Genomic DNA, 115,343 nt, shown 5'->3' with positions numbered 1-115,343 from the left:
TCACCCGGCTTGACCTGCACCTGGGCCGGGATGTCGGGGTGCCAACGGTTGTGGCCGATGAGGGCCTGATCGGTGAACTTCCTCTTGCTGTCGAGCGGGAACACCGGCTTCGGCATCGGATCTCTCCCTGATCGGATCGTGCGGTGAGTGAGGGTGGGGCGACGGCGCCGTTCAGACGACGGCGGGCTGGTCGACCGTGGGGGCCGGGGCGGCCGGCGTCCGCGATCGGCGTGCCCACGGGATCAGGGCGAGGAAGACGACCACGCCGAAGATCGCCAGGGCGATCGCGAGGGGGTTGACGACCTGCTTGTAGACGCCGGTCAGCAGCAGGAAGGCCGGGATGAACGCGGTGACCCAGCCCTGGATGGCGCACACGGCGCCGGTGTAGCGCTCGATCCCGGCGCGCTTCTGGCCGAGCAGGATGTAGAAGAGCGTCCACAGGAAGGCCCAGTAGAGCCAGATGACGCCGAGGCCGTTGTCCTGGAAGTGCACGAAGTTGATCCCCGAGAAGATCACCGCGCAGATCGCGACGAACAGGCAGAAGAAGCCGAGTCCGGTGCTGTCCAGGTCGAACGTGAGGTTGAGCCCGACGTAGAGGTAGGTGAAGGCGAACAGGTAGAGCCCGGACGCCGCCAGGATCGTGTCGGCGTCGCCGTTCGCGGTGAAGATCAGGTAGGTGGGGGTGATGATCTGGAGGGCGCCGACGAAGAAGTTGATCGGCGCGGCCGAGCGTCCGTCCACCCAGCCCAGCAGCATGGCGCCGTTGACGAACAGCACGGCGCCGACGAAGAGCAGCCCGACGCTAGCCATGGCGCGGCACCCGTCGGGAGGTGCGGTGTCGTGGAACGGGGGTGGCCGTCATCGGGGGACGCAGCATCATCGGTGTTCCCTTCGGTTTCGAGAGGTGCGCGTCGCGCTCGTGAGCAGTAATTGCTGCTATAGCGTCAATTACTGCTCACGAGCGCGGAGCGCACCTATGGACGTGGCAGCGCCGCGGTCCGGGGATCGAGACGAGGCGTTCGACGGGGCTGGGAGTTCCGGGGCGGCGGCGCGGACACCACGGTGGGCTCGGTCCGGGAGGCCTCCGCCCGGTCGATGGCCGCCATCCGCTCGCCCCGCCCGCTCTGGTCGCCGCCGGAGCGGCCGAGCATCGGCGCGGTGAAGCTCCGTCGGGCCTCGACGCCGCAGGTCGGGCACGGGATCACCGCCGGAGCGGTCCCGATGGGGCGCACGATCTCGACGGGGCCGTCCTCGTCGCACCGGTACACGTACACGGACATCGGGAGTGCCCCCTTCGTCGTGCTCCACGGACCGCCGCCCCGGGCGGGCCCTGACGCGCGTGACCGGCGCCGGATGGACCGACAGGAAATAATTTCCTAGGAAATTAGCGACGCGTGGGACGGCTGTCAACGGCCGTCACCGCCTGAGGCGTCCGGTCAGAGCTGCTGGACGATGTCCCAGGTCAGTCCGTCGGCGACGGCGAGGAAGACCCGCTGGCGCAGGTGCCGGTCGCGGAGCTCGACGGTGCCGCGGGGGCTCTCGTAGGCGAGCCCGTCGGCGACCGACATCATCGCGGGCACCCGGGGCGACCCGGCCCGCCGCGTCAGCTCGCTGAGCAGCCGCACACCCTCGTAGCAGGACTCACCCAGGCTGTTGAGGACCGGCGCGTCGTCGCCGAACTGGCGGAAGTAGGTCGCCGCGAACTCGAGCCCGGAGCTGGTCGCGAGGTCCTCGAAGTAGCCGGCGGACGTCATCAGGCCGCGGGTGTTCTCCGCGCCCGACGCGAGCAGCACGTTCTCCTCGATCAGCGAGCTGAAGCGCAGCACGTCGCGGTCGAGGCCGCTCGCGGCGAACGCGCGGTTGAACTCGACCGCGTCGTTCCCGATGAGCAGCATCAGCACGGCCTCGCACCCGCTGGCCTCGACCCGGCCGAGGACGCCGCGGAAGTCGCACGTCCCGAGCGGCACGTACATCTCGTCGCAGACGGTGCCGCCGATCCGTCGCAGGTACCGCGACGCCGTCGCGGCCGACCGCCGCGGCCACACGTAGTCGTCCCCGACGATCGTCCAGCGCCGGACCCCGGCCGTGCCGGCGAACCAGTCGAGGGTCGGGCCGAGCTGGAGGTCCGGGGTCTCGCCGGTGAGGAACAGGCCGGGCCGGTCCTCGCCGCCCTCGTACAGTGCGGTGTAGGCGTACGGCACGCGGCCCCGGATGCGGGGCGCGACCGCCTCCCGGACCGCCGAGATGTGCCACCCGGTCACCGCCTCGACGGCTCCGGCACTGACGAGCGCGTCGACCTCCAGGGCCACCGTCTCGGGGCTCGCGCCGCCGTCGACGGGCACCAGGTTCAGCTCGCGGCCGAGCACCCCACCCTCGGCGTTGATCTCCCGGACGGCGAGCGCGGCGCAGGCCTCGCAGGAGGGTCCGAAGATGCCGGCCGGTCCCTGCAACGGGATCACGAGCGCGATGTTGAGGACGTCGTCGCCGTGCGGTGGCCGCACGATTCCCGGCACCTCGACCCGGGACTCCGCCATTGCACGACGCTAGCGAGAAGCGCGCCCTCCGGTGCTCGTCCGATCGTACGAGCCGACCAGCCCCCTCGGACCCCGCTCCGCCGAATGCGAGTCACGATCCCGGTGTCGCCGTGCCGGAATCGGTGCCCCCGTTACCATCGTCGGGTGGCAGCCGGTACGGAACCGTCGACGCGGGAGAGCGATGAGTCGCTCCGCCTGCTGTCACTCGTCGAGCGGACCCTCACCCAACGGCTCGAGGATGCGCTGCGCGCCCACGGCTCGAGCCTCGACCAATGGCGGATTCTGGGTCTGCTCGTGGAACGCGGCGGATGTCCGATGAACGTCGTCGCGGACCATGTCCTGCTCCTCGCGCCCAAGCTCAGCAAGCTCGTCGACCGCATGGTCTCCGCGAACCTCCTGCAGCGCCGCACCGATCCGGCGGACCGTCGCCGTGTGCTCATCATGGCGTCGGCGCGCGGGCGGGAGGCGCACGCGGAATGGCAGGAGGCGACCGCGGACGTCCGCCGGGAGTACCGGGAATCGCTCGGTGAGGACGCCGAACAGTTCGAGGCGCTGCTGCACCGCCTGGTGCATTCCGCGGCCGTGAGCACGGATCCGTCCGACGGCACGGAATAGGGCTCAGGAGCGCGCGGCACCGAGATTCTGCGTCCCCAGCACGACGGCGAGGGCGAGCCGCTCCGCGTCCTCGGTACCGGGTTCGGCGGTGTAGACCATCATCCGGACGTCGTCGGTGGCGACGATCAGGGTGTCGCAGTCGAGCGTGATCCGGCCGACCTCGGGATGGTCGATCACCTTGTGCTTCGACGTGTCCTGACCCGGGTCGGCGTTGCCGGAGTCCCACAGCTCGACGAAGCGCGGGCTCAGCGACCGCAGTTCGCCGACGAGCCGCCGCAGTGACCGGTCGGCGGGGTAGCGCGCCGCGGTGAGCCGCAGGTCGGCGACCAGTCCGGCCTCGAACTCGGCCTGCTCCGCCGGGGTGTGCACGGCGCGTGTGCCGGGGCCGACGAGATGGCGCCAGACGGCGTTGCGCTCGATCCCGCGCCACGTCGAGGTCTCGCCCATGAGCGCGTCGTACGAGGGGTTGGCGAGCAGGAGCGTCCAGGTGGCGTCGTAGACGACGACGGGGGTGGTGCCCAGCCGGTCGAGCAGGCGCTGCACGCTCGGGGTGATCCGGGTCGGCACGACGTCGCGCCCGGGTGCCGCGTGCCCGGCGTGGCGGTAGAGCAGGTCGCGCTCGGGGTCGGACAGGCGCAGCGCGCGGGCGAGGGACTCCACGACCTGCGCCGACGGCGTCGTCGCCCGCCCCTGCTCGAGCCGGGTCAGGTAGTCGGCCGAGATCCCGGCCAGGCCCGCGAGCTCCTCACGACGGAGGCCCGCGGCCCGCCGACGTCCGCCCACGCGGACGCCGACCGTCTCCGGCGCCACCCGGTCGCGCCAGCGGCGTACCGCCGCGCCGAACTCCGAGGTCTCCACGCGCCCCAGTCTGCGCGCCGTGGCCGGCCCGATCCTGGCCCTGCTGGTCCTACGACAAGCCGACGGCTGCCTCGTCGTCGTGAACGCGCGGATGGTCGGAGCCATGACAACCACGCTCATCACCGGCGCGACCCGGGGCCTCGGCCGCGAGACCGCCCGCCAGCTCGTCGCCGCCGGCCACACCGTCTACGTCGGCGCCCGCGACGAGGCCGCCGGCCGCGCGGTCGCCGAGGAGCTCGGCGCGCGCTCGGTCCGGATCGACGTCACCGACGACGAGTCCGTCGCCGCCGCCTTCGCGCAGCTCGAGTCGGAGGGCGGGGTCGACGTCGTCGTGAACAACGCCGGCATCGCGATGCTCGCCCTCAACGGTCCGGACGCGCTCGCCGTCTTCGACACCAACGCCGTCGGGATCGTCCGCGTCACCGAGGCGGCGCTGCCGCTGCTGCGCAAGTCCGCGAACCCCGTCATCGTGAACATCTCCAGTGCGCTCGGGTCGTTCGGCGCCAACCACGATCCGGAACGCCCGGCGTCGCAGGTCCAGGCGATCGTCTACGGCGCGAGCAAGGCGGCCGTGTCGATGCTGACGGTGCAGTACGCGCGGGCGGTGCCCGAGGTGAAGTTCAACGCGGTCGAGCCGGGCTACACCGCCACCGAGCTCGGCGGGGTCGCCAACCCGCACGGCCGGCCGGTCGAGGTGAGCGCGGCGACCGTCGTCCGGATGGCCGTGATCGGCGCCGACGGACCGACCGGCACCTTCCAGGAGGACGACCGGGAGCTGGCCTGGTAGGTGCGCTCCGCTACGAGGCCGGGGGACCGGAAGTCTTACCGGGCAACCGAGTCACCGTGACTCGGTTGCCCGGTAAGGCTGTCCGTGGAGCTCGGTGTGTGCGGTCCGCACCTGGTGCACGATGGCCTGGTGAGTACGCCTGTCGCGGACCGGATCCGGGCGCGCAAGGAGTCCACGGGCTCGCGGCTGGACGCGACGACAATCCTCGCCGACCGCGATGCGGACCGCCGATGACGGCGGGCGTCGACCTGATCACCGCACCTTCGTCACCGTGAGCCGCACCGACCCGGCGTTGTCGTCGTAGGAGCTCCAGGCGTCGTTCGCGTAGGCGTAGAGATAGCCGGGCACGTCGACCTCCGCGACCTGCCCGCGGCCGACGTCGACGACCTGATGGGTCGCGACGCCGGGTGCGGGCGCCGGCCCGTCGTCGTTCGCGACGACGCCGACCAGGCGCATGCGGGGGAGGGTGGGCCGGCGGCGCTCGCCGAAGAAGGTCCACTCCGGGTGCCCCTGCCCGGTCCAGACCCGTGCGGTGGTGCGGAAAGCCAGGGCGAACGCGCCGCCCACCAGCGTGAGCGGATTCAGTCCGGGCCCGACGGTGCCCTGCGGGCCGAGCCAGTCGCCCCCGTCCCGCCACTCGCCGTCGCCGGTGAACTCGTAGCGCCCGGGCATCAGATACAGGCCGGCGTCGGTCCACGGGTCACGGGCCGGGACGTCGACCGTGGCGGTGTCGCCCACCGACTCGAGGACCCGCGTCGGCCGGTACCGGCCGCCGGTGATCGGGCGGCCCTGCTGCCGGGCGTAGACCGTGCCGTGCACGTCCGCCCGCTGCCGGCCGGCGTCGATCACCGGGATCGCGCGGGGCCGGGAGTCCCAGAGCAGCTGGCCCCAGCGGTCGAGCGACGGGTCGAGCAGGAGCGAGACGCCCGGCCCGAACTGGTTGTCATTGTCCTCGTGCACGACGGCGAGGGGGTCCGGCACGATCTGCGACCCCGCCGGTACGACCCCGATGCTGGTGAGCTTCCCGACCTCGTCGAGCATCCACTCGAGGGTGATGTCGGCGAGACCGCGGTCGACGTGGCCGCCGCCGACGTCGAGGTGACTGCCGGCGAACCACACCTGCTCCACGTCCTGGCCGGGAGCGAGCTCGGTCTCGTCCCAGAGGGTCGGGGTGAAGGGACCGCGCATCTCGTCGATGGCCACGGCATGGCGGGCCGCCGGGATCCGCCGGTCGAGCTCCACGTCGTGGAACGTGTACCGGTCGCGGCGCTCAGGGCGTAGCCACTCCAGGTTGGCCGGGATGCCGAGCGCGCCCACCGTGTCCCACACCCCGATGAACCGCACGGGGATGTCGTCGCTGTCCGGGTCGTAGCGCAGTTCGATGTCGTCGCGCCAGTCGGGACGTTGCTCGCGGTAGCCGTGTTCGTAGGCACGGGTGATCCGGTCGTCGAGCATGGCCGCGTCGAGCCCCGCCGGGTCGACGATCCCGCAGGTGGCGATCATCCCGCTCAGGCTGCGGACGGTGTACGCGCCGCGGCTGAAGCCGAACAGCGCGATCTCGTCGCCCGGGCTGTAGTGGGTCACCAGCCAGCGGTAGGCCTCGAGGATCTTCTCGTCGAGATCCGTCCCGAACGCTCCGGCCTCGAGCCGGCTGGCCGCCGACCCGGTGGTGCCGACCCCCGAACCGTAGAAGCTCTGCTGCGGGTCGTTCCCGGCGTCGACATCGTCGAGCAGGTTGTACAGCCGGCGCACGTTGGTCACGGACGCCATGTCCGGCGTGCTCCAGGTCCCGTCGCAGCAGACGACCAACCAGCTCATGTCTTCCCCCGAGGATCAGCGAACTCGACGACGCCCTGTCACCGTCGCCCGCCGTCCCATCCTCGACCACCGCCATGTCCGTGACGCGGCTGCGTCCATCGGGTGGGCGCGCCTTGCGGCCCCCGACCGCTCAGGCCCCGACCGGTCAGGCCCCGACCGGCCGCCCCGGCTGGACCGGAGCCCCGCAACGGCCGCAGTGGGTCCACCCCGGCTGCAGCCCCGACCGGCACGTCCGGCAGGACGGCGGCACCGTGAACCGCGTGGTGACGGCGTCCTGCTCCTGCGGCGCGACGAACCCGACCGGCGGGGACATCGGAGCGGGCGCGTAGTAGGCACCGGGCATCGGAACCGCCACGGCATCGAAGAACCGGCGGGCGTTCTCGGAACCCCAGAGCAGGAAGATCAGGGTGCCGGGGATCGCGAGGAGCACGAGCGCGGGGAGCACGACGACCGCCTCGCGCTCGCTCGCGGCCAGCACCACCATCAGCAGACCCCAGGCGATGTCGAGCCCGCACAGCACGGTCGCGGTGATCCGCGCGCCCTTGCTCGCCCGCCCGAGCGCCGAGGCGATCCAGAACCAGAGGGCGACGAAGGCCGCCGAGACCAGCCCCGAGAAGATCAGGACGCCGGAGAACATCCCGATCAGGCCACCGAACGCGGTCCCCAGCCCGGAGCTCTCGGTGCCGGCGTAGTTCGCCGCCACGGTCGCCCCGGACACCAGACCGAGGATGCCGAACACCAGTGTTGCGGCGGCGCCGAGTGCGCCCAGCACCGCGAGCACCCTGATGATCACCTGGGCCGCGGTGACGGAACCCGGTCGTACTCCCACGGCCTGTGTCATGACGTCTCCCGCGCGCACCCGTGCGGCCGCTCCGTGCGGCCGATGTCTGACGATCGCGCGACCTCACACCGGCGTTACGGGAGCGGCTCAGTACACGTCGCGCAGGTAGCGCTTGTCCCGCCGCAGCGTGCGGACGTAGGCCGTCGCGCCGTCGTCGTCGAGTCCGCCGTGCTCGGCGACGATGTCGTGCAGCGCCGCGTCGACGTCCGGCGCCATCCGTGACTCGTCGCCGCACAGGTAGAACGACGCGCCGTCCTCGAGCCACGCCCACAGCGCCGCCCCGTGCTCGCGCATCCGGTCCTGGACGTAGACCTTCTCCGCCTGGTCCCGGGAGAACGCGAGGTCCAGACGGTTCAGCAGCCCGTCCGCGTGCATCGCCTCGAGCTCGTCGCCGTAGAGGAAGTCGTGCTCGCGCTGCCGGTCCCCGAAGAACAGCCAGTTCGCGCCGCGTGCCCCCTGCTCGCGGCGCTGCTGGAGGAACGCGCGGAACGGCGCGACCCCGGTCCCGGGACCGACCATGATCATCGGCACGTCGTCCGCCGGCAGCCGGAAGGTCTCGTTGGGTTCGAGGAACACGTCGGCGGTGTCGCCGGTGGCCAGGCGGTCGGCGAGGTGGGTCGAGCACACGCCGCCGGTGTCCCGCTCCCCGGCGCGGTAGCGGACGCTCGCGACCGTCAGGTGGACCTGCCCGGGACACACCAGCGGGCTCGACGCGATCGAGTACGTCCGGTGCTTGAGCGGCCGCAACAGGCCGAGGAGCTCCCCGACCTCGAAGTCGACGGCGGCCGCCCGCAACAGGTCGAGGGTGTCCCGGTCGCGCAGGTAGGCGGCGCGGGCGCCCGTGTCCTCGTGCGTGAGGGCGGCGCGCAGCTCGTCGTGCCGCGTGCGCCGGGCGAGCTCGCCGAGCAGGTCGCGGGACGGGGTGACGATCTCGTGGGCGTGGGTCAGCGCGACGTGCAGCTCGTCGTCGCCCGCGACGCCGAGGTGGTCCATCAGGCCCGCGACGAGCGCGGGGTCGTTCCGCGGCACGACGCCGATCCCGTCCCCGGGCGCGTAGTCCAGCCCGGCCTCGGCGAGCGCGAACTCGTAGTGCCGGACCTCCTTCGACGACCGCGGCCCGGAGAGCGACTGCGCGGCGACGAGCGTCGAGCGGTACGGCCGGTGCCGACCCCAGGCCGGCTCGTCGGACGAGGTCCCGACGACGGCGTCGGGCTCGGCACCCGTCGTCGGGGGGTCGGTGGCGGTGTCGTCGGGGGCACTGCCGAACAGCGCGACGAGGCTGTCGGTCCAGCCCTGCGACGGCGCCGCGTAGTCGACGTCGCAGTCCACCCGCTCGAGCATCCGGGTCGCCCCGAGCTCCTCGAGTCGCTCGTCGAGCAGTACTCCGGCGTGGCAGAAGTCCTCGTAGTCGCTGTCCCCGAGCCCGCAGACGGCGAATTCCAGCGACTCCAGCGGGCCGGCGTCGACCCTGATCAGCGCCTTCCAGAACGGCAGGACGTCGTAGGGGAGCTGGCCGTCGTCGATGGTCGAGCAGACGATTGCGACGCGCGTCATCCCGGCGAGATCCTCGGGCATGGCGTCGGCCAGCTCGCCGAGCGTCGCGTCCACGCCGGCCGCCGTCAGGGCTTCGACGGTCTTCTCGGCGACCTTCTCGGCGTTCCCGGTCTCGGTCCCGAAGAGCACGTGCACGACGGCGCTGCTCGCCGCCGGCTCAGGGCTCGATGCTGGTGGTCCTCCCACGGGTGGCACCTCACAGACGGCTCGGGTCGGCATCTCTGCGTCGCTTAATCTAACGGTCATAGATTAGCTAAGGTATGCCTACCCTAAATCTGTGGCGCGGGACACGCCTGCCCTGTCGGCCTCGGAGCGGGCAGTAACACGAAGCGTCCGGGCGCTCCGAATCTTCATATCGAGCGCTCGATGGAGTCGAGTCGGTCGTCCAGCTAATGTGTTGGGTGCGACGGCCGTTCGAGTGAGCAGTCTCAGTACGGTGCGCGTACCGACCTTGTGTTTCGTTACCAGGACAATTGCAGAGCGCTCGGATCGAAGCACGGCCCACGCTCTTTCGGGCATTCATGTGGGCTCCTTGCGCGCTCTCTCCGTGCCCGCGACCCATCGGCATTGCGAAAGAGAAGCCCGGCAGGCGCTTCTCCGAGCGCGCCGAGAGCCGGCCGTTCGTTCGAAGGATTCCTTGTCGATCCGGAGCCGCCACGGTCGCGTCATAGGCGAGACCGGAAGGGGATTTCGTGGCCGAGCCCGTGCTCTCCAGGAGAGAGGTACTCGGGGGCTCGAGTGTCCCGGGTCCGTGACGGCCCCGTCGTCCGCAGCCGGTCGGACACGGAGATGACGTACCCCGACGGGCTCGCGACCGTCGTCCCGACCTCACCGGCCCGGAGTCTGACCCCGGGCATCCGCACCGTCGCGACGTAGGCCGTCACGCCCGTCCCGCTACCGTCGACCCGTCCCGCGCCGAAACGGTGCCCGACTCCGAGGGTCGGTGATCGCAATGATTGGGGCGATGAGCCAGTTCCGTCGCTTTTCCTCACCAGTAGGCGCTGCCGCGCGAGGTGCAACTCCTTCTGCTCTACCTGTTGACGATGAGGGCGTGGTCCTGGGCCCAGGAATCACGTTTCACTCAGTTCACATAGCTGAAATACAGGTCTCATCCGGTTGCAGCAGGTGCGCCCGTCAAGGCGAGTGTCCGGCCCCGACCGGCAGGTTCAGTCTCCTGTCGGTGGGTTCACACAGACCCGCTCTGCGCATACTGTATCGCCCGAATGATGGTCATGAGCGTGAGCAACAGGGGGGCTGGCTACCCGCCGTGACCGAGGGGGAGAATATTGTGTCCAATTTGCTGTCGGCATCGATGCTTCATGCGGCGGTGAGGGTCGCGGGTCCGGTCCTGACCGGAGTGTGCGCCATGCTGGTGGCTATTCGACTCCTGGATCTCGCAGCCGGAGAAATCGTTCCGCGAGCTATCGATTCGGGAATTGTGGCAGGCGCTGCCGTCGGGGGTGTGTGCGCCGGAGCGCTCGCAGCGCGGTGGGCCTCCCCGACGGCGACCGTGCCTGCGATCGTGTACGGGTGGCTGGCCTTCCCGACCGTCGTGTCCTCGCCGCCGGGCGCTCCGCGGCGAGTTGCCGGTCTGTTCGCCATCGCGATGCTGATCGCGATCCTGTGGGCCACCTGGCGGGGGATGGGAACCGTGTGGTTCTTCGCGCGCTTCACTGTCGCAATCAGCCTCGGTGCCATCATCGTGGCGGACGGGTCGCCGCGGCCGACCGCAGACCTCGTCGTGACCATGGGGACAGTCGGGCTTCTCGTGGCGCTGCTACTCCTGTTGATCCAGGAGCGCCGGCGGCGCGACCGTGACCGACAACGGTTGCAGCAGGAACTGGACCATGCCCACGCCGAGCGCGATCACGAGATCCGCAACATCCTGGCCGGGGTCGCCGGGACGTCTCACCTGATCGGTGGGAAACGCACCGGCCTCAGTCAGGAGGAGCGCGATCGCGTGCGGAACGCGTTCGACGACGAGGTCTCCCGGTTGTGGGCTCTGTTGGATCTCCACGACCCCGAGGCGCGGAGACCCGTCGCGGTGCACGAGCGCATCGACGTCGCGGCGGTCGCGCGCGAGGTCGCGGACCTGTGGGGGGTCGGCTCCGATCTCTCCTTCTCGACGGAGGAAGCCGCCGTGTGGGGCAATTGCAGCCCGTCGGTACTCAAGCTCGCCCTGACCAACTGCCTGTCGAATTGTGCTCGGCATGCCCCCGGTGCTCGGGTCTCGATCAGGGTGAGCAGCGTCGGAACGCGTGCGCGGATCGAGGTCAGCGACGACGGCCCCGGCATGCGTCATGAGATCGACCCCACGCAGTCCTACGGGCCGAGCCGTTCCGGTGGCGGCCGCGGCATCGGGCTCCAGGCGACCGCGCGCAAGCTCGGCCGGTACGGCGGCACGGTCGCCGTACGTCCGGCCCCGGCCGGCGGGGCACGTGCCGAGATCGAGATACCGGCTGTGCCTCCCGAGACACCGCACGTCACCTTCCGGGTCTCCTGATGCATCGGGTAGTGCTCGTCGACGATCACCGCCTAATCGCGACGACGCTCACCGCCTCGCTGCGCTCCGCGGGTCTCGACGTCCACTGGTGCGCTGCTCCCGGACCCGAGCTCGATGCCCTGCTCGACGGGCCGCCCGGGCTCGCCCTCCTCGACCTCGATCTCGGGGAGGATGCTGACGGGGGTCGGCTCGACGGTGTGGACCTGGTGCGACCCATCGCCGCCGGCGGATGGACGGTCGTCATGATCACCGGGGCCACCGACGAGGAGCGGCTCGCTGACGCGCTCGCCGAGGGCGCGATCGGCTGGGTCCACAAGAACGCCGCGTTCGACGACCTCGTGGCCGTATGCACGTCCGCCGCCGAGGGTGAATCGATCCTCCCGTTGGGGGAGCGTCGGCGGCTCCTGGCACGACGGCGGTCCCGCCAAGCTGATCGCAAGGTCTATGAGGATCTCCTCGACCGGCTGACTCCCCGCGAGCGCGAGGTGCTGCACGCACTCTCGGAGGGGTCGCACGTCGCGGAGATCGCGAGCCGTTCCCACGTGTCCGTGGCCACCGTCCGCAGTCAGGTCCAGGCCATCAGGGAAAAGCTCGAGGTGGCATCCCAGCTGGAGGCGGCAGCGCTCTACCGTGCCACCCGCTGAGCGCCATGGCCATCCGCAATTTCGCGGACGCTGGAATCGTCAACCATGCCGATGAGACGACCGCCGCCGCTCGGTGAGGCTTGCCTCCGAAGTTCGGGCTCCACCGAAACGACCTCGGCGATGAGGTCGGGCCCGGGCTGCTCCGACCACGGCAGGCAGGCTCATGGACACCACGACGATCTCGGTCAGTACCGCGTTACCGCGCCTGGACCCGACGGCTGTCGCGGCCAGGCGCCGCGTTGTCGTCACCGGCGGCGCCGGCTTCCTCGGGTCGCATCTCTGCGAGGCGCTGCTGCGACGCGGTGACGAGGTCGTCTGTGTCGACGACCTGTCCACGGGACGCCGCGAGAACCTCGACGGGTTCTTCGGTGACCCCGCCTTCGCCTTCGTGCAGGTCGACGTCAGCGAGCCCTTCGTCGTCGACGGGGAGGTCGATGCGGTGGCGCACCTGGCCAGCCCCGCGTCACCGCCCGACTACCACCGGCTGCCTCTCGAGACGCTCGCGGTCGGTAGCCGCGGTACCGAGAACGCGTTGAAGCTGGCGGTCGCCCACGGGGCGCGCTTCGTTCTCGCGTCGACTAGCGAGGTGTACGGAGACCCGCTCGTACACCCACAGACCGAGGACTACTGGGGCAACGTCAACTCGGTCGGACCGCGCAGCGTGTACGACGAGGCCAAGCGGTTCGCCGAGGCACTCGCGGCGGCCTACGCCCGTACCGAGGCCGCCGACGTCGGCATCGTGCGCATCTTCAACACCTACGGGCCCCGCATGCGCCCCGAGGACGGCCGGGTGGTGTCGAGCTTCGTCGTGCAGGCCCTCAACGGCGATCCGCTGACGATCTACGGTGACGGCTCCCAGACGCGCAGCTTCTGCTACGTCGACGATCTCGTACGCGGCCTGGTCGCCATGCTCGCCAGCGCCGAGCCCGGGCCGGTCAACCTCGGCAATCCGACCGAGCGCACCGTCCGCGAGCTCGCGGAGCTGGTCCTCACGATCACCGGCTCGGACTCGTCGGTCGACCACCAGCCTCTTCCGGTCGACGACCCGACGCGCCGGCGGCCCGACATCGGGCGCGCCGACACCGCCCTGGGGTGGGCGCCGACCGTCGACGCCGAGGAGGGCCTTCGTCGCACCGTCGCGTGGTTCGCCGCCCGGCCGCGGGCCGTTGCCGTCGCCGGCTCCGCACTCGCCGGCCCGCAGGCCGGGGGAGTTCCTGTCACACCGCCCGCCCGGCAGGGCGACGCCGCCCGCGCCAGCTGACCCGTCCCCTTTCACTCGACGTCTGCGTACCGGAGATCCGACCGTGACCGATCTCGACTCCAGCCCACAGGGCCCTCGCCTGCTCCGTCTCGCGACCAACCAGGCCAGGCCCGCTCCTGACAGCGCCCTGTCGCTGGACATCCGCCGCCTCTCGGACGGCAACGTCGTCGACATCCCACCGAGCGGTCCCACGTTGGCCGGACGTACCTCGCCGCGGCGTCCGTTCCGCGCCGAGACCTTCGTCCCTGCACTCGCCCGACGCGACCGGTGGGTGATCGCCGCGCTCTCGGTCGGTTGGATCGCCTGCCTGCTCTGGTTCTGGGCCTGGTGGTCCCAACCCGAGCATCGCGTCAGCTGGATCGGTCTGGTGGTCAACAGCCTGGTACTGCTCTACCTGTCGGTCGTGCCGGGCTACTTCGTCATGGCCGTCAACCGGCTGCGTCGGGTCAACCCCGCACTGTCGGTCCCCGACCTGCATACCGCCTTCGTCGTGACACGTGCCCCGTCGGAGCCCTGGTCCATGGCCCGCGCGACGTTGACCGCGATGCTCGCGCAGCGCTTCCCCCACCCGTACGACGTGTGGCTCTGCGACGAGGACCCCGCCGACGAGGTGGTGGCCTGGTGCGAGGAGCACGCGGTGCACCTGTCCACTCGGCGCGGTGTGGACGCCTACCACCGGGCTACCTGGCCTCGGCGAACCAAGTGCAAGGAGGGCAACCTCGCCTACTTCTACGACCGGTGGGGTTACCTCCGCTACGACGTCGTCTCCCAGCTCGACTGCGACCACGTCCCCTCGCCGACCTACCTCGCCGAGATGGTGCGGCCCTTCGCGGACCCGGCGATCGGATACGTGGCCGCCCCGAGCGTGTGCGACGCGAACGCCGCTCGTTCCTGGGCCGCGCGAGGTCGGTTGCACCGCGAGGCCACCTTCCACGGGCCGGCCCAGCTCGGCCACAGCGACGGGCTGTCCCCGTCGTGCATCGGCTCGCACTACGCGGTGCGGACTGCAGCACTCCGCGACATCGGTGGCGTGGGTCCCGAGCTCGCCGAGGACTTCTCCACCAGCTTCCTGCTCAGCTCGGCAGGCTGGCAGGGCGCCTTCGCGATCGACGCGGAGGCCCGCGGCGAGGGGCCCCAGACGTTCCCCGCGATGCTGGTCCAGGAGTTCCAGTGGTCGCGCAGCCTGACCACGGTCCTGTTCGGGCTCGTCCCGCGCCACCTCGGTCGCATGCCGTGGCGGCTCCGCTTCCGGTTCATGTTCGCGCTGCTCTTCTACGTCTCGCTGACAGTGACCACGGTCGGTGGGCTCTCCCTGCCGCCGATCGCCGCAGTGACAGGGCTGCCGTGGATCAACGTCAACTACGTCGCGTTCCTGCTGCACTGGTGGTCGATCTCGATGTGGGTCGTCCTCATGGCGGTGCTGCTGAAGCGTCGCGGTCTCCTCCGGCCACGCAACGCGCCGATCATCAGCTGGGAGAACTGGCTGTACAGCCTGTCCCGCTGGCCGCTCGTGGCGTGGGGGGTGTGTGCAGCAACGCTCCAGACGGTCCGCCCGCGCCCGTTGACCTTCAAGGTGACGCCCAAGAGCGTGGACGGGTTGGAGCCGTTGCCGACGCGCATCGTCCTGCCCTACGCGTTCATCGCGGTCGTGCTCTCTTCCGCCGCGCTCGTGGGAGAAATGTCGACGTCGGCGGTGGGCTACATCTTTCTCTGCCTGCTCGGGGCGACCACGTACCTCGTCGTCACCGGGGCCGTCTCGATGTTGCACGCCGCCGAGGCAGCCCGGCATTCGGGGGCGGGCCTGGCCCGCGCGATCCGGGCGACGGTGCCCGGGCCACTGCTGGTGACCGCCCTCACCGCCGCCCCGGTCGTCACCGCGCTGACCCGCTTCCCGACCTACGCCGTCGCCGTGTTCTCCGGTGCCCCGGCGTGACCATTCCTCACCGCGAACGGAGGCGATCCACCATGACCGCTACCCGCACCGTGCTCGTCACCGGCGGAGCCGGGTTCATCGGCAGCCACACCTGTGTCGACCTGCTCGAGCAGGGATACGACGTGGTCACCGTCGACGATCACTCGAACAGCTCGCCGGTGGCCCTCGACCGCGTGCAGAAGATCGCCGGCCGGCCCGTGATCGCCTACACCGTCGACCTGCGTGATCGCGCTGCGCTGGACGCCGTGTTCGCCGCCCACCCCGTGGACGCCGTGATCCATTTCGGGGCGAAGAAGGCGGTCAACGAGTCCACCGAGATCCCGCTCGAGTACTTCGACGTCAACGTCGGCGGCACGAGCGCTCTCCTGCGCACGATGCACGCGCACGAGGTGCACGACCTGGTGTTCTCCTCGTCGTGCTCGATCTACGGCGAGACCACGCGGGTTCCACTGACCGAGGACGACCCGGCCCGCCCGACGAACCCGTACGCGCACTCGAAGTGGATGGGCGAGCAGATGCTCGCCGACACGTGCCGTCTCCTGCCCGAACTGCGCGTCGCCGCGCTGCGCTACTTCAACCCGCTCGGCGCACACCCGTCCGGCGAGCTGGGCGAAGACCCCAGCGGCGTTCCCAACAACCTGTTGCCCTACGTCGCCCAGGTCGCCGTCGGCCGCCGCGAGCGCCTCCGTGTATTCGGCGACGACTATCCGACGCCGGACGGCACCGCGGTGCGCGACTACATCCACGTCCTCGACGTCGCGAGGGCGCACCGCCTCGCCCTCGACCGTCTCCTCGGGGGCATGCAGGTCCTCAACCTCGGCACCGGCGTCGGGTCCTCCGTACTCGATGTCATCGCGGCGTTCGAGGCCGCGAGCGGGCGTCCCGTGCCCTATGACGTGCACGGACGCAGGCCCGGCGACGTCGCCGTGCTCGTCGCAGACCCCACCCGGGCGCACTCCGCGCTGGGGTGGCGGGCCGAGCGCGACCTCGCCGCGATGTGCGTCGACGCGTGGCGATTCCAGTACGCCAATCCTGCCGGCTACGGCGGCTGACCCTTCCTTCTTCCTCCTCCGTTCCTGGGAGCACATCATGCGCATGACCGTCATCGGCACGGGCTATCTCGGCGCCGTCCACGCCGCCTGCATGGCCGACCTCGGCCACGACGTCCTCGGCGTCGACGTCGACGAGGCCAAGCTCGCCGCGTTGGCTGCGGGCCGGACACCGTTCTACGAGCCGGGGCTCCCGGAGATCCTTGCCCGCACCGTGGCGTCCGGGAATCTGCGCTTCTCCACCTCGCTGGAGGAGGCCGCCGACTTCGGCGAGGTGCACTTCCTCTGCGTGGGCACACCGCAACAGCCCGGCTCGGCGGCCGCGGACATGCGGCCGATCGACTCGGTGATCGAGGGCCTCGCGCCGCACCTGCGCGACGACTGCCTCGTCGTCGGCAAGTCGACGGTCCCCGTCGGGACCTCCGATCGCCTGGCCGCCCGCATCGCCGAGCTCGCGCCCGTGGGCGCCCGCGCCGAAGTGGCGTGGAACCCGGAGTTCCTCTCCGAGAGCACGGCCGTCGAGGACACGCTGCGACCCGACCGGATAGTCGTCGGTGTGACCTCGCATCGGGCCGAGGCCGTCCTGGGAGCGGTCTACTCGACGATGCGCGAATCCGGGACGCCCTACCTCGTCACCGACCGGACGACGGCCGAGCTGGTCAAGGTCTCGGCCAACGCGTTCCTCGCCACGAAGGTCTCGTTCGTCAATGCCATGGCAGAGGTCTGCGAGGCGACCGGCGGCGATGTCACGACGCTCGCCAAGGCCATCGGGTACGACCCGCGGATCGGCCACCGCTTCCTCGCCGCCGGGGTCGGCTTCGGCGGCGGGTGCTTGCCCAAGGACATCCGGGCGTTCTCCGCCCGGGCCGACGAGCTGGGCTTCGGGGACTCCCTGCGATTCCTCCGCGACGTCGACGAGATCAACATGCGGGCGAGGCAGCGGACCGTCGACCGCGCCCGGACGATGCTCGACGGCCGGTTCCTCGGGCGTCGCGTGGCCGTCCTCGGCGCCGCGTTCAAGTCCGGCAGCGACGACGTCCGCGACTCGCCGGCGCTCGCCGTCGCGGCGTCGATCCAGCTCCAGGGCGCCCACGTCCGGGTACACGACCCGGAGGCCCTGGACAACGCACGCGCCGCCTTCCCCTGCCTCGACTACGCGCGCGAGCCGGAAAAGGCCTGCGAGGGCGCGGATCTGGTCCTGCACCTCACCGACTGGGCGGAGTACCGCGACCTCAACCCGGCTGAGCTCGCCGGCGTCGTCGACGTGCCGCGGCTGCTGGACGCCCGCAACACGCTGGATCTCGAGCACTGGCGCACCCACGGCTGGGACGTCGGGGCACTCGGCCGGGGAAATCTCGCCGCCTGAGCCACGTGGGGCGCCGACGTCGTCGCAACGCGCCGCTCACGCGGCATCTCACCATTCCCGCCGTCCGCTCGGTCAGGAGTTCCGTCGTGGTCGTTTCACTCTTCGCGGTGCTCGCGTCCGGCTTCGCCCTCGCCAGCTTCACCGCGGCCACCCTGCCGGTTCGAGTCGGCCGGGGTTGGCGCTCGCCCGGCGTCGTGCGCCGGACCGTCGTCGTGGTCTGCCTGCTGATGGTGGGCATCAACGGCGCCGCCGCCACGGCACTGGACGGTCCGCTCGTCTCTCCGGCGATCCTGGCCATGGACCTGGTCGTCCTCTGCGGCGGAGCCGTGATCCTCTGGTCGACCAGGCTCGCCCACCGACCGACGTGCCTGCCCCGACGCATCGTCACGGTAAGTGCCCACCCGGACGACCTCGAGTTGGGATGTGGCGGCGCGATCGCCAAGTTCGTCGACTCGGGGCACGAGGTGCACAGCCTCGTCATGTCGGGTGGGCGCAACGGCGGCGGTCTGGCCCGCCCTGACGAGGCCATCGCAGGCGGCGCCTTCCTCGGGCTCTCGAGCCTCGTCGTCCTCGACCTGCCCGACAGTCGGCTGCCCGAGCACGGGTTCGAGATGATCAGCGCGGTCGAGGACGCGTTGCGCCGCTACAACCCGGATCTCGTCCTGACCCACTCAGCCCACGATCGGCACCAGGACCACGAAGCGGTCCATCGAGCGACCGTGCGGGCTGCGCGCGGGCACCCCGCCATCCTCTCGTTCGAGAGCCCGTCGGCCAGCGACGAGTTCGCTCCCCAGGTGTTCGTCGACATCGAGGAGTACATCGAGACGAAGGTCGAGGCGGTCGGCCGCCACGACAGTCAGGGCTCGAAGCCCTACATGCGGCCGGAGCACGTCCGTGCACTCGCCGTGGTTCGTGGGCGCCAGGCCCGGGTGCGCCACGCCGAGGGGTTCGAGGCCGTGCGGGTGCTCGACTCCCGGATCGGACCGTGAGACCTCGGAGCGACCGCATGACACTCCTGACCGTGCTGTTGATCGGCGTCATCGTCCTGACGGTGAGCACCGCCGCTGCCATCGCGAAGGACGCGAGGTCGGGTCCACTCCGGATCCGGGGAGCCGACATCTCGTTCACGCTCCAGGAGGAGCGCGCGGGCACCGTCTATCGGGACGGCGGCTCGGCCGCGCCCATCGAGCGCATTCTCGCCGACCACGGCGCCACCGACGTCCGCATCCGGGTGTGGGTGGATCCACCTTCCGGCTCAAGTGATCTCGCCACGGCCCTCACGATCGCCCGGCGCGCCCACGACGCCGGCCTCGCCGTCATTCTCGACCTGCACTACTCCGACACCTGGGCCGACCATCAACGGCAGGAGACCCCGTCGCGGTGGCGCGGACTGGACCTGCCCGACCTCGCCGGGGTCGTGCAGACCTACACGCGCGAGACCCTCGCGGCGTTCGACCGCCAGGGCACACCCGTCGACGTCGTCCAGGTGGGGAACGAGATCTCCCACGGCATGCTCTGGCCCACCGGCTGGGTCGGACCCGGCGACGACGCCGACTGGTCGGCGTTCCTGACGCTGCTCCGTGCCGGAGTACGCGGAGCGCACGAAGGCGCTCCGAGGGCTCGTGTGATGCTCCACGTCGACACCGGCGGCGACGCGGTGGCGACCAGCCGGTTCGTGGACCATGTCGACGCTGCCGGCATCCGCTTCGACGTCATCGGACTGTCCTACTACCCGTTCTGGAACGGCTCGCTCGACCAGCTCAGCCGGACCCTCGACGGCCTCGTCGACCGATACCACCGCGACGTCCTCGTGGCGGAGACGGCCTACCCCTGGACTCTCGAGCAGGGGGACCACTTGCAGAACATCGTGACCTCGGCGAACCAACTCCCCGACGGCGCGCGCTTCCCGCCGACCCCGCAGGGGCAGGCCGCGTACTACGAGGCACTCCGCGCCGTGGTGGCGAACGTCCCGGGCGGGCACGGCCTGGGCTTCCTCGCCTGGGAGCCCGACTGGCTCCCTCCCGTGGGATGGGCGTCAGGTGAGGGCAACCACTACGCCAACCTCAGCATGTTCAGCTGGGACGGGAACGGACTGCCGTCCCTGAAGAGCTTCGCAGCGCCGTGAGCCAGCGACCACTTGGTGACTCGTGGGAGACCGTCGGCGGTGCGATGCCCCTCTGCAGAGACCAGCAGGGTCGTTGCGCATACTGAGGACCCATGCAATGGACCGACTTCAAGGCGGCTCTGCGGTCGGCCCGCTGGGCGTTCGTGGGCCTGGTCGTCGTGGGCGCTCTGGGCGGGCTGCTCCTCGACCTGCACCTGGACCGTCTGCCGGACAGCTCGAGCGTGCAGCTGACGGTGTCCGACGCGACCGGGGCGCCGCCGTCGTCGGACTCCGCATCCACGGTGCGCTCCTTCATCAAGAACCAGATGCCGACGTACGCCGAGCTCGCCACCAGCGACGACGTCCTCGGGCCCGCGGCGTCCGGCTCCGGCACCACACTGGACGAGCTGCGCCCCGAGGTGGCCGTCGCCGCCGTGCAGGACAGCGACCAGCTGACGATCGACGTCCGCGCCTCGAGCCCGTCCGCGGCGACGGCCGAGGCCAACGCCGTCACGCAGTCGGTCACCGGGGCGATCACCCGGCTCGAGACGCCCGAGGGGCACCCGTCGCGGGTCGCCGTGACCACGACGTCGGGTCCGACGGCACCCGCCGCGCGTTTCGTCCCGCCGGTCGGTGTCCTGACGGCGGCCGGTGCGCTGGCGGGGGCCCTCGTCGTCCTCCTGGCGGCCGCCGCATGGGCGACCGGTCTGCCGCAGCGCGGCTGGCGGGGGTTCACGACGTGGCTGTTCCGCCGGCCGGCTCCGGGCGAGCTCACCCGCGTCCCCGGGGCCGAGCTCCACGAACCCCGCGACGACCTCGAGCAGGCGTTGGCCAAGCAGGCCGGGCAGTTGCTCTCGAAGCGGAAGAACAAGGACTGACGACGCCGCTGCGCGGGGCGGCGTGAGGCAGATCGCGGAGCGCTCCGGGCCGGGGTGGGCGACCATCCCGGGGTGACGATCGGCGATGCGGCCATCATCGCGGTCGCCGGGGTGTGGGCCGGGATGATCAACACGGTCGTCGGGTCGGGCACGCTGGTGACGTTCCCGGTGCTGCTGGCGCTCGGGTTCCCACCGCTGACGGCCAACGTGTCCAACGGGCTCGGCCTGGTCCCGGGCTCGGTGACCGGGGCGATCGGGTACCGCCGCGAGCTGCGGGGCCTGCGGGGGCGGGTGCTCCGGCTGGCCGTCCCGACCGCGCTCGGAGGTCTGGTCGGCGCCCTGCTACTCCTGGTACTGCCCTCCGCCGCGTTCGACAAGGTCGTGCCGGTCCTGGTGGCGCTGGCGGTCGTGCTCGTCGTGATCGGGCCGTGGGTGTCACGCAAGGTGGCCGCGCGCGATCCGTCCGGCGAGCCACGGACCCGGGTCGGCCCGGGCCTGCTCGGCGCCACGTTCGGCACCGGGGTCTACGGCGGCTACTTCGGTGCGGCGCAGGGCGTGTTGCTCATGGGCTTCCTCGGGATCCTGATCGACGACGATCTGCAGCGGCACAACGCGGTGAAGAACGTCCTGGCGGCGCTGGCGAACCTGGTGTCGGGGATCGTGTTCGCGTTCGTCGCGCCGGTGTCGTGGCCCGTGGTCGGGCTCGTCGCGGGCGGGTCGATCGTCGGGGGAGTGATCGGCGCGCTGATCGGCCGCCGCCTGCCGCCGCTGGTGCTGCGCGGGATCATCGTGGTGGTCGGGGTGGCGGCGTTCGTCCAGCTGCTCCTCCGCTGAACTCCTACGGCTGTCAGCCATGTGTTCAGTGGGCAGTGGTTCCCTCGGTCGGCATAGTCGCGGTGTACATCCGCCACATGCCGGTACGGCCATGTGACGGAGCTGCACGTCCGTGACCCGTTTAGCAACGAGTAGCCACGAATGCCCGATTCTGTCTCTTGTCGAGACACGAATGGACGCGTTGACCTTTGCCGTTGCGTGACTACAAGATCCCCCATCTAGGGGGGTTGATCCATTGGAACTGGGCGGACTGTTCAGGGATTTTCTGGAACCGTCGGCGGCGGAGCGTGACCGCGCGGTACCCATCGTCGTCGTGAGAGGGACCGCGGGCTCGTCGCGCGAACGCATCCTTGAGGAACTGCGGGATCAGTTCTGTCAAGGTCGACCGTCGGCAGTCTGCTACAGCCAGGAGGAGAGGCTCGACAAGGGGGCGCGGCCCTACCAGGTCGCGGATTTTCTCGCGTCGAGGCTGATGAACGAGGTCCCTCGTTACGGCCGACTGCGGTTTCCGCGTCTCCTTCTGGGGCTGCTGGCGCTCAAAGTGAACCTCAACGGTCCGATGGCCGACCCCGAGGCGCCGAAGATCCTGCTGGAAGAGACGCTCTCTGAGCGTAATCGTCGCCCGATCGACAAGTGGCGTCGCGAGTTCGACGACATCACGCGCCCATGGGCGGACAAGGCATCAGACCCATGGGCCTACGCCATGCGCGGCCTGTCGTCCGCGCTCGGCCTCGCGGGAGCGTTGGCGTCCCGGCGACGCCCTGGACTGGCCTGGTATGCGCATGGCTACCGACCGAAGGGGCAGAGGTACACCAACGGTGCGAACGCGCTCGCTGACCTCGTCCGTGGCCACTGGACCGACTCGAACGCGGCTCGGGACGACGTCGACCTCACGCTCTGTCGAGCGTTCCTCGCAGACATTCGCGAGGAGTATTCGCATGCTCACTGGTTCTGGGCTGCGCACAACAACGCTCTCGTCATCGTGGACCGAGGCGACCGGGCTCCCTTCACGGGATTCCTGGAGGTACTTGCCCGGCTGTATCGCGATCCCGAGCCTGAGTGGGCGCCCACCCTGTTCGTCGCCGGAAGCGGGCGATCCCCGGCGAAAGAGTCTCCGACGGCCCCGGGACTGTCACGTCTGGCGCTCACAGCGAGCTACGGAGACTGGGAAGCGCATACCGACCATTGGTACGGCGCCGATGACAAGTGCGACTGGGGTCCTTACTACCCTCTGGAAGTCGACCGTTCGACGCCAACCTCGGACGACGCCGCGATGTGGGAGGGGTTCGTAGACCGCCTCGTCCGGGGGCACCCGGAGGCACATCGGATCGTCACGGGCGCCCTCACGGCGGCAGGTGAGCACGCGGATCATCGCCAGGTGCTAGCCATGCGCACGAAGCAGGGCTCGACGGTTGCGAAGGAGCTTCGTGACCTTATTGTCGGAGAGAACGGCGGGATGTCTCACGGTCTTTCGGTCCTGGCCGCGGCCCGCGATCTGCGGGATGACAGCATCGACCGTCTGGAGAGTCTGTGCGACGAGCGCTCCCAGAAGGCGATCGAGCGATACCTCGCCCGGAGCCTATGGGTGCTCGGTCCTCACGAGGCCGACCCGGAGGCGACCCCGCGGCTCCATCCGCTGGCGCGCCAGGTCTTGCTTCACGAGCTCGCGGAAAGTCGGCGTTGGACCGAGGTGCAGGAGGGGCTCCGCAAGCGGGCAGCATCGCGTGACGGCGTCACTGGGCTGTACCACGCCCTGGCCGCCGGGCGCCTGCAGGAGGTCACAGAGGCGCTGAGTGCGGCCTTCGAGACTTCGCACCCCGAGGCCTGGTGTGAACTGTTTCAAGCGGTGGTCTCTGCGCCGGTCCGCGCACCGGGCAACGCGCCCACCGCGGCCCAGTTCGCTGAGGCGAGAGTTCGTGGAGTGCGATCCGCAGGACCGATCAAAGCCTCGCTCGTGTCGGCTGCCCAACTCCACCGGAGTCCCTTGGGAGATCCGGCTCATGAGCTCTGCGCCGAGATCGCTTCTGACATCTACGACCTGCGACCGAGGAAGGTCGACGGCCGGAGGCACTTGACCGCACTGGCGGCGCGGTACGCCGACTGCGACGACCGATCCCCTCGAGTTGAAGCACACCTCACCCGTTCGAGGAGTACCTGATGATGTCTCCGACCCGACGCCTCGGCTCGGTCTTCGGGTGGTTCGGCAAGCTGACCGCTCTCGGCAGGGTTCTCGTGATCGCGGTCGTTCTGGTGGTCGTCGCCGGTGTCGTCTACGGCGTGTGGACCCTTCTCACTCCGACCTGTGGCTCCGGCACGTCGCGGACCGACGATCAGTGTCTGGGCGTCAGTGATGGAAGCGCACAGGTGACCGCTCACGAGGTTCCCGGGTACGCCGACATCCTAGGGAAGATCAAGGCACAGAACGATCTCGTCACCAGCTCGAAGATCCCATACGTCACCATTGCGTACCTGATGCCGGTTCAGCGCCAGGATTCTGCTGACTCGGCCGGCGGGCTGCAGGCGAGCCTCCACGAGCTACAAGGAGCGTTCATCGAGCAGCTCCAGGTCAACAGTGCTGACAACGCTCCTGTCCACGTCCGCCTGGTCATTGCGAACGACGGCGACAGCTCGGCACATTGGCGGGAGGTTGTTCCGACCTTGATGAAGATGGTCGGCTCCGATCACCTCGTCGCCGTCGTCGCCACCGGATACTCGGTGCAAGCGACGCAGGACGCGATCACAGCGTTGTCGGTCGCACGGATTCCGGTGATCACCACCCGGCTGACCGCTGACACACTCGACGGAGTCAGCACCCCCGACCGTGCATTCGCCCGGATCGCACCGTCGAACAGCGACGAAGCTGCGGCGCTCGCTGCCGACCTGCGGACGACGGCGTCGAAAGTCCTCGTGGTGCGCAGTAATGATTCGACGGACACTTACGTGCAATCTCTCGCGGTTGCATTCGAGCAGAAGTACGCCGGCGGGGCCGGGACCCTGATGTCGCCCGAGGAGACCTTCAACCCGGGCCCGTACAGCTTCATGTCCTCGGTCGTCAGCAGCGTCTGTGAGCGGCAACCGAACGTCATCATGTTCGCCGGACGTTCGGATGACCTGGAACAGTTCGTCAAGGCGCTCGCGACACGGAGCTGTGGGAACCTTCCTCTGACGATCGTGACCGGTGACGACGCCGAGGACTTCACTGCAGCAGTTGCCGACGAAGTCAGTCAGGAGACCAAGGGTGCGTCTCCCTCCAGTCTCGGGCTCATCGGCGGCCTCAATTCCGGCGTGACTGTGCGCTACGCCGATATCGCCGACTCATCCGCGTGGAAGACGAACCCCGAGGCGTTCGTCCCGGGTGCGATCGGCGCGTTGAACGAAAACTGTTCGACTTGCTTCCACGGGCAGTTCCCATCGTCGTCGCTCGATGACGACGCAGCCATCATGGGCCACGATGCGATCACGACCGTCGCGACGGCGCTCACCTTCGGATCGCAGCTCAACAATACGACGGATGGTGTAACGGCCGCGTTCAAGCGACTTCATGGACCGAACTCGATACCACTCGCCTCCGGCTGGTTATCGCTCTCGCCGTACGGAGACCCTATCAATAAGGCGGTTCCGATTCTCCAAGTCGGAAGTGACGGTGGTCCTCAGCTGTTCAAGTTCGGCTCGCCTGCGGGTCGCCCGTGTATCCCAGATCGAACCCCTTGCTAAACCACCGGACGATCGAACCGTTCGGGGAAGTCAGGACCGGCGTGCTTGGTTCCCGGTGGTCCTCGCCGACAGTTGCGGGCTGGCGAACGGAGGCCCCCTCGTGGCGGGGATTGTTCCGCCGCTGACACACAGGTCCAGCGGGCCGCCCCGTGCTGGGCGGCCGGATCTCGTCCACGCCCGAAGCGCGATGAGTGGGCCGGGCGCTAAGAGTTCGATCGACGCGCCATCGCCGCTGGTGGAAGGTCGTGCCGAGCCTCCCGGGTCAGCCGGCGATGTTCAGGACGGTGACGGAGTTGGACTCGCCGTTGGTCACGAAGGCCCGACGGCCGTCCGTCGAGACCGCGAGCTGACGCGGGCTGGTACCCACCGGCACGGTGGCGACGACGGCGTCGCGGCTGTTGTCGATCACCGAGACGTCGTTCGAGACGTTGTTCACGACGTAGGTGTGGGCGCCGTCGCGGGAGAACGCCACGTCCTGCGGATTCTGTCCGACCGGCACGGTGCCCACGACTCGGTTCGTCGCGGTGTCGATGACGGAGACGTAGTTGCCGTCGTAATCGGCGACCATGGCACGCCGACCGTCGGGCGAGACGGCGATGCTGTGCGGCGTCCCGCCGACGGGAATGGTCGTCACCACGGTGTTGGTCTTCGTGTCGATGACCGTGACGATCCCGGACATGTGGTTGGCGACGTAGATCAGTCGTCCGCTCGGCGTGTAGGCGATCCAATGCGGCATCGGCGCCACCGGGATGTTCGCGACGATCACGTTCGACCGGGTGTCGATGACCGACACGTTCCCGGAGTCGTGGTTGGGCACGTAGACCCGTTGACCGTCGGGTGCGACGGCCAGCGCGTAGGGGTGCTGCTGGTCCGAGGGGATCAGCGCGGTGAACATGTTCCGCGTCGTGTCGAACACGGCGATGGCGTTCATGGGCGGGTTGTCGCGGGCGATCGTCACGTAGGCGTGCTGGCCGTCCGGGGTCAGTGACACGTATTGCGGCGGCCCGGGCGCCGGGAACGTCGCCGTGGCCCCGGTGGTGAGGTCGAGCGAGGTGAGAACGTCGGCCGTGGAACCCGTGACGAAGGCGCGTCGACCGTCCGGTGTCACCACGATCGACTCCGGTCCGTTCCCGACGCTCCAGGTACCGATCACCGTCGGCGTGTCCACGCTCGCGACGACGGGCGCAGGCGGCGCGATGGCCACCGGGGCAGCCCCGACGCCGGCGGTGGGGCCGGCCGCGGGAGCCGGAGTCGATGGGCCGGACCGGAACAGGAGGGCGCCCAGGAGCCCGCCCACGACGAGCAGCGCGACCATGGCCAGCGCGAGCAGGACGAACCCGCGGCGCCTCAACGGACGGGTCCGCGGTCCGTCCCCGGTCCCCGGCGAGCCATCGGTCGCGAGCGCGATGCGCTCGGTCGGAGGCGGAGCAGCAGCCTCGTCCGGCGAAATGTTCGATTCGAGAGGTTGCTTTCCGGTGCTCTCGATTTCCTGTCGAAGTCGCGCTGCTCCGAACTGGCTCATCTGCGCCATCGCCGACGCCCCTCACTGCAGATCTCGGGGTGGTCTCCACGTCGAGTGACGACGTCCCGTGTCTCATCTTGCGACATCGAACGTCGTTGGCCCAGATGGAATACGTTGCGGGCAAGAAAGAGCACTCTGGGTCACTCGTGGGATCTCGCCGGGGCGGGAACGTAAGGGCGATTCTCGACGAGGTTGCAGAATGCGACATATCTGCCGAAATCCGTTCCGACGGTTCATTCTTCGGACATCAGCACGTCCTCGCACGTCCGAATGAGGATCTCGGCGGCCCATCGTTCCGAACGGTGTGCTGTCGGGTGCTGGGCGCGGCCCTCCCAGATCGTCAACTGCTCGTGGGCGGCCTCGTCGATGCGGGTGCGTGGCACTTCCGGTGAGAGGCCGAGGCGGACGTCGGCCGACGTGCCGTCGATCCCCAGGAGCCGGCGCACCGTGTCGACGTCCTGGCCGGGGAGGACGACGCTGCCGCGCTCCAGGGCATCCAGCAGTTCGAGCTCGCGGACCTCGTGCGCGCCCACCCGCAGACGCTCCAGCTGTTCGCGGAGCACGAGGCCGTGCTCGAGGGCGACGGGCAGAGTCGGGAGGAGTTCGTCGATCCGCAGGAGAGCGGCGCGGGCGTGCTCGCGCGCGTTCGCGGCGTGACCGTCCACGGCCTCGCCGTCATGACCGAACTCGGTGAGCAGGTCCTCGAGCTCCGGGGGCGGCGGCTCCGTGCAGGCGGCGGCCGCGGCCTGGGCGATGCCGCGCACCTGGCGCTCCAGCGGCCCGGTCGCGAGCGGGGGAGGGGCGGCCGCGACCCGCGCGACCGCCGGAGGGGCGACCGCTTCGTCGGGGACGGTCACCCCGTGGACGATCGGCACGAATCCCTCGACGACGGTGCCCGAGCTGGGCGTCGAGTCGATGGTGAGCGACCCGCCGGCCCCGGCGGCCCGGGCCGTCAGGTTGCTCAGCCCCCGTCCGGCGTGCGGGACGTCCGTGTCGAACCCCGGCCCCTGGTCGCGGACCGCGAACCGGAGGGCGTCGTCGTCCGCGGTGAGTTCGACGACGATCGCGGCGCCGCCCGCGTGCTTCCGGGCGTTGTTGACCGCCTCGAGGCAGCAGAAGTAGACGGTCTGTTCCGCGAGCTCGGGGTAGCGACGGGCCCGGTCGGCACCCTGGCATCGCAGGTCGATCGCCGGTTCCGCGCGGCCCAGGTCCGCCTCGAGGGCGGCGACGAGGCCCTGGTCGCGAAGGACCAGCGTGGACACGCCCGCGGACACGTTCGCCAGTGCATTCTCGGTCGTGTCCAGGGAGTCGACCAGAAGGGGCAGCCGCTCGCGGGCTCGGGGCAGGTCGCCGAGCGTGATCTGCTGCTCGACCAGACCGAGCCCGAGCCGCATCGAGACCAGGTGGCCCTGGACGCCGTCGTGCAGATCACTCTCGATCGTCCGCCGCTCGTGGTCCATCTCGGCGACCGCTGCTCGACGACCCTGGGCGATCTGCTCGGCGTGCGCCCGCGCGGCCCGCAGCTGCCGTTCCAGGTCGATGCTGTGCCGGCCGATGGCGAGGACGGCCCCGAGGCCCGCGGCGAGGTCGTCGACGAGGTTGCCGTCCCGGCCGACGCGGGCCCGGTCGTAGGACCGGTCGTCGACGGCGAGCGACCCGATCCCGTCGTCGTGGTACCGGATGGGGACCTCGACCTCGGGGAGGCCGTCGGGGGTCTGCGGCGCCGTCCACGCGTGCGCGCGGTCGCGCAGCCCGGGGCGGTGGACGGTCAGCCGGCAGCTCCGTGCCCCCAGACCGCGACCGATCGTCTCCGTGAGCTGCGCGAGGTCGGGGACGCCGTCCGGGGTCACGCCGGTGTGGGCGGTGATCGCGGCCAGCACGCTGTAGGGCGTCGGCCGGTCGCCGCCCGGGGTGCGCTCGAAGCGGTACCAGCTCACCCCGAACGCCACCGCTGCCCCGAGAGCGGCCAGGAGCACGCCGACCTCGCCGAGACCCGCGGTGAGGAGGTGGACGACGACGAAGACCGCCGCGCTGACGACGACCGCTCCACCACCGAGAAGCATCGTCCGTCGGTCCACCCCGGCGGCCTCGCCGCTCACGGCTCGCGTCCTGCACCGGCCGGGACCGCCTGCTCGGCGCCGAGCCCCGGTTCGATCTGCGTGGCGGGCTGCAGGTCCGTGGGCAGCCAGGCCCATACCCGCGTCGCCCCGGTCTGGTCCTGCTCCACGTTGAGGACTCCACCGAGGGCTTCGAGACGGTCGGTCTCGTCGCCGAGGGCGCTGCGCAGGTCGTCGATGCCGGTGGGCGGTTCCTGGTCGACCACGAGGACGGAGAAGCGGCCGTCGTTGACCGTCAGGTGCACCCGGAGAGGCTGCGGGCCGGGACGGTCGGCCAGCTGCTGCATCGCGGCCGCGGCGACGTAGTAGATGCCCGACTCGACCTCGCGCGTCAGCCGGCGACCGGGCGAGCCGTCGAGTCGCACCGGTCGCCCGAGGTCGGTCGCGACCTCCTCGAGCGCGGCACGTGGTCCCTGGTCCCGCAACACCGAGGGATACACGCCGCGGACGATGATCCGGAAATGGTCGAGCAGATCGTCGAGGCTGGTCCGCGTCTCGGCGAGGGCGTCGAGCGAGCGCTTGGTGGCGGTCCTCGCCTTGACCTTGGAGGGGATGCCGGCCTTGGTGAGGGTGTCGACCGCGAGCTCACCCTCGAGGGTGGCGAGGTCGCCCCGGAGGCGGACGAGCCGGTTGATGATCACCGTGTCCAGTTCGGCGACGAGCCGACGCCGTTCGAGGTCGCGGGCGCGTCGCAGCCGGTGCTGGGAGTCGGCCAGTTCGCTGCCGAGCTCGTCGGCGCGCCGGATCCGCTGCTCGAGCTCGCCGGTGAGGGCCAGCCCGCGCAGCAGCAGGCTCGCCCCGTCGGCGAGGTCGCCCATGAGCCGGCGATCGGCGGGCACGACGGCGCCGTCGGGCTTGGCGATCGTGAGCCAGGCGCGCGCCGACGGTCCCTCGAGCACCGGGACCGCGTGGTCGACGTCGTCGCGGGCGAGCAACATCTCCGCGTTGGTGACCCGGTCGGTCTCCGGCGCCCGTGACGGCGGATGGGTCGCGACGACGGCGAGGGCGTCGTCGCGCGCGAGCCACACCCGGGCCTGCTGGGCACCGGCACCTTCGACCAGCACCCGGGCGAGGCCGGGGAGGGCCTCGTCGAGGGCGCCGTCGCGGAAGTGTCCGACGGCCGCCGCGAGTGCGGCGTACGGGGTCCGGTGATCGGGCGCGAGGCGTTCGGTCACGCGGTCGACGAGGGGCCGCGTGACGATCACCAGGACCAGGGACACCAGGGCGGCCACCAGCGCGCCGACGATCCCGACGACGGGGGAGGGCGTCACGGTGCGGACACCGGTACCGACCGCGAGGAACACGACGAGGACCAGGACGCTCGTCAGCCCCAGCCGGGCGACCGTCGTCAGCCGAGCCCCCACGACCCACCACCGCCGAAGTGCCGTCCCTCGGCCCACCGGCCGACCGGCAGGCCAGCGTAGTCCTGCGCGCTGTTCCCGGGCTGAGAGCTGACGGCCGACTACAGCCGAGGCCCCTGCTCGGCGCGCAGGTAGCTCAGGACGGCGAGCACCCGGCGGTTCTGTGACGACTCGTCGCTGCGCAGTTCGAGTTTGTCGAAGATGCCGGCGATGAACTTCTCGACGGTCTTGACCCCGATCACCAGCTGACCGGCGATACCGGCATTCGACCGGCCCTCCGCCATGAGCCGCAGCACCTCGCGTTCCCGCTGCGACAGTGACGCCAACTGGTCGTCCTCGGCGCGGGGTTTCTCCACGAGTCGCTTCGCCAGCGCCGGCTCGATCACGACCTCGCCGTCCGCGATGCGGTTCAGGGTGTCGGTGAGGGTCTCGACGCTCGCGATCCGCTCCTTCAGTCGATACCCGACGCCTTCGGCCCCGATACCCAGGATCCGCATCAGGTAGTGCAGTTCGGAGTAGTGCGAGAGGAACAGCAGGCCCATGTCGGGGTAGTCGGCGCGCAGTTGCGCGCCGGTCGTCAGGCCTCCCTCGGCTCCGGGCGGCATCTTGATGTCGAGGATCGAGACGTCGGCCGGCTGGTCCGCCAGGGCCGCGACCAGCTCGTCGCCGTCGCCGGCCCGGGCCACCACCTCGTGGCCGGCTGCCTCGAGCAGCATCCCCAGCCCGTCACGGAAGACGAACAGGTCCTCGGCGACCGCTACTCGCACGGCAGCATCACCACGATCATGGAGTCCCCCTCTTCGGTTGCCGGGCGTCGGACCATCTCGCAGGAGCCACCCGCCGCCGCCACTGCTTCGGACATCGCGTCGACGGCCTCCACGGCAAGGTCGGGATCCAGTCCTCGCGAGCCCCCGGAGAGCCGTACCGATAGCTCACCGTCCGCGCCCCCGATGTCGACGGCGACCCTGGCGCCGGCCCGGCACACGATCGGCAGGCAGGTGACGAGAGCCGAATAAGCCACCCCCTCCGACGCCGGGCCGAACCGTTGTGCGCCTCCCACGACCTCGACCGGCAGCCGCATCGCGACCGCGACATCGCCGATCGCGACGGCCAGCCCGGAGGCGTGCAGGACGGGCGGGTACAGCTTCGAGCCGAGCCGGCGCAGCTCGTGCAGTGCGGCAACGAGCTCCTCGTGGACCTCGTCGATGAGATTCTCGACGGCCAGGTCGTGGGCACTGAGCTGGTGGCGGGCCACCCCGAGGCGCACCGACAGCGCCGAGAGACGCAGGGAGGCCCCGTCGTGGAGTTCGCGCTCGAGCTCGAGTCGCTGCATCCAGTGCTCGCGGACTCCCGCCCCGGATCCCGGGGTCGGGGCGTAGGTCCGGGGGACCGAGCCGCGCGTCATCACTTCATCGTGGGGGCGGACGGGCAGGAGCGGCAGAGGGGTCGCCCTCCGGCTGCGGTAGGGAAAACCCGACCCGGGTTCACGAGCCGATGGTCAGGACGGAGACGGTGTTGGCGGTCTGGTTGGCGACGAAGGCGTGTCGACCGTCGGGAGCGACGACGACCATCGCTGCACCGGCCCCGACCGGCACCACGTCGGTGACCTTGCGGGTCGCGGTGTCGATCACGCTGACGGTGTTGTCGTCGTTGTTGACGACGTAGCTGTGCCGGCCGTCGGGAGCGAAGGCCACGCTCTGCGGATCCCGACCCACGGGGATCGTCGTGACGACGGACAACGTCGTCGGGTCGATGAACGAGAGGGTGTCGCCGTCGTAGTCGGTGACCTCGGCGATCTTGCCGTCGGGCGCGAAGGCCGCGCTGTGCGGTGAGACCCCCTGGCCGATCGGGATCACGCGGGTGACGGTGTCGGTCGAGGTGTTGAGCGCCGTGACCGTCCCCGGCATGTGGTTCGTGACCAGGGCGAGCGGCGCGGTCGGGCTCAGCGCCGCCCAGTGCGGGGTGTCGCCCACGGGGACCTGGGCGAGCGTGCTGTCGTCGGCGGTGTTGATCACCGACACCGTCCCGGAGTCGTGGTTGGGCACGTAGAGCCGGGAGCCGTCGGCGGACACGGCCAGGCCGTACAACCAGGTCTGCTCCGACCCCATCGCCGACTTCTGGCCGGTCGGGATCAGGCCGACGAACGAGTTGCTCTGCGCGTCGAAGACCGCCACGACGTTCTGGCCGAAGGCCGGGGAGTACGCGGAGACGTAGGCCCGGTGCCCGACCGGCGAGAACACGACGAACTGCGGGCTGCCCGCGACCGGCACCGTAGCGACGACGCGGCCGCTGGCGGTGTCCGCGACCACGACGGACGTCCCGGTGGTCAGATAGAGGCGGGAGCCGTCCGGCGAGATGGCCAGGGTCTGCGGGCCGCCGGCGACCGGGAACGTCGACGAGACCGTGGCCGTGTCGCTGCTCGCGACCGCGGCGGGTACCGGGCTCGGGGGCGGCGTGGGCGGACCGGGCTGGGGCCGGAACCAAGTGGCCCACGCGAGACCTCCGGCCAGCAGCAGCACCAGCACCAGGGACACGAGAACCGCGGCCCACGGAACGGACCGGCGCCGGCGACCCTCGCGGTCGTTCCCGGGGAACTCCGGCGGTGGGCCGCTCAGGGTGGCCGGCGGGGGCGGCGGCTCGGGAGGGCCGTCACCACCCGGGTCCTCGTACCAGGTGTACGGAGCCTCGGTGGGCGGGTTCTGACCGTCCGCGAGCGCGGCCGCGCCAAGGGCGATCGCTTTTTTCGGATCGACGTCGGTGACGACCGGGCGCCCGAACTGCTCGGAGACCATGCGCGTGACGAGCGGGATCTGCGACGAACCCCCGACCAGCAGGATGGCGCTGAGATCGGCGGGTGTGACCCGTGCCGAGCGCAGCGTGCCCGCCAACGCCGTGATCGTCGATTCGATGTCGGCGCGCACGAGGTCCTCGAACTGCGCCCGGGTGATCGGGACCTCGAGATACCGGTTCGGCAGGAAGACCGGAACTGCGGTCTCGGTCGCGCTGGAGAGCGCCTCCTTCGCCGAGATGCAATCCATGCGGAGTCGGGCGATGGCCACCGAGCTCTGCGGGTCGCGCATGTCGAGGGCATCGAGGGCCCCGCCGGTCTCCCGGTTGACGTGGGTCAGGATCGCCTCGTCGAAGTCGATCCCGCCCAGCCTTTCCACACCCTCGGTGCCGAGAATCTCGATGCCGTCCTCCTGCTTGCGCAGCACGGTGGCGTCGAACGTCCCGCCTCCGAGGTCGTACACCGCGATCGTCTCGCCGACCTCGAGACTGCGTGAGTTGCCGTAGTGCGTCGCGGCCGCCTCCGGCTCGGTCGCCGTCGCGGTGTCCAGGAGACCCGCCAGCTGCGGCACTTCCTCGAAGAGCCCGCGGCGATACGGTCCCCAGTTCGCGGGATGGGTCAGCAGGACGCTGTCGGGCTCGGCTCCCTCGTAGCGCACGACCCTGGCCAGCACGTCACTGAGGAGGGCGGCGAGCAGCGCGGTCACCTCGTGCTCGGTTCCACCGAGCACCAGCGGGATCTTGTCGCCGAGCTTGCGCTTGAAGTCCCGGCCGACCCGCTCGGGGTGGAAGATGAGCTGGTGCTGGGCCGCCTGCCCGGTCACCAGAGAATCGCCGTTCGGACCCTGATAGACCATGGCGGGCGCGCTCATGGACTGGTTGCCGAGATTGAACATCTCCGCGTGACCGGCTCGGGCGGTCGCGGCGGCGATATAAGTCGTCCCCAGGTCGACGCCCAGCGAGAACGCCATGGTGCTTCCTTCCTCAACGGGCGGCACAGAACGTAGTAGGTGCTGCGGATGGGGTCGATACTGTTCGCATGAACGGCCTAGTCGGTGGCCGGAAAGTTGCACGTTGAGCAGCATGTCGGCCGCTGAACGCGCAGAAAAGTAAAGCAAAGGGAACAGCGTGCCCTTGGTATGGGCATTTTCTTGTGAAGGCTGCTCCGGTCAGCGCCATTCAGGCGTGGCGAGCACCCGCGCGACCCTGGCCCGGTAGGCCTGACGCAATCCGTATTCGAGCGCCCGGAGCAGGTCCTGGCTGTCCTTCATCGCCCGCGTCGCGAACTCGTCGAGGTGGTTCCGGGTCAATCGCTGCGCCTCGGCGCGGCGGGCGGCGAGGCGCCGTGCCCGTTCCTCACGCCAGGCCACCGCGGCGAGGAGCCCGAAGGGGAGGACGCCGTACCACGCCGACATCGAGATCTTGAGCACCAAGTTGCTCACCATGAGCAGCATCATGAAACCCATGTAGCCGCGCATGACGATGTTGATCAGGGCGTTGAGTCGGCCGCCCTTGAGCGCGGTCGCGTCCGGTGCCTCCGAGGCGAGGGCGCTCTGCAGGGACGGAGGAGGCGGGTCGATCACCTCGGTCTCATCGAGGGCGAGGTACCGCGCGGAGCTCTCCGACAGCGAGCGCACCGCGCTGACGGCGACCTGGTGGTTGTTCCACACCTCGTCGTTCAGACGACGGTCGAGCTCGGCGGCGTAGCACTGCCAGTCCTTGAACGGGTCGCTCGAGTCGATCGTCCGCTCGGTGTCGGTGAGCACGGACTGGAAACGCTCGCCGAAGTCGGACGACACCACGCCGGCGATGTCCGAGAAGCGCTCCGAGAGGTTCCCGCTCCACGCGGCCGTGCGTTCCTCGTAGAACGCCGAGCGCCGGTGGTACCGCTGGGCGGCGGCGGCCAACGCCGTCGGGTGGGGGACTCGAGGCGTGATGCGCGTCGGGATGACGGCGGTGGCCTGGTTGACGATGGTCGTGAGGGCGGGGCCGCCCGCCTGCCCGATCGACATCTCGCTCTCCTCGGTTGACAGCGGACGGCCGCGGTCGACCCGGTCCGGTTCGGACCGTCGGCCGGCCGCGGCCGTCCTGGTGGGTCAGGGCTCAGAAGTGGTGGATGAGCCCGTGGTCGGTGCCGTGGTTGTGGCCGTCGTCGTGGGGGTGCCGACCGCCGTCGTGCCGCTCACCGAAGGGCGGGCGGAACGGCGGGAACGGCGGGTGCGGCCAGTGGATCGGCGGGTGCGGCGGGTGCGGCCAGTGGATCGGGGGGTGCGGCGGCCGCGGGTGGTTCCAGATGGGCCCGGGGTGGATCGGCCCGTGGATCGGCCCGTGGACCGGGAACCCAGGGTGCCCGGGGTGGGTCGGCCCGTGGACCGGAAACCCCGGGTGTCCGGGGTGGACCGGGGGTACGACGGGGCCGTGTCCCCCGCCGGGGAACCGGTGGCTGCCGCCGTGCTGCTCGGCGCCGCCGTGCTCGCCACCGCGGTGGGACTCACCAGGGAGCTGCCCACCCTGATGGCCACCGCGGACGGTGATGTGCTCGCTCATGTCCGTCTCCTCTTCACTGTGTCGGCCGCGTCGGGGGAGTTCGTCTCTCCGCCTTGCGGCTGAGAAGAACGATGCCGTCGCTCGAATCGGCGCACTACAGGGTGATCCCACCGATTCCCGTTCACGACCCGCCTCGACCCGTGGGGGTTAACCCGCATGTCGACGACGGGTTGGCCTGGCCGCGAGTTCATGGTTGACCAGCTACCGGGAATGGGCGCTCCCGGGCCACGCTCGTCCGCACCAGAATCGCTCACTCACAGAACGGTGCGGACATGTTCACCAGTGGAATCAGCAATCGGGACCGGGCAGTGCTCCTCGCCGTCGCGAGGGGACGCGTCACCGCGACGGGCACGACGACGCTCGCCGTCGACGGCCTGCCGATCGCCGACCAGTTCGCGGTCGGAGGGCTCCTCCGCTCGCAGCTGATCTCGGTGCGTCAGGGGGATCTCACCGAGCCGGTCGTCCTGACCGAGCTCGGGCGTAGCGCCCTCTCGATCCCGGCTTGACCTGGGGATTCGGCAACCCGCAGGATGATCGGTCGACGCGGACCGCGTCGGCCGATCACTGCTGTCCGGGGTGGCGGACAGCCATCGGCGCCGGGCTGAGGCGCGACCCGTCACCACGGGCGCCGGCCACCTCCGAGCGGCTCCTCGAGCGCTATTCCGGACCCCGGTAGCGGCGCACGCGAGTCGGGATGCGGGTTAACCCCCATCGGCCGATGCGGGTCGTCAACGAGAATTGGTGGGATCGCCCTGTAGTGCGGGCTCACCGCCGAACGGCATCGTTCTTCTCAGCCGCAGAGCGGAGAACACATCGAAGTCCGCGAACGCGGTCCGGCACACGGAGTGGGAGAGAACAATGAGCGAGCAGCACTTCGCCGTCAAGGGTGGACATCAGGGTGGACAGTTCCCCAGCGGTGGACATCGTGACGGCGGGCAGCGCGACGGTGGACACCGCGATGGTGGGCACCGCGACGGTAACCACTACCGCGGCGGCGACCACCACTACGGCGACCGCGGTGGCTACCACGGCGACCGTTGGGGCCACGGCCACGACCGCGGCGGCTGGGGCCACGACCGTTGGGGTCACGGGCACGACGGCGGGCGCTACGGGCACGACGGCGGCCAGAACCACGGCGGCGAGCACGGGATGGTCCACCACTTCTGAGGACTGATCCCACATCCGGGGGAGGGGCGGCCGCGGCTCGCACGGTCCGAACAGGACCGACGAGCCGCGGCCGTCCGCGTGTCCCGACCAGAACACCCGACCGACATCAACCGTATTCATCTCGATGCCCTGGAGGCACGTCATGACCTATCCCATGGACGACCAGCTGACGACGGAGGAGTCGCAGCCCCGTACGACGGGTTCGCAGGACAACCTGCGGGCGTACTCGCTAAGCTTCGGAGGGAGCATCCCGAGTCAGGGTTCGCCTCCCACAGCCGAGACCGTCCCGGACGGCGTCACGTTCGATCGCTGGACGGCTCCCGCCGGGCTCGCCTCGCCGTTGCCGGCAGGAGAGGCCCCTCGGCGGCGCCCGACCACGATCTGGCCCCAGCTCGTCGCCGTGGTGTCCCTGGCGGCGTTGATCGGGGTGATCGTCATCATCGCGATGAGCCGCCCCGTCGCTGGGCCGGTCGCGTCATCGGCGTCGACGGGCCAGCCCGCCGGGAGCGTGTCGCAGCCGGCATCGACGGACCCGTCCGCCGTCGCCGCAACCGCCCGCACGCAGCTCAACGCGGACTACGCCCGGGTAGGCCAAGCCGCGCAGCAGTTCGAGCAGGTCGAGAATGCTGCGACGCAGAACAGCGACGAGCAGGCGGCCCGCACCGGGATCACGAACTTCCGCGCGGCGGTGTACGAGTACGACCAGGGGATCCGAGGCATCATGTTCCCGACCGAGCAGCAGGCGGCCGTGAACACGCAGCTCCTGCCCGCCACGGATCGTCTGATCGCCGACCTCGACCAGGCGGCGGACCCCGATCCTTCGACCGCGCTGCAGATCAAGGGCCGCGCGATCCAGGACGCGGGTGCGATCGACTCGGCCACCCAGCAGGTCTACGACCAGCTCGGGAACTGATTCCGGCCGATGCAGGGTGGCCGGTCCCGCGGCAGCACGGGGCCGGCCATCTCGTCGTGTCGGGAGTCAGCCGCGGGGAGTATGGCGACGGGGCCGCGGTCCGCCGTGTCGGTGGGAGATCAGGTTGCCCACCCGGTAGCCCGCGCTCCCGCCCACGACCGCGCCGACGACGAGGGCGCCCGTCACCAACGAGGCGCCTCGCGTCGGGTGCACCGCCAGCGGCCCCTCGGCGCGGATGCGCGGTTGCGGATCGACCGACTTGTTCTCAACCACTGCTCTCGTCTCCCAGGTCAGCTCGTCGCCCTGGGACCAGTCGGCCCAGGTCGAGCCCTCGAGCGCAGCGACGCTAGCCAGCCCGCCGTGCTCGGCACACCACCAGCCGGAGCAGTACCGGTTGGGAAGCTCCGGGTTCTAGCACCGGCCTCTGCGACCGCTGGCGGGCGGACTGAACTCAAGGCGGAGGCCGCTTTGAGGAACCACCACTGCGGTCCCGTGGGTCGATGTCCAGCCGTCGGGCAGGAACAAGTAGTAACCGCCGGACTGGAGAACGAGCTTCAGCCCTTCGTAACGGAACCGGAAGGCTGAAGTGGACTCGGGCCCGGCCGGGGTAGTGCACAAAGTCTGAGTGACTCCGGGGAGCTCGACGCCGAGGTCCGTCGTGCTGTAGAGCACGACGTCGGGGCTGCTCGCGAGGTCGCGCTCGGTCTGACGAGCCCAGCTGGTCCCGGCATCGTTCGCGTAGTCGCCGACCGCCCAGAAGAGACCGGCACCGAAAAGCAGGAAGACCACCGCCCACTCGGCGACGGCCGAAGGCGCGAGGGCACTGCTGCGCGTGCGCTCTCCTGATAGGCGCAAGAGCGTGAAGCCGGCCTCGATCATGACGACTCCGACGGACAAGCAGAGGCCACCGAGTTCGGGCGGCCAGGTCCGGGGAGCGATCTGAAAGAGGGCGACGGTGGCGACGATGAGTGGCAGGACTCCGAGCGAGCCGACGACCGGCGCGGCGACCCGGGCGACCCGCGCACGCGCGTCCGGTGCGAGCACATGAAGGAGGAGTCGCCACGCCCAGAGGGTGACTGCCGCGCAACCAACCACCGCGACGAGCGGAACGTACAAACCCGCCGCGGCGCGGGCAAGGTAGTCCTGAACGCTGAAGTTGAAGATCGTGGACTCAACATGGAGATAGCCCGTCTGCCCCACCGTGTACAAGCGTCCGAAGTAGACGAGCAGGGCCGTCACCAACGTCGTCGGCGCCACGACCGCAGCGAAGAACCTGAGCGCCATCGGTAGGCCGATGCTCGCCTCGCCGCTCGACGACGGGCCCGTTCCTCGTTCGTCGTCTCTGGACGCCGGCAACTGACGTGGTTCCTCGTGATCGGGCGACGGTTCGGCCGGAGATTCGGTCACTGGCCGCTGGTGGTCGTGATCGGCAGGCGAACCTTCGGGCGCGTTCTCGGTTCCACCGGACTCGTCGATGTCGAACCCGACGGGCCTGACGTCGACGAGGATGTCGTTGAAGTCGACGTTGACGTCTCCGGCGGCACCGACGGAGTGCTGGTGGTGCTCGCTGTGGTCGACGTTGTGCTCGGCGGGGTGGGCGTCGGTGTGGCCATGGTGATCGGCGCGGGACTCGGAGGCCGCGGCGTGGTGGCGTAGGTGCGCTCCGGGTCCACGCTCCCGCCAGCCTCGATGAGTAGATCTCTCGCTGTCGCCTCGTTGACGGAGATGGGCTGCGTGAACCGCAGAATCGCGACCGCGCCCGGAGGGGGCCTGCAGTAGACGGTATCGGTGTCAGGGTCACCGCAGGATCGAGGACTGCCGCCCGGTCCCAGAACCGGTTGTCCGTCGGCGGTGGTCTGGATCGGTGCTGGATCGAACCTCGAGTCCTGCAGATAGTTGCATGCGACAGGGGTACATGGAGCATTCGAGAGGTCAGCAGGCGACAGGTATTCCGTGGTCCACCTGTCGAGAGCAGGGTCCCAGACCTGGGTCTCGATATTCAGTGTGCTCGCCGTAGGAGCCGACGTGCTGCCGGCCGCAGATGAACTGCTCTTCGCATAGCGCCAGGCCTTTTTCTGGAAAAGCGCTTCGGCTCCGTTCATAGGCGGCGAGACGTCGTGTTGGGAGCCGTGCAGCGGACTGTTGATGGCTTCGTTCCCATCGTCGTCCGACCCGTTGGATTGTTCATCGTTGGACTGCCCCGTTCGCGAGTCCACGACGCGGAACGCCCCGATAGTGGTCGAGGCGGCCTCGACGTCAGTGACGGTCCCAGGTGCAAAGCCGGGCCAGCTCGCGCCGGAGTAGCCCTCCGGGGTCCCCGCTTCCGGCGGGCTGAGCGGGTTGGCGTCCACACACTTGACGGCGGGAACGCCATAGCTCGTCACGAGCACGGCCGTTCCTCGCTGGAGAACCGCGTCGTACGCCGTTGCATGGCCGGCCCGGTAATCGTGCTCGGTCACAGCTGTGTCGGTCCCCAGCACCAGTGGGGTCAGTTGGTTCAGGAAATCAGGTATGTCTGTGATCTGTGTCCCCTCTTCGTCGGCCCAGACCGAGGCGCGCACGGCGTCGGCCTTAAGTGCCGTGATCATGATCCCGACTCGGCAGCTCTGCGGAACCTCCTCGTCGAACAGGCCTGGGAGGTCGCCTCCGACCTTGCCGCTGACGCCGGGTGGGGCGCCGGCGGGTTGACCAACGTCCGCGCCCGCCTCGGCGACGAAGGGATAGGCGTCGGCGGCGTTCACCGGCTCGAGCGTGTTCACGGCTGCTGTTGATTCGGCCAGAGCGACGATCACGCCGCTGATCAGGAGTCCGGTGATCGCGATCGCAGCCAAGGTGAAGCCGACCGATCGTCGGGTGATGTGAATGCGCAGGGTCACGCCCATGCATCGGCCCCCCACTTCCCGCTACGGTGCCGTATCTCCGCGAGCGGAACGTCTGGCTCGGCCAGACGCGTGCGTCGGCATCCCCCGCCGACCGGCCCGAGTCTGAACAGCTCACTCGAGGAAGTCACTCTCCGAATGCCGAGCTTCCAGGAATGACCCTCGTTCGGAGTAACGAGATTCAAGAACGGGCGTCCGAAACCAACGCAATTGCACTGTTTCCTGTCCGCCACGGATCACGATCGAGTCCTCGACGTGGCGCTGCGCTCTCGTGTTGTCACTGACCGCAATATTCCCGTGCGACTACCAAGTGGGTCCTTCTGATCGCAAGGGCAGTAACTGCGTACAGAGGCTCACCGGATCCGCCCTCGAATCGGCAGGAGACCGGCCGATAGCTTCGAGACTGGGTTATCGAAGCAACGAGGGGGAAGAACATGGCTTTCGAGACGTACACGGTCAGGGCGGGAGACACCCTGACCTCGATCGCCAAGAAGTTCGGCACAACGGTGGATGCTCTCCTGGCGATCAACCCGGACATCACGGATCCCAACAAGATCTTCGTCGATCAGGTCATCAACATCAGGCAGAGCTCTCAATCCGGAGGGGACAGCACCATGACCGACTTCGCGATCGTCGTGAACATCAACGGAGACACGGCACGCAGCTCCGACAACAACATCAAGGTGAACCGGGTCAACACCGGCATCTACAGCGTGACGTTCCCGCAGGACATCAGCCGTTGGTTGTGGCAGGCAACCCTCGGGGCGGCGGACGATTCCGACCAGCAGCCGGGTTCGGTGACGACCCAGCTCGGCGCGATGGGAGCCAACCACGTCGTGACGGTCCACACCTTCGACGCCGGCAACAACTTCATCGACAGGCCGTTCCACCTACGCGTCCACGACCTCTGATCTCCGACGGGCGGGTCCGATGACGGGCCCGCCCGCCGACGAGGTCTGTTCCGAGGCGTTCGCTGCCTGAGCTCAGGACGGCGGCGCCAGGCAGATGCGGACGTAGTAGTAGAACGCGGGAGCGTGGGTGGCGTCGGGCGTGGTGGCCGTGTTCGCGGCAGCGCTGACGATGTCGTCGGCGTCCTTGCCGATCCCGTACCCCCAGGTGCTCCACTCGACGAGCCCTCCGAACTCGGGTGAAAACCGCTTGGCCGTCACGGTCTCGATCGCCTGGACCGTCGGGGCTCCGATCTGGACCCACGCGGGCTCGCCCGCGTTCTCGGCCTCCTGCTGCTCCGAAGGCTGGAGCTGATCGAGGAGCGCGTTACAGGCAATGTCCTTGACGACGTCGCGCCCGACCGTCTGGAGGTCCGCCTCCACCTGGGGGTACTGAGTCGATGCGGCCGCCGTCGCATCGATGGCGGCGCCGCCGGCGTTGTCGGCCGTCAGGGCGCTCGCGGCGAGCGTAGTGGCCGCCTGCCGTGCTTTCAGGGTCCGCACGAGTGGCGCGACCTGCGGGTCGACGGTCGGCGGGGGAGCCGACTGCAGGAGGTGGTCGAGATCGGCGGGTCGCACGCCGGCCGGGGCGTCGAGCAACGGCTTGGATTCGGCGATCACGCGTCCCTCCGGCACTCCTTCGTCCGCGACACGGGCGGCTTCCTCGAGCCAGGCAGTGAACGCGTTCGTCTGCAGACTCGCCGAAGCAGCGGCTCCACCACTGGCGCACGCCGTCAGGGTCAGACCCGCCGCGCAGGTCGCGGCAACGACCGCGGCGCGGACTCCTCGCTTCATGTGTGTTCCCCCCAAGCAATCCCGCACCGTCGCGGTGCTCAAGGAGAGACCGACGCCATTTCACCGGGCTTTCAAGCCACCGGGGCAGTGAAGGCCGGGGTCGAGGCCGGACGCCGACGCCCGTCCTGAGCAGAGGTGGACCGCCCGGATGGCCGGACAGCGACTGCCATCCGCAAGGTCCCCCAACACCGCGGCCTGGGCCGCCGGAGCGGCCTTTGCCGAGACATGCGCCGGGCACGACGACGAGGCCCGGGAGCATTCTCGCGGAGTACCTGCGGCGCACGAGAAATCCGGCGATGTGGTTCGCACCGGCGGCGAGGGCGATCGCTGCCGGCGCCGCCTTCAACCTTCGCGATGCGCGCGTCGCAGCCCACGTGCGGGAGACGGTGCCTGCCGACCCCGACGCCGCGGTGCTCGTCGGGTTCGGCGGCGCGGTGCTCGGCCCGGTCACCCAGTACACGGGGCTCGCGGCGTGGACGCTCGGCCACATCCCGACGGCCCGCCGGGATGTGTCCGCGGCTGTCGCGCTCTCGGATCGCGCCGGTTGGCGGCCCTGGGCCGCGGCGGCCCGTGCGTGCCTCAGAGCGCTCGACGATCCGGAGGCGCCGTTGCCCCTGGGCCTGCGCCGCTGAAAACAGCGGGTGCGACGTCGACCAGTCGTTGAGCTGCGCCAGGGTCAGGTTTAGGCCGGTAGAGCACGATGAGTGCGCCGTTGGGAGGATCTGGTCCGACGATTCACTGACTCGCTGTCATATTCGTGCTCTGGTCGATGAAGACTTCCGGGGGGCGGAGCGATGTCTCGGACTGTGCGTCTGGCGTTGGTCATGAATGGCGGGATCAGTCTTGCGGTCTGGATGGGGGGAGTCGCGAAGGAGCTCGATCTCGCGGCCCGCGCATCGCAGGGCCGACGCGGCGGACTCGCGGACGACGACCTGCCGCAGTACGAGCGGTGGCGCAGGATCTGTGCCGATTCGGACACGACGGTCGAGATCGACATCGTCGCCGGTACCAGCGCCGGCGGACTCAACGGCACGATCCTGGCCACGAGCTACGGCCTGGGCACGACCCTTCCCGACCTCAAGCAGATGTGGCAGGAGAGCGGCAGCATCTCGCGGGGCAAGCTCCTGCCGCCGAAGAAGGCCTCGTCATCGGTCCTGGACGGCGGCTTCTTCCAGAAGACGGTCGGCGAGGTCCTCTGCGGGATACGCGACAGCAGCGATTCGGGCGCGCCGTCGTCACCGGTCACCCTGTTCGTGACCAGCACGGCGCTCGGAGACCATCGGCGCGCCTACGCGGACTCCTTCTCGCAGGGCTTCCTGTCACCGGACCACCGGCGCGTCTACCGGTTCCGGTCGCAGCCGCCGTCGGGCGAGGGGAACGAGTTCGAGACGAGCTTCGGGGCGCTGGCGCCCGCGGCGCGGGCGTCGGCCGGCTTCCCCGTCGCGTTCGCGCCGATCGAGGAGCCCACGGCGCTTCTCGACCGTGCGATCGGGCCTCAGGACTTCACGGACCGGTTGATGGACGGCGGCGTGCTCGACAACGCCCCCTTCGGTCCGGTGCTCGACGAGATCGTCGCTCGTCCCGTCGACGGCGACGTCCAGCGGATCGTGGTCTACGTCGTCCCGTCCGACGGCGGCGGTGGCGTCCTGCCTGCTGCGTCCGCGATCGGGACCGACGAGCCGTCGTGGTTCACGGTGCTCCGTTCGGCGTTGACCTTTCCCGGCGAGGCGGACTTCCGTGACGACCTCGACGACCTCACCAGGATCTTCTCGACGGCCGATGCCCAGCGCGGCGCCGCGCTGAGCGCCCTTCGCGCTGCCGTGGACCCGGCCGTGAGCAAGGACGTGATCGCCGCGCTCAGGGCCGGCAGCAGCTTCCTGCGCGCGCAGTACCGGTTGCAGCAGCCGCACTACGACGTCGCCGCGTTCGTCGACCGCATCCAGGGACGTACCGAGAACGTGATCCGGCTGGAGCCCCTGCTCAGCAACCCGACGCCGGGCGCTTCCGTCGAGCCTCCGGTCTCGGCGGAGGACCTCGCGATGTACGGGCACTCGGCAGCGGAGCGGATGGTCCGCAACCTGCTCGCCGATCTGCGGGGACGCCTCCACGAGCGCGGCACTACCGCGGCCCTGAGTGCGGGAGCGCGTGAGGTGAGCAGGGCGCTCGGGGGGCTGGTCGAGGAGCGGGAACGCATCGAGGACGGGGTCGTCGACGAGGCGAAGGATCCAAGACCGGGTGGTCCGGTGATCGGCGAGATGGTGAGTCGCGCGCTCGAGCAGGGGAGTCGGACACGCCGTACCGAGCTCTCGCGCGCCATCGATGCCTATGCGAGCGCGGTGGGCACGACCGTCGAGGTCGTCACCGAAGCCGTCGTCGCCGTCGAGATCGTCAGCCAGGCCCTGGCGCCGCAGGTCCGCTCCGCCCCACCGCCCTTCCAGCTGCTCCGCCTCGGACCGGACAACGACAGCCCCCTGGCTCCGAGCGCCGCGGGTTTCGGGGACAAGAAGCTCTACGGCACCCGTCTCGGGCACTTCGGCGCCTTCGGCCACGCGGAGTGGCGCGCCTGGGACTGGGGTTGGGGCCGACTGGATGCGGCCGCGCAACTGGGCCGGGCGCTGGGACTGGATTCCACCGACATCCTGGAGCTCCAGCAAGGCATCTGGGATGTCGAGGGAGCCGGACAGGACCTCGACGTCGAGACGAAAGCGGTCGGGAACCGCACGGAGATCGACCTACGCCATGAGATCGACAGCAACACCGTGAACGGTCTGCTCGACAGCACCGCTCGGATGCTGCGCGCGGCGCACACAGACCAGCCGAAACCCATCGCATTCGTGGCCCCGAAGGTCGGCACCATGCTGCGGACCCGGCTCACGCTCAACCCGTTGTGGCTGGTCCCGGGGGTCATCGTCCGTCGCAAGCTCCGCGGGTTCTTCCTCGGCCCACGTCGGTCGGACTGATTCCGAACGGCCGGGTTCCCGTCCCGTGGTGGTGAGCAGCCGACGCCTCCCGGAGTGATCACCAGCGACCGAGGGGGTCACGCGCTCCGTACCCGCGACGGCACGTCGTCCCCAGCCTGCCGCGGCGCCGGGATGGCGCACTCGGACCGGCACGCGGCCAACGTCCGCCCGTCGACGGTGCCTCGCCGGCCCATCGACACCCACGGCGCTGTCGCCCACGCCGCCACGCCGAGAGCTCCCACCACGACGATTCCCACCACGATCTTCACGGCGTCCCCCAACCCCGCTGACGCGATACAACCCGTAGTAGAGCGTGCGCCGCTTTCAGTGGCCTGTCACTTCGCCACACGGAGATCGTCGCGCAATGAAGAGGACTCTCTGGAATCAGCGCTGAGTAGCATCAATTCGCCCATATAGCCGCATGCATGCCTTCCCGAACGTCGTACTCTTCCGCCCCAGGTGCTCACTCATCGTGACATCTGGGGGGAACCATGACGTTCGTGCGAATCCGCCTGCTCGGGGAGGTGGCGGTCGAGCGGGATGCGGCCGCGGTATCGCGGCGCAGCCGGAACCACGCGGCGCTGCTCGCGCTCCTGGCGGTCCATGCCGGCCAGCCCATCGCCGGCGACCTGCTCATCGACGAGGCGTGGGGCGAGGATCTGCCACAGAACCCTCGTGGCGCCCTGCAGATCGCGCTCACCCGACTCCGGGCCTGGCTGGGGGAGCGGCCCGAGCCGTGGATCACCGCCCGCGGTGGGCTGTACACGCTCCACCTCGACCCGGACGCGGTCGACCTCCTGCACTTCCAGCGCCTCGCCGACGAGGCGGCCCGCGGCGCCGACCTCGCGAAGTACGACGACGCCCGCGTCGTCTGGCGCGGCACACCGTTCCCCGGGATCGAGTCGGTCCGGCTCACCGAGGCCCGCCGCGGCGCCGAGCAGCGCCGGCGCAACCTGACCGTCCGTCATGCCGAACTCCTGCTCCAACAGGAGCGCCCCGGCGACGTCGTCGACCTCCTCGCCGGCGAGGACCGAACCGACGAGGAGCTCTCGGCGCTGCTCATCGGCGCCCTGAAGGACCGCGGCCGGCACCGGGACGCCGTCGACACCTATCTCGAGGTCCGGCGCCGGCTGCGCGACGAGCTCGACGTCGAGCCCGGCCGGGAGCTCCGAAAGCTCTACGGCTCGCTCGCCACGCTCAGGCCCCGGCCCGCCACCACGAGGCCGCCGGCAATCGTGGGCCGTCAGGCCGTCGCCGGAACCGTCCTCGACGCGCTGCACGACGACGGCCGGATGATCGTCCTGCACGGCCGGGCGGGGGCAGGGAAGACCGCTGTCCTGCGAACCGTCGTCCACGCTGCCGGCGCCCGCGGGGCCCGGACCGCCGCGAGTGCCTGGGGCGAGAACGACGCCCCCGCCGCCCCGTGGCACGAGGTGATCGACGACCTCGAGATCCGCGGGGCGGTCTCGGACCGCGACCTCGGTCCCTGGGTCCACGAGCAGCTCGGACGGCTCGCCGCCGAAGCGCCGTTGTTGATCGCGCTCGACGACGCCCACCGCGCCGACTCCGCCTCGCTCGACGTCCTGCGTGCGCTCGCTCGTCGCGGCCTGCCCGCCGGGGTGGTGGTCGTCGTCGCGGCCCGGACCCCCGACGCCGTCGAGCACCCGCACTGGGACCGCGCCCGGGCCGACCTCACCACCCACAGCGACGTGACCACCCACGAGATCGGCCCGCTCGCACCGGACGCCGTCGCGACCCTCGTCCGGCGCCGCCTCGCCGCCCTTGTACCCGACGACGACCTCGTCGCTGCGGTCGTCGAGCGGTCCGGTGGCCTCGCGCTCCACGTCACGGCGTTGCTCGACCTGCTCGGTCGGTGCACCACCCGACACCAGGCCGCTCGGGCGATCACCGAGGTCCCCGAGCAGGTGCGCGCCGTCGTCGGGCACCAGGCCGCCCAGCTCCCGGACTCGACCCGCTGCGCCGTCGAGGCCCTTGCCGTCCTGCGTCCCATCGACCTGACCGGTCTCGCCGCGGTGCTCGGCCGCCGAGCGCTCGAGGTGTCCGAGGACCTCGAGGTGGCCGCGCGGGCGGGCCTCGTCGTCGGCGAGCGCGACCGCTACGTGCTGCGCCACGACCTCGACGCCGACGGCCTGCGCGCCGGAGTCGCCCCGGTCCGCGCCGCGCACCTGCACCTCGCACGCCTCGACGCGCTCGACGGCGACGCCGACGTCTTCACCGTCCTGCGCCACAGCGAGGGTGCGACGTCGTTGCTGCCGGCGGCCCGGGTGGCGACGGCGCGGGTGGCGGCCGGCGCGGAGTCCTACCGGCGGCGAGCACTGCCCGAGGCGCTCGCGCTGCTCGACGCGGCGCTGCCGGCCGTTCCCGACGACGCCCGGGCCCGGCTGCTCGCTCATCGGGCGCTCTGCCTCTCTGCGCTCGGGGTGGCCGACGGCGAGGATGCGGACGAGGCGCTCGACGAGGCCCTCGCCGTCGCGATGGCCGCCGGCGACGACGAGCTGGCGGTGCAGGTCGCGATCGGCGACGAGCCGCTGGGCCTGTCGGTTCAGGGCGATCCGCGCCGCTACGCGCGGCTGTGCCGTCTGCTCGACCGGCGGCTGCCGCCGGCGCGACGGCTCGACCTGCTCGTGGCCACCGTTCGTGAAGCCGAGGCCACCGCCCAGGACGCGGCGCCCGCGCTCATCGGCGAGGCGCGGGCGCTGGCGGACCGGATCGCCGACGACGACCCGCGGGCGCAGGCCCGGGTGCGTGCGCTGGAGGCCCGCGAGCTGGTCGACGGTTGCCGGCCGGCCTTCGAGCGGCTCGCCGTCGCCGCCGACGCGCACCGGCTCGCCGTCGCCACCGGTGACCCGTCGTTGCACCTCGACGCGACCGAACTGCTCATGAGCGCCGAGCTGACGGTCGGGCACACCGAGCGCGCCCACAAGCTGCGGGTGGAGCTCGAGACCGCGGCCGAGCGGTGGTTCCGCCCGCGCTCGATCTGGGCCGCGCAGGTCACCGAGGCCGCGATGCTGCTGGCCGAGAGCGACCCGGGCGCCGATGCCGCGGCGGAGCGCGCCGCCGAACGGGGTGGGGCGCTCGGACTGCCCGGCGCACCGCTCGCCGCCGGCGCTCACCTGCTGGTCAAGCACCTGCTCGCCGGCACCGTCGCGGAGATCGCCGAACTCGCGGCGTACGCCGCGGCCCGGTCGCCCAACACCGCGGCGTGGTCCGCCGGAGCCGCCTTCGCAGAGTCCTGTGCAGGGCACGACGACGAGGCCCGGGCACATCTGGCCGAGTACTCGCGTCGCACCGTCAACCCGGCGATGTGGTTCGCCCGCGCGGCCCGGGCTGTCGCCACGGCGGCCGCCTTCAACCTGCGCGACACCGCGGTCGCTGCGCACGTCCGCGAGGTCCTGCCCGCCGATCCCGACAGCGCGGTGCTGGTCGGGTTCGGGGGAGCGGCGGTCGGGCCGGTGACGCTCTGGACCGGCCTCGCCGCGTGGACGCTCGACGACGTCACGACGGCGGGTCGTGACTTCGCGGCAGCGGTCGGGTTCGCCGACCGGGCGGGGTGGCCACCGTGGGCGGCGGCGGCCAGACGATGCCTCCTCGCCGTCGAGGACCCGCGAGCGCCGTTGCCGCTGGGCCTACGCCGCTGAGTGAGACACCGGCACCCCGAGGCCGGTCAGCCGTTCGACCGCCACCTTGCCCAGACGGCGACCCAGCCGGTGATAGGCGTCGAACTGGGCCGCGTCGAACCACTGGTCCGCGGTGGAGTCGTACGGGAAGTCAGGGTTCGACGCTGCGTAGGCGAGGACCTCGTAGGGCAGGTCGAGCGTCAGCCGAGCCTTCACGACGACGAGCGTGCCGTCCCAAGCAGGGCCCAGCGGTCCCGCGGGGTAGTGGATCGTCCCGGTGACGACGGCGCTCGACGAGAACCTCGGGAGGAGGGATTCCCACGGCTGCGGCAGGTCGCCGTCGGCGAGGACCGAGCCGGGGGCGAGGGCATCCGGATCGTCCAGGTCGATCGTCACGCCGAGTTCGGTGTCGGCGAGGGTCATCGCGTCGATGAGCGTGGTCGGGTACGGCGGGGTGTCGTTGCTCGAGTCGACGACGACCACCGTCTCGCATCGGTGCCGCAGGGCCTCGACGAGGCCGAGGTTGTCGTAGTGCCCTCCGTCGGTGATCAGCAGGAGCGGATCGTCGACGGGGTGGCTGCCGAACACCTCCCGCGCGTGGTAGCTCTCGCTGCGTACGCGGGGCAACCGACGACGGGTCCAGCCTCCGGCAACGGCGGCATCCTGGCCCAGCCGGACCGGATTGGGCAGCCAGGCGCCGAGACGAGCATTGCTGAGGGCCAGCAGTACCTCGAAGGGTTTGCTCACGACGCCCATGGCGGACGCGAATGCGGCGCCGGAGATCGCGACAGCGCCGAGGAGCGTGAGGTCGCCGCGATAGCAGGGCGGTGAGTTGTCGATCAGTGCCTCTGTCGGTACGTATCCGACGTGCGCCCCTCCGACCCAGTTGCTGCTGAAGGTGTACGGGACCGGGCGCGTCGCGACCCCGGGCTCTTTCACGTGTGCCGTAGCAACGAAGACGAATCTCGGATAACCGTCGACCGAGGTTGCGTAGGTGGACAGTTTCGTCCGTTCGTCATAGCCGTATGGCACGGCGTCGGGACCCTCTCGGCGCGAATACAGGGAGTTCAACCGGCGACGATAGAAGGGGTGGAGACTGGCGCTGGTCTGGTCGAAGAACTTGGCCGCGACCCCGGCGACCACGACGCCTGCCGCGAGGCCGTAGAGAAGCAACGGCCGGTCGCCGCGCGACTGGACCACCGCATCGAGCGTCGCCGCCATCCCGAGCAGCATCCCGAAGACGATCAGCGCGACGACGATGACCACCACCACCGGCCAGACGTACTGTGTCGCCTTCGCCAGGGAGCGGCCCGACGGAGCCCCGGAGGACGCCTTCGACCCGAGCGTCTTGAGGGTCGTCAGCACACTCCCGATCACGCCGACGGACCCCGTCAACTTCGCGACATCCGGACGCCAGATCACCAGTTCGACGAGGGCGGGCACGAGCATCGTCACCACGGCGACGAGCAGCGTCAGGCCGGCGACGACCCAGGCGGCGCCTCGCCACCGCGGGTGCGGCTCTCCGGTCAGACCCTCCACCGCGCCCGCGATGAGCCAGAGCAGCACCGTCAGGACGAGCAGCGCTCCGATCGTCCACGTCGCGCCCGGAGAGTGATCCGTCGGAAGGGGGTCTCCCCCCAACGGAGATCTCAGATCGAAGGCGTGCGCGAGGCCCGGTCCCGCGATCCGGAACTCCCGGTAGAACAGGCCGAGCAGCAGGCCCACCCCGACGGCGAGGGACGCGAGCAGGAACAGTGCGTACAGCAGGTGCGCGAGCACGACGCCGAGGGCCCTGACCCACTGCACCGCTCCCTGAGCGATGTAGTCACCGTGGGCGTGCATGTAGGCGAGCTCGGGGGTGCTCTCGGAGTAGGCGTCCGGAGACAGCGCTCGTGCGCCGTTGCCGGTTCCCGGACGCTGCATGGCGAGGCGGAGTGCCCCCGTCATGTAACCGCCACCGGAAACCGAGAAGAGGTAGCCGGCGTCGGTGAGTCGTCCATTCGCGCGGAGGACCTGGAGGGCTCCGAGGGTCACGCATGCCGATCGGATCCCGCCGCCGGAAACGCACACGCCGGGCCTGCGGGCCGGACGATCGCCTTCGACCCGGACGACGTCCGGTAGGTATCCGCGCGGCTCCCCCGTGACAACCGAGCCCGGCACGACGCGGCACAGTGAGGATCGTCCTGGCGGGCGAAGCATTCGCCCGCCGATCAGCAGGAGGGTCACGATGGCGGCGCCTGCCGTCGGTACGAGCAGAACCAGCTTGAGGGTGTCCGCCGCGGCGGCGACCACCCACCAGGCATTCTGGTCCGGAACTGCGGCGAGTCCGAGGAGCCCGCGATCGACGGCGAGGTTCTCCCCGACATCGAGCAGGCCTGCCACGACGGCAATGCCCGCAAGGCCGCCCGCAGCGCGCCGCGCACTGGGCCCGGCGAAGCACTGCCACCCGACGACCAGGACCAGCACGAGAAACGTCGTGTAGCCCGCGATGAGCCGGTAATCGGCGGCCAGCGCGTCCTGGAACGGTGCGATGCTTCCTACCTCGGCCACGATCGCCCGCGCCGCATCGGCGGTGCCGGACAGCTGCAGCTCGGGCAGGCCCTCAACCTGCCCGCGGTATGCGAGCAGCCCGGCCACCAGTGACGCGATCGCGCCGACCATGACGACCAACGCCAGCGGTCGCGGCGGCACCCATCGAGGGTGAGGCGGCGGGAGTGGTCGGTGAGCTGCGGGTCCCGCCGGCAATTGAGGCGTCGGCGCCGGCCCGCCGCTCGGTGGCAGCGCCTGTTCGCGGGTCCGTGACAGCACCGAACCCAAGATGATCATTCCGAACCCGAAGGTGCGTCTTGACTGCGTGGCCACCGAGCCCCCCTCGTGCTGAACGCGCTGCCAATAGTGAGCCACGCCACACTTTCAGGGGCCTTTCACTTTCGGCTCGGACCGTGTCGGGTCGAGGAGCACCTCGAGGACCAGGCCGAGCGAGCTGACCAGCAGACCGAGCACCACCGGCCCGACGACGATCACCCCGACCACGATGTCGGTGACGTTCCCCGTGAACAGAGCGGCGACGAGGTCGTGCGCGACGGCCCACCAGACCAGCGCCCCGCCCACGAGGAGACCGATCCCACCCGCGAGGCTGACCGCGCCGTACACCGCCAACCACCGTGGCTCGCCGTCCTCACGAGGACGTCGTCGCAGGAAACGACCCAGCGCGGTCCGGGCACGGGGCGAGAGCTCGGGCTCGTCGAGGTAGTCCGACAGCGCCCAGTGCCCGTCGACCTCGAGGATCGGCAGCAGGTTGGTGACGATGTCGACCACCCCGACGACGGCGAGCCGCCACGCCACGGCGACGACCAGCACTGGAGCCCAGAGGTGAGCGACGATCGCGAGCAGCGAGACGGTGACGGCGTCGACCGCGAGCCCGCCGCGCCGTACGCCCCCGTCCCGACGGCCGCACCTTGCGATGGCCTCGAGCGCACCTGTCGTTGCCATGAGTCCCCTTGGTCGTCACTCCCGTTCGCGGGAATGAGCGCAAGGGGCGCTTTCATCGGGCTTTCACGCCTGTCGCAGAGCGGGACAACCCGTACGGCCTTGTACCTTCCAACTCGAACCGCTCGACGGCGCCGACGGGTTCACCGTGCTGCGTGACGCGGCGGGTGCGGCGCCGCCACAGCCGGAGGCCCTCGCGCTTCTCGACGCCGCCCCGGCCAGCTGTTCCCGACGACGACCGGCCGCGGCGGCTCGTCCACGGTGCAGGCACTGAACAGCACGGATCCGGACCAGACCCCCGCCCTCGACGCGGCTCTGGAGGCCGGCGACGACGAGCTCGCGGTGCTGGTCGCGATCGGTGACGAGCCGCTGGGACTCTCCGTCCTCGGTGATGCCCGACGACTCGCTCGGCTGCACCGCCTCGACGGCCGGTCGCTGCCGCCGCGGCGCCAGCTCGACCTGCTCGCCGCGACGATCCGCGAGGCCGGAGCGGCGCGGGAGGACATCGTCGCGCTGGTCGAGCAGGCTCGGGCGCTGGCGGACGCGGTCGCCACGGACGACCTCGAGACGCAGGCCCGGATCCGCGCGCTCGAGGCCCGCACCCTGGTCGACCAGCCGTATCCGGCCCTCGACCGGCTCGCCGTCGCCCTCGACGCCCACCGGCTCGCGGTCGCGACCGAGGACCCGTCCCTGCAGCTCGACGCCACCGAGCTGCTGATGACCGCCGAGCTCGCCGTCGGGCACACCGAACGTGCCCACAAGCTCTGCCAGGAGCTGGACACCGAGGCCCAACGCTGGTCCCGGCCGCGGTCCCTCTGGGCGGCGCGGGTGGCCGACGCCGCGATGCTGCTCGCCGAGGGCGATCCCGGGGCCGAGGCCGCCGCGGAGCTGGCCGCCGAACTGGCTCTGCCGTCCGCACAGATCGCCGCGGGCGCGCACCTGCTGGTGTCGCGTCTGCTGGAGGGTCGGGTCTCGGAGCTCGGGACCCTGGCCGCGTACGCCTCGTCGCAGTCGCCGAATACCGCCGCCTGGGCCGCGGCGGCGGCTCTCGCCGAGGTCTGCGCAGGTCACGACGACGAGGCCCGGGCTCACCTCGCGGAGTACGTCCGGCGGGCGGCGACCGGGCGGGTGTGGTTCACGCGCGCTGCGGCCGCGATGGCCGCCGGCGCGGCGTGCGGGCTCGGCGACAGCGCTGTGGTCGCCTCAGTACGCGAGGTCCTGCCCGCGGACCCGGATGCTGCAGTACTGGTCGGGTTCGGGGGAGCGGTACTCGGCCCGGTGACGCTGTGGACGGGGCTCGCGGCCTGGACGCTCGACGACGAGGCGACGGCGCGGGCCGACTGGTCAGCCGCAGCCGCCCTGGCCGAGCGGGCCGGCTGGGCGCCGTGGTCAGCAGCGATCCGTCAGTTGCTCACAGTTCTCGATGATGGAGTGGCACCGTTGCCGTTCGGACTGCCGCGCAGAGGCCGGATGACGGGTGCACCGGGATCGATCATCCCTTGAGTGGATCTTCGTTGACCTCCACGCCGAGCAGCAACTCCTGACTGCTCAGGCGGTGGCAGAGGCCGCGCGCACCAACTCATCTTGGTGGGTGAGCACGCCCGCCTCGAGGCACTGTCGGAGCGCGCCGTCCAGATCAGACTTAGTACCGTTCTCGGGGGTGTGAGGACCTCTGTGATCGAGGCGATTCGTGAACTGCTCGTCGCGTATCCACTGGAGCCAGGTCGCCTCGACGGCCGGAATCCGACCGAGCGCGCACAGGACGTCGGCAGCGGCCCACACACCGAGGATCCGTGGGCGCCGCCCTGGGACCGTGAGGTGGGCGATGGCGGCGTCGCGGCACTGGTCGAGGACAGGTCCGGTGAGAGTATGGATCAGTCGGTCGGCCTCGTATCTCCACCGCGGCCGGCTCGCGAGGGTCTCGAACCACCAGCCCAGTGCCTCAGATCGCAGGGTCGCGCCGCTGTCGAAGATGGTGATCGGATACTTCTCCGCTACATCGGACGGTTCCTCCAAGAGGCGTTCGACGACGGGTCGGTATCGACGGTCGTCCGCCAGCTCGATGGCCACGGTGATGATCGCGCAACGGCCAGGAAGGGTGGACTCGGGAATCAACATCTCCATTCGGGGTGCGAGTAGGTCCCCGGGGGGTCGGAGCGCCACCAGTGCATCGCAGATCGTGGTCGACACGCCGCCCCGGAGGGCGGCCGCCGCGAACTCTTCAATCGATTCGGTCGCGCTACTCGTCATAGCTCCCCCTCAGAGCGGTGCGCGACAATCCTCGACATGGTCATGGGTACCGGATAGAAGCCATATGGGCTATTCGCCCTGTTTCAGTGCCAGCTACGGGTCGCAGGTCACGGTTCAGCGTCCCCCGCACCGTTCAGGGCGACTTCCTCGAGCGGAGACGGATCTTGAGGCGGCGGCTCTGCCGCTAAGACCACGGTCAGGTGTCCGAGGGCGCGTCGACCCCACCAGAGGGTCAGGTTCTAGACGGTTCGCGTACCAGCAGGACGTAAAACGATCCCGATCGACGTAGCCTGTGCTCGCTGTGTCACTCCACGTGACACCCGGGGGGAACGATGACCGACGTCGAGATCCGTCTGCTCGGAGGGATCGTCGTCGAGCGCGACGGCGTCGCCGAGTTCAGGCGGAGCCGCAACCACAATGCGCTGCTCGCGGTGCTGGCCCTGAACGCGGGCGAGCCCGTCGACGGTGACGTGCTCATCGACCAGGCCTGGGGCGAGGATCTGCCCCAGAACCCGCGCAGCACCCTCCACATCGCCCTGAGCCGCCTGCGGGCCTGGCTGGGGGAGCGCGAGGAACCATGGATCACCGCCGCGGCCGGCTCGTACACGCTGCACATCTGCCGGGACGCCGTCGACCTGCTGCGCTTCCACCGCCTCACCGAGACCGCCCTGCACGGTGACGACGTCGCCGACCACGAGGCAGCCCGCGCGGCCTGGCGCGGCACGCCCTTCCCCGGGTACGACGCCGAGCGGCTCGTCGAGGCCCGCCGCGCCGCCGAGCAGCGCCGCCGCGCGCTCACCGTCCACCACGGCTCGCTGCTATTGGCGGCAGGACGTTGTGGCGAGGCCGCCGACCTGCTGATCTCGGAGGACCGCCTCGACGAGGAGCTGGCGACGCTCCTGATCCGCGCGCTGCGCGACGGCGGCCGGCACCGCGCCGCCGTCGACACCTATCTCGAGGTGCGGCGCCGCCTGCGCGACGAGATCGACGCCGAGCCGGGTCCCCAGCTACGTGCCCTGTACGGCTCGCTCGACACGTCCCGCCCCGCCCGGGAGCGGCCCCGTACCCCCGAGCTGATCGGGCGGGACGACGTGCGGGACTCGATCCTCGATGCCCTCCACGACGACGGCCGGCTGGTCGTCCTGCGCGGGCGCGCCGGGGTGGGGAAGAGCGCGCTGCTGCGCGCCGCGGTGAACGACGCCCACGGCATCGGGGCCAGGACCGCCGTCTCCGCCTGGCGGCAGGGCGAGCCGGCCGCCGCGTTCTGGCGCAGGGTCATGGCCGAGCTCGGGGTCCGTCGTGAGGCCCGCGGCTGTGAGCTCGGGGTGTGGGTGCACCAGCGGCTCGCCTGGCTCGCACAGGACGCGCCCCTGCTGCTCGCGCTCGACGACGCGGACCAGGCCGACGCCGCGTCGCTGGAGGCGCTGCGTGGTCTGGCTCGTCGGGGGCCGCCGGCCGGTGTCGTCATCGTCCTGGCGGCCCGGATCTCCGACGGTGCCGGTGACCCGCACTGCGCGGTTTCGCTCAGTGACCTTGCCGCCCAGCACGCTGTCACCACCCGGGTCCTCGGCCCGCTCAGCCCGGAAGCGGTGGCGCTGCTCGTGCGGCGCCGGCTCGCGCACCTCCAGCCCGACGACGCCCTGGTGTCCGCCGTCGTCGAACGGTCCGGCGGGCTGGCTCGACACGTGGCCGAGGTGATCGACGTACTCGGCAGACATGGCACCCGTGAGGGCGCCGTCGAGGCGATCACCGGCGAGCCACATGACGATCTCCGCGAGGGCAACACCTCGAAGGGGTGATCTGTCACACAGCGTTGACAACGCTGAAAGGTCGCCGAAAGGCCGAGGACGCACAGTCTGCGTCCGTCGGGGGCGACGCTGTGTGGCACGGTTCGTTCTATGACTAAACCGAACGGGTGAGTCTCAGAAGGTCCGCATCAAGGTTTTCCGGCGTGTCGCGACGACACACCGGAACGCTGATACGGAGCGGGTAACGGACCACGCTCGCAGTGGCGATAGCCGGGTCAAGCGCACACCAGGGCGAAGCTGGCGGTGACGCGGTCGGGGGTCAACCAAGGCGCCCCCGTCGCTACTCCTCCCGCGAGCCCCCGTGACCATGGGGGGTCACTGAACGTGAGCACGGACATCGGGATCGCGGGGGGAACCCGGGACGTCATCGTCCCCGGGCCGCGGTCCTCGCAGGAGCGGGTGGCGGTCACGCCGGCTCGTATTCGCACGTGGCGCACGCTGCTCGTCCGGGCCGTCGTCACCGCTGACCTCGGGATCATCGTCGCGGTCTGCGCGGTCGCGATCGCCCTCGGTGTAGCGGTCCGTTCATGGGACATCTCGACCGCCGCCGCCTTCAGCTGCATCGGTGCAGGGGTGGCGCTGACGATGATGGCCGCAATGCGCTGCTGGGACGCCCAGGTGATCGGGCAGGGCGCCGAGGAGTTCAACCGCCTCGTCCGAGCCTTCCTGGGCGCGAGCCTGGTCCTGGCCCTCGTCGGCTACCTCTTCAAGGCCGACGAGCTCCGGCCCTGGGTTGTCGGGGTCCTCCCCGTCACCGGCGCCGCCATCCTCGCCGGCCGGTACCTGATCCGCCGGGTGCTGCACGCCGCGCGTCGCGAGAACGTCTGCATGTCCTCGGTCCTGGTGGTCGGCACCGAGGACGGCATCGCCGACCTCGTCGCCCGCACCCGTCGCGTTCCGCACCACGGCTGGAACGTCGTCGCGGCCTGCACCTCCACCGGTCCGGTCGATGGCCACGCGACCGTCGACGGCGTCCCGGTGGTCGGGGACCTCGACCAGGTCGCCCGCCACGTCGCGGAGCTCGGCATCGACGTCGTGGCCATCGCCCCGACGCCCGGCTGGTCGCCCCGCCGCCTGCAGGCCCTGGCCTGGGCGCTCGAGGGCACCGGGGTGGACCTGGTCGTCGACCCGGGCCTCATGGAGATCGGCGGGCCCCGCCTGCACGTCGCCCCGGTAGACGGCATCCCGATGCTGCGCCTCACCGAGCCCCGCTTCGACGGCGTGACCCGCACGGTGAAGGCCGGCGTCGACCGTCTCGGCGCTGCCGCCCTGCTCCTCGTGCTCGCCCCGGTCTTCCTGACGATCGCGGTGCTCATCAAGCGCGACGGGGGCCCGGTCTTCTATCGGCAGGAGCGCATCGGCCTCAACGGCTCGACGTTCCGGATGGTCAAGTTCCGCTCCATGGTCGTCAACGCCGACCAGCAGGTCGCCGCTCTCGCCGCGACCAACGAGGCCGCCGGCCCGCTGTTCAAGATGAAGGCCGACCCCCGGGTCACCACGGTCGGCGCGACGCTGCGCCGCCTCTCGCTCGACGAGCTCCCGCAGCTGCTCAACGTGCTCGGCGGCTCGATGTCCCTGGTCGGGCCCCGTCCGCCGCTCGGTCGCGAGGTGGCGACCTACGCCGACGACGCCCGCCGCAAGCTCCTGGTTCGCCCGGGCATGACCGGCCTCTGGCAGGTCTCCGGACGCTCCGACCTCAGCTGGGAAGAGTCGGTCCGCCTGGACCTCCGCTACGTGGAGAACTGGTCGCCGGTGCTCGACGTGAACATTCTCTGGAAGACCGTCGGTGCCGTGCTCCGCGGGCGCGGCGCGTACTGACACCGACTTTTCCAACAATTCTTTCTCATTCTTCCGGGGAGACCACTATGTCCAACCGCCTTCGCGTCTCGATCCTGGGCCTCAACTACGCGCCCGAGCCCACAGGCATCGCGCCGTACACCACCGGCATGGCGCACTTCCTGGCCGACGCCGGCCACGACGTGCAGGTGGTGACGGGTCTGCCGCACTACCCGCACTGGAGGGTCGCTGAGGGATTCCGGTCGGGCACCACCGAGATGGACGGGGACGTCCGCGTCACCCGCGTCGCCCACCCGGTTCCGGAGAACCCCACCGGCAAGAGCCGCATCCTGATGGAGGCCGCGTTCGCTCGGAACGCGATGCGCGCCGTGCAGGCCCGCCCGGACGTCGTTCTCGCGGTCAGCCCCGCGCTCCTCACGGTCGGGGCGGCGCTGCGGTGGAAGTCCACCGGTCGCACGGCCGTCGGTGTGATCACCCAGGACCTCTACGGACGCGCGATCGCGGAGACCGGCTGCCTCGGCGGTCGCGGAGCCCGCGCGGCCGACAAGCTCGAGCGGAGCCTCCTCGGTCGAGCCGACGGTGTCGTCGCCATCCACGAGAGCTTCCGCCGCTCGCTGGTCGGGCTCGGCGTCCAGCAGGACCGGATCACGACCATCCGTAACTGGACGCACCTCAAGGGCACCACGGGCGACCCGGCGGCGCTGCGTCGCGAGCTCGGGTGGCGCGACGGTGAGATCGTTGCCCTGCACGCTGGCAACATGGGTGCGAAGCAGGGCCTGGAGAACGTGATCGAGGCGGCCCGGCTCGCCGAGCAGCAGAACCTGCCGGTCCGCTTCGTCCTCCTCGGTACCGGCAACCAGCGCGCGCACCTCGAGAATCTCGGCCGAGGGATCTCGACCCTGCAGTTCCTGGACCCGCTGCCCGGCGACAAGTTCCAGACCGCGATGTCCGCGGCCGACGTCCTGGTTCTCAACGAGAAGCCGGGCGTCGAGGAGATGTGCGTCCCCTCGAAGCTCACCTCGTACTTCGCGTCGGGCCGGCCGGTGGTCGCGGCCACGAGCCCGAAGAGCGCGGCGACCTCGGAGGTCGAGGTCTCCGGCGGCGGGATGTGCGTCGCGCCCGGGAGCGCTCAGGACCTTCTCGGTGCCGTCCTGGCTCTGGGCGCGAACCAGGAAGAAGGGCTCGCTATGGGTCTCCGCGGTCAGCTCTTCGCCCGTGACGCCCTCGCCGAGGAGGCCGCTCGCACCGCCTACTGCGGCTGGGTCGAGCACCTGGCCGAGCGGGTGCTGGGCCCTTCGATCCCTACGCAGCGTACTTTTGCTCGCCGTCGTTCCACCCGTTCGGCCGTCGTGCCGGCGCCGCTGGTTCGGGACCGTGCCTGATGACCACTCGACGGCTGCAGGACTTCACGGGCGTCGGTTACGACAAGGGCCGGTCTCCGGCATGGCAGATCGCGTGGTGGGTGGTCTCCCACCTGGTGTTCCAGGCCTGGTGGTGCCCGGCGCGGACCCGCCCCACGATCCTACGTACCTTCGGCGCCGAGGTCGGGCGTGGCTGCAATATCCGGAACGGCGTCAAGGTGCACTGGCCCTGGAAGCTCGCGGTCGGCGAGCACTGCTGGATCGGCGAGGGAGTCTGGCTCCTGAACCTCGAACCGATCATGATCGGCGACCAGGTGTGTATCTCGCAGGAAGCATTCCTCTGCACTGGCTCGCACCGACGGCGGGACCCGAACTTCGAGTACGACAACGCTCCGATCGTCGTTGGCGAAGGTGCCTGGGTCGCTCTGCGGGCGATCGTTCTGCGCGGCGCGACGGTGCCGGCCGACGGTCTGGTTCCAGCCGGGGTCGTGTTCCAGCAGGAGGGGAGCGCACCTGAGATCACCCGTCCGAGCAGCCCCGAGGGGCAACTCAAGCAGACCCGGGGTGGCAAGGCTCCATCGAGCCCATTACCTTGGCCCGACGCGACGAGCAATGTTGCTGGACAGTCACGTGGGGGACGCACTTAGGGGTGCGATGGACACAGCATGTAGTCAGCGAACGCGCAGCGTCACTGCGCTACGCCCAGGGGCTCGGCATCGCGAGACCCCGTCCGCCGGTCCCCAAGAGACCGGTGCGGAGCTCGGAAGACCAGTCGGGGGATTAGAGCGATGAAGCGCGCAATCATCACGGGGATCACCGGGCAGGACGGTTCGTATCTGACCGAGTTGTTGTTGGCCAAGGGTTACGAGGTGCACGGGATCATCCGGCGTTCCTCGACGTTCAACACCGGTCGGATCGAGCACCTGTATCAGGATCCGCACGACCCGGAGCAGCGCCTCGTTCTCCACTACGGCGACCTGACCGATTCGAGCCGGCTGGTGACGTTGATCGAGAAGGTGCGCCCGGACGAGGTGTATCACCTGGCGGCGCAGTCGCACGTGCGCGTGAGCTTCGACGAGCCGGAGTTCACCGGCAACACCACCGGGCTCGGCACTGCCCGGTTGCTCGAGGCGATCCGGATGGTCGGGATCGACACCCGCTACTACCAGGCCTCGAGCTCGGAGATGTTCGGCGCGACCCCGCCGCCGCAGTCCGAGGTGACCCCGTTCTACCCGCGCTCGCCGTACGGGGCGGCGAAGCTCTACGGCTATTGGATGGCCCGGAACTACCGCGAGGCGCACGGCCTGTTCGCGGTCAACGGGATCCTGTTCAACCACGAGTCCCCGCGCCGCGGCGAGACCTTCGTGACCCGCAAGATCGCTCGCGCCGCCGCCCGGATCGCGCAGGGCAAGGAGGAGTTCGTCTACCTGGGCAATCTGGATGCGGTCCGCGACTGGGGGTATGCGCCGGAGTACGTGGAGGGCATGTGGCGGATGCTGCAGGCCGACCAGGGCGACGACTACGTGCTGGCCACCGGCACGGCGACCACGGTGCGCCAGTGGGTGCAGTACTGCTTCGAGCACGTGGGCGCGGACTGGGAGCGCCACGTCCGGTTCGACGAGGGTTATCTGCGTCCGACCGAGGTGGACTCGCTGATCGGGGACTCCTCGAAGGCCGAGAAGACACTCGGCTGGACCGCGCAGACCATGCCCGAGCAGCTCGCCCACATCATGGTCGACGCCGAGCTTGCCGAGACGAGAATCGGGGAGCCTTAATCATGTCTTCCAACGGTGATTATCCGGCGGCCAACCCGATGGATCATAAGTTCTCGAACGATCTCAAGCTGGATGGTGACATTCGATCCCACCCACGACTTGTCTGGCTGACGAACTTTCCCATGCGGTATCGCTGGTCAACTTGGAGCTGGCTCTCCGAGATCCTCTCCCTCACCGTCGTCTGCATGAACCCGTTAGATGGGCATGACGGGGATCCGCAGATCGGGCAGGCTGAGTTTATCCTCGCCTCCTCTCGACCGAAGAAGATGTCTGCAGCTGCGTTGCATAGACCGTCGATCAGACTCCTTCGTATCCTGAGAACTGTTCGACCGGACTGGGTGCATATCGACGGCTGGGAATCTCCTGCCTACTGGCAGACCATCCTTTGGGCGAAGACCCAAGGCGTTCCGATCTCACTGGGGTACCGCAGTACAGTTACATCGCGGCGATATCACTCCGGCCCTGCGGCCACCTTACGCCGTGTAATTCTCAGCGCGGCGGACGTGCTAGTTACGGGTGGTCCGGCGTCCACATCGAATGTCAGGGATTTGCTTGGAGAACGTCCCGTTGTAATTGAGGCTCTGAACAACGTCGACGTCGACCAGATTGCGGAAGATGTCAACAACATCAGAACATCCTTGGGTGGCGAGAAACAGACCTTCCTCTACGTGGGCCAACTGATCGAAAGAAAGAACGTCGCGGCCCTCTTGGACGCATTCGAGGTAGTAGTAAAGCAAACCGGTCCCGCCAGGCTCTCGATCGTCGGAACTGGCCCGCTTAACGCTGACCTCAAGGACCGGGCCGCGCGGCTTCACCCAGACGCCGACGTTCGATTTCGAGACCACCTTAATGGGGCAGATCTGTGGCGCGAGTACGCTTTTTCGCAGACCCTTGTCCTCCCGAGCATGCAAGAAGTGTGGGGACTCGTAGTTAACGAAGCCCTCGCAGCCGGTCTCCATGCCGTGGTTTCGAGCCAGGCCGGGTCGGCAGAATATGTGCGAGATATGCCAGGCGTGTATGTCTCGGAGCCGGACTCAGCCTCGTTAGCCAAGGCGATGGTTAAATCGGTAAAGGAGTTCGATGGATGGATTGCAGATCCTCCTATTCGACGCTTGAAGCCCGGGCTCGGCCTCGAGAAACTCGTGGCCGAGATTATCGAGTCGGCCGCGCGCTCTAATGCAACAGAGCGGTAATCAATCGATGTCGAGAAATGAGTCTTTCGGCCTTCGCTCACTCCTAGGTGCTTTGAGTGGAGTGAGCTCGTCGATGGTGATCTCGCAGTTGCTTATCGGCGTCATGTATCTTCTGACGGCCCGCGCAGCTTCTCCAGCCGTGTTCGGACAGGCCGTCGTGTCGCTTTCCGTCGCGACGATCTTGGTCGTGCTCTTTGACATGGGGCTCTCGAGCTATTTGGTAAGAGAAGTAGCGAGCGCGCGATTGACGGTAGCGGAAGCCTTTGGGATCGTTCGGGCTAAGCAGGTCGCCGCGCCGGTGCTCGTCGGGGTAGCTTTCGTAGCGTCGTCTGTGACTGGCCTCGATTCGCTCAGCGCATTCCTTGTGGGCTTGGTTGCTCTATTCACTTGGGAGGCACAGTCCTCTAACGCACTCCTGCGGGCTCAGAAGCGATTTGGGCTCTGCAGTCGGAATCAAGTCCTAGCTCGCGTTATTGCTGTTCTGTGGCTCGTTGTCGCTGGCCGATTCTTGAACCCTATACTTGCACTCGCAGCCGGTTTAGTGCTGGCTTGGGCCTTAGAAGGATGCGCGAATTTGATCACCGGAGGCACGCCGCGGTCGAAACCGACTGATCTTGGCCGTAGTGCGAGCGCTCAGAGGGCGGCGTTCACTTATGGTTTGAGTAGCCTTAGCGGCTCTGCGCAGCAACTCGATACCCCCGCCGTCTCTGTGGGAGGCGGCATCTACGCTGCAGGTCTCTACGGCGCTGCGGGCCGCCTGCAGGGCCCCCTAACGTTTATGTCGCAATCGATGGCGGCTGTCGCCGCACCGTGGCTTGCAAGGGCATCAGATCAGCGAGCGCAGTTACTGCGTGAAGAGCGCCGAATCCAGAAGCTTGCGGCAATCCTAGCCGTTGCTCCGTTGATCGCAGCTGCCGTCGGCCCTTTCTTGATTCCGCTGCTGTTGACGGATTCTTACAAATCGTCTGTTACTACTTTCATTATCTTGTGCTTCGGGGCATCTCTCCTGTCGTTGAACCAATCGGCCATTGTGATCCTCCAGAACCGGCACGACACTGGATTCGTCGCGGCCGCTCTGGCCTCCTCGATCGCAGCCGGCCTCTTGGCTACGTATCTGTTGGCTAGGAGCGGCGACGCCTCTTTGGCAGCGCTCGGCTATGTTCTTACCCAAGGGTCGCTACTCGGTTCCACACAATTTCGACTCAGAAAGCTCAGGCGTTGTGAACTTGTTGCCTGTGAGGAGGGCACTGGAAATGCGTAGTTCGCAAGAGGTCAGGGGAACGAGCACGCGAAACAAATTGCAATACTGGGAAAAGTACGCCGGAGACTACACGCCGCGGGATGGAAGCGTCGAGTTCTATACTCGGGTGGGCGCGCTGCTCCGGTCAACCGACACAATTGTAGATCTTGGCGCTGGGCGAGGACGCTCCGAAGAAGATCGCGTTCCGGCCCGAGCGAGCCTTCAAAACTTCAGGGGTAGAGCCCGTAAGATCATCGGACTAGATGTGGATGGGGCTGTACTGCAGAACCCTAAAGTCGACGCAGGGCTAGTGTTCGATCCAAAGGACGCACTTCCTCTCGAGGACGGTACGGCCGATCTGATAGTTTCCGATTTTACGTTTGAGCATATAGAATTCCCGGAACATACAACGTCAGAGATTGACAGGGTGCTAAAGCCAGGCGGATGGCTTTGCGCGAGGACCCCCAACAGGTGGGGTATGGTCGGTGTAGCAACGCGGGCCGTTCCGAACGATTGGCATATAAGGTTTCTGAAAACCGTACAACCCGCCAAGTTGGAGATCGACACGTTTCCGACGTTTTATCGATTGAACTCACTAAGACAAATCCGGAAGCACTTTCCGCAGGGGGCCTACGAGAATTTCACGTATACGTATGGTTCCGATCCGGCCTATGGGGCCGGCTCGTATGCCTTCACGAGGATTCAGTCTTCTTTGGAGAAGTTGGCTCCAGCGTACTGTAAGTCGACGTTGATGATCTTTGTGCGTAAGAGGACCTATTAATCGTGAGTACTCCAATCGGCCACTTCCGTTCGGGCAGCTTACGCGGCAGCACCATGCTCCAATTAGGAGTCATGTTGGCCCTGCCCCTGGTTGTTGTCGTCGTACCTCAAATCGGTGCAGTGCCACGAGCTACTTCACTGTTCGGCCTCACGCTCAGCGGGTTGGTCCTAGCTTATAGCGCATACAAGTTCGTACAGATTTGCGCGGAGCCAGAACCTCGATGGCTGTCGCTAGCCTTCTGGGGATTCTCTTACGTCTGGTTAGGCCTGGCTGGTCTAGCCGTAGGGATGGTTGGGAGAAACCCGCTTGGAGCGTACATCCCTTCTGATCTTTACGTTCGAACCAACCTTGTCGTCTTACTTGGTTTCGTCGCCTATGATTTCGGACAACGCCTTGGGTTCCGTCGAATGACGCAAACTCCGCGGTTGATGCAGAGAAATATTTCAGTGGACAGAGTCTACGTGCTCGCGGCCGTGACCGTTGTTGCGATGCCGTTTTTCATCTCTGCTTTCGGTGGAATAGAGACTCTCTTCGCGAGTCGACGCGCGGTCTCTACAGTCTTGCGGGATAACGGCCTGTACTCGGCAGACTCGAATGCCCTCGGTGGCAGCTTACGAACGTTCGCGAACGTCGCGACTTTCATTAGCCTGTTCTGTATGATTTGGTGCATTAAGAGACGCCATGTTCGCATCGACAGAGTGTTGCCGTGGTTTACAGTTGGCGTGCTCCTCCTTTGCAACGCCGCTATTAACAATCCGATCTCGAACTCTCGGTATTGGTTTTTTACTATCGTACTGAGCTTCCTATTCATTTATAGCGGCTCACAAAGCGTTGTCGGCAGGACTGCAGTCGGATTGACGTACATTGCGGCCGCTGTCTTTGCGTTTCCTTATTTAGACTACTTCCGGAATTCTAATCCGGGAGTAATCCGTCTGGCGTCGCCACTCGACTTCATGACTGGCAAGACTGATTACGGTGCGTTTACAGATGTAGCGTTGGCGATACGATTGGCAAGTGCTGAAGGGATTACTTGGGGATATCAAACACTTGGCGCTATTCTGTTCTTTGTTCCCCGTAGCCTGTGGCTGAGCAAACCAAACAATACAGGAACACTTCTTGCGAATAGCATTAACTACCCGAACCTTAACCTCGACAGCCCATTATGGGCTGAAGGCTTCATCGAGTACAGATGGTTCGGGGTGTTCGCTTTTCTCCTGATATTTGGCGTTATAACCAGCAAGCTAGATTCTATCTTCAGATCTGAGTATCGAAAGCATGCCCGACAATTCGAGTTACCACTAGTCTTGGCTCCAGTTCTTGCCGCCTACGAGACAATTGTAGTTCGTGGCTCGCTACTGCAGTCAGTAGGATCAGGCGTTGCCCTGACAGTGGCGCTCTTCTTTCTAAGTAAGCCGACGGTAATCGGGCAGACACCTACTGAGCAAAGAGACGCGCCGACGCCCGAGACTCTATCAGTCCGCCTGTAATCAGAGAAGAGGAGAAGAACCCAATGACCTTCGTGGAGCTTTGGAGAGTTATCCGCTCTCGCTATTTGATTATTGTGGCATTTGTGGCGGTCGGCTTGCTCAGCGCGGTTGCCGTCACGCTCTTGACAACCCCGAAGTACTCTTCGACCGCAACGTTGTACATCAGCAGTGCGCCTTCGGCTGAGAATGCTCAAAGTGCATACCAGGGCGGACTTCTGTCGCAACAACGGATCGAGTCCTACGTTGAGCTCGCGGCAAGCCCTCGTGTAGCCTCAGATGTTGCGAATTCACTCAACAACGGAGTGTCGCCGAACGATCTACTGAAGGAGGTAACTGCGAGTTCCGAGCCCGACACTGTTGTTCTCCAGATTACTGCGACCGATCAGTCGTCTGTCCAAGCGGCTGACTACGCAAACAGATTCGCCGCATCCTTCAGCAACCTGATTCGAGAGTTGGAGCAGCCTTCTGACTCGAAGCTTCCCCCCGCGGTCGCTGCGCGAGTGGTTCAGCCGGCTACACCAAATGATCTTATCGTTTCACCTCAGGCCGGACTGAATATTGGAGTTGGACTTCTAGCTGGGCTATTTGCAGGGCTATTCGTGGCCGCAGTGAGAGAAAATCTCGACCGTAGCATCCACAACGTGGACGAACTCCGGCTAGCGACTGACGTTTCTGTGGTTGGGGCGATCCCCGTAAGTTCGGACCGGCTCGCCGTCCGCAACGAACCTGGACCTGTGGCCGAGGCCTACCGCCAACTGCGCACCAGCCTAGATTTCATGAATGTCGACGAGCCGCCTCGGACGGTCCTCGTGACAAGCGCAGTGGAAGGTGAAGGGAAGACTACGGCGGTCTGCAATCTAGCCGCGGTTTTAGCGGATGCCGGTCGAACGGTTCTGATTGTCGACGGAGATTTGCGGCGCCCCGCCGTTGCGGATGTATTCGGTGTGGAGCGCGCGATTGGCGTATCTAGCGTACTAGCAGGTCGTGTGGGTGCCGACGATGCGATTCAGCCGACCCATATACCGAGGCTGTCTGTTCTCGCCAGCGGGCCACAGCCGCCGAATCCTAACGAACTCCTTTCTTCGGACCAGATGCGACTTCTGATCGAGCGAGTCTCAAAGTCGTTCGATATGGTTCTGATCGACGCACCACCGGTGCTTCCTGTAGCCGACGCCCTGGCTATGACCGCAGTGAGCGATGGTTCTTTGTTTGTGGTTCGTGCAGGGGCTACGGACAAGCGGCGGGTGAAGGATGCGCTCGACTTGATGGCATCGGTGTCTGCGCATGTGCTAGGCATAGTGCTGCTCGCGGCACCTTCTTCGGCCCGGTATGGGAACTACAGCTACAAGGCTGCCAAGAGCGATATCTCAGACGAGTCGCGACGTTCTCAGCCGAGCGCCGACGCAGACGAGGCTACGACGACTGAGCAGGTCCGTCCTACCCCTTGGCAACGCCACTAAGAGTTCAAGACAATAGAGAATCACAGTACCTTTGGAGCGTCGAGAGTGGTTTCAAATCTGCGCAAGCGAGTTCAAACAGCGATACCGGTTGGAATTCGGAAGACGGTTAGATATTATCGGGCCAGGGGATTCGAGATGCTCGGGTCGGACCGGTATTCGTGGCCCGCGGCATTTCGCTTGGACCGGCAGGTTGTTCCGCGCCTGCCTGATGACGGAATATTTCTAGAGGTCGGGGCGAACGATGGATTCTCGCAGAGCAATACGTATCGTCTAGAACGCTTCGAAGGATGGAAAGGTATCCTGATCGAACCACATCCTAAGCTCGCGCGGAGAGCCGCGCGGTGGCGGCCGGCGTCGGTGGTACTGAATTCCGCTTGTATCTCGGACGATAGACCAGATGCCTATATTGACCTTGTTGATATTGATTTAATGTCGGTGTCTCTGGGCCTTCAACAGTCTAATGAAGAGAAGCGAAGGCTAGATCGCGCGATAGAAGGAGCAACGACTTTCAGGGTTCCGGCGGCGACGATTTCGACTCTCATCGATCGGAGCGGGCTCGGGCGCCCTACGTTCATGAGTGTGGACGTGGAGGGCGCGGAGCATGAGCTCTTGGCAGGACTAGATCTAGATCGACACACCCCGGATTATCTATTGATTGAGACTGGGGACATCGAGCGAGTTGAGAAAGCTCTGCAGGGACATCTTAAGCGCGTGGAGCAGATGTCGAAGCATGACTTCTTTTTCGAGCGTTGTTAGGCGTTGAGGACTAATGAAGATTGTTTGGATTGGACCTTTGCCGCCGCCCGTCCATGGTGCAAGCGTCGTGACGCGGCGCTTTCTAGAAACGGTTGGTAAAGACCATGCTGTTACTGCGATCGATATAGGGCCGGGGTTGCGGTCGGGAATCACCTATCATTTCCGCCGCATTTGGAAACATTTGCTTGCCTGCCTTACGGTCTGCCGCAAGCCGGACAGAGTTTACGTCAGTTTATCCGGAGGTATGGGCTTATGGTATGAAATTCCGATTGTCTTACTATCACGACTAGTCGGAGTCAAGCTGATCCTGCATCATCATTCCTATGCGTACCTCAATAAGAGGCGCCTGGCAATGAGCATAGTTTCTAAAGTGTGCCCGCAGAATGCTAGGCATCTATTGCTTACCAGTTCCATGGCAGATAGCTTCCGATCGATCTATAAGCCACTAAGCGAAATTGTTGTTTTAAGCAACGCAAACTTTGTTGAGCAACCGGCACAGGCTAGAGGTGGCGGAGATCACAGAAATCTCGTGCACGTGTCGAACCTTTCGGAGGGGAAAGGGACAGTCCGTGTGATCGAGGTGTGGCAGGCGCTCAGGCTCAGACATCCGGACGTGCGGCTATCCTTGGTTGGGCCGTGTGAAGATCGAGAGCTGCGGAGCATCATTCAGGAGTATGACAGGACTATTCCGGAATTCTCTTGGCTTGGCCCGCAAGATTCGAACGGTGTTCAGGCCGTGCTCCAAGAATCGAGCTGGTTCTTGTTTCCGACATCGTATGCAAACGAGGCTGCGCCGATGGTGCTATTCGAAGCACTGGCGGCTGGTGTGCCGGTACTGGCGTCTGCACGCGGAGCGATCTCGGAGATTATTCCGCAAAGATGGCTTGTCAATTCGGTTGCGCTGGAAGACTTTGTTGATCGGTATGAGCTTGTCACAAATAGTGACGATTGGACGAGTTCATCCGAGCAAGCGTTCAAGGCGTTTGAGGAATGCCAAATGCGATTCAATCTCGCGGATTTGGTGGTCGGATAGATTCGACATATGGTCGCTGCCGAGCCTGGAAGAGTGTTATGTCTACGATTCGAGTCGCCAGGGCGAGCGTATGGGTCCTCGTCGTTTTGAGCGTTGGGCTGAGTTGTTGGTTGCTGCTTCGACCCAACGACAAAGATGCGCGAGAATCGACAGTCGCGTTCGTAGGTGATTCGTACTTTGCGGGAACCAAGTTGGGTGGGATTGGGCGGTCGAATATTGCGAGCCTGCTAGCTGGTCGATTCGGTTGGAACAGCCTGAACGCCGCGGTCGGAGGGACTGGGTATGCACATGCATCGTCAACATCTCCTCCGTATGCGCTCGCGCAATTGCCCGCAGTTCTATCTCACGATCCGAGCCTGATCCTAGTCGAGGGAAGTATAAACGACGGACATGCGGAACCGGCCTCAGCGGAGGCTGCCGCGAAGAATCTATATGCAGTTATTGCGGGTCGATTACCTGGGGTACGAATTGTCGTGGTTGGGCCGATTAGCCCGGGCCGAGCTACCGGATCGCTCGCTGCGTTAGACGACGCGATGAGACGAGCTGCGAATTCGTGTGGGCTGCCATATATAGACGCGTCAGGAGAGGATTGGCTTCCGGCTGGCATTCCAGGGTTAATTGGTTCAGACGGCGTTCACCCGACTGACGCGGGGCACCAACGAATGGCCACGCTGCTCGGCGATGACCTGGTTCGGCTCGGCGTAGTATCTGCTGAAGGAGACGTTAGGTCAGCCGCAAATGAGTCGTTGAGATGCGCGGGAGCCTGAGGCGGGGGCCACCTGCTCTCGGCGGGGTGGGTGCCGATTCATGGAGAGTCGAGGTTCGACCCGGTGATGGTTTGAGGTATGTGGTCGAGCGCCCCATTACGCAGCAGAGATGCCAGCGGTTAGCGGCGGACGGAGAGGGAGTCCTGCGTGTTCGCACGGCGGGTCATGGTGGTGGGGACGGGCTACGTCGGGTTGACGACGGGGGCGTGTCTGGCGTCGTTGGGTCACGAGGTGGTGTGCGCGGACATCGACACCGCGAAGGTGGAGCGGTTGCGCCGCGGGGTGGTCGACATCGTGGAGCCGGGTCTGTCGGAGTTGGTCTCGGAGCAGACCTCGGCGGGGCGGTTGTCGTTCGTGGTGGGCAACTCGGCGGCGTTGGCGTCGTTCGAGGAGGGCCGTTCCCCGGAGGTCGTGTTCCTGTGCGTGCCGACGCCGATGGGTGCCGGTGGGGTCGCGGATCTGCGTGCGGTGGAGTCGGTGATGGAGGAGGTCGGCGCGTCGTTGGCGCCGGGCACGGTGGTGGTGAACAAGTCGACGGTGCCGGTGGGGACCGCGGAGCGGACCGCGGAGATGCTCGAGCGCGCCGACATCGGGGTGGTGTCGAACCCGGAGTTCCTGCGTGAGGGGTCGGCGGTCAAGGACTTCCTGGGCCCGGACCGGATCGTGGTGGGGTCGGACAACCAGGACGCCGCGGAGCGGGTGGCGGCGTTGTACGCGCGGTTGGGTGCGCCGACGGTGTTGACCGATGCGGCGTCGGCGGAGCTGATGAAGTACGCGGCGAACTGCTTCTTGGCGATGAAGTTGTCGTATGTGAACGCGATGGCCGAGTTGTGTGAGCGGGTCGGGGCGGACATCGCGGACGTCACCGAGGGCATCGGCTACGACCGGCGGATCGGGCAGGCGTTCCTCTCGCCCGGCCCGGGGTGGGGCGGGTCGTGTCTGCCCAAGGACACCCACGCGTTGTTGCAGGTCGCGGACGCGGCGGACTTCGAGTTCCGGTTGCTGCGGGCGACGATCGACACCAACACCCGGCAGCGGCAGCGGATCGTGGACAAGGTGCGGTTGGCGGTGACCGGCAAGCGCACCGGGTCGCTGTCGCGGGTGCGGCTGTGCCTGCTGGGGTTGACGTTCAAGGCTGGCACCGATGACCTGCGGGACTCGCCGGCGTTGGCGATCGCGGCGCTGCTGCGCCAGGCCGGGGCGGAGCTGGTGGGGTTCGACCCGGCGTTCGTGGACGGCCCGGAGGCGTTGAAGTTCCGCGACGGGGAGCCGGCGCCGTCCGAGGTGGAGGGGGTGCCGCTGGCGGCGGACGCGGTCTCGGCGGCCCAGGGCGCGGAGGCGGTGCTGGTGCTGACCGAGTGGGCGCAGTTCCGGTCGCTGGACTGGTCGGTGATGGCCGCGGCGATGAAGCGCCCGATCGTGGTCGACACCCGCAACGTCGTCGACCCCGCCACCCTGCGCCGCGCCGGCCTGACCGCCGTCGGCCTCGGCCGCCGGAGCGACCCGAGCGACAACTGAATGTGAGCCAGTCCGGGGGGACGAATGTCAGAGGACGTCGACGAATCATTGGTGCCGCTGCAGCCGGGGGAGCCTGATCGAGGGCGCAGCGCCCGGCTGCGCCGTGGATTGATGTGGGTCCTCGGCACCGTGCTCGTCCTGGTGATCCTGCTGGCGGGCGCGATATTCGCCGTCACCGAGCACCTGGCGGGCGATGTCATGCGGGTCCCAGGGGTGTTCGCGGGCATCGACCCGTCGACACGGCCGGCCGCCGGGGCGGACGAGACGTTCCTGCTGGTCGGTACCGACACCCGCTCGCCGGATCCGACTACCGGGAGCCAGGCGACGGCGTCAGACTTCGTGCCCGGAGCTCAGCGCTCGGACGTGATCATGCTCGCCACGATCGCCCGCGATGGGTCTCACGCGTCGCTGGTGTCGATCCCTCGTGACTCGTGGGTGCCTATCCCAGGCCACGGGATCAACAAGATCAACGCCGCGTATTCGTTCGGCGGGCCGGCGTTGCTGGTGAACACCGTCGAGCAGCTGACCCGGGTGCGGGTCGACCACTTCGCCGTCATCGACTTCGCCGGGTTCGCAGACATGACGGATGCCGCCGGTGGGATCGACGTGACGCTGCCGGCGGCGACGTCGAACTTCGGGGTGAACTTCCCCGCCGGGCCGCAGCACCTCGCCGGTCCACAGGCGCTGGCCTACGTGCGGCAGCGCTACGGGTTGCCGGGCGGCGACTTCGACCGGGTGCGGCGACAGCAGAACGCGCTCCGTTCCCTGGCCTCCACCGCGATCACCAACGGGACGTTGTCGGACCCGGTGCGGGCCTATGGACTGGCCGACGCCCTGACCCGCTGGGTCGGGGTGGACGACACCCTGAGCAACAACGACCTGCGCGGGCTGATCTGGAACCTGCGCGGCCTGCGGACGTCCGGGCTCGAGTTCCTGACCGCCCCGGTCGCGGGGACCGGGATGGAGGGTGACCAGTCGGTCGTGTACCTGGACCAGGCCCGTGACAACGAGCTGTGGTTCGCGATGAACACCGACGGCGTCGCGGGCTGGGCCGCTACGCACCCGACTGCTCGGCTGCCGGCGGCTCCACGCTGAGCGAGGTCGGCTCAGCTGGACGAGGCGGTCTTCTGCCTGACGTTAGTCAGCACCCCGTGGATGATCAGCCGTTGACGGGCCGAGAAGCGCGGGTGGCAGGTGGTCAGCGTGATCAGAGCGAGGTCGGGCTTCGTCGTCGCCGTGGTGTTGGGTACTGGCCAGAGGACACGGTCGGCGTCCGGGGTGACGATCTCGCGGCCGGGCACCGAGGTCGGGGGAGTGGAGCAGGTCCCTGAAGCCTCGCCGGGGCTGGGCAGCATCCGGTAGGTGAGGACCTGGGTGCGGGTCTCGACGATGATCGGGTCGCACGGCTGGAGCTCCGCGGCGTCGTCGAACACGCCGTCGTGCCCGACGCGGTGGCCGGCGAGGGCGAAGTTCCCAAACTGACCAGGGTCCGCCGTCCCGGGATAGTGGCCGGGCCCCTCGGCGAGGATGTCCTGGCCGGTGCCTTCGAGGACCGTGTAGCTCCAGTCGGCGCCGAAGCGCGGGATGGTGATCTTGGCGACCGGATCGCCGTACTGCAGCGCGGACCCGTCGTCGGGAACGCTCCATCGCTGCTGCAGCTGGGCGCCCGCGACCTGCTGGGCGCGCTGCATCGTCACGTCGTCGCGCCAGACTGACCATCCAATCGCCGCGAGCACCGTCAGGCCGACGGCGAGCAGCGCGACCCCGACGACGAGCCACGGCCGGCGTCGGCGATGCCGCTGCGGCTGCGGACGGTCGATCTGCATGGTCATGCGCGTGCCCCCGATCCGGTGAGCGCCTCACTCGTCCGGCGCCACGTGTCCCGAGGGCACTCGGGCGCCGCGGCCGCTCCGTTACTCCGAACGGCAGAAGAGACCCCGGAGACGACACGAACGGGTGTTCGTCAGGATTCCTGGTGACGCGCGGCGAGAAGATCTCGATGGGAGCAGTCGTCGGCCTCGTTCGGCCCAGTCCGGGCCTCGAGGCGACACCGACGGACTATCCCTACCGCGCTCAGGAGAAACAGCGTGAACGACTACGGACGGCTGGCGTACACCGGCCTCGGCGGCCTCGCGATCGGAGGCGTCTTCATCTCGCAGTGGTGGCTCGCGGTGATCGCGTTGGTGATCATCGTGGCCGGCGTCGTGGCCCTGCGCCTCGGCTGGCGTCGCGGCAAGGGCGTGCACCAGCCGTGACCGTCACCGTCCGCCGCGCCCGTCGTCGCGGCATCATGATCGCGGCGGTCACGCTGATCGGCTTCGGCGTCTGGGCCGCCCACCACGCCGTCGCCGCGTCCTACACCTTCACCGGGCGCGGAACGCAGTTCGGGCTGCTCTTCCTCGTCGCGTTCGTGATGCTGGGCGTGCAGACGGTGCTCTACTACCTCGAGAGTCCCTACACGACGACCCCCGAGCAGGACCGCGAGCTCGACGCGCTGCGGGTCGTGATCCCGGTCCCGGTCTACAACGAGGACCCGGGCCTGCTGCGGGAGTGCCTCTGGTCGATGCTCGGCCAGCGGCGCCTGCCCGGGCTGGTGTACGTCGTCGACGACGGGTCGAAGCTCGACTACTCGGCCCTGCGCGACGAGTACGTGGTCGCCGCGGCGGCCGTCGGGGTCGAGGTCCGGTGGGTGCGCACCGCCAACGGCGGCAAGCGCCACGCCCAGGGCCTCGTCTTCGCCGACACCCCCGACGCCGACGTCTACGTCACCGTCGACTCGGACGCGATCCTCGTGCCCGACGCGATCGAGGAGGTCCTCAAGCCGCTGGCCGACCCGCGGGTGCAGTCGGTCGCCGGCATCGTCCTCGCCGCCAACGCCCGCAAGAACCTGCTGACCCGCGTGACGGACCTGTGGTTCGTCACCGGGCAGCTGGTGGACCGGTCGGCGGCCTCGACGACGGGGTCGGTGCTGGTCAACTCCGGTCCGCTGGCGGCGTACCGGGGCGGGATGGTGCGCGACCACCTCGAGTCGTACCTGAACGAGACGTTCTTCGGGCGCGGGGTGGAGTTCTCCGACGACTCGATGCTGACGATCTTCGCTTTGACGAGGGGCAAGGCCGTTCAGCAGCCGACGGCGTTCGCGCTGACGGCGATGCCGGAGAACCTCTCGCACCACCTGCGTCAGTACCTGCGCTGGATGCGCGGGGCGTTCATCCGCTCCTGGTGGCGGTTCAAGTACCTCCCGCTGAGCTCGGTGGCGTTCTGGAACCACCTCGTCGCGTGGGCGCAGATGCTGATCGCGACGATGCTGTTCCTGCTGCTGTTCATCATCGGTCCGGCCGCGGCCGGCGGGATCAGCCCGCTGTTGTTCGTCGTCCCGGTGATCGTCGGGTTCGCGCAGTCGCTGCGGTACCTGACGATCCGGCGTTCCGACGAGTCGGTGTGGTCGCAGCTGGCGACGTTGGCGCTCTCGCCGGTGGCGACGCTGTGGGCGTTCACGGTGCTGCGGGTGGTGCGCTGGTACGGGATGGCGACCTGCCTGAAGACCGGGTGGGGCACTCGTGAGGAGATCGAGGTGACCTCTTTCGGTGGCGCGCCGGTGGAACTGGCGCCCGCCGAGTCGCTGTGTGAGGTCCTGGACCTCAAGGCGCTGGTTGCCGCGCACAAGGCGGTCGTGTCCGGGACCGGGCCGCGGCACACGCCGGCGGCGGTGGCGGCGCGGCTGAACTGGTGGGGCCCGGCGTCGGAGGTCGAGCTGGCGGGACGGCACCGAGCGTGAGGCCAGGTCCCTCACGCTTCGAGTCGTGACGCCCTCTGGACACGACCGGGTGACGGATGCCACGCTCCATCACGTAAGGAAACCTGATGGTCACGAGGCGTGACCGTCAAGCTCGTCGCAGCCGGGGCCGGCGGTCGGCGGTCGGCGGTCGGCGGTCGGCCCATAGCCGCATCCCTCGCCAGCGGTGGATAGCCCCGCGTGTCCTCCATCCCATCCCTCCTCGGGGCTCGCGACGCCGGCGCGTACGGGCTGAGACGCGACGACCCGCACACGGGTCGTGGCGCGGGGTCGTTCTACGACAGCACGACGTCAGGAGAAGCCATGAGCGCGACCGATGACCTGAGTGCGACCGACGGCATGGCACCAGCGACGTCGCCACCTCGCGCGATGCGGCCCGGGTCGGACCCCTACGACCCACTCGCCGACTCGCGGATCGGTTCCGAGGCCACGGTGAGGACGCTGGCCAATCCGGCCGCACTCGGACTCGCGGGCTTCTCCCTCGCCAACCTGCTGCTCAACCTCATCAACGCCGGGTTCCTGGGCGAGACGGCGATCCCCGCGGTCCTGCCGCTCGCGCTGTTCTGCGGCGGGATCGCGCAGCTGATGGCGGCGATCGGCGAATACCAGCGAGGCAACACCTTCGGGACGACCGCCTTCGGCAGCTACGGGGCGTTCTGGCTGGCCCTGTGGGCGTTCTTCGCCTTCCGTCAGAGCGAGTTCGCCACGGCGACGGCGGCCAACCACGCCCTCGCGATGTTCCTGCTGTGCTGGGCGATCTGGACGGTGCTGGTGTGGGTGGCCAGCTTCCGGACGTCGCTGGTGCTCAACCTGCTCTTCCTCGACCTGATCGGCGTGTTCGCCTTCCAGGCCGCGGGACTCGGGTTCGACAACACGAGCCTGGTGCGTATCGGCGGATACCTCGGCATCCTGCTGAGCGTCATCGGCTTCTACGCCGCGCTCGAGGTCGTGGTGAACGAGACCTTCGGGCGGCCGCTGATCCCGAACCGGCTGCTCACCCCCGGGCCGGCGCGCTGACCGGGGTCCCCCACGACGAACACGCCGGCGAGCCGTTGCAGGGGTGTTCCTCAGTCGACGAGACTGAGGAACACCCACCGCGCGTCCGGAGCCAGCCCCGCCAGCCGTCGTCCGCACCCGTGCAGGACCCCGGCCCCGGAGGTGATGTGCTGGGTGCCGCCGTGCAGGTCCCGGAACACGCGGTTGAGCGGGCCCTCGCGCAGGGCGGCGGTGCCGGCCCAGCGGTAGACGGTCTGGCCGATCTCGTGCGCGGTCCAGGTGGCGGTGTTCAGCGCGAGCCGGGTGAGGGTCTCCTGGTCGGTCGAGAGGGTCTCGCCGCGGTCGAGCATCGCCTCGTTGTCGGCCCAGACCTCCATGTTCCAGGCGCGGGCCGAGCGCAGCGACGCCTCGGCGCGGGCGTAGTCGGCGTGGAACTCGGCCGTGTCGACCCCGGCGCCGGGCGTGCCGCTCTTCGCCGTGGCGATCGCCTGCATCTCGTCGAGCAGCCGGCGCGCGACGCCGAGAGCCCACCCGGTGTGCCCGATCCCGGCCAGGTTGGCCACGCCGAGCCGGTAGAGGCCGCCGCCGACGAGCGGCTCCGTCGTCGGGCCGGAGTAGACGTACTCGGCCGGGACGAACAGCTCGTCGAGGTGGTAGTCGATGCTGCCGGTGGCGCGCAGGCCCATGACGTCCCAGTTGTCCACGAGCGTCGCCTGCTCCTTGGGCAGCGTGAACACCAGCATTTCGCCGGCCTGCTCGTCGAGCGCGGCGGTGTGCACGTGGGTCGCGTGGTGCAGGCCGGACGCGAACTGCCAGGAGCCCGACAACAGGTATCCACCCTCGACGGCGACCGCCCGGCCCGGCTTCGTGCCCTGCCCGGCCGCGCGCACCTCGCCGTCGTAGGGCGCGGTCAGCGACCGCCAGGCGGACTCGCCCAGGTAGGCCGCCGTCGCCCCGGTGATCATCTCGACGGCCATGACCACCCACGCCGTCGACGCGTCCGCGCGGGCGAGCGTCTCGACCGCCGCGATCTGCTGGCGCGGCGTGAACTCGCCGCCCCCCAGCTCTCGCGGCGTCCCGACCGCCCAGACCCCGCTCGCGCCCAGGGCCTCCACGACGCGCGGGGTCAGCCGCCCGCCGGCCTCGGAGCCCTCCGCCTCCGCGCGGAGCAGCGGGTCGAGCGCCTCGAGGCGGGCCATCATGTCGTCGACGTCGTCACCGGGTCGCAGGGCGCCCCGGGTGAGCTGCTCGGTCATGTCGTCTCCCTGGCTCCCACGGCGTGCGCCGACCCGTCGTCGGGACCCACCGACTCCCACGGCCGGGATGTCACGACGGTGCTCATCCCGTCACGCTAGGTGTGGTCCGCGTCTCGTCTCTCTCGGTAGGGTGCACGGACATCTCCGCCCCCTGCACAGCCGCGCGTGTCGGGGAGGAGGTGTGCCGGTGGACGAGGAAGTCCGGGACCTCGGTGCCTGGCGGGGTGCGGTCCGTGAGGCGCTCCTGCGGTTCGACGTCGACTGTCCCCGTCCCCAGGGCTTCCGGGGCAGCGTGACCCGTCGGCGGCTGGGGGAGACCTCGCTGATCGCGATGACCTCCCGACCGCACCGGGCGATCCGCACGGCCGAGCACATCGACCCGGGTCCCGCGGACTACCTCCTGTCCGTGCAGCTCGCGGGGACCGCCGCGTTCCGGCAGGACGGCCGGCTCGGGCGGGTCGCCCCCGGCGACATGGTCTTCTACGACTCGACCCGCCCCATCGAGATCACCAGCGGCGAGGACTACCGCAGCCTGTGCTTCCGGTTCCCGACGGCGGGTGCGGGCCGCCGGGCCGGCGACCTCACCGCGACGACGTTGCCCGCCGCCCACGGCCTCACCCCGGCGCTCGCGGGCCTACTCACCGGGCTGCACGAGGCACTCGGGACCGGCTCGCGGCCCGACGCGGTGCTCACCACCGCCCGGCACGCCACCGAGCTCGCCCGCACCCTGTTCGACGACGAGCTCGCGCGCCGCGGCCTGCTCGACCCCCCGGAGCCGCACGCCGAGCTCCGGGACCGCATCGATCGGCACATCGACGAGCACCTCGCCGAGCCGGATCTGTCACCGCGCTCGGTGGCCGCCGCGCTGTTCGTCTCCACCCGCCACCTGCACGCCGTCTTCGCCGAGGACGGGCGCTCCGTCGCCAGGACGATCCGGGAACGCCGTCTGCACCGCTGCCTGGACGACCTCGCCGACCCGGGACGGGCGAGCATGCCGGTCTCGGCGATCGCGCTCCGCTGGGGCTTCCCGAACGCGACCCGCTTCGGGCAGCTGGTGAAGACTGCGACCGGTCGGACGCCCGTGGCGTACCGGCGGTCCGTGCTGCGCGGCGCCTGATCACCACGGTGAGCGAGCCGAGGCCCCAGAACCAGATGAGGCTCGGCACGGAGGGCGTGATCGCCTCGCCGGACCCTCATCGAAGGACCGGGATCCACGCGGTGTGCGCTCGTTCTCGCTGGTCAGACGTGACTGTCAGGGGTTGCGTCTACAGTCGTCACCATGAGCAGGCCGGTGGTGGACGAGGTGGTGATGCACCGTGCCCAGGAGGTCATGGTGGCCGCCCGGCGCGCCGAGCATGCCGTGGTGTCCGAGGTCGCCGGGCTGGAGGCGACCGGGGCTGCGGAGATGTCGGGCTACACGTCGACCGAGCGGCTGCTGCAGGATCTGTGGCGGGTCGATCTGGGGGAAGCGCGCCGGCTGGTGCGCCACGCCCGCGCCCTGTGCGATCAGGTCACGCCGAGCGGTTCGACGGTCGAGCCGCGGTTGTCCGCGACCGCGCCGGTGGCCGCGGCGGGCGGGCTGGACCGCGGTCACGTGCGGGTGATCGACGAGGCGATGCGCTACCTGGAGAAGGTCGGCGGGATCGACCCGGCCGCGCTGGGCGAGGCCGAACAGTTCCTGGCCGAGAAGGCCGCGACGCTGGCTCCGAAGGGCCTGGCGCGGGTGGCCGCGCAGCTGATCTCGGCGTTGGACCCCGACGGGGTCGCGCCCGAGGAGGGCCCGGAACCCACCGACGAGCTGCGGATCGTGCGGCGCGCCGACGGGTCGCTGGCGCTGCGGGGTCGGTTCACCGGACGGGCCGACATCCAGCTGATCCTCGCGGCGTTCGACACGCTGTCCGGGCGGGCCGGCGCCGAGGACGAACGCGACCTCGAGGCCCGCTACGCGGCGACGTTGCTGGAGCTGTGCGGTCTGGCGATGGCCCCCGGCCGGATCGGTGCGAACGTCGCACCGCAGGACCGGGCGGATCCGGCCGAGACGACGGGGCCGACCGAGCCGGGCGACGGCGACCCGAAGCACCTGCTTCCGGAGCAACTCCACCCCGACGATGTGGCCCGCCGGGAACAGCACGACCAGCAGACCCGCGACGCCGCCGACACCGGGCCGGAGGACGAGGCCGGCGCCGACGTCGAGCCGGGGAACGGGCCCGCCGACGACGATGAGTCAGTCGAGCCCGAAGCCGCGAGTGGCGACATCCCGCCGGCGCTCGCCGGGCCGCGGGCATCGGGCCGGGCGCTGTTGACGGTGACCATGCCGCTCTCGTGGCTGCGCGACGGGATCGGGCACGCGCTGGTCGGCCCGGACGAGCGGATCGGCCCGGCCGAGGCCCGCCGGCTGGCCTGCGACGTCGGGATCGTGCCGATGGTGCTCGGCACCCGCTCGGAGCCCCTCGACGTCGGCCGGCTTTCCTACAAGATTCCCGAGGCCATTCGGCGGGCGCTGGTGTTCCGCGACCAGGGATGCGCCTTCCCGGGCTGCACCCGCCGCCCCGAACGCTGCGACGGCCACCACATCGAACACTGGATCGACGACGGCGAGACCTGCCTGAGCAATCTGTGCCTGTTGTGTCCGTTCCATCACCGCCTGGTCCATCACGGCGAATGGCAGATCGAGATGCGCGACGGGCGGCCATGGTTCATCCCGCCGGCCTGGCTCGACCCCGCACGACAAGCCCGACCCGGCGGACCCGGGACGTTCTGACACCGGCGATCGCCGAGCCTGGCGCAGGCGGCTCACTCCGAGTCGGAGCCCTCCCGTGCGCGGCGTTGGCCGATTAGCTCAACCGGGTCAACGCAACGGACGAGCGTTGACGCCCAGTAACACCGCCGAGTGGTCCAACGAGATCTCCACGGCTGCCACACCGGTGGTCAACTCTTGCTCGGGGGACTCCATGATCCACAGTGCCGCGCGGCTCCACGCCGCCCCGGCCGGCGGCCGCCCGTGACGGCCGACCTCACGCCCGTCGACCTGGAACCCCTCGGCCTGATGCTCGGGTTCGGCGGCGAGGCCGTCGTCCACGAGGCGGCGAACCTGCAGCTCGCCGAGACCGACGCGGAGCTCGTCTACAAGCGCTACCGAGCGCCCGGGCTTGCCGACACCGCCCACGACGTCGTCGCCGCCCGCCTCGCCCTCAGCGGCTCCGACCGCTCCCGCCTGGACTCGCTGACCACCTGGCCGCTGCGCCGCGTCGTCGACGCCGGCGTCCTCCACGGCGTCGTGCTGCCGCGCATCGGCCCGGCCTACATCCGCACGATGACCGTGCCGGGGACCGGCACGACCAAGACCGGACCCCGCGAGGCGCAGGGCCTGATGGTCCCCGAGCCGCACGGCACCCGCGTCCTCGGCGCGACGGCCGTGCCGAACCGCGACGCCCGGCTCGTCGTCTGTCGGGACCTCGCCGCGGCGCTGATGCTGCTCCACGACCGGATGGGCCTGGCCTACGGCGACCTGAGCGCCAAGAACGTGCTCGTCCGCCTCGAGGAGCACCCGCGCATCCTGCTCATCGACTGCGACGCCGCCCGACCGTCCGGCTCCGGAACGACGACCCTCCACAGCCCCGACTGGAACCCGCCGGAGGGCGGGCCGGCGACGACCGCGTCGGACGCCTACAAGCTCGGGCTCTTCGTGCTCCGGGCGCTGACGCCGGTCGCGCCTGGCTCCTACAACCGCGACCCGTCCTGGGCGATCAACGAGCTCGACGCCGACGGCTTCGACCTGCTGCGCCGCTCGCTGCACACCGATCCGCAGCGCCGGCCCCGCGCCGCCGAGTGGTACGTCCACCTCTCGCGGCTCCTGGGCGACCCGGTCGTGCCGCCGCGGTTCCTGGGCTGCGGGCTCTCGGTCACCGTCGTCGCTCCGGGGGACACGACCACCGTCCTCTGGCGGCTCGACGAGCCCGGCGAGGTCACCGTGACCTCGCACGGCCGCACGCTCGGCTCCGTCAGCGCGCCGGCCGGGCGGGGGCGCCGCGAGGTGAGCCCGACGACGTCGGGTGTGCTGCGGCTGCGCGCGTCGAACGCCGCGGGAGAGCAGGACACCGCGGCAGGCGCCGTCGTCGTCCTCTCGCCCCACCCGACGGCGGACCTCCCCGTCCCGATGCCGAGCCTGCCCCGGGAGGGGCTCCCGGCCGCTCCCGTCCCGCCGCCGCTGAACCTCCCGCCCGCGGTCTACGGCTCGACGCTGACCGCGTTCCCGCCGGTCCCGCCGTTCTGGCCGGCTCCCGACGACGGCGCCGGTCCCGTCGCCGGATCGACCCCCCGACTCCCCGACGTGCCCTGGTGGCTCGTCGACCCCACTGCCGTGCCGCAGGGCACGCCGACCCGACGCGAGGCCCGCCGATGAATGTCTCCCTGGCTCTCGCCCGCCTCGCCGGCGCGCGAACCGACGTGCTCGCGCAGTCGCGCTCGGACATCCCGAAGTACGCCACGATGGGTGGCGTCATCCTCTCGACGGCGCTCGTCGGGGCCGCCTCGGCGTTCTTCGCGCTGACGTCGGCGGCCGGGTTCCCCGCCTGGGTGGGGGCGATCGTCGCCGTCGGGTGGGGCGTCGTCATCCTCAACCTGGACCGCATGCTCGTCGTGAGCATGCACCGCGACGGCGGGTGGCCGGCGCTGGTCGGGGGCGTCGTCGCCCGCGTGGCCCTGGCCGCCGTCATCGGCACCGTCATCTCGACGCCGATGGTGCTGCAGATCTTCAAGCCGGAGATCGACAACGAGCTCGTCGTCATGCAGAACGAGCAGCGCCAGGCGCAGCAGGCCGAGATCGACAAGACCTTCGCCCAGCGCGCTCCGCTCGAGGCGCAGGTCGCCCATCTGCAGGCGGTCGCCTCCGGCCAGGAGAAGGAGACGGCGGCCTCCGACCCCGACGTCGTGAACAAGCAGCAGGCGTACGACAAGGCGAACGCCGCCTACGAGACGGCCGAGCAGGCGGCGATCTGCGAGACGCAGGGGACCTGTCCGGGCGCCTCCGGCGTCCCGGGGATCGGGGCGCTCCAGAAGCAGAAGCAGGCGTTCGCCGACCAGAAGAAGGGGGAGCGCGACGCCGCCCAGGCGGCCCTCGACACGGCCACGAAGAACGCCCAGCAGCGGATCGACACGGCCGGCCCGCAGATCCAGGAGCAGGCGAAGGCCGGGCTCGCCACCGCCCAGTCCCGGCTCGACGCGATGAACGCCGAGCAGAGCCAGTACGAGTCCTCAGCGGCGACCGCCGCCGAGCACGGCGGGGGACTGCTGGCCCGGCTCCAGGCGCTGGGTCGGCTCTCCGCGGGCAACTCGATGATGCAGTTCGCGCACATCATGGTGTTCGCGCTGTTCCTGCTGCTCGAACTGCTGCCGGTCATCGTCAAGTCGCTCGCGCTGCTCTCGAAGAAGAACACCTACGAGACGCTGCTCGAGCGGGAGAACCTCGAGGTGCTCGAGGGTGACGAGGACGAACGGCGTCGTGAGGTCGAGACCCGTCGTCGGGTCCGGGACGAGATCGAGGCCCACCGCGCCGACCGCATGATCGAGGCCGGCAAGGAGGCCACCGCCCACGTCCTCGAGACCCACCGCGCGGTGAGCCGCCGCGCCGTGGACGTGTGGGCCCAGGTGGCCCTCGCCCGCTCCGACGACCAGCTGCGGAGCTGGTTCGCCGCCCAGGGCGGCACCCGGTTCCCGCTCGATCCGGCCCCGGAGGAGCAGTCGCTCGTCGTCGACGCCCAGCGCGCCGACGACTCCGAGATCACGATGCCGATCCCGCTGTCGGCCCTCACCACGATCGAGATCCCGATCCAGCAGCCGTCGCCGACCGCGACGCCCGCCCACGGCACACCCGTCGTCGTCCCCTGACCCACCCGACCACGATCATCGGAGCCCGAACCACCATGACGCACCCGCAGGGCGCTCAGCTGCTGCCCTTCTACCTGGTCCTCGACGTGTCGCTCTCGATGCGCGGCGACAAGCTCGACGCGGCGAACCAGATCATGCCGACCATCCGCGACACCCTCGCCGAGAACCCGATCCTCGCCGACAAGGTCCGCTTCTCGGTGATCGACTTCAGTGACGACGCGCAGGTGCGCATGCCGCTGTGCGACCCGCTCGACGAGGCCGTCGACCTCCCGACGATGAAGGTCCGCGGCCGGACCTCCTACGCGAGCGCGTTCTGGCTGCTGCGCAGCGAGATCGAGAGCGACATCAAGCAGCTCAAGGCGGACGGCTTCGCGGTCTTCCGGCCGGCCGTGTTCTTCCTGACCGACGGCCTGCCCACCGACAAGCCGACCGTGTGGCGTGACGCATTCGCCGACCTCACCCACTGGGACAAGCAGACCCAGCAGGGATTCCGGACCTACCCGAACATCATCCCGTGCGGCGTGGGCCAGGCCGACCCGGCTGTGCTGCGCGAGCTCATCCACCCGGCCGAGGGCGCCAAGCGGATGCAGATGTATCTCATGGAGCAGGGCGGCGACGCGGCCCGGGCGATCAGCGCGATCGCCGAGATCCTGGTGTCGAGCGTCGTCGCCTCCGGCCAGAGCATGACCCAGGGCGGCACCGGCCTGGTCCTTCCGGAGAAGGCGCTCCTGCCGGTCGGGGTCGACGCCTACACCGCCGACGACGACATCTTCATGTGATGGACCTCCCGACGATGCTCGACGCGGACACCCAGGAGCTGACGGCGTCCTGGTCCGGGACCGTCACGCCGTACGTCGTCGGCGACCCGGGACGCGCCGCGACGGCGGTGGTGGAGCGGCTCGCGCGCGACGCCCCGGACCACCACGGGACGGTGCTCGACGGCGCCGTCGTGCGCCCCGACGACGAGGCCCCGTGGACCCACGTCCGCGGCGCGAGCGTCCGGGGGCTGCGCCACCGGCAAGACGGCGTCGTCCGCCAGGACGAGTACTGCTTCCGGCAGACCGCCGACGACCGCTACCTGGTCGTCGCCGTCGCCGACGGGGTGTCGGCCGGGTCGCTGTCGCACGAGGCCGCCGGGGTGGCGGCGCGGTTCGGGTGCGAGATCGTGGGGGACTGGCTCGGGCAGTGCGAGGTGTCGGAACTCCCATGGGAGCACGTGCTGAAGACGCTGAGCGATCTGGTCGTGCAGCGGGGTCGTGCGGTGCTGCGCCGGCGGCGGGTCTCGGTGGATGACTGGTCGGAGGGTGCGTTCGGCGAGGCGCTTGCGACGACCCTGGTCCTCGCCGTCGTCGACCTGCGTCCCGACGACGGGTCCTACCGCGTCGAGGTGGTGCGGGTCGGCGACTCGTCGGCGTGGGTGCACGGCGCGGCGGGTGGGTGGCGGAGCCTTCACGGGCTCAAGAACGACTCCGAGGTGATCGCGTCCTCGGCCACGGCTGCGCTGCCGCAGGTGACGTCGTTCGAGTCCGAGTCGTACCGGGTGGCGGCGGGCGACCTGCTGGTCCTGATGACCGACGGCGTCAGTGATCCGCTCGGCGACGGCGACGGCGACTTCGGCCGGTTCCTCTCCGAGGTCTGGGCGACGCCGCCGTCGGTGACGGCGTTCGGTGCCCAGGTCGACTTCGCCCGCAAGACGTTCGACGACGACCGGACGGCGGTGGCTGTCTGGTTGGGCTGATGGCGGCGTGACCCGGATCCGTGGTCACACCTGGGTGATCGGCGCGGTCGCCGTCGCGACCGTCCTCGAGGTGAGCTGGACGTCGACCGGGTTGGTCGTCGGCGCTACCTCGCAGCGCAGGCGCAGCGAGACGACGTCGGGCGTCGACAAGGTGCCCAGCATGGGCATCACGGTGAAGGCGTTCCCGTTCGAGTCGAGCGGCGGGAAGGTCGTCTGCGTGGCCTGGTCGAGGGGGCTCGCGGGGACGGAGTCGAGCACACAGAACAGGTCACGGGTCTCGGCGGGAGATGTCCCGGACGCGACCGAGCCCTCGACCGTCACGAGGACCGAATAGTCTCCGGCGGGCAGGCTCCCCAGGTCGAGCTCGATGAAGCCGCCCGTGTAGCCGGCGACGCTCGTGTTCCGGAACGAGGAGAAGGTCGGCGGAGATCCGGCTGGATTCACCACGGCGATTCCCTTCCGAGGTGGGCGAGGCCAGTTCCCGGCCGACGCCTCATCGACAGGGAAGCACAGAGAGATCGACGGGTCCATTCGAGCTACGTACGATTGCGTACTTCCTCACGACGGTCCGAGTTCTCGACACTGGTGCGCGGGGTGTCGACCAGGTGTCTCGAACTCGTCGCTGGGTCCCCGCTGGGGGACAGGGTGTGGAGCGGATTTCGTCAGTGGCCGTATCAACGGGCCGGCTTGTGTCTGATCGCGCTGCCGTGTCTCGTTGTCGCCGTTGCCTGCGGTCAGGCCCAGCCATCTGCGCAGCCGGTAGGAGGCGCATCGACAGCGCAGGCCGACGGGCAAGCAAAGCCGGGAATTCAGCCGGGCGGCTCGGGCTCGCCTGGTCAGCCCGGGGGATCTGGCTCGCCTGGGGCGAACGGCACCTCTGGTGGCGGCGGCCAGCCTGGCTCGCCGGGCCAGCCCGGGACGCCGGGTGGAAGCGGCCCGCCCGCCGCGGGTGGTCACCCCGCGGCGCCCGGTGCGCCCGGTGCGCCCGGTGCGCCCGGTGTGCCCGGTCGACCGGGCACGCCCGGTCAGCCGAGTTCGCCTGCTCAGCCCGGCGGGAGACCCGGAGTGCCGGGGGCGCCCGGGCAGGGGTCGACGCCGAGGCAAGGGGCGAAGTGGGACCTGGATGCCATCGACGCGAATGATCGGTTCGAGACGACCCCGGATGGCGTCTACCAAGCCGCACTGGGTCAATGTTCCACCGGGAAGTGCACGATACGGGTCGTTGCGCAGGACGGTGCTTCGCTCGGTCCTCTGAAAAGCCTGGACAAGTTCTCCGATTGTCCGTACCTCAGCGGTGGGGGTTCTGCGGATACCACGTGTCGGTTCCTTCACGACATCGAGTACTCCCCGCCCGCGATGAAATACGACAAGACGGGCAAGCTCGTCCCGTGTGACTTGGAGTACGAGGACGGTTGCAAGCTGCAAGAAGGAACGACGATCAAGATCGTCATCACCAAGCCGCTGGACAAGGATCAGCAGGCGACGATGTTCGCTGATGCCAACAAGCAGATCGTGGCGAGATGTCAGAGCCATCCCGATTCGTCGAATCCGGACAAGTGCAACTCGGCCGCCACGAACTCGGAGGAGGCGCAGTCCGCGGCCGAGCTGGCGCCGGGCGCGAAACCGACGCCGACCAAGACCTCCACGCCGACCAAGACCTCCACGCCGAAGAAGCCACCGGCACCCGTGACCTCGACGGCGGAGGTGCCTCCACCGACTACCACGACAACTACGTCCACGACGCCGCCGACGAGCTAGGAGCCGGCGTTCCATGGGTCCCGGTCGGGCCGAGAAGCCCGTGCACTCGGCTGCGTCCGGAGTACGGCGCACACTGAGGCGCGCGAGCGCCCAGCCGCCGCCGAACCGTGCACAGTCGAACGGGTGGAAACCGAACACGGGCGACCATGGCAGCTCGTCGTCATCGTTGACGGCCGCCAAGGTGGCGCAGACGTTCGCGGCCGTGATCGCCCCGACGACGGTGATCACGGCGCTCCTGTTCTATTTCGGCCGGCTCCACGCCCAGGCGTTGACCCGTTACTTCGGGGTCAGCTTCACCGTCTTCGACTTCACGACTCAGGACTACCTGGTCCGCAGCGCTGACGGGCTCTTCGTGCCGCTGACGTTCGCCGCCTCCTTGGTGCTCGTGTCTCTGGTGCTCCGGCGGGGCTACCTGCTTCTACCGCCCACGGTCCGCGATCCGGTCGGGGCCGTGCTGATCCCGGTTCTCACCGTCGTCGGGCTCGGGATGCTCGTGGTCTCCCTCTTGATCGCCTGGGGCTCGATCGCGGCCGACTCCGCTCCGGAACTGGGCGGGCTGATGCTGTGTGCCGGGTCGTTGGCGTTGCTCTGGGCGTTGCGGTCCTGGGGTCGCCGAACCGGACCGTCGCTCGAAGGCCCCGCCTCGAGCCCGACCACTCGCGGAGCCGAGTACGTCGTCGGCTTCGTGCTGGTCAGCGTCGGACTCTTCTGGGCCATCAACAGCTACGCCATCGGCGTCGGCACCGGCCGAGCGGAACAGATCGAGAGCGACCTCGGCGCCTCGCCGGATCTCGTTCTCCTCAGTCGAGGGCGGTTGGGGATGCAGGCCCCGGGGATCACCGAAACGGTCTGCTCGGACCCTGGCATCAACCCAGAGTCCAGCTTCAGGTTCCGGTATACGGGGCTGAAGTACGTGCTCCAGTCGGGGAACTACTACCTGCTGCTACCGGCGACGTGGAGTCATGATTCGGGTCCGGCGTTCGTCGTGGCGCGAAGCGATTCGCTGCAACTGCAGTTCTATCCTCCGGGACAGGGAGTGCAGCTCACCTGCTAACGGGCGGTCGACATCGACGACGTGGACGCGGGTGGTCCAGGCCGCTTATCCGAGATCGGCCAGCACGTCAGCATGGGCGGCCCTGATCACCGGGCCGGCGTCGCACCAGAAGATGATTGCCTCGATGCGGAAGCGCAGGAACGCCTCGTCGGAGCGTTCGATGAGGGCGATGCCGTCGCGGGCGGCGCGGAACCGCAGCACGGCGCCGGCCCGGGCGAGGTCGACGACGTCGACGGCATCGGTCGCGAGCAGTTGCGCGGCCGCGGCGATCAGGGCCGCGGGGTCGGCGTCGCCGAGGTAGCCGAGGTCCCAGTCCGAGGTGGGGCCGGCGTCGCCGCGGGCGCGTGACCCGTGGAGCACGAGCAGGTCGAGGCCGGCGGCGGCCGGGTGCTCGTCGAGCGCCGCCGCGAGGCTGCCGTTGTCCACGAACGGACGGTACCGACTCATCGCGGGACTCTCGATGTCCGACGCGTCGCGACTCCCGGGGCGAGAGCCCGCCGAAACCCACTTTCAAGCCAAGGATGCGACGCGTACTCGCTTCAGGCGCGGTACGACACGATCAGCCGCGACGCTGCACTGCGTGTGTGCACTGGACGCGCCAGCTCTGCGATAGTGGCGGACATGCCGGACGAGCACCGGGCCGCCGCGGCGGCCGCGCTGCGTGCGGCCGGTGCGCGCTTCGGCTTCGTCCATGGGAGCCGCGCGGGAGGACGACCTCGTCCGGACTCGGATCTCGACGTCGCAGCCTGGTGGGGGGAGTCAGCGCCACCGGCATTCGAGGTCGAGACGCCGCCGGGGGTGGACCTGCTCGTGCTCGACGATGCTCCGCTCGAGTTGGCGGGCCGGGTCGCGATCCGGGGCGAGCTGCTCTTCGATGACGATCCGGTCGCTCGGGTGCGGTGGGTCGCGACCACGCGCAAGATTTATCTCGACGAGCTGCCCCGAATCGAGCGCAGCCGACGTGAGTTCCTCGAGGCCGTGCGCCGTGGTCGATGAGGCGCGGGTCGAAAGGCTCTTGCGGTCGCTGTCGGACGATCTCGCGTATCTGCGCGACGAGTCCTCGGCCGACGCCGCTCGTCGTAGCGATCCCTCCTGGCTGCGCGCGGTGAAATACACTTTCGTCACCGCGATCGAGGCTGCAGTGGACGTCGCTCAGCATTTCTGCGCGACGCAGGGTGGGGTCCGCCGTCGACCAACGCTGACGCGATCCAGGTCCTGGGGCGCCACCGGGTCCTCGAAGCCGATCTTGCCGGGCGCATGGCTGCGGCGGTCGGGTTCCGCAACGTCCTCGTCCACGAATATGTCTCCGTCGACGACATGATCGTCGTGGCCCGTCTGGACGATCTCTCCGACCTCCGGGCCTACATCGCCGCGATCGCGACCTGGCTGGAGCTGGAGCGTCGGCCGCGCTGACCCGGCGGACCACGACGTCGAGAGAACGGGCGCCAGGCGTCATCAGGACGCCGTTCGGAACCCCTCCGCTCGGCGATGCTCTTCAGCGCGACCCGTCGTTCCCGCCGAGGTCGAAGAGCTCCTCGTTGCGCGCCGCCGCGGACAGCTCGGCCGTGGTACTGAGCCCTTGCTTCCCCACCTGGGCGATGCCGTCGCGGGCGGCGCGGAACCGCAGCGGGGCGGCCGCGCGACGTCGACGGCGTCGGTCTCGAGCAGTTGTGCGGCGGCGGTGGCCCAAGTCAGCAGGTCCAGGCCACTGAGCTTCCTTGCCGCGGTTCGGATGTTCCTGCATGAACACGCTTGTGATGATGCCGCGCGGGGGGTGATCCTCTTCCGGGCCGGCAGACCCGTCGGCGCGAGGGGGGCCGATCGAATGTTCCGGCGAACGCGGAGAGTTCTGTCCGACATTCTCGCGCTACGTCACATCGAGGCGTACCTGGTCGCGGGAGTCGCAGCTGCGCTTGTGGTCGTGCACATCTTGGGCGGGTCCGTGCCGACGGAGGCGCAGGAGGCTACAGTCCTGGCGGCCTTGACAGTGCTGATCTTGCGTTCAGTGTCGCCTGGCCGGGCGCCGACATTCGATCAGATCGCCGAGGACAGATCGGGTTTCGACCGGCATCCACTCAGCGAGCGGTGGAAGAGCGCACGCGAAGTATGTATCTTCGCACCGTCTGGGGTAAATCTCCTGTCCGCCGCGAATGCCGACCTGCTGCGCCGCGAGGTGCTGGCTCGTCCTCGCGGGATCGTTCGCGTTGTCCTGCTTGACCCGACTTGTGTGGAAGCAGTCGATCAGACCGGTCATCACCTCGACGACGAACTGGACTACCCGACACAACGGCTCGGTCCCGGCATCGACGCGACGATGGAGCAGTTGCGGACGATGGCCAGCTGGCCGGTGGCTGGTTCTTTCGAGTACCGGGTGCTTGGCTACAACCCCGGCTTCAGCCTGCTCGTCACGAACCCAAGTCAGGCTGGTGGCTCCGTGATCGTCGAGTTCCACGGTTTCCACAACGAGGCCACTGTCGGACGCATGCATATCGAACTAACGCGGGATGTCAGCGATCGCTGGTTCGCCTACTGGGTTGACCAGTTCGAACACATGTGGCGTCGCGCCGCACGACCGACGGGGCATCAACAGGGTGCATCCATGGAGGGGCTGAACGAGTGACATTACTCGGCTTCCGACTAGGTGCCGTACTACTCTCCGTATAAGGACCGAGCGGACATGCGCGGGGGGCCGCATGAGCATCCTTGGTGGAGACGCCGAGATCGATGAGATCTACGGCCGCGTCGCGCGTGCGCTCCGGAAGGCGCGGGCGGTCCCAGTGCTCGGCGCCGGGGCGAATCTGTGCGGTCGTCCGAAGGGTGCCGGATATGTGCCGGGTGAGTACCTTCCCAGCGGAGCGGAGCTCGCGGACCTCCTTGCCGGGTCCTTCGACTACCCCGATCGTGATCACGAGGATCTTGCGCGTGTATCACAGTTCATCGCGTCCACTGAGGGGCCAGGGCCGTTATACGACGAACTGCATGAGGTCTTCGACCCGCAATACCCGCCGACGATGCTCCATCACATCTTGGCGCGTTTGGCGCGGCACCTGCGCCTGGTCGACCAACCGAGAGAGGGAATGCTCTACATCACGACCAACTACGACCGCGCCCTGGAGCAAGCGTTCGAGGATATCGACGAACCGTTCGACCTACTGACCTATGTCGCGGATGGGCCCGACCGCGGCCGCTTCCGGCACCAGCCACACGGTGGTGATCCGGTGACGATCGACGTGCCTAACGAGTACCTCGACATCGACCTGACCGTCCGCCCGCTCATCGCGAAGATCCACGGTGCTGTCGAGGCGGACGCGAGCGACGACAGTTATGTCATCACCGAAGACCACTACGTCGATTACATCAGCCGGGCCGGCGAGAACTTCTTTCCCGTGACCGTTCAACAGAAGCTGCTGCGAAGCCATTTCCTCTTCCTGGGGTACAGCCTGCGGGACTGGAACTTCCGGGTGATGCTCTATCGACTCTGGGGGCTCCAGAACGGTCGTCGCTATCAGTCCTGGGCCATCGAGGCCAATCCACACCCGGTCGACCGCGCCGCCTGGAAGGAGCGCGGCGTCGAGATCGTTCCCGAGCGCCTCGAGAGCTTTGTTGGTTCCCTAGAGCGTCGGTTTCCGCGATATTCCGACGACGACCCGCGACCGGTCTCACCGTGACCACCACAGCTGTTGGCGCGATCCCGGTTCCGCGCAGTGCTCGCAGTAGTCACTGTCCCTACGTCGGGCTCGTCCCATTCACCGAGGATGACAGAACGCTGTTCTTCGGGCGTACTCGCGAGGTGAGGCTCCTCGCTGCGAACTTGTCTACGAGGCGACTCACTCTCCTGTACGCCCCGAGCGGTGTGGGCAAGACGTCACTGTTGCGTGCCGGCCTACTACCCCACCTGCGCGAGGTGGACGCGGACGACGAGCCGGATGACGAGGACGCCCGAGGAGCCGGCCCCCTCGTGGTGTATCTGAGCGACTGGAGTGGAAGCGGACTGGACGCGGTCGTCCGCGGAGTGTTACTGAGCATCGAAGACCGAGCGCTAAACGGAAGCGTCGTCGAAAGATTGCGGAACCCTTCCACGCCTGACGTTGCCTGGCTCGCGCAAGTCCTCGATGCCACTGGATCCGAGGCGCTGTATCTGGTGCTCGACCAATATGAAGAGTACCTGCACTACCACCGCCCGGATGGCGGGGACGGACTTCCGGCGCTTCTTGGCCAGATCGTCCGGGGTCGTGAGCTGCAAGTGAACGTTCTTCTGGCCATCCGCGAGGATGCCCTCGCGCAGCTCGATCACCTTAAGGGCAGCGTTCCCGGTCTCTTCGAGAACTACCTCCGGCTGGCTCACCTCGGGCGCCGAGAATCCCGCGAGGCCATCGAGGGGCCGCTGGCCCAATACAACCTGATCTGCGCGGCCGATGAGCGCATGACACTGGAGCCAGGGCTTGTTGAGCGACTGCTCGACCAGGTGCAGGTAGGCCGACTGACCATCGGTGCCGACGGCGACACTGCGGAGGCCCCCGAGCACTCTGCTGGAGCCCCGGATCGCCACGATATCGAGGCGCCATTTCTTCAGCTCGTTCTTGTGCGACTGTGGGAGGAGGAGCGCACCCAGCACTCGGCGGTTCTGCGGGTGGCGACCCTCGACGCGCTCGGCGGGGCGCGCACCGTCGTGCAGACCCACCTCGACACCGTCATGGGGGCGCTCAAGCCCCAGGAACGCGACCTCGCCGCTCTGGTCCTCCGCCACCTGGTGACCAGTCGCGGCTCGAAGGTGGCCCTCAGTGTCGCCGACCTTTCGGATCTCACCGACACTGAGCCCGAGCGGGTCGTGGCTTTGTTGGAGGACCTCAGCTCGGGTACGCGCCGAATCCTTAGGCCCCTCCCGCCATCGGTGCCGAGCGCCGGCCCGACAACGTATGAGATCTTCCATGACGTCCTCGGCGGCGCGATCCTCGCCTGGCGTCGGCGCCACCTCGCGGAGATGAGGCAGGAGGCAAACGACCGAGCACTCCAGGCCGAGAAGAACGCCGCTGAAGACGTCCGCCGGCGCCTGCGGCGCGCCCGGCTCGTCGTTGCTGCGCTGGCTGCTCTCGTCCTGGTGCTCGTTCTAGTCGGGGGCGGGTTCTTCGTCCACCGGGTGACAGAGAGCAGCCAGGCCAGCGAAGAGTACGCAACGACCTCGGCGATCTCGCCGGCGAGCAGCCTCGGTCCCGCGCTCCACGTATACAGTCTGAACCAGTCGTCCGATACTCAGACTGCTGTCATGCGAGCCTGGTCGGCCATCCGCGGGACAATTGTCGTCGGAGGCACCTCAGCATCGAAAGTGCGGCGACCGCTCAAGACGCCGGACGGCGCCCTGCTCGCCGTCGATCGTATGAGTCAAATGACGGTCATCGACCCGCAGGGCAATCGTATCGGTGGAGTCCGCCTTGGAGCGCTCTCAGGCGACATTGCCCCCGCTCTTGATCCTTACGATAGTGACCGCTTCGCCGCCGTCGACGGGCGAGGCGACGCTGTCGTGGGGAGCCTTACCGGAAAGTCCGCTCCGTTCGTCCTCGGAGACGTCCCTGAGGGGACGAACTTGCTTCGGTTCCTCGCGCCTTCCGCGACCCCTCTGCTCCTGGCGACGGGCTCCGGGGGCGACGTCTCGGTCGTTCCCGCGACGAACACGGGTGAGAGCCGGACCCTGGAGCGTGGGGCGCTCGCAAGTACGCCGAGCGACGACGGTCGCAGCGTGATCATCGAGGGATCCGACCACCGACTCCGAGCGTGGGACGCGACGACTGGAGCCCTTCTCGCCCAATCTCGCGATCCCATGCCTGACCTTCCCGCTCGGGTAGACGGACAGCTGCAGCCTTTCGGGACAGGCGTCGTGCTTGTTGACCTAGGGCCACGCGACCACATCATTACCTGGGATTGGCGGACCCAGGCCCAGCCAATACTGCACCAAGTCCAGGAGTTCCGTGGCTCCCTTTATGCGATTTCTGTCGACCAAGCGCGGAAGCGCATCACGCTCGCGGAGGATCAAACGAGTCGGACCTATGATTTGGGCAATGGTAAACTGCTGGGGCAGATTCCTAATCAACTGGTCGATATCTCTGACGCCCAGTCCAGCCCAGACGGGAAGTGGCTCGCAACTGCGGGGGACGACGGCAAGGTGTTCGTCTGGAGCCAGTACCCCTCTGGCGCACTGAGCGCGGATCCCATATACACACTGCAGGGGCACGTGGGCTCGGTCTCTGAGGTCAGTTGGGGCACGGACTCCCGCGAACTGTCATCATGGGGTTCGAATGACGGCACGGTGCGGCACTGGGTGTTGCCGCAGGTGCAGGTCTCGTCGCATCCTCAACCGATCACCGGGATGGATGTCAGCACGGACAAGACCGCTGTGGCCGCCGTGTCAGGCGGCCTCCTCACCGTCAGCGACAGCGGATCGATCGAGACCCCATCGGCCGAAGCGCCATATACCAATGGAGCGCATCCGTTGGTCAAGTTCGTACCGGGACGCGACGACGAACTGGTCACCGTCGACGACAGCGCGCTGGCACCGAGGATGTGGACGCGGAAGGGGAACGCTCTGATCCCGGGTCCGGCTTTTCCGTCGATCACCAACGCTGTCGAGGATCTGGCCGTCGGGTCGGACGGCGAGGTCGTTGTGGCCGACAACAAGGGCTACGTCGATCGGTGGGACGCCGCCGGCCACGCGCTGCCTCCTCTGCACCGACCGGACGCATACGGCTCGCCGTCGTTCGCTCAGTACCTGTCCGTGGCGTTTGACTCGCGGAGTGGTCTACTTGCGGCTGGCAGTCTCGACGGGGTAACGATCTGGCGGCGAGACCCGAGCGGTCAGTTCGACGATGCGCAGTCGCAGGTGCTGCCGTCCCCGAATCCGATGACCTCGGTCGCGTTCGATCCGACGGCGAGCCGTCTGGTCGCAACGTCGTCAGACGGTACGTTCACGGTGTGGAATATGGTGGACGGGGGTGCCAAGACCGTCCAGGGCGGCCAAGATCAGCTCTATTCGGTAGCATTCGGAGACAACGGACGCCTCGTGGCGGTCGGCAGCTTGGACGGCACCATTGAGGTCTGGGACACCGCGACCTGGGCCCTCGTCGAGCAGGATCATGAGCACGCCGGGAGCGTTCTTGCAGTCGGATTCACGGCGGCAGACGGCAGCCGCCTAGCTTCCGCCGGCATCGACGAGAGGACCGTCTCGTCGTCGTGCGAGGCCTGTCGAGACCCGGAGGCCGCGCTGAAGCAGATCGTCGACCCGCCGCGCAACTGAACCGGGTCGGTATCTGCTTCTCCGCGCCAATGCGTGCGGAGCAGAGGACACGCGACAACGCGAGAGCCCCTTCCCGATTGTGCTCGTGAGGGCTCGACGAAGGAGAGCAGCGAGTCAGGTTGCGGGCCGGAACCCCCTCCGCTGAGCGATGCTACTCAGCGCGACCCGCCGCTCACGGCCCAGGTCGAACAGCTTCTTGTTCTGCGGCGCCATCGAGAGCTCGGCCGTGGTGCGGAGCCCCTGCTTGCCCATCTGACCGTCGACCCACTCCCGCAGGCTGGTGATCCCGTCGGCCGGGCCCAGGTCGATGATCTGGGGCGGGGCATCGGGGTCGATCCGTCGGAGCTGCTCGACCCGGTCGTTCTCCGGGTTCACCCACGACACGTATCCGCCGGGCTCCACGTCACGCGGCTTCTTCAGTGCACCAGTGAAGCTGTACCGGGTGCCCGCGACGGCCACCGGGTCGTAGAAGTGCGGGGTGAGGAAGTCGCTGACCGGCACTCCCTGGATGAGGTAGCCGAAGTCCTCGGCCTCGCACGGATCGCACGCCTCGACCAGGTACTGGAACTCGCTGGTCCCGTCGGCGATCTCGCCGTCCTCGACCGTGATCGATCGCGAGCTCTGGAGCTTGTTCCCGCCCGGGTCGACGAGCATCTCCAGCGTTTCGTGGCTGGCGGCCATCGTCCAGCCGTCGTTGTCCGGCGTCGCACCAACTAGTGACTGCGGCTGGTTCGCCGTCCCGCGGTGGAAGCCGCCGGCCCCTTGTGGCATCTGGGACGGATCGACGAGGAACACCGGCCAGACCCCGGACGGGATGTGGCCGGAGTCGGGAAGGAAGATGACCGTCGCCTTGATGTCCCAGGCCTGCGGGAGATCCCGCATCACCTGGATGTTGAGCGCGTGGGCGGCGGCCGCGACGAGTTTGGCGTCGAGCGCTCCGGTGGTGTCGGTCAGGCCGACCTGCAAGATGGTCATGTCGAATCCTCTTCGGTCACACCGTCGCGCGGACCGGGTGCTCGGGCACCAGCGTCGCGACGGAGACGTGCGGCCAGCTCAGCCCGTTGAAGTTGAGCAACACGGTCTGGGTGTACTGGATCTGGGTGTAGGTGACGTCGATGGGCGTCCCGGCGGCGACGGGCTTCTCCGAGTGGATCGCGAAGCTCGGAACCGGCTTGCCGGCGGCCGTACTGCCGGGAACCACGAGCGGCAGGCCGGGCCGGTACGCGGTCGGCAGCGTGATGCGCTCCGAGACCGTCTCGACCCAGAAGATCGCGTCCATCTGCACCGCGTCGGCGTTCGGTTTCGCCGCGTCCTTGTCCCCGAGCAGGAACGCGATGTTGTCGGTCCCGCCGCCGAACAGGGGAGAGGCCGGGTTCGTGCTGATGATGATGACGGTGGTTGAGGTTATGTGCTGCTTCTTCTGCCGCTCGTCGATGACGAGATTCGGGTTCGCCAGGATCTCCTTGGTGATCGTCCCGGCCGCCGAGAACGACGACAGGTCCTGCGGGATCCGGAAGGTGCCCTCGTCGGCGACGTCCTGGCTCGGGAACCGGTCCACGAGCCGCCCGCTCGGGTCACCGATCGGGAAGGGCGTGATGTCCACCGGGTCGATGTGCGGTCCGCCGGGGACCGTGAACGACCTGCCCTGCGCCTCGATGGTCGCGCCGTGCGGGATGGAGGCCATGCGCGCGACGCTGGGGTCCTCGGCCGGGACCTGCGTCTTGGGTACCGACAGCCAGACGCCCGGCTCGAAGTGGATGTCCACCGGGTGGGCCGGGTCGGCGATGTCCTTGACCTTCTGCACGTAGGGGATGCCGTTGAGGAACGCATCGCCCTGCACGAAGCCCCGGTTGGGGATCGACCCGAGCGGGTCGGAGAACGAGAGGGACTCCTCGGTGAGGTTCAGCTCGAGGATGTTGTCGTTCGGCCCGTGCGCCGGCTTCGGCAGCTTCGTCGGGCTGACCGCGAAGTCCTGCGGCCGGAAGATGGTGTTGAGCCCGTTGCCCCGGAACGGGCCCTTGAAGCCCGCGATCCCTCCCAGACTGGGATCGGCGAGCGCCGCGCGCTCGGTCACGCTCGCGTCGCGGACGGCCGGGACCTCGCCCCATCGGAAGTCCTCGGTGAGCTGCGAAGCGGCGTCGGTGGCGTCAGGAATCGTCATGGTTCTCCCCTTGTACTTCTCTGAGTGGTCGCGGATGTCCGCTCGATCTGGCGGAGGAAGCGGGCGGCGGCGGTGCGACCGTTCTGGAACAGCGTGTTCTGGTCGTCCTGGGTCAGGTCGAAATCGGTCGCGGAGATGCCGCTGGTGTCGACGAAGACCGTGCGTCGGCCGACGCCCTCCTCGGCGAGGCGGTAGCGGTTCCAGTCGGCGGTGAGGGTCTGGAGTGCTCGTACCGCCAGGCCGAGCGTGGTGCGGACGGGCTCGTCGGCCGTCGTGGTCGGTCGCGCCGAGAGCTTGACGCCCCACGTCGGCCATCGGGGCGTGCCGCCGTCGGTGCGGTCGAACACGGTGATCGGGAAGTTGGACAACAGGCCGCCGTCCACCCAGGTCACCTGGCCGCTCGCGGTCGTCACCTCGACGGGCCGGAAGTAGAACGGGATCGACATCGACGCGCGGACGGCGTCGACCACCTTCTGGTCGCCGGGCTCCTTGCCGTACTCCCGGTAGTCCCAGGGCAGCCGGACCAGGGCGCGCCGGCTCAGGTCGCTGACGTGCACGACGAGGGAGTAGCGCTCGTCGGGGCCGAGCGAGTCGTGCGGATCATGACGCGCGAGGTCGGCGAAGGTCCTCACCCCGGCGCTCGCCAGGAGCGGCTCCAGCCATTCGACGAGGTAGTCACCGGAATGGGCACCCTCGTGCAGCAGCAGCTCCAGACCGTCGCCGACGGGCCCGGTGAGCCGCTGTAGCAGCGACCCCTCGGCGAACTTCGAGTACTGGACCCGCCGCATCTCGTCCTCGAGCTCGTGCAGGTCCTTCCCCGCGCGCTGGTACGCGGCGACGAGGGCGGCGACGATCGCTCCGGCGGCTGGTGCCCGCAACGCGTTCGAACCGGTACCCGGCGTCGTACAGCATCAGCACGGCGCCGAGCAGGCCGATGCCTTTCACACCGCCGCTCTCGAGAACCAGGTCGACCGAGCGGGTGTCGTCGGGAGCCATGGCCGTCATCCCCTCGGCGTCGTCGGGAGCTGGTCGTCGTCCTGCGGGCTCGCGAACGCGCGCACGAGCACCGTCGGGCCGTCGTCGGAGACGCGCAGCGGTCCGGTGACCCGGACCGGCCCGCCACCTGCCGGCTGCGTCCGCAGGCGGTCGAAGGCCTGGAGCTCGTCGACGCTGGCCGGTCTCGGCCGGCGGGCCTGGAGATCCCAGGCGACTTCGGTGCCGGGCTCGAGCGGGGCCAGGGTCACGACGACGGCGGTGTCGGGCACCGTCAGGTGCACCGCGTCGCCGACGTTCCCGACGATGCCGGTGAGGCTTACCTCGACCCCCCGGTAGTGGTAGCTGGCGTTGGCGGACTCGGCCAGCTGCGCCGGCCAGCGCGCGAGATCGGGCAGGCCGTGGTGGGTGAGGTAGACGGTCGCGGTGGAGTCCGCGCTGTTCGCGATCGGGCGTACTGCGCCCACACCGGCGAGCGTGCGGAGGGCCTCGTAGGCCCCGCCCCAGCAGCCGCCGAGGCCGTAGGGGCACTGCGCGGTCAGCCCGACCGTGACCTCGGTGCCGAGCCGGCCGTCGCGGACCCGCTCGGTCACCGCGTCGTCGAGTTCCTCGATCGTCGGGCCGGGGGAGGAGGCGTCGGCCTCGGTCTCGAGGGCGGCGTCGGCCAGGGCCGCGTGCGGCGTGGCCGGGCCGCGGACGTGCACGATGCGCGCCACCGACGGGACACCCGCGGCGCTCAGCACGAACAGCATGTAATGCCCGGGCAGACACGCGGCCGGACTCGTCGGCACCGTCGCGGTGATCGTCGAGCCGCGCGTGGTGAACGGCAGTACGTGGATCCGTTGGGTCGCGTTGAAGGCGTGCGTGACCGAGGAGAGGCGGACGAGGGTCACCTTCCCGACGGCGGGTCCGCTGGTCGTGATCTCGACGGTGCCGCCGTCGGCGACCTCCGTGGCGCTGACCTTGTCGATGCGGGGCCGCGGTCCCGCGAAGAGATAGGGCGGGTGGAAGAACTGCCCGTCGCGGTGGCTGTCGTGGGGATTCGCCTGTCCGGCGAACTCGCCGCTGCCGGCGCTGAGCACCCGGCCGTCGGGCAGCAGGACCGCCGTCGAGTGGTAGCAGCGGTCGACCGACTCGGCCGCCAGCCGGGTCCAGGCGTTCGTCGCGGGATTCCAGAGCTCGGCGACGTGCACCGGCTTGCCCGGGGTGAGGTCGTTGAACCCGGGGCCGCTGGTGCCACCGGTGACCAGCACCGTGCCGTCGGGCAGCAAGGTGGCGTTGTGCTGGCGACGCGCGAAGGCCATCGGCGGTCCCTCGCGCCAGGTCGGCGCCGGACCGGAGAGATCGATGAGGCTGGTCCGGGCGGTCGGGAGATCGGTGCCGGGGTCGTTGCCGCCCCCGATGTAGATCACCTTGCCGGGCTCGTACATGACCGAGGGCGCGTACTGCCGCTCCCCGTCGGGTCGGGTCAGCCCACCGGTCCACCGGTTGGCGTGCAGATCGAGGAACGGGGTCTCGGCATTCGTCCCGGTGACGAAGAGGCGCCCGTCGGGGACGAGATGCATCCGGGGGTAGAGCGGCGGTGGACCCGGGAACGTCGCCGCCTCGTGCCACGCCTTCCCGTCCCAGATCTGGGGGACGTTCGTGACGACCGTGCCCCTGCCCGGGATCACGGCGCTGCCCGAGAGCACCAGGACACGACCGTCCGGAAGTGTGGTGACGCTCGGGTACCACCGACCCTGGTTCATCGCCGGCAACGGGGTCCAGGTGTTGGCGTGATGGTCGTAGATGCAGGCCTGGTTGACGCCGTTGCCGTCCTGCAGGTGCCCGCCGGCCACGAGCAGGCGGCCGTCGGGCAGCAGCGTGTGGCCGGAGCAGAAGAGGTTGACGGTCTCGCCGGTGGCAGCCCGTGGCTGGGGCGTCGGCTGCGTGCGATTGGTGGCGGGCTCCCAGACCTGCGGAGTGCAGAAATGGTCGTCCATGGTGCCTGTAGGGGAGTCGCGCCGACCCCAGAGCAGGATCCTGCCGTCGGGGAGCAGATGGCAGTGCACGGCGACGTTGGGCAGGGTGACGACGTTTCCCCACCGGCCCGTTTTCGCGGCGCTCGCCGTGGCCGCCTCGCTCGCAGAACCGTCGGGCAGATCCGTGGTGGACGGATCCACCGAACTGGTCGGAACCGACACGTTCCACCCCCGAGAGATGAGAACGACCGAGATCTCCCCCACTGCGCCCCGATCGATTGCGCCAGTGTCCGGACGGATCGGCGCCGCCCACAATGCGTAGGTCTTCTTAGTCCATTCGAGAGATATGAGCGGGAGTTTCCGACCAATCTGGCATATCCCACCAGTCATTGGTCCGTTCGGCGGTGGCTGCATGAGGCCGCTCGGCGCTGCTGAAGGGGCTGGCAGGTGCAGTGCAGATCCGAGTTCTGATCGACGCGCGCCGCCGGGATTACCCGTTCGGCTGTGCCTCTGAGACGCACAGGCGTCCATCGGGGGATGTGGAGCCCGTCGACGCTGCACCCGATCGGATCATTCGGGAATTCGAGGCCGTGCGAGCACACTCGAAAGCACGTTGGCGCAGCAGCCGGCGCCGGGATGGTCACGGCGACCGCGCTCCCGACGTGACGCTCCCCGCGAACTGACTGGTCCGAGAACGCGAAGCGGAGGTTTCGGCAATGGCCGAGAACGGCGGGGACGACCCCAGGATTGCGCAGCTCGGACAGTTCACCCCGGAGGGCGAGCTCACGCCGGGCTACGGCGACCACTACCTGTTCATGGTGGGGCGGGACGATTGCCACTCCATCCTCCACCATCTGATCCCGCGGGAGACGATGGTCTTCAAGTTCAACATGTTCGGCTACGACGACGACGAGCTGAACGCCGACATCATCGCGCTGATGAAGAACCCGAACGTCAGGGTGCAGGCCAGCCTCGACCGCTCACAGGCCGGCGGTAAGCACGAGAAGGAGATACTCGCGCTCGACGAGACCAGCGACCCGAACTTCTACAACTCGTTCACCATCCTCGAGTCCGCGACCCATCAGATCTCCCACACCAAGGGCGGGTGTCTCATCGGCCTCGGGATGGGGTTCGAAGGCTCCATGAACTGGAGCGACAGCGGCGAGGGGACGGGGATCAGCCTCAAGCCGACCGACCCGAAGAAGCCGGGCTTCAAGGCCCAGAACAACACGCTCCTGGTCTCGACCAACCCGGTGTTCCTGTCGCGGTTCAACGCGCGACTGGACTCGGAGCACCTCATCGGTCTCGCCCAGCACACCGGCACGTCGAAGTAGGGGAGACCGACGATGTCCTACGGCCCCGAATCGCCGGGCGGCGGTCCGTACCAGGGAGGCTTCTACGGCGGCCCGCCCGCGCCCCCGCCGACCCGCACCCGCCGGCCCCTGTGGTGGTCGATCCTGGCCCTCGTCGTCCTGGTGATCATCATTCTCGTGAGCGTCTTCTCGTGCTCGTCGACGAGCACGACGACCTACTCGGGTCCGACCACCCCGGTCTACCCGCCGGTCGCGGACGGGACCCCGCCGCCGCCGAGCTATCCGACCTCGGCCGTCCCGCCGTCGTACACCACCACGACCACCACCGCGCCGCCATCCACCACCGGAAAACCGCACCCGCCGACCCGCATCGACACCGGGACGGGCGGCCAGCGCGCCGACGTCGGCGACGGCGGGGGAGGGACGGCCGGTTCGGTGGCGGTCGGTCTGCTCGGTCTCGGTCTGATCGGCGCGGGCACGGCAGCGCTGTGGGTACGGCGGCGTCGTAGCCCGTGACGCGCCGCGGCCGGTGCCCGACGTGGGTGCTGCCGTCCTGCGCGATCGTGCTCGGGCTGATCATGGCCGCGTGGGGGTTGGGTTGGGCACCGGGCACGGACGTCGCGGATGCGGTCCCGCCGTCGCACACCGCCGCCGCGCCGGCCACCGTCGCGAACCGCTCCCCGGCGCCGCGCATCGCCGGGCGCCCGGTGCGCTTGATCATCCCGGCACTGGGGGTGCGGGCCCCGGTGGACCCGGTGGACGCACCCGACGGTGACCTCGAAATACCGGGCGACCCGGGCCGGGTCGGGTGGTGGCAGGCGGGTGCCGCTCCGGGGGCCGAGGCGGGGACGGTCCTGATCGCGGGCCACGTCGACACGGCGGCGTCCGGGCCGGGAGCCCTGTTCTGGCTGGACCGTCTGCACCCGGGGGACGCGGTGACGGTCGCGACCACCTCGGGGGACGTCCACTACGTCGTCGCCACCCTCCGGCGCTATCCGAAGGCGGACCTTCCCCGGTCGGTGGCAACCCCGGCGGGCGCACCGGGCCTGGCCATCGTGACCTGCGGCGGAGCCTTCGACCGCCGCGCCCGCAGCTATCTCGACAACGTCGTCGTCGCCGCGGTCCCGGCATGACGTCGGCCACCGGCCCGGGCTTCCGTCGCCTTGACAGCGGCTCTGCCGAACGGATACTTGGCGGTTTCCCGTTGTATCTCTCTCCGTAGCCGTCCACGTACGGCGTGCGGTGGATTTCGGCGTGCAACCACGAGGGGGTGGATGCCTGATCTCTGCTACGCCGGCACTGAAACGCATGAGCTTCCTGACCCGGGACTTCGATCAGGCTCGGGAGATTCTCGCGCCCGCCTACGGCGATCACGCCCCGCGGCTGCTGGGGGGCCCCGAGCGCTTCGTGTTCCGGGCCTCCACGGTCGAAACCGACCTTTTCGGGCTCGACGACGACTTCTACGGATCGGTCGTCGAGAACGACTACCGGCCGCTCCAGAACACCTTGACGATCGGACTGCTGCGCGAGGGGCGGGTGGCCCTCGACGACGGGGACCAGCAGCGCATCGCCGCCGCGGGCGACCTGGTGTGGTTCCGGCCCGACCGGGCGCACCGCATCTGGTCCGAGGACATCGCTCCCGGCTTCGCTCGTCTCGACCTCGCCGCGCTGGAGCGCGTGGCGCACGAGATCGCCGGAGAGGCGGCCGGACCGTTGCGGTTCCTCCCGGGACCCGCGGTGTCGGAGCGCCGGACTCGCTACTGGGACACGACGCGGCGGTGGATCGCCGAGACCCTCCTCCCCGACGACGCGCTCATGGCCGAGCCGCTGATGCGGGCAGAGGCGTTCCGGACGCTGGCCCGCGCCACGTTGCTGGCCGTGCCGAACACCGCGCTGGACGCGCTCGCCGACCCGGCAGGCCCGGGCCCCGGGGGAGCCGAGCCGGCGACGGTGCGGCGGGCGGTCGAGTTCATCGAGGCCAACGCCCGGACCGACATCGACATCACGCAGATCGCCGAGGCAGCGAGGATCGGTGTGCGCGGGCTCCAGGCGGCGTTCCGCCGCCACCGCGACCAGACCCCGATGGACTACGTCCGGCGGGTGCGGATGCAGGGCGCCCACGGCGATCTCCAGGCCGCGGACCCCACGGCCGGCGACACCGTCGCCGCGATCGCCGCGCGCTGGGGCCTGATCCACGCGGGTCGCTTCTCCGTCGAGTACCGCGAGCTCTACGGCTGTTCGCCCCGGGACACGCTGCGTCGCTGACCGTGCCCCGGCAGCATGTCCGTGGGCGACGGCGCCTGTCCGGCGGGCGCGGGAGATATCCACAGCGTGAACATCATTGAATTCGCTGCGATTTCTGATCCGCGTGGGGTTGTCCCGGGACATGGTGGCGGCTCATAGTCGTCGTCCGTACGCCGATCGTCATCGGTTGCTCGGGAATGTGAACGGCGGAAACCGTCCTCCGGTCCGGATGTCCGCGCCGTCATCAGACGGCCGGGTCGTCCGGACCTGCGGTGGTACCCCGGACCGGGTCTTCTCCTGACCCGGGGACCACATACGCCGGGCCGCGCGCACGCCGGGGGGCATTGTGCGACGCGGCCCGGCGTATCCCGGCCGACCGGCGTCGGAGCACTTTCCAGGACCGTCACCGGCGAGGACACTCGGGGCCTGTGAGTCGGGGACCGGGTCCTTTCGTGAGGATCTCTTCAGTCGACGAGGTCGGCGGGAAATGGGATCTCGCGCCCGCGGATCGACCATTCCGGCGCCGGCGGGTCTCTGATCGACGGCAAGGTCCGAGGGAGGCGTCATGAGCGGTGGGCAGGTCGGGCAGGAGATCGTGATCCACGGTCGCGTGGTCGGTGCGCAGGTGCGGGTGGCGGTGATCCTGGCTGTTCACGGCCCGGACGGTCCGTACCGGGTGCGCTTCCCCGACGGCACCGAGACGGTGCTGTTCCCGGGGCCCGACGCCGAGTTCCGGTCCGCCCCGGCGTCGCGATGAGTGGTTCCCCGACCCCGCCCGCCCGAGTGCGGCGCCGTACTCGAATTCAGAACGCGAAAGCCCGACCGACCGCGCCGCTCTCGCATGAGTATTTCGGCAGCCACCGCCGATAATCCGGACGGCGATCGTTCCAGTAGATTGTTGACCGTCGAATCGACTCACACCGAGATGTGCTCCACGCAGCTTGGCCGTCCCGTTTCACAGTGATTCAACACCGAGCCGGGAACTTTGACGAGCGTCCAGTGAATTCGTATTTCAACCTATCCAGGGCGCGCCACGGATGTCCGCGGACCGAACATCATGACAGCGTTGCTGAGAATTCTTCCAATGACGGTTGTCCGGGCGAAGGTGAAAGCGCATAGTCATCGATCTCGCACGGATGGTGACCGTGTCGTGTCGACGGGCAGGGCCTCGCGCTCGGGGGGAGGCCCCGCCCAGAATGGATCTCGAGGAGTTCGTGGTGACGGTGGATGCATGCTGGATCGGGTCCGGGCGAGCACGGTGCACGCGGTGAGGCGTGCTCTCGCGCTCGTGACGGCGGACCTCGTCGACCTGGGGGGTGAGGCCCTGGCCGCCGTGGGCCTGACCCTGGTGGGGGCGCTCTCCGGAGTACTGGGGGCTTCCCGCTCCGAGGACGTCCGGACGCGTCCGCCGCTCGTCGAGGACCGGTACGGGAACGTGCGGATCCTGGGGGCGGCGGGCGCGCGGAGGCGGCGACCGGTGCCCGAGGTGCCGGCGGCGGCACCGTCGAACCGGGGGCGGCAATGGTGACGGTGCTGCCGGCCGCCGGTGCGCGTGCGAGCTATCTCCTGGTCTCCCAGGCGTTGGTCCGCCCGTTCAACGGTGAGGGGGCGGGCTGGACGCTCACGGGCTACCGCGAGGGTGCGCGGTGCTGGTCGAAGGACCTCGCCCGCCACGGGGCCCCGGCCGGAGCCTCCGCGGCGACCGCGCAGGCCGTCGCCGACCGGGTGCTGCGCCGGGACGGCATCGCCACCGGCGGCGACTGGCACGCCATCGCGGCACCCGAGGGCGACGAGCACGGCGCCTTCTGGGTCGTCGCCGCCCCACCCGCGCCGGGATCACCACGCCGGCGGGCGATGCGCGGCCTGCACGGCCGTTCGAGATAGCCGGACCACGGATCCGGGAGAGGCGAGCCATGGGCATGTTGTCGCTACCGCGCTGGCCTCCCGCAGCCGCGTTCGTCACCGCCGACGACACGGACCCGATCGGCGGGTCCACGAGCGCCGTCACCGTCATGGTGGTCGGCGCGGGCGACCGGATCACCGCCAACCACCTCGCCCGCTACGTGGACGCGCTGGTCCGGGAGGGGGCGCGCCACCTGATCGTCGACGTTTCCGCGGCGAGCGACTGCGGTTGCCGCCTCCTCACCGTCCTGGCCCGTGCCCGGGCGGATCTCGTCGATCGCGGTGGCGCGCTCGACGTGACCGGGGTGTCGCTACCGCAGTTCCTCGACGCGTTGCAGGGCGCGGGGCCCGACGAGGTCTTCGTGGTCTACGACGCGCTCCGGGCCCGGTCGCCGTGGCGTCGGGCCGGCGCGACCGGGACCGTCAGGACGACCTGAGCACGGGCGGCAGGTTGATGCCGACGGGAACGCCCCATCCGGTCACCGCGTCGTAGCCCTTGCCGGCCTCGTACCCGACGCCGGGGTCGGGTGTGGAGGTGTTCGTCCCGTCGGTGATGTCGCGGAAGGCGGGCAGTCCGTCCCCCTCGTAGAGCCGCGGCGTGGCGAAGACCGGCTTCTGCTGGGGTCCGAGCGTCGCGTAGCACCGTGCGATCAGCGAAGCCCACAGCGGCGCCGACGCGCTCGTCCCCCCGTTGGGCGCGTCCCGACCTTCCATGATCAGGTCGTAGAAGGGTCGGCTGGCGAGTGCGGCGACGTCGGGGACGACCCGGCCGTCGAAGTCGGACCCGTCGTCGGGCCGGCTCACCGAGACCTGCTGCTGCCAGCTCGGTCGGGGGATGACGGTGCTGATGCCGCCGCCGGTGGCCCCGCCGCCCGTAGGATTGCCCGCCGGGTCGAACCTGGTGCCGGGCGAGTCGAGCCACGCGACCTCCGCCCCGTTCTTGATCTCGGTGCCCCCGACGGCGAGCACCGATGCGCTCGAGGCCGGGTAGTTGACGTGGCACCGGCCGTCGTTGCCGTTGTCGCCCGAACCGTCGTCGCCGGAGGAGACGCACACCGTGACCCCGAGTGCGGCCAATGCGGCGAGGCGCTGCTCGATCGCCGTGACGGCAGCCGTGCTGAATGCGGTGGGGTCGTCCTCACGGGTTCCCCAGCTGACCGATACGACGGCGGGCCGGTCGTGCAGCAGGCGGTTCAGGATGTCCACCCAGCCCTTCTGGGTGAAGGGTGCGAAGTAGACGGCGATCTCGGCGCCCGGCGCGAGGCCCGCGACGATCTCGACGTCCATCATCACTTCTCCGGATGCGCCGATCCATTCCCCCTGTTTGCTCGTCGGGAGCTGCTTGATCTCGGCGAGTGTCGGAATCGGCTGCTGGTCGATCGACACGGTCGTGAGGGACGCCGTGGCGTCGGGAAGACGGTATTTCCGGCAGAACTGTGCCAGGTCCTCGGCGAAGTACCCGCCGAAGAACTCGAGGACGGCGATCGTCTGCCCCGACGCGTCGCCGGACGGGAAGTCGTAGCGGTCCTCGAGTTGTCGCGGGCTCAGCGCGGTGCCGCTCGGCGGAGCCTCCGGGGCGGCGGTCAGCCGGTGCGCGACGCGACGCAGGTCGAGGCCGAACACCCCGGTGACGATCGTGGCGAGCTCGGCCGGCACCTGGACCGGGCCCTCCTGGCCGCGATACTCCTCGGCGGGGCCGCGGTACGTGCCGAGGTGCACCCCGAAGGCCTTCTCGACCACCTTGGCGGGTCCCTCCACGGAGACGGACCGGGCCGTCCGCGAGGAGTCGCGGACGGTGAGGCCGAGGCGGCTCAGCGCCGCCGTCACCGTGTCGATGTCCTGCTGCGAGGCGCCGTAGTCCTTCCGGAAGTCGGCCGGGTCCATCGCCCCCTCGGTGGCCGTCGCGCCGGAGGGGAGATCGGGTCCGCGCAGGGTCAGCGTGATCTCGACCGGCAGATCCGGATTGACGTCGGCGATCTTCTCGACGCCCGGCTTCATGGGTTTGTCGGTCCCGGGTACGGTCGTCATGTCATTCCCCCCGTGTGATGCGCCGCGGATTCGTCGGCGCCCGGAATTCCTGTGGAGCCATCGACCATCCTCGTCCGGGATGTCGTGGTCGATCGACCAACGGAAGGAATCGTGCGCCAGGGGTGATTGTGTGGTTGACCAGGCTTTTTCGGGTTCATCGGGGAGAGCGGTATCGGGGAGTACCGAGGCCGACGCGGTGCGTGGGAATTGCAGATCCAATATCGTCGACGAACGACCGAACGGGTGGCGTCGGACTTTGTGCGACGATCCCGTCCAGGCTACGCAATTCTGCGTAGTTTCTCGCCGAGGTGGAAGCCCGCGCGGCCCGGGCTATCACTCGTTCGAGTGGTCCCCTCCGGTTCGTCGCAACGCTGCGTTGATCGTCAGCGAGACGGATCTCGACAGCACCACACACCCGACGGGGCCAGCCCCGCGGGATTCCGGGGGGACGAGCATGAACCAGCCGGCGCCGCCGTCGTGGGGTCCACCGCGACAGCCGGACCCGTACCAGCAGTGGCCGGTGGGCTACGGGCCCTACGTCCTGCAGGCCGCGCCCCCGCCGCAGGAGTCCACTGTCTTCCGCTACGTCGCGCTCGCCTGCGGCACGCTCCTGGTCATCGGTGCCCTCGTCCTGGTCGGCCTGATGCTCATCCCGCGGGCCGCGGCGCCGGTCGTCGTCGCGGGGAGCAGCGCGCCGGCACCCCTCGTCGCGACCGTCACCGCGCCCAGCACGGCGACGGGTGGCTCCTCGTGCGGGACGACGGCGTCGGGCCACTCGGTCACGATCGTCAACGGCACCGTCCCCTGCGATCACGCGGTGACGGTCGCGACGCAGTGGCTCTCCTCCGGCACCACTCCCGGCTACGGCGAGGGCTCGGCCGGGACGATGTACTCCTGGACCTGCACGACCACCACGTCGGGTGGTGGCTGGTGCACCTCGAAGATGGGCAGCCACCTGAGCATCAGCTCCTGAGCAGGGGATCCCGGAAACGACCCCACCGGTCGTCGTGATCCGGTTAGCGTTCCCGACGGCAGGTGTGTCCGGGTCGGGAGGTGCGGTGCAGATCGTCGTCGCCGGGCAGGACGCCCCGCCGTGGGGCCCGCCGCCGTCGTCGCCCGAGCCGGCGTGGCTCGCCTCGGGGGAGTACGTGTTCGTGCCGGTGCACGAGGTGCCCGCCGGCGCGGAGGCCCTGCTCGAGCTGCGGACGCTGACCGACGGGCGGCTCGCGCTGCCGGTGTACGGGTCGGCGACGTCGTTGGTGCGCTGCTGCGGGGAGGCCCAGCCCTACGGGGTGTTCCCGGCGTCCGCGGTCGAGGAGCTCCTCGCGGCGAGCGGTGCGGACGTGGTGGGGGCGGACCTGCCGTTGCCGCCCGAGGTGCGGCGGCCGGCGTCGTGACCGGCCCGGGGTTCGACGTCGACCCGGCCGGGATGGCAGCGGTCGGCGCGCGGATGACGGGCGCGACGGCGGGCCTCGGCGCCGCTGCCGGTGGTGGGGGAGGGACGCCCGCCGCGGGCACCGCGACCGGGGCCGTCGCGGCGTACCTGGAGGCGGTCTCCCAGGCGGCCGCGCGGTTCGCCGAGGCGGCGCAGCGCAGCGGGGAGGCGGTCGGGGAGGCCACCTCCGGCTACGCGCGCGGCGACGGGGATGCCGCGTCGCGGATCGGGGCGGTCCCCGTGCCGGGCACCGGGGGCTGAGATGCCGATCGACACCCACGTCGACGCCGACCCGGCGTCGTGCCGCACCACCGCCCGGTGGCTCGACGGGGTCTCGCGAGCGGGGGAGGGCGCGGCGGACCAGGTCGTCGGGGCCCGGAACGCGTCCTTCGACTGCTGGGGCGGACAGGCCGGGGAGGCGTTCCGCGACCAGGCCGGGCGGATCGGCGCCGCGGGGGACACGACCTCGGCGCAGGCGCGCATCGGTGGACAGGCCCTCGACGACTTCGCGACCTCGGTGCAGGGCGTCCTCGAGACCATGGCCCGGGCGCGCGCCGACGCCGTCGCGGCCGGGCTCCCGGTGAGCGGCGAGCTCATCGGCGAGCCGGTGGCCGTCGCACCCGGGCCGCTGCCGACCCCGCCGTCGGGAACCCTCCTGCCGCCCGAGCAAGTCACGGCTCACCAGCAGGCCGCTGATGCCGCGACGGCCCAGCAGGCGGCGTTCGACCGGGCGAGGCAGGTCACCGACGAGGCGCGGACCCGCTACGTCGAGGCCCAGACCGAGCTCACCGACCGGATCCGGGCGCCGACGAACGAGGCGGTCGCCGTCGCGAAGAACGTCACGCTCGTGGTCTCCAGCGTCACCTCGACCCTCGGTGCCCTCGACGGGGCGGCGAGGACGTGGGCCGAGGTCGCCGACCGGGCCGCGGCCCAGCGCACCGCGCTGATGGGCCTCATGCTCGCGCCCGGCGTCCCGCTCGAGCAGGCGGTGCGCGGGGCGCTGCAGGCCGGGGACGATCTCTCGGTCGCCCAGCGCGCCGGAGCGGCGAACGCCGACGCGCTGCGACGGGCCACGCTCGGCGGCAGCGAGACCTCGCTCGGGCTGCGGCGCTACCCCGGGCAGTTCGCCGAGTCCGGGCTGCTCGACACGGCGCGCCCGGTGCTGAGCCGGGTCCCGGTCGTCAGCCTCGTGTTCGCGGGCGTGGGGGTCGGCACCGACGTCGCGGGCGGTCGCAGCGTCGGATCGTCGGTGGCCAAGCAGGGAGCGACGCTCGCCGCCGGGGCCGGGGCCAGCTGGATGACGACGGTGGCAGGGACCGCCGCGGCCGCCGCCCTCGGCGCCGGGGCGGCCGCCGCGCTGCCCGTGACCCTCGTCGCCGTCGGTGTCGGCGCGCTGGTGGCCTTCGGCGTGGGCGCCAACTGGGACTCGATCGAGAGCACCGCGAAGGGGCTGTTCTCGTGAGGGGGCGGCGATGACCCGCGGGGAACCGGTGGCGGGCCTGCCGCCTCGTCCGGACCCGTCGACGGGCCTGCCCACCCCGCCGCCGGCGCCCGGGGTGCGCAGGGCCCCGCCGGGGCGGCGCATGCCGACGCGGCCGAAGCCCCCACCGCCGGGCCGCGGTCCGGTCCTGGCCGGGACGTCGGGCGAGCCGCGCGACGCGGTGGTCCTGCTCGGTGGCGGACTGGTCGCGCTCGTGGTGTTCGCCCAGCTCGTCGTCGGGCTGGACCGGCTGGAGTCGGTCCCGCCCGCGTTCTGGGGTGCGCTCGGGTTCCTCGTCCTGATCATCGGGTGGTGGGCGTACGCGACCGCGACGGGCTATCTGGCGGTCGGCGCCGACTGGCTGCAGTACGGGCCGACCTGGGTGGATCTGTACGACCTGACGGAGGTCACGAGCTCGCGGGGCGCCTACGCGGTGCCGATGCTGCGCCTGCGCGACGGGTCCGGGCGACGGGTCGAGTGCGCCGTGCACCAGCTGCGCGCCGACCCCCTGATGTGGGATCTCGTCCATCTCGGGCTCCGCTGGTCGCGGGCGACCCAGCAGGTGCGCGTCGACCGCGCGGCGGAGGCGGTCGTCGGCGACGACCCGCTGCCGGCCGGGGCGCCGGCGCAGCGGCGGCGGGTCGTCGTCGCGCGGGTCCGCCGAGACGATCCGGCGACGACGGAGCTCCCCCCGCGGCCGGACCCCTGGACCTGCCGACCGGTCCCACCGCCCGCGCCCTGGACCGGGCCGGACGCCGTCGTGCAGGTGCCGCGTCGTCCGCAGTCGTCGCCGCCGGGGCGCGGGCCGCTGGTCGGGGGCCGGTCGGGCGTCGACGTCCGGGGTCTCGCGGCGTTCGGGGTCGTCCTGGTTCTCGCGGCGGCGCTGGTGGTGACGCTGGTCGGGCTCGAGGCGCTCGTCGCCCACCCGCTGGACACCGCGGTGTACGGGATCGGCACCGTGGTCGTGGTCGGGGCGATCGGCTGGGTCGCGGCGGCGAGCTACGTCGCCGCCGGCGCGGACTGGGCCGCGGACGAGTTCTCGTGGGTCGACCTGTACGACCTCGTGGCCGTCCGCGTCGCCCGCACCCGCTGGGGCGTCGCGGGATTGCAGCTGACCGACGGCGAGGGTCGCCGGGCGGTGCTGGTGCTGCGGCAGGTGCGGGGCGACGCGCTGCTCGGGCGGTACGTGCACCTGGGCGTCCGGTGGTCGCGGGCGACGAACGTGGTGGAGATCGACGACGCGGCGCTCGCGATCATCGACCCGACCGGATCGGACGCGCGCTGAGACCGCCCGAGGCCCATGATCAACGGGCCTCCGTGGTCATGCGGGAGGCCTTCGGACAAGAACACGGTCCCGTTCATCACCGCGTCAGTCCACCGGCCGAGAAATGGTGACCGAGCGTCACGAACGTGCGAGCGCACCTGGCCACACGACGATCTCCATGACGCCTGTCCGAACGCTCCCGGCCATGATCGGTTCGATCACGCCCGACCGCCCACACAGCACGTGATCAGTGCTCCGGCCTGCGGTTTTGTCACGAGTCGGCGCCGTGGTGTGACCCACACGTTCGGGTCGTTGTGGCTCCTTCAGGTGTGCCGCGCTGTTTCCTACGATGCCGCGCCGTGGTGCACCGTCTTGATCGTCGCAGAAACGCCCGGTGGCGTAACTGGACGCGTCGTTTCGGCAGAGGAACGGGTCCGGCCGCGACGGGTGTGGCCGTCTCGCTGGCCGTGGTGACCATGGTCGGCGTCGTGTCGGTCCTGCAGTCGGAGGCGGGCAATCCTCCGCCGCCCCTGGTCGCCCCGCCGCACCCCGCGCCGGCGCCACCGGTCGCGCTCCGGTGGGTGGTGGACCCGTCCGGGACGCAGCAGATCTCCGACGTCGTCGGGCCGCAGGCGGCCGGCGGGGACACCCTGCCCCGGTTCGGCGTCGCCGGCGCGGACCTCGGGCACATGTTCAACGTCGGCGGGCGCATCGCGATCGTCTTCGGCGACACCTACGGGGGGCCGCCGTCGCCCGGACGGTTCTTCCAGCTGCCGCACCCCGACTGGCGCAGCAACGTGTTCGGCTGGATCGACCCGCAGGCCTCGCCGCGCGACGGGTTCTCGATCAACCAGATGGTCACCGACGCGCCGAACCACGCCAAGGAGCTGCTGCACTCCCGCAAGGTCAACGGTGACGAGTGGACCGTCATCCCGACCTACGGCATCGACGTGGGCTCGCGGATCTACCTGCACTACATGTCGGTCGCCACCGACTTCGCGCACCCGGGACGCTGGCCGCTCAACTACGCGGGCGTCGCGTTCTCCGACGACGGCGGGCGGACCTGGGCGCGGCCGCAGGACGCGCAGTGGCCGGCCGACACCCGCTTCGGCCAGGTCGCGTACGTGCGGCCCGGCGGCGCCGACGACCCCGACGCGCCCGACCCGCCCCGGGCCGCGGGCGTCCCCCGCCTCCCGACCGCCTCGCTCTCGACGATCTACCCGAAGAACCCCTACGCGACGACGTTCCCGGATCCGCGGGACAACACCGTGTACGTCTACGGCATCCCGGGCGGGCGCTACGGCGACGTGTCCCTGGCCGCCGTCCCGCAGGACAAGCTGCTCGACCGCTCGGCCTACCGGTACTGGACGGGCACCGAGTGGTCGTCCGACGAGCAGGCCGCGACGTCGGTCATCAAGGGTCCCGTCGGCGAGCTCTCGGTCCGGTACAACACGTACTACAAGACCTGGATGATGATGTACCTCGTCGACTCGACGGGGCAGATCGTGCTGCGCACCTCGCCGAACCCGACGGGGCCGTGGGGCGACCCGCAGGTCGTGACCACCACCCGCGACCACCCGCTGGGCTACGCGCCCTACCTCACCCCGCGCTGGAACGACGGCCCGGACATCTGGTTCACGCTCTCGACCTACCGGGACTACCGGGTCTCCCTGCTGCACACCCAGCTGCGGTCCCGGCCGGCGACCGATCCGCTGCCGAAGGACGTCCAGGCCGCGGTGCCACCCGCACGCCGCTGACCCCGAGTCAGGCGTAGTCTGTGGTGTGGATCACACGACAACGACGTCTGAGGGTCTGCCATGAGCGAGAAGACGACGAGCACCCACGCCCGGCCCACCGAGCACGACCGCGGCCTCGCCGAAGCCGCCCGCCTCTGGGCGCGCGAGAAGGGGCTGCCGGTCCCGGCGCGCGGTGAGGTCCCGCCGACGATCATCCGTCAGTACCGGCAGCGCACCGCGCCGAACTGAGGCCCGGCGTCACCCCAGCGAGCGCAGGAACATCGCCTCGGCGAGCACGCAGCGGGAGAACATCCCCAGATGCAGGCTCTCGTCGATGCCGTGCCAGCGGCTCGCGGGGTCGCCGACGCCCGTGACCAGCACCGACGCCCCCGGGAACGTTCGCGCGAACTCCGCGATGAACGGGACCGTGCCGCCCATCCCGACCTCGACGGCCGCGTTCCCGAACGCCGACGACAGCGCCCCGCGAGCCCGGTCGTAGACGGGTCCGACGGCGTCGAGGGCGAACGGCTCCCCGGAGGCGTGCAGCGACACGTCCAGGTGCACGCCCCACGGCACGGCCCGTTGCAGGTGCTCGGTGATCGCCGCGACGGCGGCGCCCGACTCCTGCCCGGGGGCCAACCGCGTGCTGATCATCGCCCGGGCGCGCGGGAGCAGGATGTTGGCCGCCCCGTCGACGGCGGGGGCATCGATACCGAGCACCGCGATCGCCGGCCTGTGCGTGAGCCGCTCGGTGATCGTCCCGGTCCCGAGCAGTTCGACGCCGTCGAGCAGCCCGGCGTCGCCGCGGAAGGTGTCCTCGTCGGTGTCGGGTGCCTCCGACGACGCCGTGACCAGCCCGGGCACGGCGACCTCACCCTTGTCGTCGTGCAGGCTCGCCAACAGGCGGCACAGGGCGGTCAGCGCGTCGCCCGCGGGGCCGCCCCACATCCCGGAGTGCACCGCGCGCTCGAGCATCGCGACCTCGACGACGACGTTCGCCAGCCCTCGCAGGCTGGTGGTGACGGCGGGGACGTCGACGGCGGGGTTCGCGGCGTCCGCGATGACGATGACGTCGGCGGCCAGCGCGTCCTGGTGCTCGGCGAGCAGCGCGGACAGCGTCGGCGAGCCGGACTCCTCCTCGCCCTCGACGAACAGCGTGACCCCGACCGGTGGGCGGCCCTCGAATGCCCGCAGCACGGCGAGGTGGGTCATGACGCCGGCCTTGTCGTCGGCCGCGCCGCGGCCGTGCAGGCGGCCGTCGCGCTCGTCCGGCTCGAACGGCGGGCTGGTCCACAGGTCGTCGCCGCCGGTGGGCTGGACGTCGTGGTGGGCGTAGAGCAGGACCGTGGGCGCGCCGGCGGGGGCGGGCCAGTGCGCGACGACGGCGGGGGCGCCGCCTTCGGCGGCCAGGATCTG

General features: G+C 69.4%; 101 protein-coding genes (2 of these 101 only partly in view). 68 read left to right on the top strand and 33 right to left on the bottom strand.

What is annotated here, in order from left to right; translation table 11 throughout:
• The 4 genes from fmdA to LQ327_RS22795 form a co-directional block, all read right to left on the bottom strand.
• Nucleotides 1-116 carry the beginning of a formamidase gene (fmdA, locus tag LQ327_RS22810; RefSeq protein WP_230738062.1) on the bottom strand. 1,138 nt of this gene lie to the left of the window's left edge, so the window shows 116 of its 1,254 coding nt (coding positions 1-116); the start codon lies at nucleotides 114-116; its stop codon lies beyond the left edge, outside the window.
• Between the two features lie 55 nt (nucleotides 117-171).
• Entirely contained in the window at nucleotides 172-810 is a 639-nt protein-coding gene (locus LQ327_RS22805; RefSeq protein ID WP_230738061.1) for an AmiS/UreI family transporter, read from the bottom strand.
• 164 nt (nucleotides 811-974) lie between these two features.
• Nucleotides 975-1,280, bottom strand: a complete 306-nt coding sequence (locus tag LQ327_RS22800; protein ID WP_230738060.1) for an FmdB family zinc ribbon protein — start codon at nucleotides 1,278-1,280, stop codon at nucleotides 975-977.
• Nucleotides 1,281-1,436: 156 nt separating this feature from the next.
• Entirely contained in the window at nucleotides 1,437-2,534 is a 1,098-nt protein-coding gene (locus LQ327_RS22795; RefSeq protein WP_230738059.1) for a substrate-binding domain-containing protein, read from the bottom strand.
• 144 nt (nucleotides 2,535-2,678) lie between these two features.
• On the opposite strand from LQ327_RS22795, the gene LQ327_RS22790 reads away from it, so the two are divergent.
• A complete protein-coding gene (locus LQ327_RS22790) occupies nucleotides 2,679-3,149 on the top strand; it encodes a MarR family winged helix-turn-helix transcriptional regulator (protein ID WP_230738058.1) in 471 nt (156 codons plus the stop codon).
• A gap of 3 nt (nucleotides 3,150-3,152) precedes the next feature.
• Here LQ327_RS22790 and LQ327_RS22785 read toward each other — a convergent pair whose 3' ends face one another.
• Entirely contained in the window at nucleotides 3,153-4,007 is an 855-nt protein-coding gene (locus tag LQ327_RS22785) for a helix-turn-helix transcriptional regulator (protein ID WP_230738057.1), read from the bottom strand.
• Between the two features lie 19 nt (nucleotides 4,008-4,026).
• Here LQ327_RS22785 and LQ327_RS22780 point away from each other — a divergent pair, with 19 nt between their 5' ends.
• Nucleotides 4,027-4,794 carry an SDR family NAD(P)-dependent oxidoreductase gene (locus LQ327_RS22780; protein ID WP_308286360.1) on the top strand — a complete coding sequence of 256 codons (768 nt, stop codon included), beginning with the start codon at nucleotides 4,027-4,029 and terminating at the stop codon, nucleotides 4,792-4,794.
• Between the two features lie 252 nt (nucleotides 4,795-5,046).
• On the opposite strand, the gene LQ327_RS22775 is transcribed toward LQ327_RS22780, so the two are convergent.
• The 3 genes from LQ327_RS22775 to LQ327_RS22765 all read right to left on the bottom strand — a co-directional run bounded on the left by LQ327_RS22775 (nucleotide 5,047) and on the right by LQ327_RS22765 (nucleotide 9,193).
• On the bottom strand, nucleotides 5,047-6,612 hold the full coding sequence (locus tag LQ327_RS22775; RefSeq protein WP_230738056.1) for a T6SS phospholipase effector Tle1-like catalytic domain-containing protein: 1,566 nt from the start codon (nucleotides 6,610-6,612) through the stop codon (nucleotides 5,047-5,049).
• A 145-nt stretch (nucleotides 6,613-6,757) separates the two neighbouring features.
• The gene (locus LQ327_RS22770) at nucleotides 6,758-7,453 is read right to left on the bottom strand and encodes a hypothetical protein (RefSeq protein ID WP_230738055.1); all 696 of its coding nucleotides are present in this window, start codon (nucleotides 7,451-7,453) and stop codon (nucleotides 6,758-6,760) included.
• A gap of 87 nt (nucleotides 7,454-7,540) precedes the next feature.
• Nucleotides 7,541-9,193, bottom strand: a complete 1,653-nt coding sequence (locus LQ327_RS22765) for a diflavin oxidoreductase (protein WP_230738054.1) — start codon at nucleotides 9,191-9,193, stop codon at nucleotides 7,541-7,543.
• A gap of 1,081 nt (nucleotides 9,194-10,274) precedes the next feature.
• On the opposite strand from LQ327_RS22765, the gene LQ327_RS34960 reads away from it, so the two are divergent.
• From LQ327_RS34960 to LQ327_RS22705, 12 genes are all read left to right on the top strand, one after another.
• Complete coding sequence (locus tag LQ327_RS34960; RefSeq protein ID WP_230738053.1) at nucleotides 10,275-11,510, top strand: sensor histidine kinase; 1,236 nt, start codon at nucleotides 10,275-10,277, stop codon at nucleotides 11,508-11,510.
• Entirely contained in the window at nucleotides 11,510-12,154 is a 645-nt protein-coding gene (locus tag LQ327_RS22755; RefSeq protein WP_230738052.1) for a response regulator transcription factor, read from the top strand. The genes LQ327_RS34960 and LQ327_RS22755 overlap by 1 nt, the downstream gene beginning before the upstream one ends.
• 163 nt (nucleotides 12,155-12,317) lie before the next feature.
• Nucleotides 12,318-13,415 (top strand): NAD-dependent epimerase/dehydratase family protein, encoded by a 1,098-nt coding sequence (locus tag LQ327_RS22750; RefSeq protein WP_230738051.1) that lies wholly within the window; start codon nucleotides 12,318-12,320, stop codon nucleotides 13,413-13,415.
• Between the two features lie 43 nt (nucleotides 13,416-13,458).
• Nucleotides 13,459-15,348 (top strand): glycosyltransferase family 2 protein, encoded by a 1,890-nt coding sequence (locus LQ327_RS22745; protein WP_230738050.1) that lies wholly within the window; start codon nucleotides 13,459-13,461, stop codon nucleotides 15,346-15,348.
• Between the two features lie 32 nt (nucleotides 15,349-15,380).
• On the top strand, nucleotides 15,381-16,400 hold the full coding sequence (galE, locus tag LQ327_RS22740) for a UDP-glucose 4-epimerase GalE (protein ID WP_230738049.1): 1,020 nt from the start codon (nucleotides 15,381-15,383) through the stop codon (nucleotides 16,398-16,400).
• A gap of 37 nt (nucleotides 16,401-16,437) precedes the next feature.
• Nucleotides 16,438-17,763: a UDP-glucose dehydrogenase family protein gene (locus LQ327_RS22735; RefSeq protein ID WP_230738048.1), complete on the top strand. Its 1,326-nt coding sequence runs from the start codon at nucleotides 16,438-16,440 to the stop codon at nucleotides 17,761-17,763.
• A gap of 86 nt (nucleotides 17,764-17,849) precedes the next feature.
• Nucleotides 17,850-18,752 carry a PIG-L deacetylase family protein gene (locus LQ327_RS22730; protein ID WP_230738047.1) on the top strand — a complete coding sequence of 301 codons (903 nt, stop codon included), beginning with the start codon at nucleotides 17,850-17,852 and terminating at the stop codon, nucleotides 18,750-18,752.
• Nucleotides 18,753-18,769: 17 nt separating this feature from the next.
• Nucleotides 18,770-19,888, top strand: a complete 1,119-nt coding sequence (locus LQ327_RS22725; protein WP_230738046.1) for a glycoside hydrolase family 53 protein — start codon at nucleotides 18,770-18,772, stop codon at nucleotides 19,886-19,888.
• 92 nt (nucleotides 19,889-19,980) lie between these two features.
• Nucleotides 19,981-20,745 carry a YveK family protein gene (locus LQ327_RS22720; RefSeq protein ID WP_230738045.1) on the top strand — a complete coding sequence of 255 codons (765 nt, stop codon included), beginning with the start codon at nucleotides 19,981-19,983 and terminating at the stop codon, nucleotides 20,743-20,745.
• A 72-nt stretch (nucleotides 20,746-20,817) separates the two neighbouring features.
• Nucleotides 20,818-21,579 carry a sulfite exporter TauE/SafE family protein gene (locus tag LQ327_RS22715; RefSeq protein WP_230738044.1) on the top strand — a complete coding sequence of 254 codons (762 nt, stop codon included), beginning with the start codon at nucleotides 20,818-20,820 and terminating at the stop codon, nucleotides 21,577-21,579.
• Between the two features lie 235 nt (nucleotides 21,580-21,814).
• Nucleotides 21,815-23,737 (top strand): hypothetical protein, encoded by a 1,923-nt coding sequence (locus tag LQ327_RS22710; RefSeq protein WP_230738043.1) that lies wholly within the window; start codon nucleotides 21,815-21,817, stop codon nucleotides 23,735-23,737.
• Nucleotides 23,737-25,293 (top strand): type 1 periplasmic-binding domain-containing protein, encoded by a 1,557-nt coding sequence (locus LQ327_RS22705; RefSeq protein WP_230738042.1) that lies wholly within the window; start codon nucleotides 23,737-23,739, stop codon nucleotides 25,291-25,293. Before LQ327_RS22710 ends, LQ327_RS22705 begins: the two co-directional genes overlap by 1 nt.
• A gap of 262 nt (nucleotides 25,294-25,555) precedes the next feature.
• Here LQ327_RS22705 and LQ327_RS22700 read toward each other — a convergent pair whose 3' ends face one another.
• The 8 genes from LQ327_RS22700 to LQ327_RS22665 form a co-directional block, all read right to left on the bottom strand.
• On the bottom strand, nucleotides 25,556-26,644 hold the full coding sequence (locus LQ327_RS22700; protein WP_230738041.1) for a beta-propeller fold lactonase family protein: 1,089 nt from the start codon (nucleotides 26,642-26,644) through the stop codon (nucleotides 25,556-25,558).
• Nucleotides 26,645-27,048: 404 nt separating this feature from the next.
• A complete protein-coding gene (locus LQ327_RS22695) occupies nucleotides 27,049-28,914 on the bottom strand; it encodes a sensor histidine kinase (protein WP_230738040.1) in 1,866 nt (621 codons plus the stop codon).
• Nucleotides 28,911-30,296, bottom strand: a complete 1,386-nt coding sequence (locus LQ327_RS22690) for a sensor histidine kinase (protein WP_230738039.1) — start codon at nucleotides 30,294-30,296, stop codon at nucleotides 28,911-28,913. The genes LQ327_RS22695 and LQ327_RS22690 overlap by 4 nt, the downstream gene beginning before the upstream one ends.
• Before the next feature lie 98 nt (nucleotides 30,297-30,394).
• Nucleotides 30,395-31,060, bottom strand: a complete 666-nt coding sequence (locus tag LQ327_RS22685) for a LuxR C-terminal-related transcriptional regulator (RefSeq protein ID WP_230738038.1) — start codon at nucleotides 31,058-31,060, stop codon at nucleotides 30,395-30,397.
• Complete coding sequence (locus tag LQ327_RS22680) at nucleotides 31,051-31,698, bottom strand: sensor histidine kinase (RefSeq protein ID WP_230738037.1); 648 nt, start codon at nucleotides 31,696-31,698, stop codon at nucleotides 31,051-31,053. Before LQ327_RS22680 ends, LQ327_RS22685 begins: the two co-directional genes overlap by 10 nt.
• Nucleotides 31,699-31,777: 79 nt before the next feature.
• Nucleotides 31,778-34,051, bottom strand: a complete 2,274-nt coding sequence (locus LQ327_RS22675; RefSeq protein ID WP_230738036.1) for an Hsp70 family protein — start codon at nucleotides 34,049-34,051, stop codon at nucleotides 31,778-31,780.
• 198 nt (nucleotides 34,052-34,249) lie between these two features.
• Nucleotides 34,250-35,092: a hypothetical protein gene (locus LQ327_RS22670; protein ID WP_230738035.1), complete on the bottom strand. Its 843-nt coding sequence runs from the start codon at nucleotides 35,090-35,092 to the stop codon at nucleotides 34,250-34,252.
• Between the two features lie 91 nt (nucleotides 35,093-35,183).
• Nucleotides 35,184-35,627, bottom strand: a complete 444-nt coding sequence (locus tag LQ327_RS22665; RefSeq protein ID WP_230738034.1) for a hypothetical protein — start codon at nucleotides 35,625-35,627, stop codon at nucleotides 35,184-35,186.
• Nucleotides 35,628-35,899: 272 nt separating this feature from the next.
• Here LQ327_RS22665 and LQ327_RS22660 point away from each other — a divergent pair, with 272 nt between their 5' ends.
• The 3 genes from LQ327_RS22660 to LQ327_RS22650 all read left to right on the top strand — a co-directional run bounded on the left by LQ327_RS22660 (nucleotide 35,900) and on the right by LQ327_RS22650 (nucleotide 37,707).
• Nucleotides 35,900-36,133 carry a hypothetical protein gene (locus LQ327_RS22660; RefSeq protein WP_230738033.1) on the top strand — a complete coding sequence of 78 codons (234 nt, stop codon included), beginning with the start codon at nucleotides 35,900-35,902 and terminating at the stop codon, nucleotides 36,131-36,133.
• A 352-nt stretch (nucleotides 36,134-36,485) separates the two neighbouring features.
• A complete protein-coding gene (locus LQ327_RS22655; RefSeq protein WP_230738032.1) occupies nucleotides 36,486-36,794 on the top strand; it encodes a hypothetical protein in 309 nt (102 codons plus the stop codon).
• A 142-nt stretch (nucleotides 36,795-36,936) separates the two neighbouring features.
• The gene (locus LQ327_RS22650) at nucleotides 36,937-37,707 is read left to right on the top strand and encodes a hypothetical protein (protein ID WP_230738031.1); all 771 of its coding nucleotides are present in this window, start codon (nucleotides 36,937-36,939) and stop codon (nucleotides 37,705-37,707) included.
• A gap of 66 nt (nucleotides 37,708-37,773) precedes the next feature.
• Here the strand turns inward: LQ327_RS22650 and LQ327_RS22645 are convergent, their stop codons facing one another.
• The 3 genes from LQ327_RS22645 to LQ327_RS22635 form a co-directional block, all read right to left on the bottom strand.
• On the bottom strand, nucleotides 37,774-37,980 hold the full coding sequence (locus tag LQ327_RS22645) for a hypothetical protein (RefSeq protein ID WP_230738030.1): 207 nt from the start codon (nucleotides 37,978-37,980) through the stop codon (nucleotides 37,774-37,776).
• Between the two features lie 138 nt (nucleotides 37,981-38,118).
• A complete protein-coding gene (locus LQ327_RS22640) occupies nucleotides 38,119-39,114 on the bottom strand; it encodes a hypothetical protein (RefSeq protein ID WP_230738029.1) in 996 nt (331 codons plus the stop codon).
• Entirely contained in the window at nucleotides 39,111-40,589 is a 1,479-nt protein-coding gene (locus LQ327_RS22635) for a DUF6777 domain-containing protein (protein WP_230738028.1), read from the bottom strand. The genes LQ327_RS22640 and LQ327_RS22635 overlap by 4 nt, the downstream gene beginning before the upstream one ends.
• 431 nt (nucleotides 40,590-41,020) lie before the next feature.
• On the opposite strand from LQ327_RS22635, the gene LQ327_RS22630 reads away from it, so the two are divergent.
• Nucleotides 41,021-41,497, top strand: a complete 477-nt coding sequence (locus tag LQ327_RS22630; protein WP_230738027.1) for a LysM peptidoglycan-binding domain-containing protein — start codon at nucleotides 41,021-41,023, stop codon at nucleotides 41,495-41,497.
• A 72-nt stretch (nucleotides 41,498-41,569) separates the two neighbouring features.
• On the opposite strand, the gene LQ327_RS22625 is transcribed toward LQ327_RS22630, so the two are convergent.
• Nucleotides 41,570-42,370 carry a hypothetical protein gene (locus LQ327_RS22625; protein WP_230738026.1) on the bottom strand — a complete coding sequence of 267 codons (801 nt, stop codon included), beginning with the start codon at nucleotides 42,368-42,370 and terminating at the stop codon, nucleotides 41,570-41,572.
• Between the two features lie 344 nt (nucleotides 42,371-42,714).
• Here LQ327_RS22625 and LQ327_RS22620 point away from each other — a divergent pair, with 344 nt between their 5' ends.
• From LQ327_RS22620 to LQ327_RS22610, 3 genes are all read left to right on the top strand, one after another.
• Nucleotides 42,715-42,960 carry a hypothetical protein gene (locus LQ327_RS22620; protein ID WP_230738025.1) on the top strand — a complete coding sequence of 82 codons (246 nt, stop codon included), beginning with the start codon at nucleotides 42,715-42,717 and terminating at the stop codon, nucleotides 42,958-42,960.
• Between the two features lie 162 nt (nucleotides 42,961-43,122).
• Complete coding sequence (locus LQ327_RS22615; protein ID WP_308286359.1) at nucleotides 43,123-45,288, top strand: DUF3376 domain-containing protein; 2,166 nt, start codon at nucleotides 43,123-43,125, stop codon at nucleotides 45,286-45,288.
• A 491-nt stretch (nucleotides 45,289-45,779) separates the two neighbouring features.
• Nucleotides 45,780-48,947 (top strand): BTAD domain-containing putative transcriptional regulator, encoded by a 3,168-nt coding sequence (locus tag LQ327_RS22610; RefSeq protein ID WP_230738023.1) that lies wholly within the window; start codon nucleotides 45,780-45,782, stop codon nucleotides 48,945-48,947.
• Here the strand turns inward: LQ327_RS22610 and LQ327_RS22605 are convergent.
• Together LQ327_RS22605 and LQ327_RS22600 are read right to left on the bottom strand one after the other, a co-directional pair.
• The gene (locus LQ327_RS22605) at nucleotides 48,936-51,617 is read right to left on the bottom strand and encodes a hypothetical protein (protein WP_230738022.1); all 2,682 of its coding nucleotides are present in this window, start codon (nucleotides 51,615-51,617) and stop codon (nucleotides 48,936-48,938) included. The genes LQ327_RS22610 and LQ327_RS22605 overlap by 12 nt on opposite strands.
• A gap of 222 nt (nucleotides 51,618-51,839) precedes the next feature.
• Nucleotides 51,840-52,418: a hypothetical protein gene (locus tag LQ327_RS22600; RefSeq protein ID WP_230738021.1), complete on the bottom strand. Its 579-nt coding sequence runs from the start codon at nucleotides 52,416-52,418 to the stop codon at nucleotides 51,840-51,842.
• A gap of 258 nt (nucleotides 52,419-52,676) precedes the next feature.
• Here LQ327_RS22600 and LQ327_RS22595 point away from each other — a divergent pair, with 258 nt between their 5' ends.
• Entirely contained in the window at nucleotides 52,677-53,918 is a 1,242-nt protein-coding gene (locus LQ327_RS22595) for a hypothetical protein (protein WP_230738020.1), read from the top strand.
• Nucleotides 53,919-53,963: 45 nt separating this feature from the next.
• Here the strand turns inward: LQ327_RS22595 and LQ327_RS22590 are convergent, their stop codons facing one another.
• Entirely contained in the window at nucleotides 53,964-54,665 is a 702-nt protein-coding gene (locus LQ327_RS22590; RefSeq protein WP_230738019.1) for a hypothetical protein, read from the bottom strand.
• A 332-nt stretch (nucleotides 54,666-54,997) separates the two neighbouring features.
• On the opposite strand from LQ327_RS22590, the gene LQ327_RS22585 reads away from it, so the two are divergent.
• The 15 genes from LQ327_RS22585 (at nucleotide 54,998) to LQ327_RS22530 (ending at nucleotide 72,736) form a co-directional block, all read left to right on the top strand.
• Nucleotides 54,998-56,464: an ATP-binding protein gene (locus LQ327_RS22585; protein ID WP_230738018.1), complete on the top strand. Its 1,467-nt coding sequence runs from the start codon at nucleotides 54,998-55,000 to the stop codon at nucleotides 56,462-56,464.
• Between the two features lie 333 nt (nucleotides 56,465-56,797).
• On the top strand, nucleotides 56,798-58,291 hold the full coding sequence (locus tag LQ327_RS22580; RefSeq protein WP_230738017.1) for a sugar transferase: 1,494 nt from the start codon (nucleotides 56,798-56,800) through the stop codon (nucleotides 58,289-58,291).
• Nucleotides 58,292-58,338: 47 nt separating this feature from the next.
• Entirely contained in the window at nucleotides 58,339-59,652 is a 1,314-nt protein-coding gene (locus tag LQ327_RS22575) for a glycosyltransferase (protein ID WP_230738016.1), read from the top strand.
• A complete protein-coding gene (locus tag LQ327_RS22570; protein WP_230738015.1) occupies nucleotides 59,652-60,278 on the top strand; it encodes an LbetaH domain-containing protein in 627 nt (208 codons plus the stop codon). The genes LQ327_RS22575 and LQ327_RS22570 overlap by 1 nt, the downstream gene beginning before the upstream one ends.
• 141 nt (nucleotides 60,279-60,419) lie before the next feature.
• Nucleotides 60,420-61,406 (top strand): GDP-mannose 4,6-dehydratase, encoded by a 987-nt coding sequence (gene gmd / locus LQ327_RS22565; RefSeq protein ID WP_230738014.1) that lies wholly within the window; start codon nucleotides 60,420-60,422, stop codon nucleotides 61,404-61,406.
• 2 nt (nucleotides 61,407-61,408) lie between these two features.
• Entirely contained in the window at nucleotides 61,409-62,599 is a 1,191-nt protein-coding gene (locus LQ327_RS22560) for a glycosyltransferase family 4 protein (RefSeq protein WP_230738013.1), read from the top strand.
• Between the two features lie 73 nt (nucleotides 62,600-62,672).
• Nucleotides 62,673-63,860 carry a lipopolysaccharide biosynthesis protein gene (locus LQ327_RS22555; RefSeq protein ID WP_230738012.1) on the top strand — a complete coding sequence of 396 codons (1,188 nt, stop codon included), beginning with the start codon at nucleotides 62,673-62,675 and terminating at the stop codon, nucleotides 63,858-63,860.
• Nucleotides 63,757-64,620 carry a class I SAM-dependent methyltransferase gene (locus LQ327_RS35290; protein ID WP_372460723.1) on the top strand — a complete coding sequence of 288 codons (864 nt, stop codon included), beginning with the start codon at nucleotides 63,757-63,759 and terminating at the stop codon, nucleotides 64,618-64,620. The genes LQ327_RS22555 and LQ327_RS35290 overlap by 104 nt, the downstream gene beginning before the upstream one ends.
• A gap of 2 nt (nucleotides 64,621-64,622) precedes the next feature.
• Nucleotides 64,623-66,107, top strand: a complete 1,485-nt coding sequence (locus LQ327_RS22550; RefSeq protein WP_230738011.1) for an O-antigen polymerase — start codon at nucleotides 64,623-64,625, stop codon at nucleotides 66,105-66,107.
• A 23-nt stretch (nucleotides 66,108-66,130) separates the two neighbouring features.
• On the top strand, nucleotides 66,131-67,567 hold the full coding sequence (locus LQ327_RS22545) for a tyrosine-protein kinase domain-containing protein (RefSeq protein ID WP_230738010.1): 1,437 nt from the start codon (nucleotides 66,131-66,133) through the stop codon (nucleotides 67,565-67,567).
• Nucleotides 67,568-67,702: 135 nt separating this feature from the next.
• Nucleotides 67,703-68,323 (top strand): FkbM family methyltransferase, encoded by a 621-nt coding sequence (locus LQ327_RS35285; protein WP_372460722.1) that lies wholly within the window; start codon nucleotides 67,703-67,705, stop codon nucleotides 68,321-68,323.
• Nucleotides 68,324-68,336: 13 nt separating this feature from the next.
• Nucleotides 68,337-69,356, top strand: a complete 1,020-nt coding sequence (locus tag LQ327_RS22540) for a glycosyltransferase family 4 protein (protein WP_230738009.1) — start codon at nucleotides 68,337-68,339, stop codon at nucleotides 69,354-69,356.
• The gene (locus LQ327_RS35280; RefSeq protein ID WP_372460721.1) at nucleotides 69,314-70,123 is read left to right on the top strand and encodes an SGNH/GDSL hydrolase family protein; all 810 of its coding nucleotides are present in this window, start codon (nucleotides 69,314-69,316) and stop codon (nucleotides 70,121-70,123) included. Before LQ327_RS22540 ends, LQ327_RS35280 begins: the two co-directional genes overlap by 43 nt.
• Before the next feature lie 147 nt (nucleotides 70,124-70,270).
• Nucleotides 70,271-71,641 carry a UDP-glucose dehydrogenase family protein gene (locus LQ327_RS22535; protein WP_230738008.1) on the top strand — a complete coding sequence of 457 codons (1,371 nt, stop codon included), beginning with the start codon at nucleotides 70,271-70,273 and terminating at the stop codon, nucleotides 71,639-71,641.
• A gap of 24 nt (nucleotides 71,642-71,665) precedes the next feature.
• A complete protein-coding gene (locus LQ327_RS22530; RefSeq protein ID WP_230738007.1) occupies nucleotides 71,666-72,736 on the top strand; it encodes an LCP family protein in 1,071 nt (356 codons plus the stop codon).
• 11 nt (nucleotides 72,737-72,747) lie between these two features.
• On the opposite strand, the gene LQ327_RS22525 is transcribed toward LQ327_RS22530, so the two are convergent.
• The gene (locus LQ327_RS22525; RefSeq protein ID WP_230738006.1) at nucleotides 72,748-73,473 is read right to left on the bottom strand and encodes a class E sortase; all 726 of its coding nucleotides are present in this window, start codon (nucleotides 73,471-73,473) and stop codon (nucleotides 72,748-72,750) included.
• Nucleotides 73,474-73,728: 255 nt separating this feature from the next.
• Between LQ327_RS22525 and LQ327_RS22520 the strand changes: the two genes are divergently transcribed.
• From LQ327_RS22520 to LQ327_RS22510, 3 genes are all read left to right on the top strand, one after another.
• Nucleotides 73,729-73,896 carry a hypothetical protein gene (locus LQ327_RS22520; protein WP_230738005.1) on the top strand — a complete coding sequence of 56 codons (168 nt, stop codon included), beginning with the start codon at nucleotides 73,729-73,731 and terminating at the stop codon, nucleotides 73,894-73,896.
• A complete protein-coding gene (locus tag LQ327_RS22515; protein ID WP_230738004.1) occupies nucleotides 73,893-75,419 on the top strand; it encodes a glycosyltransferase in 1,527 nt (508 codons plus the stop codon). The genes LQ327_RS22520 and LQ327_RS22515 overlap by 4 nt, the downstream gene beginning before the upstream one ends.
• A gap of 321 nt (nucleotides 75,420-75,740) precedes the next feature.
• Nucleotides 75,741-76,454, top strand: a complete 714-nt coding sequence (locus LQ327_RS22510) for an acetate uptake transporter (RefSeq protein WP_230738003.1) — start codon at nucleotides 75,741-75,743, stop codon at nucleotides 76,452-76,454.
• Nucleotides 76,455-76,504: 50 nt separating this feature from the next.
• Here the strand turns inward: LQ327_RS22510 and LQ327_RS22505 are convergent, their stop codons facing one another.
• The gene (locus LQ327_RS22505) at nucleotides 76,505-77,689 is read right to left on the bottom strand and encodes an acyl-CoA dehydrogenase family protein (protein WP_230738002.1); all 1,185 of its coding nucleotides are present in this window, start codon (nucleotides 77,687-77,689) and stop codon (nucleotides 76,505-76,507) included.
• A 187-nt stretch (nucleotides 77,690-77,876) separates the two neighbouring features.
• Between LQ327_RS22505 and LQ327_RS22500 the strand changes: the two genes are divergently transcribed.
• From LQ327_RS22500 to LQ327_RS22475, 6 genes are all read left to right on the top strand, one after another.
• Entirely contained in the window at nucleotides 77,877-78,806 is a 930-nt protein-coding gene (locus tag LQ327_RS22500; protein WP_230738001.1) for an AraC-like ligand-binding domain-containing protein, read from the top strand.
• Between the two features lie 162 nt (nucleotides 78,807-78,968).
• Nucleotides 78,969-80,450 carry an HNH endonuclease signature motif containing protein gene (locus tag LQ327_RS22495; RefSeq protein WP_230738000.1) on the top strand — a complete coding sequence of 494 codons (1,482 nt, stop codon included), beginning with the start codon at nucleotides 78,969-78,971 and terminating at the stop codon, nucleotides 80,448-80,450.
• Between the two features lie 240 nt (nucleotides 80,451-80,690).
• Entirely contained in the window at nucleotides 80,691-82,091 is a 1,401-nt protein-coding gene (locus tag LQ327_RS22490) for a protein kinase family protein (RefSeq protein WP_230737999.1), read from the top strand.
• On the top strand, nucleotides 82,088-83,575 hold the full coding sequence (locus tag LQ327_RS22485; RefSeq protein ID WP_230737998.1) for a DUF4407 domain-containing protein: 1,488 nt from the start codon (nucleotides 82,088-82,090) through the stop codon (nucleotides 83,573-83,575). The genes LQ327_RS22490 and LQ327_RS22485 overlap by 4 nt, the downstream gene beginning before the upstream one ends.
• Before the next feature lie 35 nt (nucleotides 83,576-83,610).
• A complete protein-coding gene (locus LQ327_RS22480) occupies nucleotides 83,611-84,354 on the top strand; it encodes a vWA domain-containing protein (protein WP_230737997.1) in 744 nt (247 codons plus the stop codon).
• The gene (locus LQ327_RS22475; RefSeq protein WP_230737996.1) at nucleotides 84,354-85,313 is read left to right on the top strand and encodes a protein phosphatase 2C domain-containing protein; all 960 of its coding nucleotides are present in this window, start codon (nucleotides 84,354-84,356) and stop codon (nucleotides 85,311-85,313) included. The genes LQ327_RS22480 and LQ327_RS22475 overlap by 1 nt, the downstream gene beginning before the upstream one ends.
• Before the next feature lie 24 nt (nucleotides 85,314-85,337).
• On the opposite strand, the gene LQ327_RS22470 is transcribed toward LQ327_RS22475, so the two are convergent.
• The gene (locus LQ327_RS22470; protein WP_230737995.1) at nucleotides 85,338-85,760 is read right to left on the bottom strand and encodes a hypothetical protein; all 423 of its coding nucleotides are present in this window, start codon (nucleotides 85,758-85,760) and stop codon (nucleotides 85,338-85,340) included.
• A gap of 618 nt (nucleotides 85,761-86,378) precedes the next feature.
• Between LQ327_RS22470 and LQ327_RS22465 the strand changes: the two genes are divergently transcribed.
• Both LQ327_RS22465 and LQ327_RS22460 read left to right on the top strand, forming a co-directional pair.
• Nucleotides 86,379-87,071 carry a hypothetical protein gene (locus LQ327_RS22465; protein ID WP_230737994.1) on the top strand — a complete coding sequence of 231 codons (693 nt, stop codon included), beginning with the start codon at nucleotides 86,379-86,381 and terminating at the stop codon, nucleotides 87,069-87,071.
• A 181-nt stretch (nucleotides 87,072-87,252) separates the two neighbouring features.
• Nucleotides 87,253-88,125, top strand: coding sequence for a hypothetical protein (locus tag LQ327_RS22460; RefSeq protein ID WP_230737993.1), 873 nt, complete (start codon nucleotides 87,253-87,255; stop codon nucleotides 88,123-88,125).
• Nucleotides 88,126-88,170: 45 nt separating this feature from the next.
• Here the strand turns inward: LQ327_RS22460 and mntA are convergent, their stop codons facing one another.
• Nucleotides 88,171-88,551 (bottom strand): type VII toxin-antitoxin system MntA family adenylyltransferase antitoxin, encoded by a 381-nt coding sequence (gene mntA / locus LQ327_RS22455; protein ID WP_230737992.1) that lies wholly within the window; start codon nucleotides 88,549-88,551, stop codon nucleotides 88,171-88,173.
• A 372-nt stretch (nucleotides 88,552-88,923) separates the two neighbouring features.
• Between mntA and LQ327_RS22450 the strand changes: the two genes are divergently transcribed.
• From LQ327_RS22450 to LQ327_RS34955, 5 genes are all read left to right on the top strand, one after another.
• A complete protein-coding gene (locus LQ327_RS22450; protein ID WP_230737991.1) occupies nucleotides 88,924-89,121 on the top strand; it encodes a hypothetical protein in 198 nt (65 codons plus the stop codon).
• A 96-nt stretch (nucleotides 89,122-89,217) separates the two neighbouring features.
• Nucleotides 89,218-89,538, top strand: a complete 321-nt coding sequence (gene hepT, locus LQ327_RS22445; RefSeq protein ID WP_308286362.1) for a type VII toxin-antitoxin system HepT family RNase toxin — start codon at nucleotides 89,218-89,220, stop codon at nucleotides 89,536-89,538.
• Nucleotides 89,539-89,857: 319 nt separating this feature from the next.
• The gene (locus LQ327_RS22440; protein ID WP_230737990.1) at nucleotides 89,858-90,745 is read left to right on the top strand and encodes a hypothetical protein; all 888 of its coding nucleotides are present in this window, start codon (nucleotides 89,858-89,860) and stop codon (nucleotides 90,743-90,745) included.
• A 73-nt stretch (nucleotides 90,746-90,818) separates the two neighbouring features.
• Complete coding sequence (locus LQ327_RS22435) at nucleotides 90,819-91,793, top strand: SIR2 family NAD-dependent protein deacylase (RefSeq protein WP_230737989.1); 975 nt, start codon at nucleotides 90,819-90,821, stop codon at nucleotides 91,791-91,793.
• Entirely contained in the window at nucleotides 91,790-95,410 is a 3,621-nt protein-coding gene (locus tag LQ327_RS34955; protein ID WP_230737988.1) for an NACHT and WD repeat domain-containing protein, read from the top strand. Before LQ327_RS22435 ends, LQ327_RS34955 begins: the two co-directional genes overlap by 4 nt.
• Nucleotides 95,411-95,524: 114 nt before the next feature.
• On the opposite strand, the gene LQ327_RS22425 is transcribed toward LQ327_RS34955, so the two are convergent.
• The 4 genes from LQ327_RS22425 to LQ327_RS22410 form a co-directional block, all read right to left on the bottom strand.
• Nucleotides 95,525-96,385 carry a hypothetical protein gene (locus LQ327_RS22425; RefSeq protein WP_230737987.1) on the bottom strand — a complete coding sequence of 287 codons (861 nt, stop codon included), beginning with the start codon at nucleotides 96,383-96,385 and terminating at the stop codon, nucleotides 95,525-95,527.
• A 16-nt stretch (nucleotides 96,386-96,401) separates the two neighbouring features.
• Nucleotides 96,402-97,571, bottom strand: coding sequence for a heme-binding protein (locus LQ327_RS22420; RefSeq protein ID WP_230737986.1), 1,170 nt, complete (start codon nucleotides 97,569-97,571; stop codon nucleotides 96,402-96,404).
• Nucleotides 97,568-98,449, bottom strand: a complete 882-nt coding sequence (locus tag LQ327_RS22415; protein WP_230737985.1) for a patatin-like phospholipase family protein — start codon at nucleotides 98,447-98,449, stop codon at nucleotides 97,568-97,570. The genes LQ327_RS22420 and LQ327_RS22415 overlap by 4 nt, the downstream gene beginning before the upstream one ends.
• Nucleotides 98,450-98,572: 123 nt before the next feature.
• A complete protein-coding gene (locus LQ327_RS22410; RefSeq protein WP_230737984.1) occupies nucleotides 98,573-100,747 on the bottom strand; it encodes a galactose oxidase-like domain-containing protein in 2,175 nt (724 codons plus the stop codon).
• A 494-nt stretch (nucleotides 100,748-101,241) separates the two neighbouring features.
• Here LQ327_RS22410 and LQ327_RS22405 point away from each other — a divergent pair, with 494 nt between their 5' ends.
• The 8 genes from LQ327_RS22405 to LQ327_RS22370 all read left to right on the top strand — a co-directional run bounded on the left by LQ327_RS22405 (nucleotide 101,242) and on the right by LQ327_RS22370 (nucleotide 106,421).
• Complete coding sequence (locus LQ327_RS22405) at nucleotides 101,242-101,859, top strand: hypothetical protein (RefSeq protein WP_230737983.1); 618 nt, start codon at nucleotides 101,242-101,244, stop codon at nucleotides 101,857-101,859.
• A 12-nt stretch (nucleotides 101,860-101,871) separates the two neighbouring features.
• The gene (locus LQ327_RS22400; protein WP_230737982.1) at nucleotides 101,872-102,354 is read left to right on the top strand and encodes a hypothetical protein; all 483 of its coding nucleotides are present in this window, start codon (nucleotides 101,872-101,874) and stop codon (nucleotides 102,352-102,354) included.
• On the top strand, nucleotides 102,351-102,971 hold the full coding sequence (locus LQ327_RS22395; RefSeq protein ID WP_230737981.1) for a class F sortase: 621 nt from the start codon (nucleotides 102,351-102,353) through the stop codon (nucleotides 102,969-102,971). Before LQ327_RS22400 ends, LQ327_RS22395 begins: the two co-directional genes overlap by 4 nt.
• Nucleotides 102,972-103,146: 175 nt before the next feature.
• Nucleotides 103,147-104,103 (top strand): helix-turn-helix transcriptional regulator, encoded by a 957-nt coding sequence (locus LQ327_RS22390; RefSeq protein ID WP_230737980.1) that lies wholly within the window; start codon nucleotides 103,147-103,149, stop codon nucleotides 104,101-104,103.
• Between the two features lie 544 nt (nucleotides 104,104-104,647).
• Nucleotides 104,648-104,839, top strand: coding sequence for a DUF1918 domain-containing protein (locus LQ327_RS22385; protein ID WP_230737979.1), 192 nt, complete (start codon nucleotides 104,648-104,650; stop codon nucleotides 104,837-104,839).
• A gap of 474 nt (nucleotides 104,840-105,313) precedes the next feature.
• Nucleotides 105,314-105,610, top strand: coding sequence for a hypothetical protein (locus tag LQ327_RS22380; protein ID WP_230737978.1), 297 nt, complete (start codon nucleotides 105,314-105,316; stop codon nucleotides 105,608-105,610).
• Nucleotides 105,607-105,966, top strand: a complete 360-nt coding sequence (locus tag LQ327_RS22375) for a hypothetical protein (RefSeq protein ID WP_230737977.1) — start codon at nucleotides 105,607-105,609, stop codon at nucleotides 105,964-105,966. Before LQ327_RS22380 ends, LQ327_RS22375 begins: the two co-directional genes overlap by 4 nt.
• 29 nt (nucleotides 105,967-105,995) lie before the next feature.
• Nucleotides 105,996-106,421, top strand: a complete 426-nt coding sequence (locus LQ327_RS22370; RefSeq protein ID WP_230737976.1) for an STAS domain-containing protein — start codon at nucleotides 105,996-105,998, stop codon at nucleotides 106,419-106,421.
• Here the strand turns inward: LQ327_RS22370 and LQ327_RS22365 are convergent.
• Nucleotides 106,408-108,012 carry a S53 family peptidase gene (locus LQ327_RS22365; protein ID WP_230737975.1) on the bottom strand — a complete coding sequence of 535 codons (1,605 nt, stop codon included), beginning with the start codon at nucleotides 108,010-108,012 and terminating at the stop codon, nucleotides 106,408-106,410. The two genes, LQ327_RS22370 and LQ327_RS22365, sit on opposite strands and share 14 nt — an antisense overlap.
• Nucleotides 108,013-108,466: 454 nt before the next feature.
• Between LQ327_RS22365 and LQ327_RS22360 the strand changes: the two genes are divergently transcribed.
• From LQ327_RS22360 to LQ327_RS22330, 7 genes are all read left to right on the top strand, one after another.
• Nucleotides 108,467-108,985 carry a hypothetical protein gene (locus LQ327_RS22360; protein WP_230737974.1) on the top strand — a complete coding sequence of 173 codons (519 nt, stop codon included), beginning with the start codon at nucleotides 108,467-108,469 and terminating at the stop codon, nucleotides 108,983-108,985.
• 85 nt (nucleotides 108,986-109,070) lie between these two features.
• Complete coding sequence (locus LQ327_RS22355; protein ID WP_230737973.1) at nucleotides 109,071-109,409, top strand: SAV_915 family protein; 339 nt, start codon at nucleotides 109,071-109,073, stop codon at nucleotides 109,407-109,409.
• Nucleotides 109,406-109,708: a hypothetical protein gene (locus tag LQ327_RS22350; protein ID WP_230737972.1), complete on the top strand. Its 303-nt coding sequence runs from the start codon at nucleotides 109,406-109,408 to the stop codon at nucleotides 109,706-109,708. The genes LQ327_RS22355 and LQ327_RS22350 overlap by 4 nt, the downstream gene beginning before the upstream one ends.
• A gap of 1 nt (nucleotide 109,709) precedes the next feature.
• The gene (locus LQ327_RS34175; RefSeq protein ID WP_269070659.1) at nucleotides 109,710-110,909 is read left to right on the top strand and encodes a hypothetical protein; all 1,200 of its coding nucleotides are present in this window, start codon (nucleotides 109,710-109,712) and stop codon (nucleotides 110,907-110,909) included.
• Nucleotides 110,910-110,919: 10 nt separating this feature from the next.
• On the top strand, nucleotides 110,920-112,212 hold the full coding sequence (locus LQ327_RS22340) for a hypothetical protein (RefSeq protein ID WP_230737971.1): 1,293 nt from the start codon (nucleotides 110,920-110,922) through the stop codon (nucleotides 112,210-112,212).
• Between the two features lie 428 nt (nucleotides 112,213-112,640).
• Entirely contained in the window at nucleotides 112,641-113,948 is a 1,308-nt protein-coding gene (locus LQ327_RS22335; protein ID WP_230737970.1) for a glycoside hydrolase family 183 protein, read from the top strand.
• A 60-nt stretch (nucleotides 113,949-114,008) separates the two neighbouring features.
• Nucleotides 114,009-114,176 (top strand): Lsr2 family DNA-binding protein, encoded by a 168-nt coding sequence (locus LQ327_RS22330; RefSeq protein ID WP_230737969.1) that lies wholly within the window; start codon nucleotides 114,009-114,011, stop codon nucleotides 114,174-114,176.
• 9 nt (nucleotides 114,177-114,185) lie between these two features.
• On the opposite strand, the gene LQ327_RS22325 is transcribed toward LQ327_RS22330, so the two are convergent.
• Nucleotides 114,186-115,343 carry the 3' portion of a dipeptidase gene (locus tag LQ327_RS22325; protein ID WP_230737968.1) on the bottom strand. 198 nt of this gene lie beyond the right edge of the window, so 1,158 of the gene's 1,356 nt are visible here — the last part of the coding sequence; its start codon lies beyond the right edge, outside the window — the gene reads right to left on this strand; the stop codon is at nucleotides 114,186-114,188.

The organism is Actinomycetospora endophytica, assembly GCF_021026375.1.
Lineage (GTDB): Bacteria > Actinomycetota > Actinomycetes > Mycobacteriales > Pseudonocardiaceae > Actinomycetospora > Actinomycetospora endophytica.
This window is presented reverse-complemented; position numbering and strand designations above follow the sequence as displayed.

Bases quoted from the DNA above. Each gene is read 5' to 3' on its own strand.
- gmd (WP_230738014.1), top strand. From the start codon at position 60,420: ATGAAGCGCGCAATCATCACGGGGATCACCGGGCAGGACGGTTCGTAT.
- LQ327_RS22385 (WP_230737979.1), top strand. From the start codon at position 104,648: ATGAGCGGTGGGCAGGTCGGGCAGGAGATCGTGATCCACGGTCGCGTG.
- LQ327_RS22655 (WP_230738032.1), top strand. From the start codon at position 36,486: ATGAGCGAGCAGCACTTCGCCGTCAAGGGTGGACATCAGGGTGGACAG.
- LQ327_RS22630 (WP_230738027.1), top strand. From the start codon at position 41,021: ATGGCTTTCGAGACGTACACGGTCAGGGCGGGAGACACCCTGACCTCG.
- LQ327_RS22735 (WP_230738048.1), top strand. From the start codon at position 16,438: ATGCGCATGACCGTCATCGGCACGGGCTATCTCGGCGCCGTCCACGCC.
- LQ327_RS22670 (WP_230738035.1), bottom strand. From the start codon at position 35,092: ATGTCGATCGGGCAGGCGGGCGGCCCCGCCCTCACGACCATCGTCAAC.
- LQ327_RS22400 (WP_230737982.1), top strand. From the start codon at position 101,872: ATGTCCTACGGCCCCGAATCGCCGGGCGGCGGTCCGTACCAGGGAGGC.
- LQ327_RS22750 (WP_230738051.1), top strand. From the start codon at position 12,318: ATGGACACCACGACGATCTCGGTCAGTACCGCGTTACCGCGCCTGGAC.
- LQ327_RS22365 (WP_230737975.1), bottom strand. From the start codon at position 108,012: ATGACGACCGTACCCGGGACCGACAAACCCATGAAGCCGGGCGTCGAG.
- LQ327_RS22560 (WP_230738013.1), top strand. From the start codon at position 61,409: ATGTCTTCCAACGGTGATTATCCGGCGGCCAACCCGATGGATCATAAG.
- LQ327_RS22480 (WP_230737997.1), top strand. From the start codon at position 83,611: ATGACGCACCCGCAGGGCGCTCAGCTGCTGCCCTTCTACCTGGTCCTC.
- LQ327_RS22390 (WP_230737980.1), top strand. From the start codon at position 103,147: ATGAGCTTCCTGACCCGGGACTTCGATCAGGCTCGGGAGATTCTCGCG.
- LQ327_RS34175 (WP_269070659.1), top strand. From the start codon at position 109,710: ATGCCGATCGACACCCACGTCGACGCCGACCCGGCGTCGTGCCGCACC.
- LQ327_RS22405 (WP_230737983.1), top strand. From the start codon at position 101,242: ATGGCCGAGAACGGCGGGGACGACCCCAGGATTGCGCAGCTCGGACAG.
- LQ327_RS22795 (WP_230738059.1), bottom strand. From the start codon at position 2,534: ATGGCGGAGTCCCGGGTCGAGGTGCCGGGAATCGTGCGGCCACCGCAC.
- LQ327_RS22380 (WP_230737978.1), top strand. From the start codon at position 105,314: ATGCTGGATCGGGTCCGGGCGAGCACGGTGCACGCGGTGAGGCGTGCT.
- LQ327_RS22540 (WP_230738009.1), top strand. From the start codon at position 68,337: ATGAAGATTGTTTGGATTGGACCTTTGCCGCCGCCCGTCCATGGTGCA.
- LQ327_RS22600 (WP_230738021.1), bottom strand. From the start codon at position 52,418: ATGGCAACGACAGGTGCGCTCGAGGCCATCGCAAGGTGCGGCCGTCGG.
- galE (WP_230738049.1), top strand. From the start codon at position 15,381: ATGACCGCTACCCGCACCGTGCTCGTCACCGGCGGAGCCGGGTTCATC.
- LQ327_RS22475 (WP_230737996.1), top strand. From the start codon at position 84,354: ATGGACCTCCCGACGATGCTCGACGCGGACACCCAGGAGCTGACGGCG.
- LQ327_RS22570 (WP_230738015.1), top strand. From the start codon at position 59,652: ATGACCACTCGACGGCTGCAGGACTTCACGGGCGTCGGTTACGACAAG.
- LQ327_RS22440 (WP_230737990.1), top strand. From the start codon at position 89,858: ATGTTCCTGCATGAACACGCTTGTGATGATGCCGCGCGGGGGGTGATC.
- LQ327_RS22370 (WP_230737976.1), top strand. From the start codon at position 105,996: ATGGGCATGTTGTCGCTACCGCGCTGGCCTCCCGCAGCCGCGTTCGTC.
- LQ327_RS22340 (WP_230737971.1), top strand. From the start codon at position 110,920: ATGACCCGCGGGGAACCGGTGGCGGGCCTGCCGCCTCGTCCGGACCCG.
- LQ327_RS22485 (WP_230737998.1), top strand. From the start codon at position 82,088: ATGAATGTCTCCCTGGCTCTCGCCCGCCTCGCCGGCGCGCGAACCGAC.
- LQ327_RS22805 (WP_230738061.1), bottom strand. From the start codon at position 810: ATGGCTAGCGTCGGGCTGCTCTTCGTCGGCGCCGTGCTGTTCGTCAAC.
- LQ327_RS22585 (WP_230738018.1), top strand. From the start codon at position 54,998: ATGACCGACGTCGAGATCCGTCTGCTCGGAGGGATCGTCGTCGAGCGC.
- LQ327_RS22635 (WP_230738028.1), bottom strand. From the start codon at position 40,589: ATGGGCGTGACCCTGCGCATTCACATCACCCGACGATCGGTCGGCTTC.
- LQ327_RS22725 (WP_230738046.1), top strand. From the start codon at position 18,770: ATGACACTCCTGACCGTGCTGTTGATCGGCGTCATCGTCCTGACGGTG.
- LQ327_RS22775 (WP_230738056.1), bottom strand. From the start codon at position 6,612: ATGAGCTGGTTGGTCGTCTGCTGCGACGGGACCTGGAGCACGCCGGAC.
- LQ327_RS22425 (WP_230737987.1), bottom strand. From the start codon at position 96,385: ATGACCATCTTGCAGGTCGGCCTGACCGACACCACCGGAGCGCTCGAC.
- LQ327_RS22360 (WP_230737974.1), top strand. From the start codon at position 108,467: ATGAACCAGCCGGCGCCGCCGTCGTGGGGTCCACCGCGACAGCCGGAC.
- LQ327_RS22675 (WP_230738036.1), bottom strand. From the start codon at position 34,051: ATGGCGTTCTCGCTGGGCGTCGACCTGGGGACGACTTATATCGCCGCC.
- LQ327_RS22660 (WP_230738033.1), top strand. From the start codon at position 35,900: ATGTTCACCAGTGGAATCAGCAATCGGGACCGGGCAGTGCTCCTCGCC.
- LQ327_RS35285 (WP_372460722.1), top strand. From the start codon at position 67,703: ATGCTCGGGTCGGACCGGTATTCGTGGCCCGCGGCATTTCGCTTGGAC.
- LQ327_RS22610 (WP_230738023.1), top strand. From the start codon at position 45,780: ATGACGTTCGTGCGAATCCGCCTGCTCGGGGAGGTGGCGGTCGAGCGG.
- LQ327_RS22770 (WP_230738055.1), bottom strand. From the start codon at position 7,453: ATGACACAGGCCGTGGGAGTACGACCGGGTTCCGTCACCGCGGCCCAG.
- LQ327_RS22800 (WP_230738060.1), bottom strand. From the start codon at position 1,280: ATGTCCGTGTACGTGTACCGGTGCGACGAGGACGGCCCCGTCGAGATC.
- LQ327_RS22755 (WP_230738052.1), top strand. From the start codon at position 11,510: ATGCATCGGGTAGTGCTCGTCGACGATCACCGCCTAATCGCGACGACG.
- LQ327_RS22505 (WP_230738002.1), bottom strand. From the start codon at position 77,689: ATGACCGAGCAGCTCACCCGGGGCGCCCTGCGACCCGGTGACGACGTC.
- LQ327_RS35290 (WP_372460723.1), top strand. From the start codon at position 63,757: ATGTTCTTACCCAAGGGTCGCTACTCGGTTCCACACAATTTCGACTCA.
- LQ327_RS35280 (WP_372460721.1), top strand. From the start codon at position 69,314: ATGCCAAATGCGATTCAATCTCGCGGATTTGGTGGTCGGATAGATTCG.
- LQ327_RS22435 (WP_230737989.1), top strand. From the start codon at position 90,819: ATGAGCATCCTTGGTGGAGACGCCGAGATCGATGAGATCTACGGCCGC.
- LQ327_RS22720 (WP_230738045.1), top strand. From the start codon at position 19,981: ATGCAATGGACCGACTTCAAGGCGGCTCTGCGGTCGGCCCGCTGGGCG.
- LQ327_RS22495 (WP_230738000.1), top strand. From the start codon at position 78,969: ATGAGCAGGCCGGTGGTGGACGAGGTGGTGATGCACCGTGCCCAGGAG.
- LQ327_RS22650 (WP_230738031.1), top strand. From the start codon at position 36,937: ATGACCTATCCCATGGACGACCAGCTGACGACGGAGGAGTCGCAGCCC.
- LQ327_RS22680 (WP_230738037.1), bottom strand. From the start codon at position 31,698: ATGACGCGCGGCTCGGTCCCCCGGACCTACGCCCCGACCCCGGGATCC.
- LQ327_RS22510 (WP_230738003.1), top strand. From the start codon at position 75,741: ATGAGCGCGACCGATGACCTGAGTGCGACCGACGGCATGGCACCAGCG.
- LQ327_RS22555 (WP_230738012.1), top strand. From the start codon at position 62,673: ATGGTGATCTCGCAGTTGCTTATCGGCGTCATGTATCTTCTGACGGCC.
- LQ327_RS22575 (WP_230738016.1), top strand. From the start codon at position 58,339: ATGTCCAACCGCCTTCGCGTCTCGATCCTGGGCCTCAACTACGCGCCC.
- LQ327_RS22590 (WP_230738019.1), bottom strand. From the start codon at position 54,665: ATGACGAGTAGCGCGACCGAATCGATTGAAGAGTTCGCGGCGGCCGCC.
- LQ327_RS22545 (WP_230738010.1), top strand. From the start codon at position 66,131: ATGACCTTCGTGGAGCTTTGGAGAGTTATCCGCTCTCGCTATTTGATT.
- LQ327_RS22330 (WP_230737969.1), top strand. From the start codon at position 114,009: ATGAGCGAGAAGACGACGAGCACCCACGCCCGGCCCACCGAGCACGAC.
- LQ327_RS22420 (WP_230737986.1), bottom strand. From the start codon at position 97,571: ATGACGATTCCTGACGCCACCGACGCCGCTTCGCAGCTCACCGAGGAC.
- LQ327_RS22615 (WP_308286359.1), top strand. From the start codon at position 43,123: ATGTCTCGGACTGTGCGTCTGGCGTTGGTCATGAATGGCGGGATCAGT.
- LQ327_RS22705 (WP_230738042.1), top strand. From the start codon at position 23,737: ATGATGTCTCCGACCCGACGCCTCGGCTCGGTCTTCGGGTGGTTCGGC.
- LQ327_RS22665 (WP_230738034.1), bottom strand. From the start codon at position 35,627: ATGAGCGAGCACATCACCGTCCGCGGTGGCCATCAGGGTGGGCAGCTC.
- LQ327_RS22525 (WP_230738006.1), bottom strand. From the start codon at position 73,473: ATGACCATGCAGATCGACCGTCCGCAGCCGCAGCGGCATCGCCGACGC.
- LQ327_RS22530 (WP_230738007.1), top strand. From the start codon at position 71,666: ATGTCAGAGGACGTCGACGAATCATTGGTGCCGCTGCAGCCGGGGGAG.